The sequence below is a fragment of the Streptomyces sp. Z423-1 genome (assembly GCF_013009255.1).
Taxonomy (GTDB): domain Bacteria; phylum Actinomycetota; class Actinomycetes; order Streptomycetales; family Streptomycetaceae; genus Streptomyces; species Streptomyces gossypiisoli.
This window is the reverse complement of sequence record NZ_CP053109.1, coordinates 4741203-4851566: the sequence shown is the minus strand read 5'-3', so window position 1 is coordinate 4851566 and position 110364 is coordinate 4741203. Positions and strand designations below refer to the sequence as shown.

General features: G+C 70.7%; 107 protein-coding genes, 1 tRNA gene and 6 pseudogenes (2 of these 114 running past the window's edge). 40 read left to right on the top strand and 74 right to left on the bottom strand.

What is annotated here, in order from left to right; translation table 11 throughout:
* The 4 genes and pseudogenes from HJD23_RS21650 to HJD23_RS44000 form a co-directional block, all read right to left on the bottom strand.
* Positions 1–507 carry the 5' portion of a carbohydrate ABC transporter permease gene (locus tag HJD23_RS21650; protein WP_171117627.1) on the bottom strand. 417 nt of this gene lie to the left of the window's left edge, so 507 of the gene's 924 nt are visible here — the first part of the coding sequence; its start codon is at positions 505–507; the stop codon falls past the left edge of the window.
* Positions 504–1487, bottom strand: a complete 984-nt coding sequence (locus HJD23_RS21645; RefSeq protein ID WP_171117623.1) for a sugar ABC transporter permease — start codon at positions 1485–1487, stop codon at positions 504–506. The genes HJD23_RS21650 and HJD23_RS21645 overlap by 4 nt, the downstream gene beginning before the upstream one ends.
* On the bottom strand, positions 1484–2794 hold the full coding sequence (locus tag HJD23_RS21640; RefSeq protein WP_171117621.1) for an ABC transporter substrate-binding protein: 1311 nt from the start codon (positions 2792–2794) through the stop codon (positions 1484–1486). The genes HJD23_RS21645 and HJD23_RS21640 overlap by 4 nt, the downstream gene beginning before the upstream one ends.
* Positions 2795–3023: 229 nt before the next feature.
* Positions 3024–3342, bottom strand: a pseudogene (locus HJD23_RS44000) (DUF6087 family protein).
* A gap of 412 nt (positions 3343–3754) precedes the next feature.
* On the opposite strand from HJD23_RS44000, the gene HJD23_RS21630 reads away from it, so the two are divergent.
* Together HJD23_RS21630 and HJD23_RS21625 are read left to right on the top strand one after the other, a co-directional pair.
* Positions 3755–3997, top strand: a complete 243-nt coding sequence (locus tag HJD23_RS21630; protein WP_171117616.1) for a hypothetical protein — start codon at positions 3755–3757, stop codon at positions 3995–3997.
* 554 nt (positions 3998–4551) lie between these two features.
* Positions 4552–4707: a hypothetical protein gene (locus HJD23_RS21625; RefSeq protein WP_171117614.1), complete on the top strand. Its 156-nt coding sequence runs from the start codon at positions 4552–4554 to the stop codon at positions 4705–4707.
* Between the two features lie 484 nt (positions 4708–5191).
* Here HJD23_RS21625 and HJD23_RS21620 read toward each other — a convergent pair.
* The 10 genes and pseudogenes from HJD23_RS21620 to HJD23_RS21575 all read right to left on the bottom strand — a co-directional run.
* A pseudogene (locus tag HJD23_RS21620) lies at positions 5192–5374 on the bottom strand (site-specific integrase); the annotation flags it as partial.
* An 82-nt stretch (positions 5375–5456) separates the two neighbouring features.
* Positions 5457–6023, bottom strand: coding sequence for a peptidoglycan-binding protein (locus HJD23_RS21615; protein ID WP_171117612.1), 567 nt, complete (start codon positions 6021–6023; stop codon positions 5457–5459).
* 99 nt (positions 6024–6122) lie between these two features.
* Positions 6123–8006, bottom strand: a complete 1884-nt coding sequence (locus HJD23_RS21610) for an alkaline phosphatase PhoX (RefSeq protein ID WP_171134060.1) — start codon at positions 8004–8006, stop codon at positions 6123–6125.
* 1 nt (position 8007) lies between these two features.
* Positions 8008–10155, bottom strand: coding sequence for a peptidoglycan-binding protein (locus HJD23_RS21605; protein WP_240980779.1), 2148 nt, complete (start codon positions 10153–10155; stop codon positions 8008–8010).
* Between the two features lie 92 nt (positions 10156–10247).
* Positions 10248–10757: an alginate export family protein gene (locus HJD23_RS21600; protein WP_240980778.1), complete on the bottom strand. Its 510-nt coding sequence runs from the start codon at positions 10755–10757 to the stop codon at positions 10248–10250.
* A gap of 179 nt (positions 10758–10936) precedes the next feature.
* Positions 10937–11503: a peptidoglycan-binding domain-containing protein gene (locus tag HJD23_RS21595; protein ID WP_171110414.1), complete on the bottom strand. Its 567-nt coding sequence runs from the start codon at positions 11501–11503 to the stop codon at positions 10937–10939.
* Between the two features lie 35 nt (positions 11504–11538).
* Positions 11539–12267: a hypothetical protein gene (locus HJD23_RS21590; RefSeq protein ID WP_171110415.1), complete on the bottom strand. Its 729-nt coding sequence runs from the start codon at positions 12265–12267 to the stop codon at positions 11539–11541.
* A gap of 35 nt (positions 12268–12302) precedes the next feature.
* On the bottom strand, positions 12303–14504 hold the full coding sequence (locus tag HJD23_RS21585) for a glycoside hydrolase domain-containing protein (RefSeq protein ID WP_171110416.1): 2202 nt from the start codon (positions 14502–14504) through the stop codon (positions 12303–12305).
* Positions 14497–14814, bottom strand: a complete 318-nt coding sequence (locus tag HJD23_RS21580; protein WP_171110417.1) for a hypothetical protein — start codon at positions 14812–14814, stop codon at positions 14497–14499. Before HJD23_RS21580 ends, HJD23_RS21585 begins: the two co-directional genes overlap by 8 nt.
* A 373-nt stretch (positions 14815–15187) precedes the next feature.
* The gene (locus HJD23_RS21575) at positions 15188–15739 is read right to left on the bottom strand and encodes a peptidoglycan-binding domain-containing protein (protein WP_171110418.1); all 552 of its coding nucleotides are present in this window, start codon (positions 15737–15739) and stop codon (positions 15188–15190) included.
* Positions 15740–16077: 338 nt separating this feature from the next.
* Here HJD23_RS21575 and HJD23_RS21570 point away from each other — a divergent pair, with 338 nt between their 5' ends.
* From HJD23_RS21570 to HJD23_RS21550, 5 genes are all read left to right on the top strand, one after another.
* Positions 16078–16884 (top strand): peptidoglycan-binding protein, encoded by an 807-nt coding sequence (locus HJD23_RS21570; RefSeq protein ID WP_171110419.1) that lies wholly within the window; start codon positions 16078–16080, stop codon positions 16882–16884.
* The gene (locus tag HJD23_RS21565; RefSeq protein WP_171110420.1) at positions 16881–17786 is read left to right on the top strand and encodes an XRE family transcriptional regulator; all 906 of its coding nucleotides are present in this window, start codon (positions 16881–16883) and stop codon (positions 17784–17786) included. The genes HJD23_RS21570 and HJD23_RS21565 overlap by 4 nt, the downstream gene beginning before the upstream one ends.
* A gap of 101 nt (positions 17787–17887) precedes the next feature.
* A complete protein-coding gene (locus HJD23_RS21560; RefSeq protein WP_171110421.1) occupies positions 17888–18442 on the top strand; it encodes a SigE family RNA polymerase sigma factor in 555 nt (184 codons plus the stop codon).
* Positions 18435–19019, top strand: coding sequence for a hypothetical protein (locus HJD23_RS21555; protein WP_171110422.1), 585 nt, complete (start codon positions 18435–18437; stop codon positions 19017–19019). The genes HJD23_RS21560 and HJD23_RS21555 overlap by 8 nt, the downstream gene beginning before the upstream one ends.
* A 125-nt stretch (positions 19020–19144) precedes the next feature.
* The gene (locus HJD23_RS21550) at positions 19145–19714 is read left to right on the top strand and encodes a hypothetical protein (protein ID WP_171134058.1); all 570 of its coding nucleotides are present in this window, start codon (positions 19145–19147) and stop codon (positions 19712–19714) included.
* A 254-nt stretch (positions 19715–19968) separates the two neighbouring features.
* Here the strand turns inward: HJD23_RS21550 and HJD23_RS21545 are convergent, their stop codons facing one another.
* The 5 genes from HJD23_RS21545 to HJD23_RS21525 form a co-directional block, all read right to left on the bottom strand.
* Positions 19969–21939, bottom strand: a complete 1971-nt coding sequence (locus HJD23_RS21545; RefSeq protein WP_240980777.1) for a copper resistance protein CopC — start codon at positions 21937–21939, stop codon at positions 19969–19971.
* 178 nt (positions 21940–22117) lie between these two features.
* Positions 22118–22882 (bottom strand): SDR family oxidoreductase, encoded by a 765-nt coding sequence (locus HJD23_RS21540; RefSeq protein WP_171117003.1) that lies wholly within the window; start codon positions 22880–22882, stop codon positions 22118–22120.
* Positions 22883–22917: 35 nt separating this feature from the next.
* Positions 22918–23391 (bottom strand): cupin domain-containing protein, encoded by a 474-nt coding sequence (locus tag HJD23_RS21535; protein WP_171117001.1) that lies wholly within the window; start codon positions 23389–23391, stop codon positions 22918–22920.
* On the bottom strand, positions 23388–23996 hold the full coding sequence (locus HJD23_RS21530; protein WP_171116999.1) for a GNAT family N-acetyltransferase: 609 nt from the start codon (positions 23994–23996) through the stop codon (positions 23388–23390). The genes HJD23_RS21535 and HJD23_RS21530 overlap by 4 nt, the downstream gene beginning before the upstream one ends.
* Positions 23989–26088: a penicillin acylase family protein gene (locus tag HJD23_RS21525; protein ID WP_171116997.1), complete on the bottom strand. Its 2100-nt coding sequence runs from the start codon at positions 26086–26088 to the stop codon at positions 23989–23991. Before HJD23_RS21525 ends, HJD23_RS21530 begins: the two co-directional genes overlap by 8 nt.
* A 107-nt stretch (positions 26089–26195) precedes the next feature.
* On the opposite strand from HJD23_RS21525, the gene HJD23_RS21520 reads away from it, so the two are divergent.
* Positions 26196–26906, top strand: coding sequence for a siderophore-interacting protein (locus HJD23_RS21520; protein WP_171116995.1), 711 nt, complete (start codon positions 26196–26198; stop codon positions 26904–26906).
* 86 nt (positions 26907–26992) lie between these two features.
* On the opposite strand, the gene HJD23_RS21515 is transcribed toward HJD23_RS21520, so the two are convergent.
* Both HJD23_RS21515 and HJD23_RS21510 read right to left on the bottom strand, forming a co-directional pair.
* A complete protein-coding gene (locus HJD23_RS21515) occupies positions 26993–27346 on the bottom strand; it encodes a DUF6415 family natural product biosynthesis protein (protein ID WP_171116993.1) in 354 nt (117 codons plus the stop codon).
* Positions 27339–27911: a hypothetical protein gene (locus HJD23_RS21510; RefSeq protein ID WP_240980776.1), complete on the bottom strand. Its 573-nt coding sequence runs from the start codon at positions 27909–27911 to the stop codon at positions 27339–27341. Before HJD23_RS21510 ends, HJD23_RS21515 begins: the two co-directional genes overlap by 8 nt.
* A gap of 79 nt (positions 27912–27990) precedes the next feature.
* On the opposite strand from HJD23_RS21510, the gene HJD23_RS21505 reads away from it, so the two are divergent.
* Both HJD23_RS21505 and HJD23_RS21500 read left to right on the top strand, forming a co-directional pair.
* On the top strand, positions 27991–28440 hold the full coding sequence (locus tag HJD23_RS21505; protein WP_171116991.1) for a DNA-processing protein DprA: 450 nt from the start codon (positions 27991–27993) through the stop codon (positions 28438–28440).
* A gap of 27 nt (positions 28441–28467) precedes the next feature.
* Positions 28468–29805 (top strand): hypothetical protein, encoded by a 1338-nt coding sequence (locus HJD23_RS21500; protein ID WP_171116989.1) that lies wholly within the window; start codon positions 28468–28470, stop codon positions 29803–29805.
* Positions 29806–29982: 177 nt separating this feature from the next.
* On the opposite strand, the gene HJD23_RS21495 is transcribed toward HJD23_RS21500, so the two are convergent.
* The 5 genes from HJD23_RS21495 to HJD23_RS21475 all read right to left on the bottom strand — a co-directional run bounded on the left by HJD23_RS21495 (position 29983) and on the right by HJD23_RS21475 (position 32745).
* Positions 29983–30993: a phosphotransferase gene (locus HJD23_RS21495; protein ID WP_171116988.1), complete on the bottom strand. Its 1011-nt coding sequence runs from the start codon at positions 30991–30993 to the stop codon at positions 29983–29985.
* 87 nt (positions 30994–31080) lie between these two features.
* Positions 31081–31165: transfer RNA gene (locus HJD23_RS21490), tRNA-Ser, on the bottom strand.
* A gap of 45 nt (positions 31166–31210) precedes the next feature.
* A complete protein-coding gene (tadA, locus tag HJD23_RS21485) occupies positions 31211–31642 on the bottom strand; it encodes a tRNA adenosine(34) deaminase TadA (protein WP_197973930.1) in 432 nt (143 codons plus the stop codon).
* A 59-nt stretch (positions 31643–31701) separates the two neighbouring features.
* Complete coding sequence (locus HJD23_RS21480) at positions 31702–32238, bottom strand: hypothetical protein (protein WP_171119069.1); 537 nt, start codon at positions 32236–32238, stop codon at positions 31702–31704.
* Positions 32239–32541: 303 nt separating this feature from the next.
* Positions 32542–32745: a hypothetical protein gene (locus tag HJD23_RS21475; RefSeq protein ID WP_171116984.1), complete on the bottom strand. Its 204-nt coding sequence runs from the start codon at positions 32743–32745 to the stop codon at positions 32542–32544.
* A gap of 95 nt (positions 32746–32840) precedes the next feature.
* On the opposite strand from HJD23_RS21475, the gene upp reads away from it, so the two are divergent.
* Positions 32841–33476 (top strand): uracil phosphoribosyltransferase, encoded by a 636-nt coding sequence (upp, locus tag HJD23_RS21470; protein WP_141313287.1) that lies wholly within the window; start codon positions 32841–32843, stop codon positions 33474–33476.
* Between the two features lie 665 nt (positions 33477–34141).
* Here upp and HJD23_RS21465 read toward each other — a convergent pair.
* Together HJD23_RS21465 and HJD23_RS21460 are read right to left on the bottom strand one after the other, a co-directional pair.
* Positions 34142–34756 carry a LytR C-terminal domain-containing protein gene (locus HJD23_RS21465; protein WP_171119067.1) on the bottom strand — a complete coding sequence of 205 codons (615 nt, stop codon included), beginning with the start codon at positions 34754–34756 and terminating at the stop codon, positions 34142–34144.
* 145 nt (positions 34757–34901) lie between these two features.
* Positions 34902–35198 carry a type II toxin-antitoxin system VapB family antitoxin gene (locus tag HJD23_RS21460; protein WP_003991361.1) on the bottom strand — a complete coding sequence of 99 codons (297 nt, stop codon included), beginning with the start codon at positions 35196–35198 and terminating at the stop codon, positions 34902–34904.
* 104 nt (positions 35199–35302) lie between these two features.
* On the opposite strand from HJD23_RS21460, the gene HJD23_RS21455 reads away from it, so the two are divergent.
* Positions 35303–36871, top strand: a complete 1569-nt coding sequence (locus tag HJD23_RS21455) for a helicase HerA-like domain-containing protein (RefSeq protein WP_171116982.1) — start codon at positions 35303–35305, stop codon at positions 36869–36871.
* A 24-nt stretch (positions 36872–36895) separates the two neighbouring features.
* Here HJD23_RS21455 and HJD23_RS44750 read toward each other — a convergent pair whose 3' ends face one another.
* The 5 genes from HJD23_RS44750 to HJD23_RS21435 form a co-directional block, all read right to left on the bottom strand.
* Positions 36896–37021 (bottom strand): hypothetical protein, encoded by a 126-nt coding sequence (locus tag HJD23_RS44750; RefSeq protein WP_260463209.1) that lies wholly within the window; start codon positions 37019–37021, stop codon positions 36896–36898.
* A gap of 54 nt (positions 37022–37075) precedes the next feature.
* On the bottom strand, positions 37076–37405 hold the full coding sequence (locus HJD23_RS21450; RefSeq protein WP_240980775.1) for a hypothetical protein: 330 nt from the start codon (positions 37403–37405) through the stop codon (positions 37076–37078).
* 238 nt (positions 37406–37643) lie between these two features.
* On the bottom strand, positions 37644–38321 hold the full coding sequence (locus HJD23_RS21445) for an HdeD family acid-resistance protein (protein WP_171116980.1): 678 nt from the start codon (positions 38319–38321) through the stop codon (positions 37644–37646).
* 85 nt (positions 38322–38406) lie between these two features.
* Positions 38407–39000, bottom strand: a complete 594-nt coding sequence (locus tag HJD23_RS21440; protein WP_171116979.1) for an HhH-GPD-type base excision DNA repair protein — start codon at positions 38998–39000, stop codon at positions 38407–38409.
* Between the two features lie 24 nt (positions 39001–39024).
* Complete coding sequence (locus HJD23_RS21435) at positions 39025–40221, bottom strand: transposase (protein ID WP_171116977.1); 1197 nt, start codon at positions 40219–40221, stop codon at positions 39025–39027.
* A gap of 193 nt (positions 40222–40414) precedes the next feature.
* Here HJD23_RS21435 and HJD23_RS21430 point away from each other — a divergent pair, with 193 nt between their 5' ends.
* On the top strand, positions 40415–40984 hold the full coding sequence (locus HJD23_RS21430) for a TetR/AcrR family transcriptional regulator (protein WP_171116975.1): 570 nt from the start codon (positions 40415–40417) through the stop codon (positions 40982–40984).
* A gap of 17 nt (positions 40985–41001) precedes the next feature.
* On the opposite strand, the pseudogene HJD23_RS21425 reads toward HJD23_RS21430, so the two are convergent.
* From HJD23_RS21425 to HJD23_RS21360, 14 genes and pseudogenes are all read right to left on the bottom strand, one after another.
* Positions 41002–42253: pseudogene (locus HJD23_RS21425) on the bottom strand (transposase).
* A gap of 451 nt (positions 42254–42704) precedes the next feature.
* Complete coding sequence (locus tag HJD23_RS21420; protein WP_240980774.1) at positions 42705–44045, bottom strand: MFS transporter; 1341 nt, start codon at positions 44043–44045, stop codon at positions 42705–42707.
* 23 nt (positions 44046–44068) lie between these two features.
* Positions 44069–45418 carry a dihydrolipoamide acetyltransferase family protein gene (locus HJD23_RS21415; protein ID WP_171116973.1) on the bottom strand — a complete coding sequence of 450 codons (1350 nt, stop codon included), beginning with the start codon at positions 45416–45418 and terminating at the stop codon, positions 44069–44071.
* A 15-nt stretch (positions 45419–45433) separates the two neighbouring features.
* Positions 45434–46417 carry an alpha-ketoacid dehydrogenase subunit beta gene (locus tag HJD23_RS21410; RefSeq protein ID WP_171116971.1) on the bottom strand — a complete coding sequence of 328 codons (984 nt, stop codon included), beginning with the start codon at positions 46415–46417 and terminating at the stop codon, positions 45434–45436.
* 6 nt (positions 46418–46423) lie between these two features.
* Entirely contained in the window at positions 46424–47488 is a 1065-nt protein-coding gene (pdhA, locus tag HJD23_RS21405; RefSeq protein ID WP_171116969.1) for a pyruvate dehydrogenase (acetyl-transferring) E1 component subunit alpha, read from the bottom strand.
* On the bottom strand, positions 47485–48681 hold the full coding sequence (locus HJD23_RS21400; RefSeq protein WP_171116967.1) for a serine hydrolase domain-containing protein: 1197 nt from the start codon (positions 48679–48681) through the stop codon (positions 47485–47487). The genes pdhA and HJD23_RS21400 overlap by 4 nt, the downstream gene beginning before the upstream one ends.
* A gap of 31 nt (positions 48682–48712) precedes the next feature.
* On the bottom strand, positions 48713–49381 hold the full coding sequence (locus HJD23_RS21395) for an HAD-IA family hydrolase (RefSeq protein ID WP_171134057.1): 669 nt from the start codon (positions 49379–49381) through the stop codon (positions 48713–48715).
* Positions 49369–50220, bottom strand: coding sequence for a TIM barrel protein (locus HJD23_RS21390; RefSeq protein WP_171116965.1), 852 nt, complete (start codon positions 50218–50220; stop codon positions 49369–49371). The genes HJD23_RS21395 and HJD23_RS21390 overlap by 13 nt, the downstream gene beginning before the upstream one ends.
* Positions 50217–50375, bottom strand: coding sequence for a hypothetical protein (locus HJD23_RS21385; protein ID WP_171116963.1), 159 nt, complete (start codon positions 50373–50375; stop codon positions 50217–50219). The genes HJD23_RS21390 and HJD23_RS21385 overlap by 4 nt, the downstream gene beginning before the upstream one ends.
* Positions 50372–50530 (bottom strand): hypothetical protein, encoded by a 159-nt coding sequence (locus HJD23_RS21380; protein WP_171116963.1) that lies wholly within the window; start codon positions 50528–50530, stop codon positions 50372–50374. Before HJD23_RS21380 ends, HJD23_RS21385 begins: the two co-directional genes overlap by 4 nt.
* Positions 50527–52734: an ROK family protein gene (locus tag HJD23_RS21375; RefSeq protein ID WP_171116961.1), complete on the bottom strand. Its 2208-nt coding sequence runs from the start codon at positions 52732–52734 to the stop codon at positions 50527–50529. Before HJD23_RS21375 ends, HJD23_RS21380 begins: the two co-directional genes overlap by 4 nt.
* On the bottom strand, positions 52731–53978 hold the full coding sequence (locus HJD23_RS21370; RefSeq protein ID WP_171116959.1) for a sedoheptulose 7-phosphate cyclase: 1248 nt from the start codon (positions 53976–53978) through the stop codon (positions 52731–52733). Before HJD23_RS21370 ends, HJD23_RS21375 begins: the two co-directional genes overlap by 4 nt.
* Before the next feature lie 1074 nt (positions 53979–55052).
* Entirely contained in the window at positions 55053–56003 is a 951-nt protein-coding gene (locus HJD23_RS21365) for an aldo/keto reductase (RefSeq protein ID WP_171114189.1), read from the bottom strand.
* 68 nt (positions 56004–56071) lie between these two features.
* On the bottom strand, positions 56072–57748 hold the full coding sequence (locus tag HJD23_RS21360) for an FAD-binding protein (protein ID WP_171114188.1): 1677 nt from the start codon (positions 57746–57748) through the stop codon (positions 56072–56074).
* 257 nt (positions 57749–58005) lie between these two features.
* Between HJD23_RS21360 and HJD23_RS43995 the strand changes: the two genes are divergently transcribed.
* Both HJD23_RS43995 and HJD23_RS21350 read left to right on the top strand, forming a co-directional pair.
* Positions 58006–58974 (top strand): nitroreductase/quinone reductase family protein, encoded by a 969-nt coding sequence (locus HJD23_RS43995; protein ID WP_232108390.1) that lies wholly within the window; start codon positions 58006–58008, stop codon positions 58972–58974.
* A gap of 27 nt (positions 58975–59001) precedes the next feature.
* Positions 59002–60678 (top strand): AMP-binding protein, encoded by a 1677-nt coding sequence (locus tag HJD23_RS21350; RefSeq protein WP_171134056.1) that lies wholly within the window; start codon positions 59002–59004, stop codon positions 60676–60678.
* Between the two features lie 72 nt (positions 60679–60750).
* On the opposite strand, the gene HJD23_RS21345 is transcribed toward HJD23_RS21350, so the two are convergent.
* From HJD23_RS21345 to HJD23_RS21335, 3 genes are all read right to left on the bottom strand, one after another.
* The gene (locus HJD23_RS21345; RefSeq protein WP_171113663.1) at positions 60751–61521 is read right to left on the bottom strand and encodes a glucose 1-dehydrogenase; all 771 of its coding nucleotides are present in this window, start codon (positions 61519–61521) and stop codon (positions 60751–60753) included.
* 131 nt (positions 61522–61652) lie between these two features.
* Positions 61653–62369 (bottom strand): HAD family phosphatase, encoded by a 717-nt coding sequence (locus tag HJD23_RS21340; protein WP_171113662.1) that lies wholly within the window; start codon positions 62367–62369, stop codon positions 61653–61655.
* A 118-nt stretch (positions 62370–62487) separates the two neighbouring features.
* Positions 62488–63150 carry a ScbR family autoregulator-binding transcription factor gene (locus tag HJD23_RS21335; protein WP_171113661.1) on the bottom strand — a complete coding sequence of 221 codons (663 nt, stop codon included), beginning with the start codon at positions 63148–63150 and terminating at the stop codon, positions 62488–62490.
* A 248-nt stretch (positions 63151–63398) separates the two neighbouring features.
* Between HJD23_RS21335 and HJD23_RS21330 the strand changes: the two genes are divergently transcribed.
* The 6 genes from HJD23_RS21330 to HJD23_RS21305 all read left to right on the top strand — a co-directional run bounded on the left by HJD23_RS21330 (position 63399) and on the right by HJD23_RS21305 (position 68099).
* Positions 63399–64346, top strand: coding sequence for a ScbA/BarX family gamma-butyrolactone biosynthesis protein (locus HJD23_RS21330; protein ID WP_171113660.1), 948 nt, complete (start codon positions 63399–63401; stop codon positions 64344–64346).
* A 117-nt stretch (positions 64347–64463) separates the two neighbouring features.
* Complete coding sequence (locus HJD23_RS21325; RefSeq protein ID WP_171113659.1) at positions 64464–64643, top strand: hypothetical protein; 180 nt, start codon at positions 64464–64466, stop codon at positions 64641–64643.
* Positions 64640–64933 (top strand): Dabb family protein, encoded by a 294-nt coding sequence (locus tag HJD23_RS21320; protein WP_171113658.1) that lies wholly within the window; start codon positions 64640–64642, stop codon positions 64931–64933. Before HJD23_RS21325 ends, HJD23_RS21320 begins: the two co-directional genes overlap by 4 nt.
* Positions 64934–65080: 147 nt before the next feature.
* Complete coding sequence (locus tag HJD23_RS21315; protein ID WP_171113657.1) at positions 65081–66022, top strand: RNA polymerase sigma factor SigF; 942 nt, start codon at positions 65081–65083, stop codon at positions 66020–66022.
* Between the two features lie 337 nt (positions 66023–66359).
* The gene (locus tag HJD23_RS21310; RefSeq protein WP_141313430.1) at positions 66360–67274 is read left to right on the top strand and encodes an RNA polymerase sigma factor SigF; all 915 of its coding nucleotides are present in this window, start codon (positions 66360–66362) and stop codon (positions 67272–67274) included.
* A 39-nt stretch (positions 67275–67313) separates the two neighbouring features.
* Positions 67314–68099: a hypothetical protein gene (locus HJD23_RS21305; RefSeq protein ID WP_171134055.1), complete on the top strand. Its 786-nt coding sequence runs from the start codon at positions 67314–67316 to the stop codon at positions 68097–68099.
* A gap of 41 nt (positions 68100–68140) precedes the next feature.
* Here HJD23_RS21305 and HJD23_RS21300 read toward each other — a convergent pair whose 3' ends face one another.
* Entirely contained in the window at positions 68141–68335 is a 195-nt protein-coding gene (locus tag HJD23_RS21300; protein ID WP_171113656.1) for a hypothetical protein, read from the bottom strand.
* Positions 68336–68517: 182 nt separating this feature from the next.
* On the opposite strand from HJD23_RS21300, the gene HJD23_RS21295 reads away from it, so the two are divergent.
* The 3 genes from HJD23_RS21295 to HJD23_RS21285 all read left to right on the top strand — a co-directional run bounded on the left by HJD23_RS21295 (position 68518) and on the right by HJD23_RS21285 (position 72466).
* A complete protein-coding gene (locus HJD23_RS21295; protein ID WP_171113655.1) occupies positions 68518–68967 on the top strand; it encodes a MarR family transcriptional regulator in 450 nt (149 codons plus the stop codon).
* A 47-nt stretch (positions 68968–69014) separates the two neighbouring features.
* Positions 69015–71564, top strand: a complete 2550-nt coding sequence (locus HJD23_RS21290; protein ID WP_171113654.1) for an MFS transporter — start codon at positions 69015–69017, stop codon at positions 71562–71564.
* Between the two features lie 77 nt (positions 71565–71641).
* On the top strand, positions 71642–72466 hold the full coding sequence (locus HJD23_RS21285; RefSeq protein WP_171113653.1) for a YceI family protein: 825 nt from the start codon (positions 71642–71644) through the stop codon (positions 72464–72466).
* Between the two features lie 11 nt (positions 72467–72477).
* Here the strand turns inward: HJD23_RS21285 and HJD23_RS21280 are convergent, their stop codons facing one another.
* Both HJD23_RS21280 and HJD23_RS21275 read right to left on the bottom strand, forming a co-directional pair.
* A complete protein-coding gene (locus HJD23_RS21280; protein WP_232108058.1) occupies positions 72478–73230 on the bottom strand; it encodes a 5-formyltetrahydrofolate cyclo-ligase in 753 nt (250 codons plus the stop codon).
* A 7-nt stretch (positions 73231–73237) separates the two neighbouring features.
* On the bottom strand, positions 73238–74404 hold the full coding sequence (locus HJD23_RS21275; RefSeq protein ID WP_171113652.1) for a helix-turn-helix transcriptional regulator: 1167 nt from the start codon (positions 74402–74404) through the stop codon (positions 73238–73240).
* Positions 74405–74730: 326 nt separating this feature from the next.
* On the opposite strand from HJD23_RS21275, the gene HJD23_RS21270 reads away from it, so the two are divergent.
* The 8 genes from HJD23_RS21270 (at position 74731) to HJD23_RS21235 (ending at position 79631) form a co-directional block, all read left to right on the top strand.
* A complete protein-coding gene (locus tag HJD23_RS21270; protein WP_332111964.1) occupies positions 74731–74967 on the top strand; it encodes a hypothetical protein in 237 nt (78 codons plus the stop codon).
* Positions 74967–75353 (top strand): hypothetical protein, encoded by a 387-nt coding sequence (locus HJD23_RS21265; RefSeq protein ID WP_171113650.1) that lies wholly within the window; start codon positions 74967–74969, stop codon positions 75351–75353. Before HJD23_RS21270 ends, HJD23_RS21265 begins: the two co-directional genes overlap by 1 nt.
* Positions 75350–75580: a hypothetical protein gene (locus tag HJD23_RS21260; RefSeq protein ID WP_171113649.1), complete on the top strand. Its 231-nt coding sequence runs from the start codon at positions 75350–75352 to the stop codon at positions 75578–75580. Before HJD23_RS21265 ends, HJD23_RS21260 begins: the two co-directional genes overlap by 4 nt.
* Positions 75581–75745: 165 nt before the next feature.
* Positions 75746–76582 (top strand): hypothetical protein, encoded by an 837-nt coding sequence (locus HJD23_RS21255; RefSeq protein ID WP_171113648.1) that lies wholly within the window; start codon positions 75746–75748, stop codon positions 76580–76582.
* Positions 76536–78038: a radical SAM protein gene (locus HJD23_RS21250; RefSeq protein ID WP_171113647.1), complete on the top strand. Its 1503-nt coding sequence runs from the start codon at positions 76536–76538 to the stop codon at positions 78036–78038. The genes HJD23_RS21255 and HJD23_RS21250 overlap by 47 nt, the downstream gene beginning before the upstream one ends.
* Positions 78035–78688 carry a dTMP kinase gene (locus tag HJD23_RS21245; RefSeq protein ID WP_171113646.1) on the top strand — a complete coding sequence of 218 codons (654 nt, stop codon included), beginning with the start codon at positions 78035–78037 and terminating at the stop codon, positions 78686–78688. The genes HJD23_RS21250 and HJD23_RS21245 overlap by 4 nt, the downstream gene beginning before the upstream one ends.
* The gene (locus tag HJD23_RS21240; protein ID WP_171113645.1) at positions 78685–79107 is read left to right on the top strand and encodes an NUDIX domain-containing protein; all 423 of its coding nucleotides are present in this window, start codon (positions 78685–78687) and stop codon (positions 79105–79107) included. The genes HJD23_RS21245 and HJD23_RS21240 overlap by 4 nt, the downstream gene beginning before the upstream one ends.
* Before the next feature lie 53 nt (positions 79108–79160).
* Positions 79161–79631: a PPOX class F420-dependent oxidoreductase gene (locus HJD23_RS21235; protein WP_171113644.1), complete on the top strand. Its 471-nt coding sequence runs from the start codon at positions 79161–79163 to the stop codon at positions 79629–79631.
* Positions 79632–79667: 36 nt separating this feature from the next.
* Here HJD23_RS21235 and HJD23_RS21230 read toward each other — a convergent pair whose 3' ends face one another.
* From HJD23_RS21230 to HJD23_RS21195, 8 genes are all read right to left on the bottom strand, one after another.
* On the bottom strand, positions 79668–80231 hold the full coding sequence (locus HJD23_RS21230) for a dihydrofolate reductase family protein (RefSeq protein ID WP_171113643.1): 564 nt from the start codon (positions 80229–80231) through the stop codon (positions 79668–79670).
* 90 nt (positions 80232–80321) lie between these two features.
* Positions 80322–81083, bottom strand: a complete 762-nt coding sequence (locus HJD23_RS21225; RefSeq protein ID WP_171113642.1) for a TetR/AcrR family transcriptional regulator — start codon at positions 81081–81083, stop codon at positions 80322–80324.
* A gap of 158 nt (positions 81084–81241) precedes the next feature.
* Complete coding sequence (locus tag HJD23_RS21220) at positions 81242–82732, bottom strand: MFS transporter (RefSeq protein ID WP_171113641.1); 1491 nt, start codon at positions 82730–82732, stop codon at positions 81242–81244.
* Positions 82733–82805: 73 nt separating this feature from the next.
* On the bottom strand, positions 82806–84995 hold the full coding sequence (locus HJD23_RS21215) for a glycosyltransferase family 39 protein (RefSeq protein WP_171113640.1): 2190 nt from the start codon (positions 84993–84995) through the stop codon (positions 82806–82808).
* Positions 84992–86404, bottom strand: coding sequence for a bifunctional glycosyltransferase family 2/GtrA family protein (locus HJD23_RS21210; RefSeq protein ID WP_171113639.1), 1413 nt, complete (start codon positions 86402–86404; stop codon positions 84992–84994). The genes HJD23_RS21215 and HJD23_RS21210 overlap by 4 nt, the downstream gene beginning before the upstream one ends.
* 14 nt (positions 86405–86418) lie before the next feature.
* On the bottom strand, positions 86419–88110 hold the full coding sequence (locus HJD23_RS21205) for a HAMP domain-containing sensor histidine kinase (protein ID WP_171113638.1): 1692 nt from the start codon (positions 88108–88110) through the stop codon (positions 86419–86421).
* Positions 88107–88847, bottom strand: coding sequence for a response regulator transcription factor (locus HJD23_RS21200; RefSeq protein WP_171113637.1), 741 nt, complete (start codon positions 88845–88847; stop codon positions 88107–88109). Before HJD23_RS21200 ends, HJD23_RS21205 begins: the two co-directional genes overlap by 4 nt.
* Before the next feature lie 593 nt (positions 88848–89440).
* Complete coding sequence (locus tag HJD23_RS21195) at positions 89441–90331, bottom strand: DUF2797 domain-containing protein (RefSeq protein WP_171113636.1); 891 nt, start codon at positions 90329–90331, stop codon at positions 89441–89443.
* A gap of 98 nt (positions 90332–90429) precedes the next feature.
* Here HJD23_RS21195 and HJD23_RS21190 point away from each other — a divergent pair, with 98 nt between their 5' ends.
* The gene (locus HJD23_RS21190; protein WP_171113635.1) at positions 90430–90783 is read left to right on the top strand and encodes a DoxX family protein; all 354 of its coding nucleotides are present in this window, start codon (positions 90430–90432) and stop codon (positions 90781–90783) included.
* A gap of 68 nt (positions 90784–90851) precedes the next feature.
* Here HJD23_RS21190 and HJD23_RS21185 read toward each other — a convergent pair whose 3' ends face one another.
* The 6 genes from HJD23_RS21185 to HJD23_RS21160 form a co-directional block, all read right to left on the bottom strand.
* A complete protein-coding gene (locus tag HJD23_RS21185; RefSeq protein ID WP_171113634.1) occupies positions 90852–92072 on the bottom strand; it encodes an FAD-dependent oxidoreductase in 1221 nt (406 codons plus the stop codon).
* Positions 92073–92373: 301 nt separating this feature from the next.
* Positions 92374–93294: a hypothetical protein gene (locus HJD23_RS21180; protein WP_171113633.1), complete on the bottom strand. Its 921-nt coding sequence runs from the start codon at positions 93292–93294 to the stop codon at positions 92374–92376.
* Between the two features lie 66 nt (positions 93295–93360).
* A complete protein-coding gene (locus tag HJD23_RS21175) occupies positions 93361–94194 on the bottom strand; it encodes a hypothetical protein (RefSeq protein WP_171113632.1) in 834 nt (277 codons plus the stop codon).
* A gap of 339 nt (positions 94195–94533) precedes the next feature.
* Positions 94534–95040 (bottom strand): NUDIX domain-containing protein, encoded by a 507-nt coding sequence (locus HJD23_RS21170; RefSeq protein WP_171113631.1) that lies wholly within the window; start codon positions 95038–95040, stop codon positions 94534–94536.
* Between the two features lie 216 nt (positions 95041–95256).
* Positions 95257–95577 carry a GYD domain-containing protein gene (locus tag HJD23_RS21165; RefSeq protein ID WP_171134054.1) on the bottom strand — a complete coding sequence of 107 codons (321 nt, stop codon included), beginning with the start codon at positions 95575–95577 and terminating at the stop codon, positions 95257–95259.
* Positions 95578–95661: 84 nt separating this feature from the next.
* Positions 95662–98484, bottom strand: coding sequence for a LuxR family transcriptional regulator (locus HJD23_RS21160; protein WP_171113630.1), 2823 nt, complete (start codon positions 98482–98484; stop codon positions 95662–95664).
* A 221-nt stretch (positions 98485–98705) separates the two neighbouring features.
* Between HJD23_RS21160 and HJD23_RS21155 the strand changes: the two genes are divergently transcribed.
* Both HJD23_RS21155 and HJD23_RS21150 read left to right on the top strand, forming a co-directional pair.
* Positions 98706–99905, top strand: a complete 1200-nt coding sequence (locus HJD23_RS21155) for an epoxide hydrolase (protein ID WP_171113629.1) — start codon at positions 98706–98708, stop codon at positions 99903–99905.
* Positions 99906–100078: 173 nt separating this feature from the next.
* Positions 100079–100176, top strand: a pseudogene (locus HJD23_RS21150) (NUDIX domain-containing protein); the annotation flags it as partial.
* A 248-nt stretch (positions 100177–100424) separates the two neighbouring features.
* Here HJD23_RS21150 and HJD23_RS21145 read toward each other — a convergent pair.
* Together HJD23_RS21145 and HJD23_RS43075 are read right to left on the bottom strand one after the other, a co-directional pair.
* Positions 100425–101396, bottom strand: a complete 972-nt coding sequence (locus tag HJD23_RS21145) for an ISL3 family transposase (RefSeq protein WP_206352696.1) — start codon at positions 101394–101396, stop codon at positions 100425–100427.
* A complete protein-coding gene (locus tag HJD23_RS43075) occupies positions 101330–101737 on the bottom strand; it encodes a transposase family protein (protein ID WP_206352695.1) in 408 nt (135 codons plus the stop codon). Before HJD23_RS43075 ends, HJD23_RS21145 begins: the two co-directional genes overlap by 67 nt.
* Positions 101738–101903: 166 nt before the next feature.
* Between HJD23_RS43075 and HJD23_RS21140 the strand changes: the two genes are divergently transcribed.
* Entirely contained in the window at positions 101904–102212 is a 309-nt protein-coding gene (locus tag HJD23_RS21140) for a hypothetical protein (protein WP_171110345.1), read from the top strand.
* Between the two features lie 307 nt (positions 102213–102519).
* On the opposite strand, the gene HJD23_RS21135 is transcribed toward HJD23_RS21140, so the two are convergent.
* Positions 102520–102741, bottom strand: coding sequence for a hypothetical protein (locus HJD23_RS21135; RefSeq protein ID WP_171110346.1), 222 nt, complete (start codon positions 102739–102741; stop codon positions 102520–102522).
* Between the two features lie 214 nt (positions 102742–102955).
* On the opposite strand from HJD23_RS21135, the gene HJD23_RS43990 reads away from it, so the two are divergent.
* The 3 genes and pseudogenes from HJD23_RS43990 to HJD23_RS21115 all read left to right on the top strand — a co-directional run bounded on the left by HJD23_RS43990 (position 102956) and on the right by HJD23_RS21115 (position 105379).
* Positions 102956–103270, top strand: a complete 315-nt coding sequence (locus tag HJD23_RS43990) for a replication initiator (protein ID WP_332108857.1) — start codon at positions 102956–102958, stop codon at positions 103268–103270.
* Positions 103271–103317: 47 nt separating this feature from the next.
* Positions 103318–103963 (top strand): annotated as a pseudogene (locus tag HJD23_RS43985) (IS3 family transposase); the annotation flags it as partial.
* 798 nt (positions 103964–104761) lie between these two features.
* A complete protein-coding gene (locus HJD23_RS21115; RefSeq protein WP_171110349.1) occupies positions 104762–105379 on the top strand; it encodes a low molecular weight phosphatase family protein in 618 nt (205 codons plus the stop codon).
* Between the two features lie 13 nt (positions 105380–105392).
* On the opposite strand, the gene HJD23_RS21110 is transcribed toward HJD23_RS21115, so the two are convergent.
* From HJD23_RS21110 to HJD23_RS21100, 3 genes are all read right to left on the bottom strand, one after another.
* On the bottom strand, positions 105393–107243 hold the full coding sequence (locus HJD23_RS21110) for a DUF4012 domain-containing protein (RefSeq protein ID WP_240980773.1): 1851 nt from the start codon (positions 107241–107243) through the stop codon (positions 105393–105395).
* Between the two features lie 13 nt (positions 107244–107256).
* A complete protein-coding gene (locus tag HJD23_RS21105) occupies positions 107257–108072 on the bottom strand; it encodes a hypothetical protein (RefSeq protein WP_171110350.1) in 816 nt (271 codons plus the stop codon).
* A 219-nt stretch (positions 108073–108291) separates the two neighbouring features.
* On the bottom strand, positions 108292–108951 hold the full coding sequence (locus tag HJD23_RS21100) for a sugar transferase (protein ID WP_171110351.1): 660 nt from the start codon (positions 108949–108951) through the stop codon (positions 108292–108294).
* 194 nt (positions 108952–109145) lie between these two features.
* Here HJD23_RS21100 and HJD23_RS21095 point away from each other — a divergent pair, with 194 nt between their 5' ends.
* Positions 109146–110129 (top strand): UDP-glucuronic acid decarboxylase family protein, encoded by a 984-nt coding sequence (locus HJD23_RS21095; protein ID WP_171110352.1) that lies wholly within the window; start codon positions 109146–109148, stop codon positions 110127–110129.
* A 143-nt stretch (positions 110130–110272) separates the two neighbouring features.
* Here HJD23_RS21095 and HJD23_RS21090 read toward each other — a convergent pair.
* Positions 110273–110364 (bottom strand): annotated as a pseudogene (locus tag HJD23_RS21090) (transposase); it runs 1049 nt beyond the window's last position.

Below are 110364 nucleotides of genomic sequence, written 5' to 3'. Positions count from 1 at the left end.
AGCGGAGTCGTACAGCTTGCCGCTCATCGTGATGCCGGGCAGGTCCACCAGGAGGTACAGCCGGTACAGCGGGGTGATGATGACCTGCTGGGGCAGCAGGTTGCCGGCCGTGAAGACCAGCAGCAGGGCCAGGTTGACCCGGAAGTCGAAGCGGCTGACGTAGAACGCCACCATCGACGACAGAAACAGGGTCAGCAGCACCGCCGGGACGGCGATCACCAGCGTGTTCACGAAGTAGTGCGTCATGTCCGACTGCGTGAACGCGTTGGTGAAGTTGTCGAAGTTGAGCGTGTCCGGGAGGGACACGTACCCCTTCTCGCTGGTCTCGGCGTACGGGCGCAGGGCCGCGTAGATCGCCCAGAGCAGCGGGGCCAGCCAGGCCAGCGCCATGGTGACGAGGACGACGTGCAGCAGGACGCGGCCGGGCCGGACCGGCCCGCGCTTCTTCGCGGTCTTCGCGGTCTTCGAAGCCGTCGCAGTCGTCGAAGGGACTGTCGCTGTGCTCATGCCCGCCGCTCCTTCCGGAAGGTGCTCACCAGGTAGGGAACGATCACGACGAGCGAGATCAGCAGCAGGACGACGGCGATCGCCGATCCGTATCCGATACGGCTCGACTCACCGATGATGTTGGTGGTCACCAGGATGGACAGCAGCTCGGTGCCCTCGGCGCCGCCGTTGAAGACGTAGACGAGGTCGAAGGCGCGCAGCGCCTCGATGATGGTGACGACCAGGACGACCGTGTTGGTCGGGCGCAGCGCCGGGAAGACGACGTTCTTGAACGTCTGCCACTCGTTGGCGCCGTCGATCGCGGAGGCCTCGCGCAGGGAGGGGTCGACGCCCTTCAGGCCGGCCAGGTAGAGGATCATCATGTAGCCGGTGTGGCGCCAGGACGCGGCGACGAGGATCGCCCACAGGTTGAGGTCCGGGTCGCCGATCCAGTCGATGTACTTGCCGGGCTCGTTGGCCCCGATGATGCTGTTGATCAGGCCGGTGTCGGGGTTGTAGACGAGCTGCCAGACGAAACCGATGACGGCCATGGACATCACGACCGGCAGGAAGAACGCCGTCTGGTAGACGCGGCTGAAGCGGATCTTCTTGTCCAGCTGCACGGCCAGGAACAGGCCGAGCGGCGTCGGGATCACGATCAGCACGACGAACCAGATGACGTTGTGCTGCACGGCCGGCCAGAACTGCGGGTTCTGCTCGAACAGTTCCTTGAAGTTCTGCAGGCCGACCCAGTGGATCGCGTCGAAGCCGATGCCGTCCCAGGTGGTGAAGGCGAGCGCGACGGAGGCGAGCGCGGTCACCCACACCAGGGTGATGTGCAGGATCGTCGGCAGGGTCGCCATCAGGCCCAGCGTGAGCCGGTCGCGACGGGTGAGCAGACGGCGGTGGCCCGTGGGCACCTTCTGCTTCTTGGCGGGGGCAGCGCCCGGAGGCGGCACGGCGGCCGCCTCCGGGTTCTCCTGGGTGATGTCCGTGGTCATGAGGACGCGAAGATCGTCTTCTTCTGGCGCTCGATGGACGAGAGCAGGCTGTCGACGCCCTTGGGGTCGCGGACGAACTTCTGCAGCGCGGGCTGCATCACCGTGGAGGTGAAGTCCGGACGGCTGTCGCGGTCCATGAACTGGGTGAGGTTCTTGGCGTCCGCGATCATGTCGTACGCCTTCTTCTGAAGGGGCGTGTACGAGGCGGTGTCGGCCTTGGTGGAGGCGGCGACGACGCTCGGGTCCGACTTGAGGTAGATCTCCTCGGCGGCCGGCGTGCCCAGGTACTCCAGGAGCTTGAGCGAACCCGTTTTGTTCTTCGGGCTCTTGCTCATCATGAAGCCGTCGGTCGGCGCCTCGACGGTGTCCTGGCCGTAGGCAGGGTCGATCTCCGGGAAGGCGAAGAAGTCGAGGTCCTCAAGGGCGGTCTTGTCGGTGAACTGCTGGGCGACGAACGAACCCATCAGATACATGCCGGCCTTCTTGGAGGCCAGGGTCTGGGCGGCGTCCTGCCAGGTGCGGCCGACGGCGCCTTCCTGGTGGTAGGGGAGGATCTCGGTCCACAGGTCGAAGGTCTTGCGGACCTTGGCGTCGGTCCAGGAGGCCTTGCCCGCCATCAGCTCGACGTGGAAGTCGTAGCCGTTGGCACGGAAGTTGATCTGGTCGAAGGTGCCGAGCGCGGGCCAGGCGTCCTTGTCGCCGAAGGCGATCGGGACGAGCTTGTCCTTCTGCATCTGCTTGCACAGGGCGATGAAGTCGTCCCAGGTCGTCGGGACTTCGTACCCCTTCTCCTCGAACACGCTCCTGCGGTAGAAGACGGCCCAGGGGTACGTGTAGAGCGGCACGAGGTAGTACTTGCCGTCCTCGCCCTTGCTGAGCGCCTTCATCGCCTCGGGGAAGTTCCCGCCGATCTTCTCCCACACGTCGTCGGTCGGGGTGGCGAGGCCCTTGGCCGCGAAGAACTGCATCCGGTAGCCGGCGAACCAGGTGAACACGTCGTCCGGCGTGCCCTGGAGGTAGGAGTTGATCTGCTCCTGGAACGTGTTGGAGTCCTTGGTGTTCACGTCGACCGTGAGCCCGGACTCCTTGGTGAACGCCGCGTAGATGTCGGCGAACGCCTTCTTCGGCACCGGGTCGGACGCCTTGGAGCCGAGCGTGACGGTCTTCGGGTCGGCGGCGGTTCCACTGCCCCCGCAGGCGCTGAGCAGGGGTATGCCGGCACCGAGAACGGCTGCGCCGCCCACGCCGCGCAGGAGGGTACGGCGGCTCGGGCTCGGGAGGGTGAGACCGGAGGGAGTTCTGTGCATGACGGCTCCTGGGGGAACAGGGGTCCGGCCCGAAATTGGTCGAAACCAATCAGAAATCAACCTGACCGAACACGAGGGTGGCGTAATAACAGCCGCATGTCTGGTCATACGTCAAGGGCGGACGTCACTGTTTGTTGAAACGTAACCGTCACAATCGGGTGTGATGGAGATAACCGGCAGGGGTGGCCACAGAAACCAACAGGGTCGACCGTGCCCCTGCTTCGGCTGGTCAGGGCTTTCGATGACGACCTGTTCCGGGCTCCTGACCGGTGGGCCGACCGCCCGAGGCGCCCTCCGGTGCCGGGGCACATACGTGACCCGGAAACTTTCGGGCCTCGGCCGCGTTGGCGGCAACGCCGACCGTCTCCCACGCCGTGCCGTTCCATTCGAGGAGCGCGGGGACCGTCGGGGTCGATGTGGGAGGCACGAGGGCCGGAGCGCAGGGGGACCGCACGGCGCGTGCCGGTGATCTGCCGCTCGGCCACCCTTCGCTCGTCCCGCCGCCGGGCCCACTCCGCCAGGGGCTCGTCCAGAGGTTCGTCACGCATTCCGCGCTTCCTTCGACCGGCCACGAGTTGGCCGGGGTGTGGGCGCGCAGGGTGAAGGTGAGGCGCAGTTCGCTGACGGCCAGCGCGACGGAGAGCGCGATGCCGGGTGCGGGGTGGGTGGTACGGCGAGCTGAGCGGCGTACGAGGAAGAACGCCGCCGCCAGGAGTGCCGGCCGGGCCAGCAGTGCCAGGCCGGGCCGGGTGGTGAGGGTGGCGCTCAGGACGGTCGAGTCGATGGCGTCCGTGAGGCCCGTGCCGCGTTCGTAGGGGCCGCGCACGAGCAGCAGGGTGGCCGTGGAGACCACCAGGGTCAGCCAGGCGGCCGTGTCGCCGCTGGAAGGGCCACGGTGGGCACCGTAACTCAGGACCGTTGCGGTTGCCGGTGACAAAGAATGGGACATATCGTCCTGTTATGGATGAGGGTCGTCCCGGCATTGATCAGATCATGGTTCTTGTCGCGGACAGGCACGGGCGCGTCGGCTACCGGGTCTGGCGCACTGCGCAGGACGACCGTTTCGACACGTACACAGGTCCGAAGACGTACTGGCACGTCGAAATCCGCAGCAAGGAGCACGCCAGGAGCGTCGCTGCCCAGGAAGGCTTCAAACTGCGGTGCGAGGGCGAGGTCTGGGATCGCCTGCCTGAAGAGGGTTGATCGGCGTGCCCGAGTGGGCGCACAGGATGCAGGCTTGGTTCTCCCTCACGACCGTCGACTACCGCGGCGTCGTATCCGCGGCGCAGGCTGGGCGGAGGCGGCGCCGCATCACGGCTCGGCGGTGCAGCTTGCAGCCCAGGAAGCCAAGGCGTGGAGATCCCTCGGCCCGTCTCAGTTTCCGTCCCATTCATCCCCGTACACCGCCGTACACCAGAGCCTTGCGGCCGGGGCGCGGACTTCCCGAACAGACCTCGAAAGCGAGTGTGGCGCAAGTCACCGAGGGTTCAAATCCCTCCGCTACCGCAGGTAGAAGAGGCGCCCGGTTCGTTGGACCGGGCGCCTCTTCGCTTCCGTCTCAGTTTCCGTCTCAGTTGATGGCATCGAGGGGAGGCAAGTTACCTGTCCAAGTCGTCCCCGGTTGAAGTTTTGTTGATCCTGGCCCCCTCCAGCCCAACGGGCCCATAGGCTGCTACTCGGGTGGCCGTAGGTCACGCCAACCAGTCCCTCAGATCACGTTGTACGCCCACAGACGGGCTTCGATCTGGAGGTGACTTTTGGAAGGCAAGAAGGACGGACATCCCTCCTCCGAGCCGGCTCGGGAGACCGAGACCGCTAAGGAGGCACAGAAGAAGGGCCCGAACTGGGCCGCGGGCTCATTCGTGATCAACCTGTGGCGCTTCGTGCGCGACTGGTGGAACGGCGGTGAGTGACCACGACCTCAGCTCAGGCCCTCTTCCCGATATGACTGCGTAAGCAGTCTCCCTGCCCTCAGGCAGGGTGGTGCGTCCTGGTCCGACGCACCGGAGGCCGCACGCCGAAAGGCGCTGCGGCCTCCGTCTTTGGGGAACAGCGTCTAAGCGAAGTCAGGTACCGGCTTGGTGGCGGGTCCAACACCGGTCTGTCGGGGGTGTTCCTCTGGTTGTGGTTTCTCTGGTTGCTCTCCAGAGATCGTTTTGCAATCAGTGCCTTGGCGGGTGACACGAGGTTTGCACCGTCAGAGTAGCGGCCCTTCCTCCCTTGCGAGGGGGGAAGGACTCACAAAGTTGCAAGCCGGGTGAGCGTTCCGCTGGAGGAGCGCGCATCACCTTGGGGATCTGACCTGCCAAAACAGGTAGCCACGCAAGACGCTCTACCGGCCAGCCTAAGCAGCAACCCTTACGCGTGAAACTAGCAACCCTCAGCAGCCCTTACGCGTCAGGCTGCCGGATGCGCACCGTCGTCGGTGTGCTCTGCCTCAGCGGCCCAGATCAGTCCGTCGACCTGGCGGGCGACGTCGTTCCGGACAGAATCCACCATGTGCTGGTAGCGGGCGGCCATGGCCGTAGTTGACCAACCCATGAGCCCCATGACAGCTCGCTCGGAAACCCCGAGCGGCAGCCGTCGCTCACTGCCGCTGAAGGGCTCGCCCTCCCGCGCGGACGTGGCGGGCAGGCGGCCATGGCCAGTGGTACCCCGATCGTCAGCGGCACGCCGATCCCCCGAGTGGGTGGTAGAGGGCCTGGCGCCATTCGGCTTGGTTGTCGAGGCCCCAGTAGCGGAAGAAGTACGTGCCGTCGCTGACGCGGGCCCGCAGGAAGAGCTTGGTCCAGGTCGAGCCGCTCGTGGTCCGGTAGTGGATCCATTCCTGGCTGTCGTTGTAGGCGGGGCCTACGACCAGGCGGTTGTCCAGTCTGTCCCAGGTCTTCCGGCCGACGACGCCGTCGACGTCGCTTCCAGTGAAGCCCAGGCGGCGCTGCAGGGTCTTGACGGCGTTCGCGGTTGTGGTTCCGTAGGCGCAGTCGACGTCAGTGAAGTCGAGGATGTACTCCGCCTTCAGGATGTTCTGCACCACGCCGACGGCGTTGCTGTTCCAGTACGGACTTCCCGGCCACAAGGTGGCCTCGTCTTCGAAGTCGTTCTGGGCTCCGGGGTCCGCGTCGATGTACCCCTTACTCACGTCGGCGGTGGCGGGGCTGGGGCTCATCACGACGCCGAGGGCCAGCGCGGCGGTGGCGCCTGCGACGAGGAGGCGACGGATTCCTGGCATAAGACGATTCTCCGTTTCCCAGCGGAACGTCCGAGCGTTCCGACCGCTGTTTGCTGATGCTGTGTCAGTGCGCGGGAGTGCTGGACGCGCGCCATCCGGCTACTGGCCGGTGGCAGCCTCGGGACCGGCCGGTACCCGGACCGCGACGGTGGCCGAGCGCGGGCGGCCCCCGGGCTCGTGGTCCGGCCAGTTGCCGACGGCGCGTGGACGGTCGGCGGAGGCGGCGGTCCCCTGTCCAGGGTGCTGGATGTTGACGAACAGGGTGTGGCCATCGGCGGACGCGGATACCCCGGTCACCTCAGCGCCGCGGGGCGCGGTCAGGAAGCGTCGCACCGTGCCGGTGCGGGGGTCGGCGGCCAGCAGCGCGTTGTTGCCGACGGCCCGGTGGACGGGGTCGGGCCCGCCGAGGTCGTGGGCGGGGATGCCGGTGGAGATCCACAGCAGCCCTTCGGCGGTGAAACCCACCCCTTTCGGGCAGGCGAACCGCCCGTGCTCCGTCAGCTCCGCCGCACCACCGGTCAGGAACTCCTCCCAGCGGAACGTGTCCTCGGCGGCGCCATCTGATCCACCCGTCCCCTCGCGCCACCGCAGCACCCGGCCGTACGGACTGTGCCGCGCCGACCGCTTCCCGGCGGACCCGGTGTCCTCGGCGCAGTCGGTGCATCCGGCCGGGCCGCTGCTGCCGGCCAGGGCGAGGTAGACCGACCCACTGTGCGGGTCCACGGCGACGCCCTCGGGTCCGGCCAGCCCGGTGGCCCCGACGGCGTCGGCGGCGAGGCGGGCGCGGACCAGTACGTCGGCCTGGTCACGCCAGCCGTTGGCCGCGGTCAGCGGGCCCTGGCCGAAGGTCAGCGGGAGCCAGCGGCCAAAACCGTTGTCGGCCAGGCGTGCGACGGCGAGCGTGCCGTGGTCCAGCGGGCTGCGGCCCTGGGTGCGCAGCGTGCGCCACGGCCTGGAGCTGACGAAGCGGTAGAGGTACTCGCCGTCCTCGGCGTCCGTGCTGTAGACGACAACCCGTCCGTCGTGTGTCTCGGTGACGGTGGCTGCGCCGTGCCAGAAGCGCCCCAGGGCGGTCCGCTTGACGGGCACGGAATCCGAGACGTCCGGGTCGAGCTCCACGATCCAGCCGAACGCCTCGGGCACCGCCCGTCGGTCGGCGAGGTCGAAGCGGGCGTGCGCGGTGTGCCAGGGGCTGCCCTGGCCGCCGGCGGCCAGGCCGTAGCGCCGCTCGTTCTCGCCGCGCCGCCAGGCGGGGCTGTCCGTGCCGAAGCAGGCGCTGGCGTTCCGCTCCGCCAGCAGGACGGTGCCCCAGGGCGTGATCCCGGTGGCGCCGGGGGCCAGTACGCCCCGGCCGGCCGGCCCGCCCGCCCCGGTGAGACGTTCGGCGGCCGGGCCGGCCGGCGTCACCGGGGTGTCGGCGGTCAGGCGGCGGTTGAACCGGGAGCCTGCCGTGCGCCACGCACCGTCGGATCCGGCGGCCACGGCCACGACCGTCACTCCCTGCGCGGCCATCGCCACCTCGCCGGGCACCTGGCCGGCTGTCTCGTCGGCCGACTGGTGGGTGACGACGAGCAGGCCCTTCTGCCCTGCGGCGCGGGGGAGGAACTCCACACCGTGGTGGTGACTGCCGACCTGGGTGGCCTGGGCCGCCGCGCTTCCGCCGGTGGGCCGCCAGCGGGGGGCAGCGGGGCTCAGTGGGTCACCCCAGCGGGCCAGGGGCGCGGCCCGGAAGCCGGCCGGTACGGTCACCGTGTCGGTCGTGTCCGCCGGTACGGCAGCGAAGGCGGCCAGGGCTCGGGCGGCGGAGCCGGTTCTCGTGGCCGCGCCAGTGCGCGGCGTGGCCAGGGCCGCGGGGGCGCCGGAGACGAGCAGCGCGGCGGCGGTGGCGGTGCCCGCGGCGAGGATCGAACGGCGGGAAGCCCCCCGGCCGGCCGGCTCGGCCGCGGGGTCGTCGCCGCGGCGGCCGTCGTCGTGCTGTCGCATGTCAGAACCTCTCCAGGTTGAGGGCCCTCTGCAGGGCACGGGTTGTGCCGGCTCCCCAGACGCCGTCCGCGTCGAGGCCGGCGCCGGTCATCGTGTTGAGGTGCTCCTGCATGGCCCGGACGGACGCTGCGCCGATGGCGCCGTCCACGACGAGGTCGGCGTCAGTCACCTGGTTGAGGTGGCGTTGCAGGGCCCGCTTGGACTCCGGGCCCCACACTCCGTCCGGCTCGGCCCCGATCGCCCGCTGGAGGGCCGCGATGGTCCGCGCGCCGAAGACCCCGTCCACCACGAGGCCCTCGCCGTTGGCGTAGGCGTTGTAGCAGGATTCGGTGTTGGGGCCCCACAGACCGTCGACGAGGGCGCCGACCCGGTCCTGAAGCCAGCGCACCCCGTCGTAGGTGAGCGGGCCGAAGACGCCGTCGACGACGAGGGCCGGGCTGTAGCCCAGGCTGTTGACGGCGGTCTGCTGCTGCGTCACCGTGCGGATGGTCGTGTTGGCGCCACCGGACCATCCGCCGTCGCCCGCGTGATCCATGTACGCCCGCTCGGTCTGCGGGCCCCACAGTCCGTCCGCGGTGACGCCGAGCCGGCCCTGCAGCCACTCCACGCCCTCCTTGGTCAGGGGACCGTACACACCGTCGGTGACCAGCGCCGGGGAGTAGCCCATACCGTTCACGGCGACCTGCTGGGCACGGATGGTCCGCACATCGGAACGGCCGCCACCGCTGCCGCCGATGCCGATGTAGGCGCCGAACGCGGCCTCGGTCAGCGGGCCCCACAGTCCGTCGTCCTCGACGCCGACCGTCCGCTGGAGCCACTGCACGCCGGCGAGGGTGAGGGGCCCGAAGACGCCGTCGACAGTCAGCGGGGGCTGGTATCCGAGTGCGTTGACGGCATGCTGCTGCGCTTCCACCGACCGCACGTCGCTCCGGCCGGAATCGGCGCTTGGGGGCGGTGTGATCTCGATGGGAACGTACTCTCCCCCCATACCGCTCTGCACCCAGGTGCGCAGGTCGTTGCCGGGGCAGGAGGTGGAGCCGAGCGCGCTGTGGTAGGTAGCGCTGAGATCGCCGCCGCACAGCTCCTGTGCCTTGAAGAACAGCGAGCGAATGGCGGTCTTGGCAGCCTGGGTGGCGTCCCCGTCGCTGCCGATGAAACACACTCCGATGTGGGTGGTGTTGTATCCCCGGGCGTGGGCACCCACGTTGGTCCAGCCCCGGCCTTCGTAGATCCATCCCTGCTGGTGGACCAGGAAGTTGTAGCCGATGTCGGGCCATCCCCGGCCGTCCATGTGGTAGTTCTGGATTTGGCGCACCGTCTGGCTGGGAGGGCCGGCCGAGTAGTGCACGCAGAAGCCGGTGCGGCTGGAGAGTGGTACGTACACCGTGGAGGTCGGCGGCCGGGCGCCCCAGTGCTCGCGGGAGATGACGTTGATGGCCGGGCCGGGAACGACGCCCACGCCGGGGTCCAGCGAGCCGTCATTGCAGTAGGGCGTCAGGTTTCCGGGGCACACGGTGTAGCCGGCGTCGTGCCGGTGGGGGTACAGGAGGTTGCCGGCTCGCCGGTTGTCACTGACCTCGGTCCGCAGGTGCCAGACGAGATCCTTGATGGAGGAACGCATCGCGGCCGTGGGCTCGTCGTTGGCCCGCAGCAGGCCGAGGATCGAGTAGAACGCCTCGTTCCGGCCGACCTGGCCGTAGCCGTCAACCCAGATGTGCCGGTCTTTCATGGCCGGGTTGGGGTGCGGGCCTTGCTCGGTCCCCTCCGCGTACCCTCCGTTTGCCTCGCCCCGTATATAGCCCTGTGCTTTGAAGATGTTTCCGTGTTGGCAGACGATGAAGTTGTAGGCGATGTTGCCGTACTCGCGGTGATGGGACGCCCAGATGTCGGCGATCTCCTGCCGGCATTTTTCGCAGTCCGTGGAGTCGACACTTCCCGGGCCGGCGTGGTGAACGAAGACGCCCCCCTTCCACGGCGTCCAGTCCCCTCCCGTGAGGTTGCGTGTGGTCGCCAGCCAGTCGATCAGGAGATCCTTCGCCGCCCCCAGCGAGATTCCGTTGTTGATCGAGATGGCGAGGGCCAGGAGGTTCATGGTGCCGGTATTGCGCGTGTAGGGCGTCCAGGCGGTTCGCGGCAGGATGGTGACCACGCAGGATCTCCTTCGACTGGTGACGGCTGACGGTGGCAGGCAGGGCAGTGGCAGTACATGAGGCTGTGAGGGCAGCGGTGCGGCAGGCGTATTCAGGGCGTGTACAGCGACTGCAGCCTGGTCACCCGCCCCTCTCCGTCGAAACTCAGGTCGTAGCCGAGGAGCGAGCGGGCCGTAGACGGCTGGGCCGTCAGCCGGCTGACGAACTCGGCCTGGGAGTACGACGAGGCATGCTTGCCGTCGCCGAGCGGGACCGACAGCAGCACCTTGGCGTCCTCGGCCATGCGCACCTCGGTGTAGGGCCCCTCGCCCGGGACGATCACCCATGCCTCGAACTGGGTGTGGGCCTTCTTCTGGGCGGGCCGCACCGACAGGTACGTCCGTCCGTCGCTGGTCCGGGCGTCCTCGATCTGCACGAACTGCTTGGTGCCGGCCCAGGGGGCCGCACTGGTCGACGACGGCGTGCCGTCCGGGTCCGTACCGCCGGCGGGCGCGGTGGTCGGGGCCGTCTCGTCGGCCGACGCGGAAGGCGTCGCCGATGTCACGGGTGCGGTGGCGGCCGTCTGCCCGTCGCTCTCACCGCTGCACCCGGTCAGGGCCACAAGGCTGAAGGTAAGAGCGGTGAGGCAGCGCACGGCAGCGGCCCGGCGTCCCGCGTGGACTCACTCGGCAAGCCAGTACGCCACCCGCAGCGACTGCACCCGGCCCTCGCTGTCATAGTCGCGGTCACCCCGGCGGAGGCCTGAACGGGCGGAATATGAGTCAGGGGCGGGGCAAATGGTCAGCTGCACTCGCGGCCGGACAGCGAGCTGTACAGGGCTTGCTTCCAGCCTTCGTTGCCGCCGAAGTAGCCGCCGTAGTACTTGAACATGTACGTGCCGCCGCTGACCCTGGCCCGCAGAAACAGGTTTGGAGTTGTACCGTTCGTGGCGCGGTATTTGATGTACCGCATGCTGTCGCTGTAGATGCTGCCTTCGATGAGGCGGTCGTCCAGCTTGCGCCAGGTCTTCGGGCCTACGACACCGTCGACATCATTGCCTGTGAACCCCAGCTTCTTCTGCAGCTCCTTGACACCCCACGTCGTGGTCGAACCATAGACACAGTCCACATCCACGGCATTGATGATGTATTCCGCGTACAGGATTGCCTGGACCACTCCTACCGAGTTGCTGTTCCAGTAGGAGCTGCCCGACCAGAGCGTGGCCTCGTCCGAGAAGTCGTTCTGGGCGCCAGCGTTTTCGTCGATGTACCCCCTGCTCACACTGGCGGCGGCGGGACTGCTGTTGAGGGTGATACTGAATGCCAGGGCGGCGGCGCCAGCGATGATGGTGCGGCTGATTCTCGGCATGCCGATTCAATCCCTTCAGGGCTGGTTGAGGTGGTTCAGCGCGCGGTTGCTCGCTGCCGGCGGGCGAGGGCTTCGGCGGCCTCGCGACGGTCGGTGGCCAGTGGGTCGGCGGGGACGCCGGCACCACGGCCCGGGTGTTCGCGCAAGCCGCGCAGCTCGGCGGCGAGGCGGGGCAGGCGGGGGCTGCCGGGGGTGACGTCGATGCTGAACAGGGACTCGTCGGGCCGCTTGTCGTCCCCGCCCCAGCGGACCACGCCGTCGAACTCGGCGAGGATGTCGCGGAGCACGGTCAACTGGTCCGGGAACCAGCCTCCGGCGGTGCCGGCCGGGTAATGGCCGGGGCGGATCCGCAGGGCGGTGCCAGAGGCCAGGTTGGAGGCGGGGGTCGCCGGGTCGAAGCCTGACGGGTGCTGCCAGCCGGTGACGTCGCCGGGGCGCAACTCGTCGATCTCGTAGTGGTGGCGGCGCAGCAGATGGACCAGAACGGTCTCCACGTCGCCGATGCGGGTGGCGACGGTGAGGCCGGTGCCAGGGACGGGGCGGGTCCAGACGGTGGAGACGTCGTCGGCCTGCTCCTCCATCACCCAGCCGTTGAGTGAAACGGGGCGTTCCTTCGCCGCGGCGTCCATGGCTCCTGCGGAGTTTGCGGTGGCTGCCACGTCGGCGGCGGAAGCCGTCGGGACGGTGAGGAGCGTGCCGGAGACGAGTCCCAGCCCCAGGACCGCCGTGCCCTGCACCATCATGCGCCTGCTGACGTACGTCATGTCGTGCGTCCTTCCTCGATGTGTGTGGGCAGGGGTCAGTTCGCCGCGGCGCGGTGGCGGGCGTAGTACCTCTCCATGACGCGGTACACGCCGCCGACGTCCCGGCCGTACTGTTCGGCAGCTTCATTGGTGCCGTTGTAACGGGCGATGATCCGTTCGGTGTCGGCGTCCGAGGTGTCCAGGCCGGGGCGGGGCAGACCGATCTGGAAGGCGTTGTAGACCGTCACGTAGGCCGCGGTCTCGATGTTGTACGCGGGGTCTTCGTGGAGTCTGGTCCACACGGTGGAGCGGTCGTCCTCGAGCGTCAGCAGCGGCTCATTGAGGAGGCCCTGCTCCACGCAGTAGTTGCGGGCCTCGATGGCGACCCACCCGAAGATCTGGCCCCAGCCGGTGCTGGAGTCGTCCTTCAGGCCGGCCTTGAAGGCTTCGTCGGCTATGGGGTCCAGCGGGTTGAACTGCCGCAATTCCCACAGCACTGGTGCCTGCACCAGGGCCTTGCGCAGCCGGAGGTTGCGGGCCAGACGGGTGAAGAGCCAGTCCATGGAGATGACTGCGTCGATGGCCTCGGAGTTGGATATGCCGCCGAGGGTGATCCAGTCGTCATCGGTCCAGCCGTCTCCTCCGGTCTCGGGAACCCCGATACTCTCGAGGTAGGCGCGGATCTCGGCCTTCATCGCCTGGCGGTCGGCGGCGACGATGTCGACGTCGAGGGCCTCGGCGTAAGAGGCGGGGTTGAAGGTCCGCTCGCCGTCGTCGCGGCCCGAGGCGATGTTCTTGTCGATCTCTATGGCGCCCTCGCCGGAGCCGACAGTGACGGTAGCGATCTGGTCGAATGCCCAGTTGGAGGGCAAGGCGTAGCCGAGGTTTCCGGAGAAGCCGCTGGACATGTCGGAGACGAAGCTGGCGTCGGCGTAGCCGGCGTCCGAGACGCGGCGACATACGTTGCGGGCGCCGTATACGCCGATCCGGTAGCGGGAGTAGGTCGTGATCACGTGGTGGACGCCACGGAAGTGTGGCAGGACGGAGGCGGTGACCTCGCCGTCGAGGGCGTCGAAGTCGACGGCGAAGTAGATGCGGGTGCCGTCCTGGAAGCCGTGTCGCCGTGCCCAGACGATGGCGTCGTGGGCGTCTTGCAGGCCCTTGCTGTAGGAGAAGTAGTCAGCACTGCCGCCCCAGGTCTGGTAGATCGGGAAGCAGCTCAGACCGGCCGCGGCGATGGTGTCGAGCTCACCGGGCTTGATCATCTTGTCAAGGGTGGAGCCGGCCACGTTGCTCAGGTACCGGCCGACGTGCCGGTATCCGGCGTCGTGGAGGGCCTGGGCGCGGGCCGGGGTGACGGTGGTGATGCAGTCGCAGGCGGTGCCGGGGCGGGACTGGTCGCCGTAGGAGACCAGCAGCGACGCCCACGTGGAGAAGTCGACGGTGCCGGTCTGCGGCAGGGCGACGTACGACTGGAACAGCGCGACCGCCTCCGCGACCTGTGCGCCGTAAGAGGAAGTGAACACCACCGGGCGGTCGTTGAGGACCAAGGCAGCGGTGAGCAGGGACACCCAGACACCGCTGTCACCGGAAGCCAGGGGGTGGCTGCGCAGGCCGGACCGGGTGCCGGGGCCGAAAACGCCATTGGCGGTGCCGTCCGCCATGCCCAGCTCGTACTGGATCGCGTACAGCATCGACTTGGCAACACTGCGGGAATGGTGACCGTCACAGGGGATGACGAAGAAGTCGGCGCGGCCGATGTAGCGTCCGTTGAGCCAGCGCTGGACAGTCTGCACGCCCGAGCTGCCGGCCCGGTCGCCGTAGGTCACCAGCACGTACGGGTCCATGTTCAGCAGGCCCTTGAACACCTTCGGGGTGAGGCCGGCGCCTTCGACGTTGCCGACGCCCATGTCCTGCTTGAGCTGTGTCACGGACGCGGTGACGCGCGGCCCCCAGACACCGTCGATGTCGCCGCCGTCGTATCCCTTGCAGTAGAGCGCTGACTGCACGATCTTCGCGAAGTTCTCCGACGGTACGGTCGCCGCGGTGAGTGACGGGTACGCCGCTCTCAGGGTGCTCAGGGTGGTGGGGCCGAAGCTGTTGGACAGGGTGCTGATACCGAGCTCGTACTGGAGCGCGCGGGTGAGCGCGTACATCGTGGCCCAGCCGGTTTGCCCGTTCTCCTCAAGCGTCATGCCAATTGCGTCGCTGTATGTGTTGTTCACGAACTGCTGTGCGCGCAGCACCAGTTCATCCATGACGGTCTACCTTCCGGCTTGGGGTGTAGCTTCTTTGGGCGATCACGCACGGCGAGGCTGCCCGTCGGCCGAACGCCGCAGGTGGCTCCACCAGCCGCGACCAAGATCGGCTGGACGGCCGCCGCTGGAGGCGCAAAACGGCCGGAGGGATCACACCGGCGAGGGTGAGCGAGCCGAAGACGCCGTCCTCGGCCAGCCGGGGCGTGTGCCCGAGGAGGTTCACGGCGCCCTGCTGGGAGATCACCGAGCTGATGTTGCTGCGGCCGCCGGAGCCGAGAGTCACCGCAATCGGGATGTTCTCGCCGTCCATGCGGCCCGCCACCGAGTTGCGCAGGTCGTTGCCGGGGCAGGCGGTGGGGGCGCCGGGCAGGCCCCGATGTGGGTGGTGCTGTAATTGACCGTGTGCGAGCCGCGATGGTTCCAGCCGACGCCCTCGTGGATCCATCTCTGCCGGTCGGCAACGAAGTTGTAGCCGATGTCGGGCCCGCCGACTGGTGCACGGTGAAGCGGGTGCACTGGGAGAGGGCGACCGAGCATTCGTCCGTCGGCGGTCGGGCTCCCCACGACTCCCGCGGGATGATGGAAACCTGCGGCCCGGGCGCCACGACCACACCGGGATCCAGCGAGCCGGGGCCTTGGGTGTCGGCCCCCTGCTGGTGCGGGTAGGTGAGGTGCTGCTGGGTTCAGCCGCCAGGAACAAAGCAGGTCGTGAAGGGGTCGTATTTTGCCGTTTCCCACAAATTCGAGCCCACACCAGCTTCAGGGTTCTCAAAGCGGTAGGCGCCACCAGAGCTACGTACGAACGTAACGGCGCGCGCTTTGCCGAAGTAGTAGACCTTGCCCGTGCTTCCCCGGAGGTGGTTGTCCGCGATGCTGAAGGTCTTGCTGCCCACGATCCCGTCTGCCTTCAGGCCCCATCTCGTCTGCAGCTTCTTCGTTGCATAGGTGGTGTTGGCGCCGAAAACACAGTCGATGTCTGAGTAGTCGTAAGCTGTGCCGTCCTTTTCTGTGGCGCCTTCTGCCCACAGGACGTACTGCCAGAGACCAACCGCGTTGGATGTCTGGTATTTGCCTCCCGCCCAAAGAGGGCCCTCATCCCCCCAGTCATCGGTGATCGTGCCGCTGCCAAAGATGTACCCCTGCGAGATACTTGCCGACGCAGGGCTCGTGCTCAGCGCCGTCAAGCCCAGGGCGGTGCATGCGGCAAGCGCGACCAAAGCCCTCTTGATAGACATACGTTCTCCTAATTTCTCAGAGAGGGAGGCGTCATGTGCGCCCGTCACGGCCGGCGCCAGCCCTGCACGACGTGCACAGCGGCCCGGCCCGGTCGCTGAGCGTGCCGGTCGTCTGCACCGGCCGGCTCCGCAACGAGACTGCGGGTTGGGCGCGATGTTCTGCCACAGCTGGTGCGGAAGTGACCTCATCCCGGGACATCCCACGCGCTGACCTGCGGAGATGTCGCCCGCTGAGTCCCTGCAGCGGGATCCGCTCTGTGATCCCGTGGCAGCTGATGCAGAATGAGGCCGGGACACGGGTGCCGGGCCCGCGGTCCCTGACGCGAGTGGGGGGAAGCGTGTCGCGCTGGAAGGAATTGCCCGCAGAACTGCATCCACACGTCCACCAGCTGATCGTGCGACTGCGCAGGCTGAAGGACCACAGCGAACTGAGCACGCGGCAACTGGCCGCAAGGTCCGGGTACAGCGCGAAGTCGTGGCAGCGATATCTGAACGGCAGGTCTCTGCCGCCCCGGGAGGCCGTCGAGGCGATGGCCCGTATCGGCGGTGACGATCCGGCCCGGCTGCTGGTGATGCACGAGATCGCCGCCCAACGCTGGGCGGAGGGACGGGTGGTCGCCACCGACGCCACCAACGGCCCTGATGACCTCTCCGCGACACCGGCACACACCCCCACGGAGCAGCAGCCGTACGGGCGTCACCTGCGCGCCGCAGTCGTGGCGGCAGCCGTGGTCACGGCGCTGTCCGTCACCGCGGCGCTCCTGCTGGCCGTGCGGCTCACCGAGGCCCGTGCCCAGCTCGCGGACGAGCGCAGGGATGCTGTCGCGACGGCCCTGGCCACCGTGTCGGAGTCCACGGTGCCGGTCATCTACACCTGCCGCCTTGAGCAGCGTGACGGCCGCTGGTACGCGGGCCTGAGCCGGACCACGGACATCCTCCTGTCCAACACCCACGTGGGGCTCGAAGTGGCGGAGGCGCAGTGCCTGCTTCGCCGGGCGGGCACCGAGCCAGGGGACATCGACGGCGTCTTCGGCCCCAAGACGCGGCGAGCCGTCGAGCGCATGCAGAAGCAGAACGGGCTGATCGTGAACGGAGTCATCGACCCGCCCACCTGGCAGGCACTGCGGGAGGCGGCGCCCAAGTGACCGCGGAACACACCCGGCTGGTCGCGGCGCTGCGGGAGCTGCGGGCCGGTGCGGGGCTGAGCCTGGCGGCGCTGGCGGAGCGAACGGCGTACAGCAAGTCGTCGTGGGAGCGTTACCTCAACGGCAAGAGCCTGCCTCCTCGCCAGGCCGTACGGGAACTGTGCCGGCTCGCGAACGAACCGGACGGGCGGCTGCTGGCCCTGTGGGAGATCGCCGAGTCGCACTGGAGCGGACGCGCGGTGGCCACCCCCGCACCCGTATCCGCCCCCACCCCTCCCGCGGACGAGTCGCCGCGGCCACATCCTCAGGAGTCGCCACCGCCCGCCGGGACCGGATGGCGGCGACTTGGCGGGAGCAGGCTCCTGGTGGTGCTGGCGTCGGCGTACACCGTGATCGTCGGTGGTGCTGCGGCCCTGCTGTTCCTCCTGCTGCCGGACTCGCAGGCCCAGGAGGACGAACCGCCGCCGGCCTCCATCCCGTTCTCCCTCGCTCCCCAATGTCACGGAGCCGCCTGCGAGGGCCGGGACCCGATGCGCCTGATCTGCGGCCTCGGCCCCGACACCTTGGCCTCGCACCGCACGGCCACCGGCGCCCACGTCGAGCTGCGCTACAGCAAGAAGTGCGGTGCGAGCTGGGCCCGGACCTGGGGGACCGAGATCGGCGACCGGTTGGACGTCACGGCAGACGGCCCGACCCACGGCGTGCGCATCAGGAACAAGGACGACGCGGCAACCTTCATCTATACCGAGATGACCGAAGTCCGTCCCGGCAGCACCGTCCGGGCCTGCTTCCGGCCCGCGTCGGCCGACGGCGAACGAGAGTGCTTCGAGGCCCGCGTGGGCGGAGCCGCCGCCACGACCCGGCCGCCCTCACCTCCGGTGGCGTCCGGCCATCGCGAGTAGATCGAGGACCCGGTACCGGGTGCATGGGTCGCTGACTTCTTGTGTTGCGAGGGAGCCGATGCGAGGGAACCAAGTGGCACGGCGCAGCGTGACAGGATGGCATGCGACCACCAGATGAACCGCGCGGCGGCCGGGGTGCGGACGAGCACGAGTTCGACGCCTTTTACGCCGCGAGCGTCGGTCGGCTCATCGGCCAGCTGTACGCGATGACAGGCGACCTCGCCGAGGCGCAGGATGTGGTCCAGGAGGCCTTCGCCCGGGCCTGGGAACGCCGGGCCGAGCTGGACTTGAACGGCGCCCCCGAGGCGTGGGTGCGCACGGTGGCCTGGCGGCTGGCGGTCAGCCGGTGGCGGCGGGTGCGCACCGCGCTCGCCTTCGCCCGACGGCAGGGCCCGCCGGCCACGGTACCGCCACCGGAACCGCACCATGTGCTGCTGGTTCAGGCGCTGCGGCAGATCCCCGAGGCTCAACGACGGGCCGTGGTGCTCCACCATCTGTGTGACCTGACGGTGGAACAGGTGGCTGCCGAGGCCGGCTGCCCCGTCGGTACGGTCAAGGCACATCTGAGCCGGGGGCGGGCGGCGCTGGCACGGCTGCTGGCCGACACTGAGCTGGATCCGCGGACGACGCGGCTGTCGGAGGTGCGTCATGGCTGACGAAACTGGGCTGGAGGATCATCTGGCCGACCTCGCCGAGTCGGGTCGGCGGCACGCGGCGCCGCTTGCCGCGGAGCGGATCCGGGCGCGCGGTGAGCAGCGTCTGCGTCGCAGGCGGGCCGCGCTGGCGTCCGGCGGCGTGCTGCTGGCCGCGGCTCTGGCCGTGGGCGGTCTGTCGCTGACCCGGGCCCTTGAGGTGCCCGAGCCGCCCGCCGTCATCCCGACACCGACCGCTTCGCCGTTCGTGCCGCCGACACCCGCTCCGGGTGAGGAGTACGCCGGAGAGCTGGGCTATGTATACGGCGCGGTGGCGAAGGGGGACATGGTGCAGGTCACCGTCGAACAGCTCCGTACCGTGCGGGGAACTGCGGCACCCGTTGGCGTGGTGCACACGCTGACCCTGCCGCGGGGGACGCTGGTCGAAGCACGGCAGCTGGCCGGGGGGAACCCCGCAGACGTGCAGCTGGGCCGACTGGTGGGCCAACTGGCCGCTGGGCCGCGGTGGGTGTTCGCGATCGACTATGACAGCGAGGGCCGGGTGCAGTCGCTGCGGGAGGCGTACTGGCTCGCCGAGTGAGGCCATATGAGGGCTCCGGGACGGGCGGCGGCAAATGAAACGGATCGGGGTGCAACCTCGGGGGTGGGGTGGCGCGTAGAGACCGTGTATCCAGAACACACCTGATCCTTGGGGGGACCTTGACCATGCGCGTCTCACACCGCCGGGCCGCCGTGCGCTGCCTCACCGCTGTCGCCTTCAGCCTTGTGGCCCTGACCGGGTGCAGCAGTGAGAGCGACGGGCAGACGGCCGCCACCGCACCCGTGACATCGGCGACGCCTTCCGCATCGGCAGACGAGACGGCCCCGACCACCGCGCCCGCCGGCGGTACGGACCCGGACGGCACGCCGTCGTCGACCAGTGCGGCCCCCTGGGCCGGCACCAAGCAGTTCGTGCAGATCGAGGACGCCCGGACCAGCGACGGACGGACGTACCTGTCGGTGCGGCCCGCCCAGAAGAAGGCCCACACCCAGTTCGAGGCATGGGTGATCGTCCCGGGCGAGGGGCCCTACACCGAGGTGCGCATGGCCGAGGACGCCAAGGTGCTGCTGTCGGTCCCGCTCGGCGACGGCAAGCATGCCTCGTCGTACTCCCAGGCCGAGTTCGTCAGCCGGCTGACGGCCCAGTCGTCCTCGGCCCGCTCGCTCCTCGGCTACGACCTGAGTTTCGACGGAGAGGGGCGGGTGACCAGGCTGCAGTCGCTGTACACGTCCTGAATGCGCGGGCCGGGACCTCATCCAGGACACCGCTTCCGGTCCGGGAGGCCCGCGAGGCACGACGGTACTCGGCGCAGCATGGTGACGACGGCGTCGAAGCCGCCCGGTCAGCGGGTTCAGCGCTCCCTCGCTACGCCGGGCGGCGCCTGGACCCGGCGATGTGCCCTGCGAGCCGTGAGGGACGTGCGGGTTCCGCTACCGCTCGAAACCGAAGGGCCCGGTCCACTGGACCGGGCCCTTCGTGATGTTCCGCCCTAGCCCACCCGGACGTCCTTCTCCACCGTCACCTGGTCGATGTCCGTCGTCCGGACCGTGATCTTCATGGTCCAGGTTCCGGGCAGCGGGAGCCGGAGCTGGTCCGTGCCCCAGTAACCGCCCCGGTTCTCCAGCTCCGCGTCGATCGGGCCGACGTCCTGGGCGCGCAGGGTGAAGGTGAGGCGCAGTTCGGGGACGGTGACGATGCCGCCGTCGGGGCCGAAGACGACGGCCTGCACCTGGTTCTGGCCCACGCGTCCCGGAGCGAGGTCGAGCTGGACCCTGCCCTGGCCGTCCGGGGTGCCCACGTCGAAGGGCACGACGCTGCTGGAGGCGGTGGCCCCACCGGCGTCGGCGGCCGTCGTCTGCGCGGCGGCGGACTCGGTGGCGGCGCGGCCCGGGAGGGTGATGGTGAGCAGGGTGGTGATCACCAGGACCAGCACGCCCGTCATGAACTCGGCGAAGACGGAGCGGCGGAGTGCTCGGCGGTGGTGGTCGTGCCTGTCATGCCTGTCGTGCCTGTCGTGTCCGTCGTGGTCGACATGGTCGACATGGTCGACGGGGGGCCTGTCCCCGGCTTGGGCGTCCCCTGGTGGGGAGTCGACCTGCGCCTCCGACGTGCCCGCCGGGCCGCCCACCGTCTCCAGCACCCGCGCCTCCGCCGCCACCCGCGCCGGTTCCCCCGCCGCCCAGCGCCGCGTCCACCGGCGTGAGAAGCCCGCCGCCGCCAGCAGCAGCGCCACCGCGGCCAGCTTGGCCAGCAGGATGCGGCCGTACGTCGTGCCGGTGAACGCATACCAGGAGCCGAGGCCCCGCCAGGACTGGTAGACGCCGGTGACGGTGAGGACGATCACCGAGGCGGAGGCCAGCCGGGAGAAGCGGGTGACGGTGGCGAGGGTGAGGTCGTGCGGGGCGCGGTAGAGGACGGTGAGCAGGGCCGTCAGGCCACCCAGCCAGACCGCCGTGGCCAGCAGGTGCAGCACGGCCGACGTCATCGCCACCGGCACCTGGATACCGGCCGAGGCGTGCTCGGAGGCCGCCCAGGTGACGGCCAGCGCGACGGAGAGCGCGACGCCGGGTGCGGGGTGGGTGGTACGGCGAGCTGAGCGGCGTACGAGGAAGAGGGCCGCCGCCAGGAGGGCCAGCCGGGCCAGCAGTGCCAGGCCGGGCCGGGTGGTGAGGGTGGCGCTCAGGACGGTCGGGTCGATGGCGTCCGTGAGGCCCGTGCCGCGTTCGTAGGGGCCGCGCACGAGCAGCAGGGCGGCCGTGGAGACCACGAGGGTCAGCCAGGCGGCGGGGAGGAGTTTGCGCAGGGCGTCGGTGGGGCCGCGCAGGACGGCGGACATGAAGACGGCGACACCGATGAGCAGGGCCAGGCCGCCGTACGCGGCGTAGCGGGCGATGTTGTAGAGCGAGGCGGTCGCCGGGTCCTCGGTCGGGGCGGTCACCGCGGCGGTCGTCGCCGACGGCTCGCCGACCGAGAAGATGAACGCGCCCGAGACCGGGTGACTGTCCGCCGAGACGACCCGCCAGGCCACGGTGTACGTACCGTCCGCCAGGTCGGCGGGCAGGCCGACCCGGACGGTGTCGGCGCTGTCGTCCGCGTGGGCGGCCTCGCCGGTGTCGACCGGGCGGTTCTTGGGGTCGATCACGCGGACCGAGTCGTCGAGCAGGCCGACGGACTCGGTGAAGGTCAGGGTGAGGTGACGGGGGGCGGCGTCGAGGACGGATCCGTCGCGGGGGTCGGTGCCGCTGAGTCCGGCGTGGGCCGACGCGGGGGCCGCGCCGCCGAGGAGAAGCAGGACCAGCACGGCGACCAGCAGCACCAGCCGCCGAAGTCGGCGGACCCGGAGCCGGAGTCGGAGCCGGAGTCGGAGTCGGAGTCGGAGTCGGAGCGGTCCGGGTCGCCGGGACGCGCCGTCGTGGCCGTCGTCGTCGCCGTGCCGTGCTCCGCCATCGCGCATCCCCATCGCCGCTCCGTCGTCGGATCTGCTCCCGGGATACGTACGGACGTGAAGCCCGGCGTGCTCATCCCAGGCAGGCTCTCACCATGTGGGACACGCCGAGACGTCCCCGTCCACCACCACGTCCTGCCCGCTTCCGGGATACGTACGGATGCGGGTCCGGCGTACTCGCCCCAGGCAGGTCTCACCATGTCGGACGCGCCGAGATACCCCCGTCCACCACCAGGTCGTGCCCCGACACCCACGACGCCAGGGGCGAGGCCAGGAACACGCACGCGTCGCCGACGTCCTCCGCCCGCCCCAGCCGCCCGAGCGGCACCGCCCGCTGCCAGCGCTCCACGCCCTCCGGCCAGCCCTCCGCCAGCCCCTCCCGGTCGATCAGCCCGGGTGAGACGGTGTTGACGCGGATCCCGTACCGCCCGTACTCCAGCGCCGCCGACCGGGCGTGCATCACCACCGCCGCCTTGGAGGCGCAGTAGTGCGCGTGCGCCGGTGCCGGTGCGCTCGCCTCGATGGAGGCGATGTGCGTCACCGAACCCCCTTCGCCGCGCTCCCGCATGACCTCCACGGCCGCCTGCGTGCACGCGAACACGCTGGTCAGGTTGGTGTCCACGACCGTCCGCCAGTCGGACGCGGTCATCCCGTCGAGTTCCCGCACCGGCTGCACGGCGGCGTTGTTGACCAGCGCGGTCAACCGCCCGTCCCCCCACTCGGCGGCCTCGCGCACCACGCGCCGGCACGCGTCCTCGTCGGTCAGATCGGCCTGCAGTACGACGGCTCGTCCGCCCGAGTCCTCGACCAGCGAGGCCACTTCACGCGCCGACTCCACCGACGTACGGCAGTGCAGCGCGACCGCCGCGCCCTGCTCCGCGAACCGCAGGGCGATGCCCCGGCCGATTCCGCCGCCCGCGCCCGTGACGAGGGCGACCTGGCCCTCCAGCAACCTCATGGCCCTCCAGCAATCTCATGGCCGTCACAGCGACCTCATGGCCGACACAGTTCCACGATCCGGTCGGCCCGGTCCGGATAGCGGGCGGTCAACGCGGCGGCGTCACCGTGCTCGTACCCCTCGAAGGTGAATCCGGGCGCCATCGTGCAGCCGAAGAACGTCCAGGAGCCGCCCTCGACGACCCGCCCGCCCATCCAGGTGCCGGCCTCCACGGTGAACTGCGGGTACTGGCCGCCGAGCACGTCCGGCCCGAGGACGGCCGTGCGGGAGGTGCCGTCGGGGGCGAGGAGCAGCAGCTCCAGCGGGTCGCCGAGGTAGAAGTGCCAGATCTCGTCGGTGGGCAGGCGGTGCAGGGCGGAGTAGTCGTCCCGTCGGAGCAGGGCGACGATGGCGGTGCCCTCCGGACGTCCGTCGGGGCGGTCCGGCCCGGCCCAGGTCTGCCGGAACAGGCCGCCCTCGCGCGGGATCGGCTCCATGGCGTAGTGCGCGACGAGGTCTTCTGGAGTCACGCGGGGAAGGCTACCGCCCTGGGCAGGAACGCGAGTTGGGCGTGCTTCTCCGGCAGGTGCACGTCGGGGAGGTTCACCTCCGGCAGTACGACCTTCGGCCCCGCCACGAACCCCTGCCGCAGGAAGCGGTCGATCGCCTTCTCGTTGCGCACGTCCGGGTCGACCACGACCCGCTGCCGGCCGAGCGTGACCAGCACGTACGCGGCCAGTACGGTGATCAGGCCCGCCGTCCAGCCACCGCGCGCGCCGCCCTCGCCGGCCGGGGCGAGCAGCAGGTGCACGCCGATGTCGCCGGGCTGGACGTCGTAGCACTCGCTGACCCGGTCCGCCTCCGGCTCGTAGGTCTGGAGCAGGGCGGCCGGTACGCCGTCCATCACCACCAGGTACGCGTGATGGGTGTCGAGGGTGTCCATGTGGGCGTAGATGCCGGCCACGTCGTCCCGGGTGAGCCCGTTCATGCCCCAGAAGGCGGCCCGCTCCTGGCTCACCCAGCCGTGGATCACCTCGGCGTCGCCCTTCGCGTCGAGGGGCAGCACGCGTACGGTGCCGAAGCCGTCGACCGCCTGTTCGTGGACGGCGGGGCGGTCGGCGTAAGGGTCAGTCATCGTCGGTCTCCTTCGTCAGGCGGGCCCAGTCGGTGACGACCGGGACGAGGTCTCCCCTGGTCCACAGCGGGAGTTGGTCGCGGTGATGCGCCGAGCCGGGCACGCCGGACGCGCCGAGCGGCACCACCCACAGGCTGTGCTCACGCCGGGCCAGGTCCCACACGTACCGGGCGGCCGGGCCGCGCGCGGCGAGGTCGGTCAGGCCGGGGACGGCCGAGGTGCACAGCACGCAGTCGTGGTCGCCGGACAGGGCCGGTTCGTCGTACTTCCTCGTGGCGTACGACGTGCTGGGCAGCGCCCGCCACGGGGCGAGGCGGTGGGTGTCGCCCCAGGTGCGGGCGGCGCCCGGCGTGCCCGCCACGTCCTTCAGGGCCACCTCCTCCAGGGCCTCCCGGACGATCGCCGGGCGGTCGATGCCGTACAGCTCCTCGGCCCTCAGCAGGTTCTCCAGGGCGAACGCGATCCGTGCGGTGAGCCCCAGCCAGGGCAGGAGGACCTCCGGGTAGGCGGGCGGCTCGGTGAGCTTCGTGAACGCCGGGTGGGCGGCGAGCCGGCGGACGACCGCGCTGCGGACGGCCGCGTAGCCGGCGGCCTCCTCGCTGGTGGCGTCCATGCGGCGGTCCCAGCGCAGCAGCCGGTCGCGCAGCTCGGCGGCCTCGGGGGTCAGGTCGTCGAGGGCGGCGAGGAGGTCGAGGAGGGGCGCGGCGGAGGAGAGGTGGGTGTCCATGTGGATCGTGGGCATGTCGGCCGCCGACCACCGGTCCTTCTCGTTCAGCAGCGCGGCGATGCGGTCGGCGCGGTGCGGCGGGGCGAACTCGACGCCGAGCGGGGTGGACGGGCCGCGCTGGTTGGCCATCACCGCGATGCCGTCGGTCAGGCCCGCGCGGGGCGTCTCGTGCCAGCCGCGCCACTCGTGGCCGGGCTCCCAGGCGGGGACCAGCCGGACCCGGTTGGCCTCGGCCCGCACCGGCACCCGGCCCGCCACCCGGTGCAGGGTGCCGCCTTCGGTGTCGGCGGCCTGCACGACGTTGACGGGCTCCACCCAGGTGTCGAAGGCGCGGTCGACGTCGGCGACCGTGCGGGCCCGCAGCAGCGGAAGGAGGGTGGTGAAGCCGACGTCGGCGGTGACGCGGGGCGGGTAGCGCAGGCTCAGTGCCACGGGCGTACCGTCGTCGAGGCCCTCCGGCCCTCCGGCGATCACCGGCCCCCGCTCGGTCTCGATGACCTCGACCGGCACCGGCTCGGCACCGCGCACCTCGACGAACTCGGTGTGCCGGTACGCCCGTTCCCACCGCCCGTCCGGGCCGAGGGCCTCCACGCCCGCGCCCGTGCGCCGCAACTGCTCCCGGTAGAGGTCCTGGTAGTCGGCCATGGCGTTGGTGATGGCCCAGGCGACCGTGCCGGTGTGGCCGAAGTGGGCGATGCCGGGGACGCCGGGCACGGCGAGGCCGACCACGTCGAACTCCGGGCAGCACAGCCGTATCTGCTGATACACGCCCGGCTCCTCGATGAACCGGTGCGGATCACCGGCGATCACGGCCTGCCCGGTGACGGTCCGCTCCCCGGCGACCAGCCAGCCGTTGCTGCCGGAGGTGCCGTGACCGTCCGTGGCGAACAGCGCCACCGCCTCCGGCCCCAGCTGCCGTATCACCTCCTCCCGCCAGAGCTTCGCCGGGAAGCCCGCGAAGAGGATGTGCGTGGCGAGCCAGACGGCGAGCGGGGTCCAGGGCTCCCAGCGGCCGGGGGTCAGCCCGGTCTCGGCGAACTCGGGCGTACGGCGGGCGCCTTCGGCGAGGCCCTCGTTGACTCCGTCGACGTAGGCCCGGACCCAGTCGGCCGTGACGGGGTCCAGGGCCTCGAAGGAACGTTTCGCTGTGTCCGCGAGCCGCGCCCGTCTCGCCAGGACGTCCCAGGGCACGGCGGACGTACCGAGGAAGGAGGCGGAACTACCGTCGGCGCGATGTCGCTCGACCTCCACCTGCCAGGCGCGGTCGAGGGCGGTGACCCGGCCCTGGGCGCGGGCGAGTTCGCGGGCGTCGGCGGCGCGCAGGTGCGGGATGCCCCAGGCGTCGCGGTGGATCTCGATGGTCACCTGGTCATCACCCTGTCATCCCTCTGTGCTTCAGGTTAACTGCGCTTTAGGTTAGGCTTCCCTAAGTTGGTCGTGGCGGAATGGTACGCGAAATGTGAAGGAGCGCCATGGGGCAGGGGCACGGCTGGCAGGGCACGGTCCTGAAGCTGATGGGCGCGAAGGACTTCGTCCTCACCGTGACGGGCGCCGAGGACGTCACGCCGGAGTACCGGCGGCTGCACTTCACCGACGGCGGCCTGCTCACGGCCTACGCGGTCCACCCCACGATGTGGGTCAGGTTGTGGTTCGACAACGCGGGCAAGCCGCACCAGCGGGCGTACACGCTGGTCGCCCCGGACCCGGAGGCCGGCACGTTCAGCATGGAGTTCGCACTCCACGAGGGGTGCGCCAGTGACTGGGCGCGGGCGGCGAAGGCAGGGGACACGATCGAGGCGACGGTCCAGGGCACGGGCTTCCAGCATCCCCGGCCCGAGCCCTCACACGTCTTCGCGATCGCCGACCCGGCCTCGCTGCCCGCGCTCAACTCCCTCCTCGACGCCCTCGGCCCGGCCCCGGCGACGATCTGGTTCGAGGGCGAGCTGGACGGCCTGCCGTGCCACGCGGACACCTCCCGGCACGAGATACGCCAGGTACCGCGCCCCGGCCTGGCGGACGCCGTGCGGTCCGCGCTGCCCGCCCAGCTGACGACGACTCCGAACCCGTACGTCTGGATCGCCTGCGACACCGTGACGACGCGGACGCTGGCGTCGTATGTGCGCAAGGAACTGTCCGTGCCGAAGGAGCGTATGCACGCGCTGGGGTACTGGCGGGCGAGCTGACGGTCGGCGCGGTGGCACTCGTGCCTCGTGGGCGGGGGTTGCGCTGCACCGGGTCGGGTTACCGATGAGCCGGTGCCGGGCATGATTCACGCCCTCAACTCCCCGTCGGCCGGCTCGCCGAGCGGGCCAGGGTGCTGGTGCAGCGCCAGGAGGGCGCGGGCCAGCACGGCCAGGGCGTACGCGTCGTCGGCAGGGGAGACGCCTTCCGCCAGGACCTTGGAGGTGCGTACGAGGACGTGGACCGCCGTGTCCCGCGTCTCGCCCTCCATACGGGCCGCGAGGGCCTGCACCTCCGGCACGAGGAGCTGCACGTGCCCCTGGAGCTGCCCGATCAGGGTGTCCAGTGCTTCGCCGGTCGGCAGGTAGGGCGCCCACAGGACCGAGTCGTACGTCTTCCGGATCGTGTCGGCGTCGACCGGAAGCAGCGGGTCGCTACGCACCGGCGTTCCTCTCCGCCGCCAGCCGGTGTCGACCACACACCAGGAGCTGGGCCACGGCGCCGGGGCTGCCCAGCAGGCCGGGGCCGTCCACCGGCACGGACCAGTACGAGGAGCCGTCGTCCGGGTCGGTGCGCGCCGGATCCGGCACGCCGAGGTAGGAGTTCCGGCCGAGGCACTCCGCGTCGAGCGTCCGGCCTTCCCACTGCCGGAGGCGGGCGGTGCCGGGCGGCACCAGGGCGTAGTACAGCCCCCATCGGGTGTCGGCGAACGCCGGGCCGCCCAGCAGGGCCTGTGCGAGGTAGGTGTCGACTGTGCGCAGGTCCTCCGTGCCCGCGGCGGCGTGCACGAGTTCGGCGGAGAGACGGACGGCCGTGAAGAGCGTGCCGCATCGCAGGAGCGCGATCCCGCTGTCGGCCCACTCCTTCCGGGCCCGCCGCGTGTCTTCCGCGGCCGAGAGGAGCCAGTGACCGGCCGCCAGATACCCGGTGACGTACTGGTCGCCCTTGGTGAGAGCCTCTTCAGCGAGGGGGTTGCTCATCGGGTTCGCCACGTCCAGTCGTTGCATGTCGTTTCTGTCCACATCGCAGACGATCCCAACGGCGGACGGCGGGCGGCATACGACGACCTATGACACGGAGTTGATCATGCGGGTAGTAGCGATCACGGGAACGCGGAGTACGGGGCACCGGAGCCTCGACGAGTACGCGCGTCTCTTCGCCGACTACCTCGGCCCGTTCACTCGGGGCGCGCACTTCTACATCGGCGGTGCGAAGGGAATCGACACCCTGTCGCTGCTGTGGCTCGCGGAGCACACCACCGCTGACATCACCGTCGTCACACCCGGCACCATCGATCAGCAGCCCGCGGAGGCCCGGCGGGCGATCGCACGCACGCGCGTGCGCGTGAAGGAAGTCGTCGAGCTGGGTGCCGCTGAGCTGAAGACGCCCGCCTACCACGCCCGGAACCGGTGGATGGTCGACCGCAGCAGCATGACGATCGGCTTCCCGCACGGCGACGATCCCTCATCCGGGACGTGGCAGACGCTCAACTACACGGCGGATCAGGGGAAACCTCGGCTGATCGTGCCCGTGTAGCCGCCGCTGTGCTGCACCATGTGCCCTATGGAGGGGGCAGCCGCGGGGGCGGCCCAGCTGAAGGCGCTGCGGCACCGGCGCGGCCTGTCGCTCGCCGGTGTCGCCCGTGCGCTCATCGTCCTGGCCGGGGAACTGCACCAGCCGCCGCTGCCGTCGGTGGCGAGCGTGCAGCGGTCCGTTGCCCGCTGGGAGTCCCCGAAGAGCCCGACGCTGCCCGACGAGCGGTACCAGCTGCTCCTCGCCCACCTCTACGCGCGCACGCCCGCCGGCGATCTCTCCCTCGGCGCGGGCTCCGACTTCGCCGAGTACCTGCATGCCCTCGGCCTGCTCGGGGAGAGTGAGCGGCGGACCGCGGAGCTGCGCGGCCTCGTCCTCCGCGCCGTCACCGACGCGGGCGGCGGCCTGCTCGCTCTGCTCTCCCCGACTGTTCAGGCGGGGCTCACCGCGGCCCTGGAGGACCCGCGGCGGGCCGGAGAGGAGGCCATAGCCGGGCTGGCGTCCGTGGTGGCGGACGTCAACGCGGAGGTCGGGAGCCTGCCCATGGTGCGGCTGCAACTGCTGCTCGCTCCCGCGGTCGAAACGTGCCGACGCCTGCTCGCCGGTCCTGTCCCCGATCCGCTCGTTCCCAAGCTCCGGGAGGTCGCCGTAGCGGCGGCGACGCTGGCAGGCCGACTGGCTTTCGAGACCCGCGACGACAGCGCGTCCGGCGCCCTCTACGAGGAGGCGACGCTTACGGCGGAACGACTGGCGCAGCCCTGGCGGAAGGCCAACGTGCACATGAGTCACGCACTGGTCACGCTGTACTCGACACAGGGCATCGATCAGGCATGGCGCCTGGTCGACCACGCCGTACGCGCGGCCCGCTCCGGGGAGAGCACGCTGGTACGCGCGCGGGCGCACGCGCTGCAAGCGGAGATCGCCGCACGGGCTGGGCACGGGCGGCAGGCACGGGCCGCGCTCGGGCTGGCCTGGTACGACATCGAGGCGGACCACGCCGAAGACCCGGCGCCCTTCTCGTTCTCGCCGGGGCATCTGCGTGGTTTCGAGGGCGTGTGCGAGCTGTATGTCGGTGACCCCTCCGCGGCGCACGACCGGTTCGCCCGGGCTGCGGAGATGTTGTCGGCACCGAGGGAGCAGGTGCAGCGGGCCATCGTCACCACTGATCAGGCGCTCGCCCGGATCAGGCTCGGGGAGCCGCGCGCGGCGGCCGAACTGCTGCACGAGTGCGTGTCCGCAGCGGCGTCGACCGGCGGCCGGGTGCCGGCGCTGCGGCTGCGGAAGGCCCGGCAGGAGCTGCGGCCGTGGCGGCGGGAGGACTGGGTGGCCGACCTCGACGACCACCTCATGGACGTCCTGGGCTCCTGATGGCCTCGGGGCAGCGTCGCTCCCCGTGATGTGAACCCGCTTACGTGACCCGTCGCACCTGCGGTTTTCCTTGAGAGTGGGACATACCACATGCTTTGAGTTGGCTTGGTTTTTATCCTCGCTGCTGTTTCAGGCGGACGTGTTCGCGGACGTGTTCGGTGAGAGTTTCGGCTCGTTTCACGGTCTTCCCGGGCTCGTAGCGCGGGGCAGGTAGCGGTCGAAAAGGGCTTGGAGGTAGTCCTCCAGCCGCCTGGTCAGCAGGGCAGGGGTCAGATCGGCGCGGCCCACCTCGCGCCAAGGGACAGCGACCTTCTCGGCGTCCGGAGCGAAGGCCAGGGCGTCCAGCAGACGCCAGTAGAGATGGGCGGCGGGATCTTCGGCAAGCGTCCCTCCCACCGCGACGTAGCGGTTGGCGAAGTGCATGCCCGCCGGAACCCCGTGCAGCAGGGCCAGGGCCGTCGAGCAGTGGGCCACGTCCAGGTCGGCCGGCCCCCAGGAGGTCTCCACCCAGTCGACGACGCCGCTGATCCGCGGATCGTCGCCGTCGCCCGTGAAGAGGACATTGCCGGGATGGAAGTCCCGGTGCAGGAAGCAGGCCCGGTACTCCGGGGGCTCGCGGCGGATCACGTCCACGGCCCGTTGCCACAGCTCGGGCCGCTCGGTGTGCTCGGGCGGCCGCACCCGTTCGGGAGAGGTCCACGCCTGATAGGTGCGAGGCCGTGTCTCTGCGGTCACCGGCAGCCGGTGGATGCGCAGCAACTGGCGGGCCAGCAGTTCGGCCCGCCAGTCGGCGCCCTCGTCGGCCAGGCGCACGGTCCCGGGCAGCAAGGACATCAGCAAAGAGGGGTGGTCGCAGTACTGCGCGGTCGCGTCCACGGCCACCAGCGTGGCCGCGGGCACATCCGTACCGCCGAGCAGACGCAGAACGGCTGCCTCGCGGGTCAGCAGGCCCTCCGCGTGCCGAACGAAGAAGGGCCTGACGAACGACCGCAGGACCAGCGAGCGCCGACCGCCCGGCCCGCGGATGTACAGACGGCGCATCTCCGACGTCCAGCCGCCCCGCAACCGCGCGACATCGTCGATGCGTTCAGCCTCGGACAGCCCCTTCTCCACCCAGGCACGCGTCGCGCTCCAGCCCTCGTCCTCAAGATCGGCACCGATGCGCTCGGCCCCCTCGCCCGTCACCATGAAGGCAGGCTATCCACGTCACCCGGACGACTCGGACGGAACATCACGAAGGGCCCGGTCCAGTGGACCGGGCCCTTCGGCTATGAGCGGTAGCGGAGGGATTTGAACCCTCGGTGACTTGCGCCACACTCGCTTTCGAGGCGAGCTCCTTCGGCCGCTCGGACACGCTACCGAGGGAGACCTTACAGCAAGGTGGGGCGTGCTCAGAAATTGGTATTCAGCGGGTACGGAAGAAGTCGGTGAGCAGCGCCGCGCACTCCTCGGCGAGTACGCCCTCGATGACCTCGGGGCGGTGGTTGAGGCGGCGGTCGCGTACGACGTCCCAGAGGGAGCCGGCCGCGCCGGCCTTGTCGTCGCGGGCGCCGTAGACGACGCGGTCCACCCGGGACTGGACGATCGCGCCCGCGCACATCGTGCAGGGTTCCAGGGTGACCACGAGGGTGCAGTCGGTCAGTCGCCAGGCGCCCAGCGCAGCGGCCGCGCGCCGGATGGCGAGGACCTCGGCGTGCGCGGTCGGGTCGCCGGTGGCCTCGCGTTCGTTGTGCCCGGCGGCGAGCACGGTCGTACCGTCGGCGGCGAGGACGACCGCGCCGACGGGGACGTCTCCACCCCGGACCGCCCGCCCGGCCTCGTCCAGGGCGAGCCGCATCGCGGCCCGCCAGGGGTCGCGCACCGGGTCCGGGGTCGTACTCGGGTCGGACGACGGGGTCAGCGGACGGTCTCCAGCGTCTCCGAGGCGCCCAGGGCCTCGGCGATCTCGGTGAGCGCGTCCTCCGACAGCGACAGCAGCTCCTTCTCGGTGACGCCCAGGTCGTCGAGGATGCCGGTGTCACCGACCGGGCCGTGCGGCACGGCCTCGGCGGAGCCGCCGTCCTCCTCGCCGTCGTCGGCGTCGTCCTCGGGCTCACCGTCCTCGGTGCCGTCCAGGTCGAGGGCGTCCAGGTCGGCGGCGTCGTCGCCCGGCTCGCGGCCGAGCAGTTCGTCGGTGAGCAGGATCTCGCCGTAGCTGCTGCGGGCAGCGGCGGCGGCGTCCGAGACGTAGATACGAGGGTCGTCCTCGCCGTCCACGCGGACCACGCCGAACCAGGCGTCCTCCTGCTCGATCAGGACGAGCACCGTGTCCTCGTCGGGAGAGGCTTCCCGGGCCAGGTCGGCCAGATCCGACAGGGTCTCCACATCGTCGAGCTCTGTGTCGCTCGCTTCCCACCCGTCTTCGGTGCGCGCGAGCAGTGCGGCGAAGTACACCGTGACTCTCCCACTGGTCATAGGCGTGCCGGTTGGGGGTCCCCCCGGCGGAGGCTGCGGGCGGGGAGAGCTCGGGCTCCGAGCCCCACCCACTCGGAATCGTGGCAGAAACAAGGCGTTCAGGGGACGTCTTCGGCCCGCTGTGTCCGGCTGTTTTGATCGCATGTCCGCGAACGACTCACCAGCACACTCGTTGCCGCCACCAGCGGATCGTACGCGGCTTTCGGTCGAGGCCACGCGCGCCCACCCCGGCAACAACCGCACGAGGCGCGGTTCTTCCCGCCCCGGCACGGGTCGCGGGGACTACCAGCGAAACGTTCGCATGCGCATCGCGTGCCGCAGGCGGGCGGTCTTGGCGCGGCGCGGCTGGACGCGGTCACGCAGTTCCCGGGCTTCGGCGAGTTCCCGCAGGAACTGCGCCCGGCGCCGCCTCCGCTCGGCGTCGGTCTCCTGCGCGCTCGCGTCCGCCCGGGACGCGTGGTCCGGCAGCTCTGGCAGGTCAGGCATAGGCACACACCCCTATCCGTCCCTCTCACTTTCCCCCGGATGGCGGGTTTGACGCCAGGGAGTGCCGGCGCCGGAGTGCGGTTACCGTTGTGCCCATGCGTCTCCACGTCGTCGACCACCCCCTGGTCGCCCACAAGCTCACCACGCTGCGCGACCAGCGCACCGACTCCCCGACGTTCCGTCGTCTCGCCGACGAGCTGGTCACCCTGCTCGCCTACGAGGCCACGCGCGACGTGCGCACCGAACAGGTCGACATCACCACCCCGGTCGCCACCACCACCGGCGTCAAGCTGTCCCACCCGCGCCCGCTGGTCGTGCCGATCCTGCGGGCCGGTCTCGGCATGCTGGACGGCATGGTCCGGCTGCTGCCGACCGCCGAGGTGGGCTTCCTGGGCATGATCCGCAACGAGGAGACGCTCCAGGCCTCCACGTACGCCACCCGGATGCCGGAGGACCTCTCCGGCCGCCAGGTGTACGTCCTGGACCCGATGCTGGCCACCGGCGGCACGCTGGTCGCGGCGATCCAGGAGCTGATCAAGCGCGGCGCCGACGACGTCACGGCCGTGGTCCTGCTGGCCGCCCCCGAGGGCGTCGAGCTGATGGAGCGCGACCTGGCCGGCACCCCGGTGACGGTCGTCACCGCCTCGGTCGACGAGCGCCTCAACGAGCACGGCTACATCGTCCCCGGGCTGGGCGACGCAGGGGACCGGATGTACGGGGCGGCGGAGTAGGTCCGACGGCGTGCCCGGCAGGCTGGGTCCGAGGGCAGCTCCGCAGGCTGGGTCCGACGGCTGCCCGGCAGGCTAGGCACGTCGAGCAGGCCGGGCAGATCGATAGGCGCCGGGCAGGCCGGGCGGGCTGGGCCCATCAGGCGCGCAGGCCCAGGTGGGCCCTGGGCCCATCAGGCGCGCAGGCCCAGGTGGGCCCTGGGCCCATCAAGCGCGCAGGCCCAGGTGGGCCCTGGGCCCATCAAGCGCGCAGGCCCAGGTAGGGCAGGAGCCCGTCCGGCGCACAGGCCCAAGTGGGCCCGGAGCCCGTCCGGCGCACAGGCCCAAGTGGGCCCGGAGCCCGTCCGGCGCACAGGCCCAGGTAGGGCAGGAGCCGGTCAAACTCGCAGGCCAGGTGGGCCAGTGCCTGTGCCCATCAGGCGCGTAGGCGCCCAGGTAGGGCAGGGCCCGTCAGGATCGCAGGCCCAAACGGAGCAGGCCCAAACGGAGCAGGCTCCACCAGGCGCGAAGGCCCATCAAGCCGCAGAGCGGCATCCACGGCTCGCGCTCAGCACCCGTCCTTCGCCGCTCCACACCCCGCCCGCCGCTCCACGGCCCCTCGCCGCTCCACGCCCCTCGCGGCTCCAGACCCCCTCGCCGCTCCACGCCCCTTCGCCGCTCCCCGCCCCTCAGCAGCCCGTCTTCACCCCGGTCGCCGTCGGCCGTGGTGCGGTCAGTTCGGCCAGTGCTCGGTCGGCGGCCGGTTTCTTCGCCAGTTCCTTGAAGCCGTCGCCGATGATCAGGTCGATCGCCTTGCCCTGGCGGGTGTCCGTGCTGCGTTCGGCGGTGGGGAGCTGGGTGGCGAGCACCGGCAGTGAGGTGTTCAGGGCCGAGGCCGGGCCGATCAGCAGCCCGGTGGCCTTCACCTTCTTGTCCCACTGCTTGGGCGCGTTGCCCACCTCGCCGATCCGGAAGCCACGTTTCTTCAGTTCGTCGGCGGTCTTCTTGGCCAGCCCGCTGCGGGTCGTGGCGTTGAGCACGTTGACGGTGACTGCTCCGGGCCGCGGCACGGCCACGGCCGCGCTGGGCGAGGGGCTCGCCTTGGTGGTGCAGTCCGCCTTGGTGCCGGCCGCCGAGGCCTTGTCGCCGCCGCCGGTGAAGACCTCGACGAGCTGCAGAGTGCCCCAGCCGAGGACGCCGATCACGACGACCGACGCGGTGACGACGAGTACGAGCCTGCCGCGCCGACGGGGTGGACGCATCCGCGGGTACTTGGCCCCCGTGATCCGGTACTGGCCGCCCATGCCGGGGGGAGTCAGCATGCTCATGAGCGCAGCGTAGTCCGCCCGGGCGGCGATGCCTACTACATGATCATCTCACGCCGCTCAGGAGAACCCGAAAGGGCCAAGCCGTGACCGGCCGGTGCCGTTCCGAGAGCTCGCGGGGGTGTCAGTCCAGCTCTAGGACGCGCGCGTGGAGCACCTGGCGCTGCTGGAGCGCCGCACGCACCGCGCGGTGCAGGCCGTCCTCCAGATACAGGTCGCCCTGCCACTTCACGACGTGCGCGAAGAGGTCGCCGTAGAAGGTGGAGTCCTCGGCGAGGAGGGTCTCCAGGTCGAGCTGCTGCTTGGTCGTCACGAGCTGATCGAGGCGGACCGGGCGCGGCGCGACGTCCGCCCACTGCCGGGTGCTGTCCCGGCCGTGGTCGGGGTACGGCCGGCCGTTTCCGATGCGCTTGAAGATCACACGGAAAGCCTACCGGTCAAGACCTTCCGGGCGCAGCCATGGAGAGGGAGTGCAACGCTGGAAAAGATGCCGTGAACCGGGGCGAAACGGAACAGGGGTCTGACATGAGTGACAGCGAGACCGTGCCCGCGGCCACCAACCCCGAGGCGCCCGGCAGTGCTCCCGCCCTCCCGCAGGAGGCCCTGAAGATCGCCGCCGGGTACGCGTTCACGGGGCCCGCGCTGGATCTGGGCGCCCTGCTGTGGGACGGCCGGTGCCTGCCCGACGCCCAGGTCCGCATCCCGTTGCCGATGCTCAACCGGCACGGCCTGGTCGCGGGCGCCACCGGCACCGGCAAGACCAAGACCCTCCAGCTGATCGCCGAGCAGCTCTCCGCGCAGGGCGTCCCCGTCTTCCTCGCCGACATCAAGGGCGATGTGTCGGGCATCTCGGCGCCGGGCCGGTCCGACGACAAGATCCGCTCGCGCGCCGCCGAGGTGCACCAGCAGTGGACGGCGACCGGTTTCCCGGCCCGGTTCTGCGCCCTCGGCGGCATCGGCCACGGCATCCCGCTGCGCGCCACCGTCACCAGCTTCGGCCCGGTCCTGCTCGCGAAGGTCCTCCAGCTCAACCGGACCCAGGAACAGTCCCTCGGCCTGATCTTCCACTACGCCGACACCAAGGGCCTGGAGCTGATCGACCTCAAGGACCTGCGCGCGGTCGTCGCCTTCCTCACCTCCGACCAGGGCAAGGCCGAACTGAGGGCCATCGGCGGGCTGTCCACGGCCACCGCCGGGGTGATCCTGCGCTCGCTGACCGCGTTCGAGGCGCAGGGGATGGGCTCCTTCTTCGGGGAGCCGGAGTTCGACACGGCGGAGTTCCTGCGCACGGCGGAGGACGGGCGGGGCCTGGTGTCGGTCCTGGAACTGCCCGCCGTACAGGACAAGCCGCAGCTGTTCTCCACCTTCCTGATGTGGCTGCTCGCCGATCTCTTCCACGACCTTCCCGAGGTCGGCGACGCCGACCGGCCCAAGCTGGTCTTCTTCTTCGACGAGGCGCATCTGCTCTTCGACGACGCGTCGGAGGCCTTCCTGGACTCGATCACCCGGACCGTGCGGCTCATTCGCTCGAAAGGGGTCGGCGTCTTCTTCGTCACCCAGACCCCGAAGGACCTCCCCGGCGACGTCCTCGCCCAGCTCGGCAACCGCGTCCAGCACGCCCTGCGCGCCTTCACCCCCGACGACCAGAAGGCCCTGAAGGCGACGGTGAGGACCTTCCCCGACTCCGCCTACGACCTCGAAGAGCTGCTCACCGACCTCGGCACCGGCGAGGCGGTCGTCACGGTGCTCAGCGAGAAGGGCGCTCCGACCCCGGTTGCCGCGACGCGGCTGCGTGCCCCCGAGTCCCTGATGGGCCCGATCGAACCGGCCGCCCTGGACCGGGCGGTGACGTCCTCGCCGCTGTTCGGCCGCTATGCACAGGCTGTGGACCGGGAGTCGGCGTACGAGAAGCTGGAACAGCGGGCCGCCGAGAGGCCCGCCGCGGAGCCGGCGCCGGTGCCCGAGCAGAAGGAGTCGGTCGTCGAACAGGTCATCGACAGCGGCATCTTCAGGTCCCTGGCCCGTTCCATCGGCACCCAGATCGGGCGGGAGATCACCCGCTCGATCTTCGGCACGACGCGGCGGAGGCGGTAGACCAGACCCGCCTCCGCCGACGGCTCAGCGGCCCGGCTTCTTGGGCGGCCGCTGCGGCTGCTTGGTGTCCTTCAGTTCTGTCTTCGGCGCGTTACGCATGGCCTCCGCGCGCACCAGGGCGCGCAGAACGGCGTACGGATCCGAGGGCATGGCTGTGCCTCCTTGCGTCGTACCGACTGACCTGGGTGGGGAGAGGCGGGTCTGTCAGCAGCGCAGGACCACCGAGCGCAGGCTCCGCAGTGGGTACGGCGGACCTGTCAGCACCTGTGGCGAGCGGACCGGCGTGATCCGCCCGACCGGGGTGGCCGGACGTACCGGGCGCTGGGGCACCACGGGACGGTGCGCGCCCCGCCCCGGCGGCCGCAGAGCCGTGTCGAGCACATCGACCTCGGCGACCTCTCCGGCCACGGCGACGACGGGCACCGCCGCCGCCTCCGCGTGCGCCATCGGCAGGAGAAGCGCGAGCAGCAGCGCGAGCACCCGTGGCCAGGTACGACGGCGCACGGCGCGGCGAAACTGCGGGAACGAGTTCACAGCAGGTCATCTCCCCGGCAGGCGTACGACGTCCGTCGCACGGCCGCTGGAAACCGCCCGGTCGGCCTAGCGGGGAGGCAGGGTGACGTACCGGTGAGGCCCGGCGATGCACTCGCGGGACGCGGCCACGCACCGGCGACGCCCGGCGAAGCACCCACGACACACGACCCCGCACCGGCGAGGTGCGGTGATATGCCAGGGCCGTCCGGCGGCGCACAAGAACACACGGTCACGGCGATCACACCTCGTGCGGGACCTGGCGGGCGCGGATCCGGATGCGCAATGCCGTGGCGATCTCGACCACGCCCACCGCGACCAGCCACCACCCGCCGACCACCGTGAGGACGGCGACCGACTCGAACGGCGAGACGATCAGGACGACCCCGGCGAGGACGGTGACCGCTCCGAGGAGGATCTGCCAGCCGCGGGCGGGCATCGCCGGGTCGGAGGCGGCGGCCAGCGTCTGGGTGATGCCGCGGAACAGCCAGCCGATCCCGATCCACAGCGCGAGCAGCAGGATCGACTGCATGGGCCCGCGGAAGCAGAACAGCCCCAGCAGGATCGACACGGCACCGCTGACGAACGCCAGCACGCGCAGGGAGGTCGTCTTGTGGGTGCCGAAGGCGGAGACGAGCTGGAGGACGCCGCTGACGAGGAGGTAGAGGCCGAAGAGGACACCGGCGGCGAGCAGCGAGGCGCCGGGCCAGATCAGCACCAGGACGCCCAGGATCAGGGACGCGATGCCGGTGACGAGGACGGCCTGCCAGGCCGCCCGGGACAGCAGGTGCAGCGGGCCCTCGAAGGGCGGTTCGGGACCCTCGTACGGCGGTCTCGGCGCGTGCGGGTCACGGGTGGCGTGGACGCGCCGGTCGTCGAACTCCGGTCCTCGGGGGGACCCGCTCGGTGGCTCGGTCATGCTCCATGCTGGGAACGCGACCGAGCCGCCCGCACGCCGGAACGGTCCAGTCGGCTGACGCCGGGCAGGGCCTGTCGGACAGGCCCTACTTCTTCGCGGCCTTGGCCGCCTTCGCCGCCGCCTTCATCTGCTGCTTGTGCTCGCGCACCTTGGCCAGCGACTCGGGCCCGGTGATGTCGGCGACGGACCGGAAGGACTGCGGCGCGCCGTAGTCGCCCGCGGCCTCCCGCCAGCCCTCGGGGGTCACACCGAGCTGCTTGCCGAGCAGCGCGAGGAAGATCTGTGCCTTCTGCTTGCCGAACCCGGGCAGCTCCTGGAGCCGCTTGAGCAGTTCCCGCCCGTCGCCGACGCCCTCCCAGACGGCGCTCGCGTCACCGTCGTAGTGCTCGACGAGGTACTGGCACAGCTGCTGGATCCGCTGCGCCATCGACCCCGGGTAGCGGTGCACGGCCGGTTTGCCGGAGAGCAGCGCCGCGAACGCCTCCGGGTCGTACGCGGCGATCTCGTGCGCGTCCAGGTCGTCGGCGCCCATCCGTTCGGCGATGGTCGAGGGCCCCTTGAAAGCCCACTCCATCGGGATCTGCTGGTCCAGCAGCATCCCGACCAGCGCGGCGAGCGGGGAGCGTCCGAGCAGCTCGTCGGCCTTGGGGTCCTGTGCGAGATGCAGAGTGACGTCCATGGACCGATGATCCCGCGTCGGCCCTCAGGCCGCCTCCCAGTGCGGGGCCTGCGCGCCGGACAGCAGGCCGTAGGCGTAGGCCGCCGAGACCAGGGTCATGTGGCGGTGCCAGCCGGGGAAGGAGCGGCCCTCGAAGTCGAGGAGGCCGTAGTGCTCGCCCAGGGTGGACATGGTCGCCGTGGTGCCGGTGTGCAGGGCGGCCAGGGCGAGGAGTTCGGACATTCTGCGCTCGGGCAGGTTGGTGAGCCAGATCCGGCCGAGGCGCTGGTGGACGGGCTCCCACTCGGCGAAGAGACGGCCGGTGAAGGTGGAGCGGAGACCGTCGGGGCGCAGGCCGAGCAGCCGGGCCGGGCTGGAGACGACGTGGAGGCGGCGGGGGTGTCCGTCGGGGCCGGTGGTCATGGCCACGTCCGGGTGGCGGGTGCCGCCCTGGAGGAGCAGGTGCCGGGCCGAGACCGGGGGCGCCGGCTCGCGGGTGGGGCGGGGGGACGGCGGTTCGGGGACCAGGGGCAGCTGGCCGCCGACGGCCAGGACGAAGCCGTAGCCGCGCCCGTGCAGGCGCTCGATCAGCGGGCGTACGTCGGTCACCGTCGTCATGTCGGCGACCACCGGCGACGCGACGAGGCCGGGCTGCGCGGCCAGGGCCTCGACCAGGCCCAGGGCGTGCGACCACAGCGGCTGCGCGCCCACGCCGTCCGGGATGCGTGCCCGGCGCCGGGCCTCCTCGTCGTCGGTCCAGCGTTCGGGCAGGTGCAGCCGCCAGCCGACGGGTATCTGGGCGCCGCTTCCGGCCAGGAGGATGGCCACGCCCAGCTGGCAGTTGACGGTGCGGCCCTGTTCGCGGATGAAGCGGCGGTGCACGCCGACCGAGTGGGCGCCGCGCTTGGGCAGCACGGTCGGGGCGATGGTCCATGCGCGCGTGTCCAGCCGCCGGTCGGCCCAGGAGACCAGTTCGCGCCGGGTGGCGTTCCAGTCCCAGGGGCTGGCGTTGACGAACTGCTGGAGCGACTGGGACGCCGTCGGTGAGGAGGTCACCGTCTCGGCCATCCGGCGCAGGGACTTCTTGCCCGGCGTGCTGAGCAGTCCGCGCAGATAGGCGTGGCCCCAGCGCTGCTGATCGATGCGCGGCAGATGACCGAACAGCTGGTGGCTGAACGCGGCGAACGTGTCGGGACTGCCGCTGCGCTGCCGACGCTTCGTCTTCTCTCCGATCGCCGACATCCCCATCTCCCCCTTCGTGCGGTTCCGACGTTCCGACCGTACGCCAGAATCATAAAGAACGTTTTCTTTGTTCTGTGGCAAGTCCGCGCGACTTTGGCTAGTAGCGGCCGTCGCGGGGCGTCTACCAGGGGCAATGTCATGACTGAAGGGGTACCTGGATCCGGTCCAATGCCCGGAGGAAGAGAGCCAGTTGATGCAGGAGAGAGCCGCTCGGACCCACCGGGCCCTGATCCTCGCGGCGGCGGAGGAGTTCGACCGCCTGGGGTACGAGGGGGCCTCGCTCGCCCGGATCAGCCGGGGCGCACGCGCCTCGATGGGGGCGCTGACCTTCCACTTCGCCACCAAGAGCGACCTCGCGGCGGCCGTGCGGGCGGCCGGCCGCGAGTCCGTCGCGCCGGTCGTGCGCGGTGCCCTCGGCGGCAGGAGGGCACCGCTGGAGGAGCTCGCCGAGCTGACCTTCACGCTCGTACGGCTGCTGGAGCACGACGTGGTAGCCCGGGCGACGGCACGGCTGGAACGCGAGCGGGCCGGGGGCGGGACGAGCCTCGCCCTGGAGTGGGTACCGGCGCTGCGACTCCTACTGGAACGAGCGGCCGTGGCGGGTCAACTCCGGCCCGGGGTACTCCCGGAAACCGCCGCGGTGCTCCTCACGCTGCTGATCGAGGGGGCGTGGGCGGAGATCGGACGGGGGCGGACGGCTGGGGTGGCACCGAGGCGGGTGTGGGAGCTGGTGCTGCATGGGTTGAATCCTCCCCTCCCTTAAGGGAGGGGATTCCTGGCTCAGGCAGCCTCCTGGAGCAGCGCTCCAGGAGGTCTTCCGCCATCGGCACCAGCCGGGTTGAGACCAGCCCGGACGAGCATCACGCGTGCGGAGTTCTTGTCCCTGGGGGATACGACTTGGCATGCGGTGCAGGTGTAGGTGCGCACACCCAGCGGCTGGGGGTCCCCCCACGCCCTTAAGGCAGTGGGGGAGCATGCTTGGCTCTCGTCATGCAGTGCGCGCAGTCCATCGTGGTGTACGCGGGGTGGACCAGGCGGATGTCCCGCCCATGTTTGCGACCCATCTCTATCAGGGCCTTCTTGGTGGCGCCGATGGCGGCGTCAGCGGCCTTGCGGGCCATGGTGGTCTTGGCGAGGAACTTCGGACGGAAGTCCTCCACCGCGACGGCGTCGTGATCGCGGACCGCCTTCTTGGCCCACTTGCGGCCGGTGTCCTCGCGCTGCCTGGCGACCTTCTTGCACGCCTTTGCCCGCAGCTTCTTCGCCTCGCGGTAGCCCTTCGACCCGGTTGTCCCTTCGCCGGTTTACGGCGGGCCATCATCCGGTCGTACCGGGTCAGCTTCCCCTGCGCCTTCCTGCCGTACTCAGCGTGCGGGAGATCGTGAGCGTCGGAGGTGGTGGTCGCGGTCTCCTTCACTCCCCAGTCGACACCAAGTACGCGGCCGGTCTTGGGCAGCGGCTGCACATCGGCGGGCACGACGAACGAGGCGTACCAGTGGTCGAGGTTGTCCTGATACACGCGCACCGAGGACGGCTCAGCAGGTAGGCCGCGCGACCACACCACCGTCACGACGATCCCGCCCGCCAGGTGCAGACGGCCGTCCTTCAACCGGAACCCACGCCGGGTGTAGTTGAGGGTCGGCAGCGCCTCGCGTTTGGTCTTCCACGTCGGCATGCCCGCCCGCTGCCGCTTTGGCAGGCGCTCTGCGATGTCCTTGTGCGCCTTGGCCCGCGACTTGCCGAAGTCGCGGATGACCTGCTGCTGGGGAACCGACGATCCCTCGCGCAGCCACGGCGTCGTCCGCCGGGCTTCGGTCAGCGTCCTGTCGAGCTGCGCCGGGCCGCACGTCTGTTTCTCCCCGGTCGCGTTGTTGTGCAGGTGGACGGCCCTGGACTTGGCGACACACTCGTTCCAGATCCACCGGCACCGGTCCCACTCCGCCGCCAGGGCCGTGCGGGCGGTGGACGACACGCGCAGCCGGTAGGTGAAGCGGGCATGCCCGGCCTCCGCAACCGCCCCCACCTGCGCCATCTCGCCCCCTCACAGCTCCCGGCCGGGCTGCCAGGACATCCCGAGACCCTCAGAAAGGACCATACGCACGACTGCCGCACACACGTACCCAGACCCCACAGCCACCACCCCATCCAGCGATCACAGGCACGCGCGTTCGCATCACCCCGGCGGTGCCTAACAGCGGTGGGGCGCTCCGCTCCCCGAAGTGAAAGGGGGCCCCTCGCGCGGCGAGGGCCCCTTCGAGCGGGTGGCGGACCGGACGTCCGGGCCAGCCACCGCAGCCCGGCGCCCGGCCGAGCGGCACCGCCGGGCACGGACGCGGGGGCGTGGCGGCGTGGCCGGTTGTCGGTGCGGGCGGACGGCCGGAGACCGGCGCCGCGCGGCACCACCGGACACCAACCCCGCCCGACAACCGGCGGTGCCGTGCGGAGGGTCGGGGGTCAGGAGGGGCGAGTGGCCGGGGTCTGGCTCAGGGGCGGGCGGACGGCAGGGGGGCGCGCGGCGGGTTGTGCGGATGCGACCTGGCAGACAGTTCCCTCTGTACGTCGGTCAGGGAGCGGTTCTTGGTTTCGGGGACCGTGCGCAGGACGAAGGCCACCGCGGTCGCCGAGACCGTCGCGAAGAACCAGAACACCCAGCTCTCGCCCACCAGATCCGCGGCCGGCAGGAACAGCTGGCCCACGATGAAGTTGGCGGCCCAGTTGACCAGCGCGCACACGGCGGAGCCGCGGGCCCGGGCCTCGGGTGGGAAGAGTTCCGCGGCGAGGATCCAGAACACCGGTCCGAGGCCGATCGCGAAGCTCGCCACGTACGTGACCATGCAGATCAGCGCGGTGACGTTGGTCGCCGAGGACGTGGGCAGGCTGAGCGCGACGCCGAGGGCGGCGAGCGACAGAGCCATGCCGGTGAGGGAGAACAGCAGCAGCGGGCGGCGGCCGGCCCGGTCGATCAGCGGGATCGCCGCGATCGTCATGACGACGTTCACCGCACCGATGGCGACCGAGTACGTGATCGAGTTCGTGGCGGGCAGTCCGGCGCGGGCCATGATGCTGGGGGCGTAGTAGATGATGCTGTTGATGCCGCCGAACTGCTGAACCGCCGCCAGTGTCACTCCGATGACCAGCGCGGGGCGTACGAGGGGCGCGGACAGGGCGACGTGCGGAGACCGGTCACGCGTGACGGTGCCGCCGCGCCGCCACTCGGGGCTCTCCGGGATCAGCAGCGTGCCCACCAGCATGGCCACCGACGGGACCAGCCCGACGGCGAACATGGCACGCCAGTCGGCGCTGTCGGCGTAGGCGAGATTGATCAGGTACGAGACCAGGATCCCGACGGTGAGCAGGATCTGGTTGGCCGTCACCAGGCGGCCGCGCAGCCGGGGCGGGGCGATCTCCGTGAGGTACAGCGGTACGACGGTGGAGGCGCCGCCCACCGCGAGGCCGAGCACCGCGCGGGCGGCGACCAGCAACGCGAAATTCCGGGCCAGGACGGCGGCGAGCAGGCCCAGGGTGAAGGTCAGCGCGATCACCACGAGGACCTTCTTGCGGCCGAAGCGGTCGGCGGGGCGGCCGCTGCCGAGCGCGCCGACCGCCGCGCCGAGCAGCAGCGCGGAGATGACGGCGCCCTCCTCGAAGGAGTTCAGGGCGAAGTCCGTGCGGATGAAGAGCAGGGCGCCGGAGATCACGCCGGTGTCGAAGCCGAAGAGCAGGCCGCCGAGGGCGACCACGGCGGTGGTCAGGCCCAGGCGGGCGGGGGTGGGTGGCTCGGCGGGGGCGGAGGGCGGCGCCGGGAGACGCGGAGCGTCGAGCATCGGTCGTCCTTTTCGAGTTCCGGTCAGGCGCGGGTGAACAGCAGGTCCGGGTCGTGCAGCACGGCCGCCGTGTCCGCGAGGACGCGCGAGCCCAGCTCGCCGTCCACCAGGCGGTGGTCGAAGGACAGGGCGAGGGTGGTGACCTGACGCGGGACGACCTTGCCGCGGTGCACCCAGGGGCGGGGGGCGATGGTGCCGAGGGCGAGGATGGCCGACTCGCCGGGGTTGAGGATCGGCGTGCCGGTGTCGACGCCGAAGACGCCGATGTTGGTGAGCGTCACGGTGCCGCCGCGCAGTGCGGCGGGCGGGGTCCGGCCCTCCTTGGCCGTCACCACCAGGTCGTCCAGGGCGGCGGCCAGTTCGGGCAGCGTCCTGCGGTCGGCGTCCGCGATCGTGGGGACCAGCAGTCCGCGCGGGGTCGCGGCGGCGATACCGAGGTTCACCCGGTGCTTGCGGACGATCTCCTGGCGTTCCTCGTCCCAGGAGGCGTTGATCTCCGGGTTGCGCCGGACCGCCAGCAGGAACGCCCGGGCCGCGAGCAGCAGGGGGCCGACCCGCACGCCGGTCAGGTCCGGGTGCTCCTTCAGCCGGCGGATCAGCTTCATCGTGCGGGTCACGTCGACGGTGACGAACTCCGTGACGTGCGGCGCGGTGAAGGCACTGGCCACCATGGCCCGGGCGGTCGCCTTGCGGACGCCGGTGACGGGGATGCGGGTCTCGTCCGGGGACGGCGGGGTCTGCGGTTCCGGCGCCGGTACGGGCTCGTCGGTGCGCGCCGCGGCGTGGACGTCCTCTCGGGTGACGTCGCCGCGCGGGCCGGTGGGCACGATCGCCGTCAGGTCGACGCCGAGGTCCTTGGCCAGCTTGCGCACCGGCGGCTTCGCGGCGGGCGCGGTCGGCCGGGGCGGGGCGGTGGGGCGACGGCGGGAGCGCCGGCCGGCGGGGGCGGGGGCGGCGCCGTATCCGACCAGGACGGGGGTACGACCGCCGGCGGCGGCCGACGCTGCCCGCTCCTGCTCCGCCGGAGCCACCGGCCGGGCGTCCACAGAAGAGTCGGCGTCCGCGGCAGGCGCCTCGGGCCCGGCGCCCCCGGAAGACTCCCCCGCGGGCGCCCCCTCCCCCGTATCCACCCGGATGATGGCCGCCCCCACATCGACCGTCGCCCCCTCCGGGAACAGCAGCTCCCGCACCCGCCCCGCGAACGGCACCGGCAGTTCCACGGCCGCCTTCGCCGTCTCCACCTCGCAGACCGGCTGACCGTCCGTCACGGTGTCCCCGGGTGCGACCAGCCAGCGGATGATCTCGGCGTCCTGGAGTCCCTCACCCACGTCGGGCAGCCGGAACTCCCGGTAACGCTCAGCGGTGTCCGTCATCGTCAGCAGAGCTCCTCAGTGCGCGAGTGCGCGCTCGACGGCGTCGAGCACGCGGTCGAGGCCGGGCAGGTACTCGTCCTCCAGCCGGGAGGGCGGATAGGGGCTGTGGTAGCCGCCGACCCGCAGGACCGGCGCCTCCAGTCGGTAGAAGCAGCGCTCGGTGACATGGGCGGCGATCTCCGCGCCCGCGCCGAAGAAGACGGGCGCCTCGTGCACGACGACCAGCCGTCCGGTCCGGCGCACCGACTCCTCGACGGTGCCGAAGTCGATCGGCGAGATCGAGCGCAGGTCGACGACCTCCAGGGCCCGGCCGTCCTCCTCGGCGGCCACCTCGGCCGCCTGCAGGCAGGTCGCGACCATCGGGCCGTACGCCGCCAGCGTCAGGTCGGCGCCCGGCCGTACGACCCGCGCGGTGTGCGCCGGGGCGGCCGGTTCCGCGGTGTCGACGTCGCCCCTGTCGTAGTAGCGCCGCTTGGGCTCGAAGAAGATCACCGGGTCGTCGCTGCGGATGGCCTGCCGGAGCATCCAGTAGGCGTCCGAGGGCGTCGACGGGGACATCACGCGCAGGCCCGCCACATGGGCGAACAGGGCCTCGGGGGACTCCGAGTGGTGTTCGACGGCGCCGATGCCGCCGCCGTACGGGATGCGGACGACCACCGGGAGGCGGACCAGGCCGCGGGAGCGGGCGTGCATCTTGGCGAGCTGCGTGACGATCTGGTCGTAGGCCGGGAAGACGAAACCGTCGAACTGGATCTCCACCACCGGCCGGTAGCCGCGCAGGGCGAGACCGATGGCCGTGCCGACGATGCCGGACTCGGCGAGCGGGGTGTCGATGACGCGGCTCTCGCCGAAGTCCTTCTGCAGGCCGTCCGTCACGCGGAAGACCCCGCCGAGGCGGCCGACGTCCTCGCCCATGACCAGGGTCCTGGGGTCGTCGGCCAGGGCCGTGCGCAGGGATGCGTTCAGGGCGGCCACCAGGGTCATACGGGTCGCTGTCATCGCCGCTCACACCTCCTCGAAGGCGGCCTGGTACGCGGCGAACTCGGCGCGCTCCCGCTCGACCAGGGAGTTCTCCTCGGCGTACACGTGGTCGAACAGCTCCTCCGGGCGGGGCGCCGGCATGCCGCGTACGCCCTCGCGCACCCGGGCGGCCAGGGCCTCGCCCTCCGCCTCCACCTCGGCGAAGAAGGCGTCGTCGGCCGCGTGTTGGGCGCGCAGCAGCCGGTCGAGGCGCAGCAGGGGGTCCTTGGCGCGCCAGCGCTCCACCTCGGCGGCGTCCCGGTAGCGGGTCGGGTCGTCTGAGGTGGTGTGGGCGCCCATGCGGTAGGTGTAGGCCTCGATCAGGAACGGGCCCGCGCCGGACCGTACGTGCTCCAGGGCGGCTCGGGTCACGGCCCGGACGGCGAGGACGTCGTTGCCGTCGACGCGGACGCCGGGGAAGCCGAAGCCCTGGGCGCGCTGGTGGAGGGGGACGCGGGTCTGGCGTTCGTTGGGCTCGGAGATGGCGAACTGGTTGTTCTGGCAGAAGAAGACGACCGGGGCGTCGTACACGGCGGCGAAGTTGAACGCCTCCGCCACATCGCCCTGGCTGGTGGCGCCGTCGCCGAAGTAGGCGATGACCGCCGCGTCCGAGCCGTCCTTGGCCAGGCCGTGGGCGTAGCCGGTGGCGTGCAGGGTCTGGGAGCCGATGACGAGCGTGTAGAGGTGCACGTCGTGTGCGTCCGGGTCCCAGGCGCCGTGGTCGACGCCCCGGAACAGGCGGAACAGGGCCAGCGGGTCGACCCCGCGGGCCAGGGCGACCGCGTGTTCGCGGTAGCTGGGGAAGACCCGGTCGCCGTCGCGCAGCGCGCGCACCGAGCCGACCTGGGCGGCCTCCTGGCCCAGCAGGGAGGGCCACAGGGCCAGTTCGCCCTGGCGTTGCAGGGTGACGCCCTCGGTGTCGAGGCGGCGGGCGAGGGCCATGTCCCGGTACAGCGCGCGCAGTTCGCCGGGGCCGGCGTCGCAGGAGTACGTCGGGTGCGGGACCCGTTCGCCGTCGGGGCCGAGCAGCCGTATGCCGTCGTCGCTCATCGCGCACCACCGCCGATGCCGAGTTCCGTCATCGCCGCGGAGACGGCCTTGACCAGGGAGGAGGCGCGCCTGTCGTCGGGGCCGAGGGCGATCAGACGGTTCATCACGTACGACACTCCGGCCGCCGCGCGCGGCCAGGCCTGGTTGGCGGAGCCGCCCGCGCCGTCGTGGCCGAAGGAGTCGCCGTCGACGGTGGGACGCGCCTTGGTGCGCAGCCGGTAGCCGCCGCCCCCGTACACCATGGGCACGTCGATGAGCTGGTCGACCTTGCTGACGTAGGGCGCGCGGGCCTCGTCGAGCAGGCGGCGGGAGAGCAGGGTGTGCTCCTGCTCCGCCGGGCGGGCGGCGTCGGCGGCGAGGATGCCGTACAGCTTGGCGAAGCCGCGGGCGGAGCCGTAGACGTTGGCGGCGGGGATGAGGGTGAAGCGGCGGGCGGGGCCGTTCCAGATCTCCTCGTCCTCGGGGAACGGGACCGGGTTCTGCCAGATCCGCTGGGTGAGCGGGTCGTCGCTGGTGAAGTAGCCGCCGAACTGCTCGCGGAAGCCCGTGCCGTACTCGGTGCGGGCCACCCGGTGCTCCTGCTCCGGGGTGATGCCGAAGGACACGTCGACGCCGAGCGGGCCGGCGATCTCCTCGGCGAAGAACCGGTCCAGGCGGCGCCCGTCGACGCGCCGGATCACCTCGGCGATGATCCAGCCGGTGGCCCACGGCCCGTACAGGATGCCCTCGGCACGCGGGTCGCTCTCCGGCTCCTGGTCGGCGAGCAGCTTGGCCATCGCCTCCGGGTCGCCGAGGTCGTCCTGGGAGAGGGGGGCGGCGACGGCGGGCATCCGGGCGGTGAAGGTGACCACCTGGCGCACGGTGATGCCGTCCTTGCCCTTGGCCGCGAACTCCGGCCAGTAGTGGGCGACCGGCTTGTCCAGCTCGACGGCTCCCCGGTCGACGAGGAGGAGCAGCGCGGTGGCGAGGACGCCCTTGCTGCCGGAGAAGATCAGCTGGAGGGTGTCGCCGTCCCAGGCGCGGCCGGTGACGGGGTCGGCGGGGCCGCCCCACAGGTCGACGACGCGTTCCCCGTTCAGGGTGACGGCGAGGGCGGCGCCCTGCTCGTCGCGGTCGGTGAAGTTGCGGGCGAACTCGTCGCGCACGGACTCGAAGCCCGGGGCCACGGTGCCGGAGATCTCGATGGTGGACATGGTGGACGTACTCCTGTCGTCGTGAGTGGTCTCAGAGGGCCGCGCCCGCCAGGACGGGGAGCGTCAGGCGCAGGGCGTCGCCGGTGTCGGTGCAGGTGAGGCCGCGGTAGTCGGTGATGCGGGGGCGGTCCTGGGCGGCGCCGCCGCCGTGCGGGCCGACCACGACGGTGTAGCCGCCCGCCGCCCGGCCGGCGATCAGGCCCAGTTCGGCGTCCTCGAAGACGATCGACGCCCTGGGATCGACGCCGAGGCGGCGGGCGGCCGTGCGGTAGCCCTCCGGGTCGGGCTTGCCGCGCCGGACGTCGTCCGCGGTGACGACGACGTCCGGGAGCGGGAGCCCGGCGGCCGCCATCCGGCGTTCGGCGAGTTCCCGGCCCGCCGAGGTGACCAGGGCCCAGCGGTCGCGGGGCAGTTGGGCCAGCAGGTCGGCGGCGCCGGGCAGGGCGACGGTGCCCTCGGTGTCGGCGACGTCCTGGGCGACCAGCCAGGCGGTCTCGGCGGCCACGTCCGTGCCCGGCGGGGCGTGCGCGGCCACCGTCTCGGCGGTGCGCTGTCCGTGGGCGCCGGCCAGGATGGCGGCCGCGTCGAGGCCGTGCCGGGCGGCGAACCGGCGCCAGGTGCGCTCCACCGCCGCCGTCGAGTCGATGAGCGTGCCGTCCATGTCGAACAGCAGCGCCCGTGCGGTCACTACGAGCCCCATGTCTGTGCCGTCTCCGTGTGTCGGTGGGCCAGACGCTCGGCGAGCGCCCGTACCCGGTCGAGGTCCGCGGTGAGGCGGGCGGTGTCGCCGCCCCGGTGGTCGTTCTCCAGCACCAGCGCGCGGACCGGGCGGCACCGGCGGGCGACCGTGTCGAGGGTGTCGGCGACCGCGCCGTCGCCGTCGCCGAGCAGTGGTGTGCGGTCCGGTCCGGCCGGGCCGTCCTTGACGTGGATCTGGTCGGCGAGGTGTGGTGCCGTCGCGGCCGCGAGGGCCGCCGGGTCCAGGCCCGCCGCCTTCGGGTTGTACGTGTCGAGCAGCAGCCGGAAGGCGGGCGAGCCGACCTGCCGGACCAGCCACAGCGCCGCTTCCGGCGTCAGCACGTTCTCGCTCGCGAGCCGGAGGCCCCGCGCCTCGGCCTGCCCGGCGGCGGCCCGCAGCACCTCGGCGGTGCGGTGCAGCGCGGCCTCGCCGTCGATCGCGCTGCGCCGGAAGCTGGGCACGAAGACCAGCGGCGCCCCCAACTCCCCGGCCGCGTCCAGCAGTCGCACGAGGATCTCCCGCACCCTGGCCGCCGCGAGGGTGCCCTCGGGGGCGGTGAGGCCGATGTCGTTGAGGACGTTGGCCGTGACGGCCAGCGGGGTCACCTCGGCCGCACGGGCCGTACGGACCAGCCGGGCGGGCTGCCCGGGCGCGTCCAGCCAGGGGCCCCGGCCGGGACCCCCGAGGTCGAACTGCATGCCGGTCACCCGGTGCCGGAAGGCGATGTCGACCGCAGCCTCGCCGCGCGCGGGCAGGCGCCAGTCGGCGAGCGCGGTCAGGGGTGTGCCGTATGCGGTCATGACGGGCCCCCCATCCGCACGGCCGGCTTGATCAGACGGCGGCCGCAGACGACCCGGTCGGCATGCATGCCCGGCACCCGGTGGCGGAAGGCCGCGCCGCGTGCGGGCAGGCGCCAGTCGGCGAGCGCGGTCAGGGGTGTGGCGTACGCGGTCATGACGGGCCCCCCATCCGCACGGCCGGCTTGATCAGACGGCGGCCGCAGACGACCCGGTCGGCATGCATGCCCGGCACCCGGTGGCGGAAGGCCGCGCCGCGTGCGGGCAGGCGCCAGTCGGCGAGCGCGGTCAGGGGGGTGGCGTACGCGGTCATGACGGGCCGCCCATCCGTACGGCCAGCTTGATCAGGCGGCGGCCGGAGACGATCCGGTCGTGGGTGTCGGCGAGGCGGGCCAGGATCGGGACCGCGGACGGCAGGTCCACGACGTGTGTCACCAGGTCGCGGTAGCGCTCGGGCGCCCGGCACAATTCGGCCGCTGCGTAGAGGAGATGCCCGCCCGCCACTCCCCGGTGGCCCAGCACCGTCACCTTCTGCCCGCTCGCCGTGCCGAGCCGGGCGACCTGCGGCGGCTGCGGCAGGCCCGCGCGGTTCGCGGCGCGTACGGCGGCCAGGTCGACGCCGGGCAGCCGCGAGGTGGTCGCGCCCCGGGGCAGCCCGCCCACCAGGTCGACGGCGGTGTCGAGGCCGTCGGTGGCGTCGAGCGTCAGTTCCAGGCAGGACAGGGTGGCCGGGGCCGGGGTGGCCACCAGCACCGCGACCGGGCCGTCGCCGAGTGCCTGCCGGAGCCGGTCCGCCGTCAGGTCCTCGTACCGCAGCCGTACGTCGGCGGCGACGGGGGCCTTGGCGCTCCAGTCCAGGCCGCCCCGGGTGTGATGCACGTGCACGGTCCGTACCGGGCCGTACCAGTGGGCGGCGGTCCGCACGGCCAGGTGGCCCACCGTGCCGTCGCCGAACACCAGCAGCGTGCGCGGCCGGTGCTCGCGCAGGGCGAGGGCGGCGTACCGGACGACGGCGAGCGGTTCGACGAGCGCGCCGAGCACGCCCGGCGGCACCTCGGGCAACGGGAGCACCAGACCGGCACGCACCGCCGTGGCCGGGATCAGGACACGCTCCTGGAGGAGGCCGTCCACGTTGTGGCCGAGCAGGAACGCCGGGTCGGTGGGGTGGGTGGGGTTGACGACGACATGGCTGCCCGGGGTCAGCCGGGGGTCCTCGACGCCCGCTCCGACGGCCACGATCCGCGCCACGCCTTCGTGCCCGATCACGGGGGCCGCGTCGTCCCGCAGACCGCGGAGCATCTGCAGGTCGGTACCGCAGACACCGGCCACGGAGGGGGCGAGGAGGAGTTCGCCGGGGGCGGGGTCGGGGGTGGGGCGGGGGGAGAGGTGGAGGCCGGTGGGGGTGCGGAGGATGGCGTGGTGGCGGCGGGGTGGGGGTGCGGGGGTGGTAGTGGTCGAGGGTGCGGGGATGGCGGCTGTGGACGCGCCTGCGCCCTGCCCCAGCGCCGCGATCCCTGCCCCGATCAGCCCGTTCGCCTCACCGGGGGCGCACACCCTGACCCGGTCGAGCAGCCACTCCGGTGCCCGGTCGCCGGTGAGGTACAGGCCCTCGTGGCGCAGGTGGCGGTGGAGGGAGGCGGCGTAGTGGTGGCCGAGGCCCGTCGCCACGCCGCCGGTCAGGGCGAGTTCGTCCAGCTCCGGGTCCAGGCACAGGGCGGTGCGCAGGACGTGGGCCACCGGGGCCGTCGCCGCGTCCAGCAGCTCGGCCGCCAGGGGGTCGCCCGCGTCGAGCGCGGCGGTCAGGGCGGTCTCGAACCGCGTGCCGTCGGCCATGGCCCGGCCCAGGGCCGAGCCCTGCCAGCGGGTGGCGGACCGCTCGCGCAGCACGTCCGCCATCCGTCGCAGGCCCGGGCCCGAGGCGTACGACGACACATGGCCCATCCGGCCGCAGTCGCATGCCAGTTCGACGGGCGTGCCGGCGAGTTCCGCCACCGCGGGCAGATGGCCGACCTCGCCCTGGAGCCCGCAGGCGTCCGTGGCGATGGTGCCGGTGCGCAGGTCGACCGTCCGGCAGGCGATGCCCGAACTCACCGTCAGCAGCAGCACCTTGCGGTGCCCCCGGCGCTCGGGCGCGGAGACGTAGTGCAGCAGCGCGGCGGTCACGTCGTTGACGACGTGCCACTCCACGTCGGGCCGCCGCGCCCGCAGCGCGCCCGGCAGGTCCAGCGGGGTCGTCTCGTCGCCGAACAGCGGCGCCGAGCCGTAGACCATGCCGGTGCGCTGGTCGAGCGCCGCGCCGAAGGAAATCCCTGCGACGGCCGACCCGCCCGGCACGGCGTCACAGATGGTGGTGAGCAGACGGTCCTTCAGCTCCTCGACGGACGCCTCGGGATGCCGCAGCCGGCTGGGCGAGGGCTCGTCCACGAGGCCGGTCGGCCCCTCGCCGGGTGACCAGAACGCCCGGCGCACATGGGTCCCGCCCACGTCGAGGACGGCGATCGGGCCCCGGGCGCTCACCGGTCCGACCCGTCCACGCCGTCCGCGCCGCCCACGCCGCCCACGCCGTCCGCTCCGGCCACGTAGGCGTGCACGAACTCCAGGGCGCGGGAGAGTTCGGCGGCCGTGACGTCGTTGACGAAGACGCAGGAGCCGATGCCGTCGGTGAGCGGCAGGCGCTGCTGTCCGTCGCGGTGCTTGACGGCGTCGGCCAGGCCCAGCTGGAGCAGTTCCGCGGTGAACACCGGGTGCGTCAGCGGCAGTCCGGCGGCGGCGATCAGGGCGAGCGCGCGGTGGGCGTCCTCGATGGTGAGGTACTGGCGGCCCGCCGCGAGCGCGACGCACACCGCCATGTCGACGGCGACCGCCTCGCCGTGCAGCAGGGGCGGGTCGGCGCGCAGTTCCAGCGAGGGGCTGAAGGTGTGGCCGTAGTCGACGGACCGCTCCAGCACGCCCTCCCACAGGTTGGGCTCCAGCTCGTCGAGCATGCCGGCGATGGCCCGCGAGACGACCTCGCTCATGGCGGCGCCGCAGTCGGCGAGGGAGTCGCTGGAGATGTGGGCGACGGTCTCCTCCAGCAGCTTGAACAGGCTGGCGTCCTTGATCAGCGCCATCTTGATGATCTCGGCGAGGCCGTTGGCGATGTGCCGCTGCGGGACGGTGCGCAGGAACTCCGGGTCGATCAGGGCGGCCTCGGGTGCGAAGTAGGTGCCGAGGCGGTTCTTGTGGGTGCCGTGGTTCACGCCCGTCTTCACGCCGACGCCGGCGTCGACCTGGCCGACCAGGGTGGTGGGGACGCGTACGTAGGGGGCGCCCCGGCGGTACAGGCTGGCCGCCATGCCGACGACGTCCATCAGGACGCCGCCGCCCACGACGACCACGCGCTCGGTGCGCCGCAGGATGCCCATCCGGGTCATGGCCCGGGTGACCTCGACGACCTGGTCCAGGGTCTTGGTCTCCTCGTCACCGGGCATCACGAGCCAGGTGACGTCGGTCTGCCAGGCGGTGAAGTAGCCGCGCAGTGCGGTGCCGTAGAGCTCGTCGACCACACGGTCCACGACGACGAGCGCCCGCACACCGCTCCGCCCGTCCGCACCGACGGCCTTGGCCAGGGCCGGGTTGGCCGGGTTGAGCAGGCCCCGGGTGAGGGACACCTCGTAGCCGACGGGCTGCTGCGCCTGGACGTACCAGGTCAGTCCCGGGGGCCGGGGTATGTCGAAGGCGGTGGTCAGTCCGGTGGGCCGGGTGGCCGTGGTCTCGGTCATCGTGGATCTCTCCCTCTTCGGGGTCGGCGTCTGATTGGCGTCGGTGGGGTTCGTGAGGGGGGATGTGGGGGTTGTGGGTGGTGGTGGGGTGTTGGGGTTGTGGGGTGAGCTGGCGGATTGGGGGCCGGGCGGTCGCGGGGTCGGTGGGTGGGGGCTGCATGTGCGGGTCCGGCGGGTGGGAGCTGTAGGTGCCGGTCCGGCGGGTGGGGGCCGCAGGTGCGGTCCGGCGGGTGGGAGCTGCATGTGCGGGGGCGGCGGGTGGGAGCTGCTGGTGCGGTGTCCGGCGGGTGGGGGCCGCGCGGTGGCGGGTCAAGCAGGGTGAGGGCCGCGGGCGCGCCCGGCGGGTGAGCGCCACGCGGACGCGGTCCGACACCAAGGGCCACGCCCACCCGGTCGGGGCCGAGCGCCACGCCCACGCGGTCTGGTACGCAGGGCCGCGGCTCGCGGCTCCAGCAGGATGAAGGGCCGCTGTCGCGCGCCGCGCGAGTGAGCACCGCGCGCACGCAGTCCGGCACCCAGGGCCGCGGTCGCGGGCCCTACGGCTGGCGCCGCGCACTCGCGGATCCCGCACGGTGGCGGATCCCGCAGGGCACGTCCTTGGGAAATGCCGGTCGGTACGGGGTGTGCCGAGGGGTGCCCCGTCGGCGCCGGGTCGGGGGTGGCCCTGGTGGCGCCGACGGGGCCGGGGGAGGCGGCGGGGGTCTCCCGCCGGGGTGGGCTGGATGCCTCGGGCGGCCCCTGTGGTTCGGGGCAACGGAAGCCAGGCCCCTTTGGTTCGGGGCCATCGAGGTCGGGGGCAGGCCCCGTGCACCGGGGCCATCGCGGTCAGGGACCCGCTTGGCCGGGACCTTCAGGCCCAGGCCCCTGAGGTCCGGGCCTTTGTGGTCCAGGTCTCTGCGGTCCGGGCTCTCGGTCCGGGCTCTCGGTCCGAGCCTTGCGGTCCGAGCCTTGCGGTCCGGGCCTTGCGGTCCGGGCCTCTGCCGAATCCCCAGCGGGGCCGGCCAGGTCCGGGTCCCTTCAGGCCAGGGCCTGCGGAATCCGACCCTCGTCAGTCCAGCCCCCGGAGGGCACCGCTCAGGCCTCCGGTGCGCCCATCGGCTCCGGAAGGGCGTCCAGTTCGGCGATGTCCTGGGCGGTGAGGTCGACGGCCGCCGCCTGGGCGTTCTGGACCAGGTAGCGCTCGGTCTTGGTGCCGGGGATCGGGACGACGTACTCCCCCTTGGTCAGCAGCCAGGCCAGCGCCACCTGCGCGGTCGTCGCGTCGTGCCGCTCCGCCACCGCCGCGACCGCGTCGACGATCGCCTTGTTGTGCGCGAACGCCTCCTCCGTGAACCGCGGCTGCGTGCTGCGCCAGTCGTCCTTCGGCAGGTCGGCCGGCTTGCCGAAGGCACCGGTGAGCAGGCCACGGCCGAGCGGCGAGAAGGGCAGGAAGGCGATACCGCGCTCCACCGTGTACGGCAGTACGTCCGCGAAGGCGTCCCGCGTGAACAGCGAGGCCTCGGACTCGACGGCCGCGACCTCGTACACCGCCTCGGCGGCGCGCACCTGCTCCACGGTCACCGCCGACAGGCCCAGCGCGCGGATCTTGCCCGCCTTGACCTGCTCGGCGAGCGCGCCCCAGCTCTCCTCCAGCGGCACGGCCGGGTCCACCCGGTGCAGGAAGTACAGGTCGATGTGGTCCACGCCGAGCCGCTGCAGGCTGGCGTCCACGGCGGCCGACAGGTGCTCGGGCCGGCCGTTGAGCCCCAGCCCGTTCTCGTCCACGACCAGGCCGCCCTTGGTGGACAGCACGACCTCGTCCCGGCGGCCCTTCAGGGCGCGGCCGACGAGTTCCTCGTTGGTGAACGGGCCGTAGACATCGGCGGTGTCGATCAGGTTGACGCCGAGGTCCAGGGCGCGCTGGATGACCTTGACCGAGGCGTCGTCGTCCCAGCCGTGCGGGTCGTAGCCGAAGGACATGCCCATGGTGCCGAGCCCTACGCGGCCGACTACAGGACCGTTCTTGCCGAGAGTTGTGGTGCGCATGATGTGGTGCCTCCAGTGATGTGTGGGGGTGTCGGACGTGCGAAAAGGAAGGTCTACGGAGGGAAGGTCTACGGAAGGCGCACGGACTGCTTGTGCCGGAAGACGTTTCCGGGGTCCCAGGTGCGCTTGACCTGCTGGAGGCGCTTGTAGTTCTGCTTCCAGTACAGGTCGTGCCACGGCACCGACGACGTGTTGTACGCCGGGTCGGCCAGGTCGCCGTCGGGGTAGTTGATGTAGCAGCCGTCCGTCACGTCGTTCGGGACGGGCACGCCGCCGGTGTCGGCGTACACGGCGCTGAACGCCTTGCGCACCCACCCGGTGTTCCTGGCGTCGTCCGCGGCGTTGTACCAGCGGCTCTCGAAGTTCACCTTCATGATCGCGTCCCGCTGCGCCACGGCCGTCGCGGTGGACGACACGCTCGCGATCCGGCCGCCGGACGCGGACAGCACGATGCCGGTGAGGGTGCTCGGCTTGTCCGTGCTGGTGAGGTGGGTGTACATCGCGTCGATCTGCCGGCGCGGCATCGGCCCGCGCAGATGCGCCGACTTGTGGGAGCCCCGGGTGGTGGGGTCGAGCTGGGTCGGTGAGATCGCGCCGATGTACTTGGTGCCGCGCAGCCAGGGCATCAGCCGGGTCGAGGTGTACTGCGAGTCCAGCACGCCGTCGTGCCGGGTGGTCGCCGAGGACAGGCCGAGGGCGTGGTCCATCCCGGCCAGGAAGTCGCTGAGCACGCCCGCCGCGTCGGGCAGCGAGGCGTCCAGCTGGACCACGGCACCGAGCGAGCCGCTGTCGCGGTGGTTGAGCATCAGCCAGGAGTAGAGCGAACCGGCCGTCGTGCCCGGGGTGTTGTTCTTCTCGAACCACGTGCCCCAGTAGTCGACCAGCCGCGCGAACCCCTCCTGGGTGACCTTCTCCCACGGCCAGCCCGCCAGGGTGAGGAAGATCTTGGACGGCGCCTTGGGCAGCAGGTTGGCGGGGGCGCCGGTGGCGCCCGGCGTACGGAACCAGAAGGCGGTGACGACTCCGAAGCTGCCGCCGCCTCCGCCGGTGTGCGCCCAGAACAGGTCGCGCAGGGCGGCGTCCGCGGAGTCCCGCGCCGCGACCACGCTCTTCACCGTGCCGGCGGCGTCCACCACGACGACCTCCACGGCGTGCAGATGGTCGACGGTCAGGCCGTACTGGCGGGAGAGGTTGCCGTAACCGCCGCCGGTGACATGCCCGCCGACGCCGACGCTGTGGCAGATCCCGGCCGGGATCGTCACGCCCCAGCCCTCGTAGAGCGCCTCGTAGACGTCGAGCAGCGTGGCGCCGCCCTCGACGCGGAAGGCGTTCATCGCGGTGTCGAAGGTGACCGCGTTCATCAGGGACATGTTGATGTTGATCCGGATGTCCGCGTTGAACACGAAGTCCTCGAAGCAGTGGCCCCCGCCGCACACGGAGAGCCGCTTGCCGCCGGCGACCGCCTCCCGCACCGCGGCGATCACGTCGCCGGTGGTCCGGGGCAGCACGATCTTGTCCGGACTGGCCTTCCAGCGCAGGTTGTTGCCCGAGGTCAGGTCCGCGTAACGGGAGTCGGTGGGCGTCACCTCCACCTTCGGCGCCGCCGCCCGGCCGGTCCCGGCGGAGATGCCGTCCTCGGCCCGGGCATACGGCGCGGTCGCCAGCCCACCGCCGGCCGCGGCAGCGGCCGTGAAGGCGAGCCCGGAGCCCAGGCCCACAAAACGGCGTCTTTTCAACTCACCCATCTTGACCCCCGTTGTCCGGCATTCATTGCGAGAGTTCGAGAAACGTCCTGAGAAATGATTCAGAGAATTACGAGGCGTACGAGAGCGGAAGGGAAGCGGCGCTCTCGACGCATGCCATCCCAACAGGACGCGCTCCCCGGACGCCAACCCTTCGGGGCGACTTCGGCATGTCGTACCGACTTCCGGAACTTGCCGTTGTTTCCGGCCACGCGCCTGCCCGAGAGTCGGGCGACACCACAGGCTGAACGGAGCGAACCTTGAGCACACTTCCCGGAGCCCGGGCGGTCCATCACATCGCCTACACCGTGCCCGACCTGGACCAGGCCGTGCGCTTCTTCGTCGACGTCATCGGCGCCGAACTCGCCTACCGGCTGGGCCCGGTGGAGGACCAGGAGGGCGACTGGATGACCCGCAAGCTGGGCGTCCACCCGCGCGCCTCGGCCAAGATCGCCATGCTGCGGCTGGGCCCGGTCACCAACCTGGAGCTCTTCGAGTACACCGCGCCCGACCAGGACCACTCCCGCCCGCGCAACAGCGACTGGGGCGGCCACCACTTCGCCCTCTACGTCGACGACGTGGACAAGGCCGTCGAGTATCTCCGGGAAGTGCCGGGCGTGACGATCCTCGGCGAACCGGAGACCATCACCGACGGCCCGATCGCGGGCGACCGCTGGGTGTACTTCACCACCCCCTGGGGTCTGCACATGGAACTCATCAACATGCCCGCCGGAATGCCGTACGAGAAAGCCACCCCGACCCGGCTCTATCTCCCGGAGGAGAACTGGGACGCGCACCGCGCCCCGGACGAGACGGTGAACAGCAATCCCTTCAACCGGCGGGTCATCGAGGAATTCCGGGCGAACGGCGGCCGGGTCGGCGATTTCGGCGACATTCCGCTGCTGCTGCTCACGACGGTCGGCCGCCGCAGCGGTCTGCCGCGCACCACACCGCTGGTCCACCTGGAGCGGGACGGACGCCACATCGTGTTCGCCGCGAACGGCGGGGCCGACTCGCACCCCGCCTGGTACCGGAACCTCATGGCGGCCGGCACCGGCGTGGTCGAGGTGGCGGGGCGGCGGTTCGAGGCCCGGCCCGAGGCCGTGCCCACCGCCGAGCACGAGGAGCTGTGGCGACTGCAGGCCGCGCAGGACCCGAACTTCGCCGAGTTCCGGGACCGTACGGACCGCGACATCCCGGTCGTGGCCCTGGTCCCGACGGACGCCTGATACCCGGGTGCAGAGGAGAGGTTGAACATGTCAGGAACCGACCCGACGGAGGAGTTCCGCGCGGCCCGGGACTTCCTGCTGGAACACCGCGAGGACTACGACACCGCATACACCGGCTTCCGCTGGCCGCGCCCGGAGTACTTCAACTGGGCGCTGGACTGGTTCGACGTCATCGCGGACGGCAACGACCGCACGGCCCTGCACATCGTCGAGGAGGACGGCAGCGAGCTGAAGATCTCCTTCGCCGCCCTGGCCGAGCGATCGGCCCGGGCCGCCAACTGGCTGCGCGCCCGCGGTGTCGGCGCCGGGGACCGGGTGCTGGTGATGCTGGGCAACCAGGCCGAGCTGTGGGAGACCGCGCTGGCCGCGATGAAGCTGCGCGCGGTGCTGGTCCCGGCGACGCCGCTGCTCGGCCCGGCCGACCTGCGGGACCGGGTGGAGCGCGGGCAGGTGCGGCATGTGATCGTACGGGGCTCGGAGACGGCCAAGTTCGACGAGGTGCACGGCGGTTACACCCGTATCGGCGTGGGCGGGGCACCGGCGGGCTGGCTGCGGTACGAGGACGCGTACGCGGCCCCCGCCGACTTCACACCGGACGGCCCGACCAGGCCGGACGACCCGCTGATGCTCTACTTCACGTCGGGGACGACGGCCCGCCCCAAGCTGGTCGAGCACACGCACACCTCGTATCCGATCGGGCACCTGGCGACGATGTACTGGATCGGGCTCAAGCCCGGTGACGTGCACCTGAACATCTCCTCGCCGGGCTGGGCCAAGCACGCCTGGTCCAACCTCTTCGCCCCGTGGAACGCCGGGGCCACCGTCTTCATCCACAACTACGCCCGCTTCGACGCGGCCCGGCTGATGACCGAGATGGACCGGGCCGGGGTGACCACGTTCTGCGCCCCGCCCACCGTGTGGCGGATGCTGATCCAGGCGGACCTGACCCAGCTGCGCACCCCGCCCCGGGAGGCGGTGGCCGCCGGGGAGCCGCTCAACCCCGAGGTCATCGAGCAGGTACGGCGGGCGTGGGGCGTGACCATCCGGGACGGCTTCGGGCAGACGGAGACCGCGGTGCAGGTCTCCAACAGCCCGGGCCAGCCCCTGAAGACGGGCTCCATGGGCCGTCCCAGCCCCGGGTTCCGGGTGGTGCTGCTGGACCCGCAGACGGGCGCGCCGGGTGCGGACGAGGGCGAGATCGCGGTGGACCTGTCGCAGTCGCCGGTCGGCGTGATGGCCGGGTACCACGGGGATGCGGACCGCACGGCGGAGGCGATGGCAGGCGGCTACTACCGCACCGGCGACATCGGATCGCGTGACACGGACGGCTACCTCACCTACGTCGGCCGCGCCGACGACGTCTTCAAGGCCTCCGACTACAAGATCTCCCCGTTCGAGCTGGAAAGCGCCCTGCTGGAGCACGAGGCGGTCGCGGAAGCGGCCGTGGTACCGGCACCGGACGCGCTGCGCCTGGCGGTACCGAAGGCGTACGTCGTCCTGGCCGAGGGCTGGGAACCCGGCCCCGACACGGCAAAGGTGCTGTTCGAGCACTCCCGCGAGGCCCTCGCGCCGTACAAGCGCATCCGCCGACTGGAGTTCGGCCCGGTGCCCAAGACCGTCTCCGGCAAGATCCGCCGTATCGAGCTGCGTGAGGCCACGGCAGCGGGGTCGGCGAATGAGTACCGCGAGGAGGTGTTCGTCTGAGCCCGCGCGACACGGGTACGGCCGCCGTCCAGGGGCGGACGACGGCCGTACCGGACGCCGCAGGGCAAGGCGTCAGATCGCCGTCGCCCCACCGTCCACCGGCATCGCCGCCCCCGTCACGAACGACGAGCGGTCGCCGCACAGCCACGCCGCGGTCCGGGCGATCTCCACGGGTGCGGCCATCCGCTTCTGGATCGCGTGGGCCGCGAAACGTTCCTCCAGCTCCGGGGTCTGGCGCAGGATCTCGTCCATCATCTCGGTGCGGGTGCTGCCCACGACCAGCGCGTTGACCCGCACCCCCCGCTCCCCGTACTCGGCGGCCGCGGCCCGGGTCAGGCCGATCACGGCGTGCTTGGCGGCCACGTAGGCCGCGGAGGCGCCGGTGGCCCTCAGGCCGGCCACGCTGGAGGTGTTGACGATCGCGCCGCCGCCCCGCTGGAGCATCGCGGGTATCTGGTGGCGCAGGCAGTTCCACACCCCGCGCACGTTGACGTCCATGGTGTGGTCGAAGAGCTCGCCGTCCATCTCGTGCAGGGCGGTGCCCGAGCTGGCGAACCCCGCGTTGTTGAAGGCGCAGTCCAGGTGCCCGAACTCCCGGACCGCCGCCTCGACGGCCCGCGCCACGTCCTTCTCCACCGCCACGTCACCGACGGCCACCAGGGCCCGGCCCCCGGACGCGGTGATCTCCTCGGCCACGGCCCGCAGCCGCTCCTCACGCCGGGCCATCAGCACCACCGCGGCGCCCTCCGCCGCGAACAGCCGCCCGGCCGCCGCGCCGATACCGCTGGAGGCCCCGGTGATCATCGCCACCCGACCGCCCAGCATCAGCTGCCCCTCACGCATACGAACCGACCCCCATGAAACGTTTTTCCCGGCATACCGGATGAATACCGGATTACTTGACTGCCTCTGCTTGACCGGCTGATCGCCCTGCTTGACCGGTTGATCGCCCTGCCTGACCGCTGGGGATCGCCCTACTTGACCGGCGCGAACCCCGCCGCCCAGAACTCCCCCCGGGCGACCTCCGCGTCCACGTCCCGCAGCATCCGCTCGTCGATCGCGTCCAGCGAATCCACCAGGTACCGTACGCCCGCCTCCCGCATCAACCGGGGCTGGTGACTGTGCTCGTAGGACGTGGGGTGCCCGATGAACGCCACCCCCAGTTCCCTCGCGGCCTCGGCGACGCGGGCCACGTCGTCGACGAACACCGCCTCGTCGTACCGGAGTCCGAAGACCTCCGTGGTGATCTCGCGGATGCCGGGCCGGAAGTCGTTGGTGCACACATAGCCCGGCCCGTCGAACAGGTCGGCGTGCTCGCCGAGGAAGCGTTCGAAGTGGGCGGCGGGCAGCCCGCCGTAGCAGACCGTGCGAAGGCCCAGCGCCCGCAGCCGCTCGACCAGCTCGATCGCGCCGTCCATGACGACGACGGGGTGCTGGGTGACGTACGCGTCGCGCTCCTCGAAGTAGGCCGCGAGGGCCTGCGGTCCGGTCAGGTCGCCGGGTATCGCGGCGGCCATGTTCTGTCCGGCGATGTGCTGCGGCTGCGAGAAGACCGCCCGCTCCAGCTCGGCCGTGTACTGACCGCCCCGGCCGACGATGAACCGCCGTATCACCGGGCTGAACGTGTCGTTCAGCAGCACCCCGTCGATGTTCAGCGCGGCGAGCCGCAGCCGTTCGAAACCGTGCGACATGAAAACCCCTCCCTCGGAAGAAACAACTCCAGAAACAACTCCAGAAACGGCGAGAATCGGCGAGAAGCGTGAGATGCGCGAGGAACGCCAGGAACCCGCAGAGAGCCCTACGGCACCCTCAGCTCGCCGACTCCGGCCCCGGCGCCGCAGCCGTCGCCGTAGCCATGCGCACCCGGTCCGCCCCCACCTCGATGCGCGCCACGATCGCCGGGACCGCGATCCCCGGCAGCATCAGCCGCCACATCCGCGTGACCCGCTCCATCAGGTCGGCGCGCCCGCTCGCCACGGCCGAGTACATCTGCATGCCCGTGCACGCCTCGACCACGAACTCACCGACCTCGCCCGGGTCCACCCCGGCCTGGAGCTCCCCGCGCGCATGCGCGTCGTGCAGGCATTCGGCCATGATCCCGGCCCACTCCTCGTACGGAGAGGCGTCCCGCACACCGAAGGACGTCTGCTCGTTGGTGAGCCGGACGCCCGCCCGCAGCAGCGGATCGAGCTGGAGTTGCTGGGCCCAGACGAGCGTGATGTCCACCAGCCGTTGCAGGCCCTTGGACTCCAGCCACGGGACGATGGTGTCGGGCTGGCTTTTCATCACCGCCCGGGCCAGGCCCTCCTTCGACTCGAAGTGGAAGTAGAGCGCGCCGGCCGTGAGCCCCGCCCGCTTCAGGATGCGGTTGATGCTCGCGCCCGCGTAGCCGTACTCGTCGAAGACCTCGGCGGCCGCCTGCAGGAGCGTCTCCCGGGTCTGCACTGCTCGCTCCTGCTTGGCACCTGCCATGGCTGTACCTCCAAAAAGTAGAACGCTCCTTATGTTATCGGCGCGCCCGACCCCGTTGGCAACCCCTCCCAACACCCCAAATCCCGGACACCACCCCTCCCCGCTTGACCAAACGCAGAAGAACTCTTTACCTTCCCTTGGCGCTACAAAAAAGAACGCTCTTTATGTTGTTGCCACGCGCTCGCATCCACGGCTTCCGCACACGCCGTGCGACGAAGATCCACAATCGAGCCTTTGGGGGATTCAGCATGTCCGGAGCACTTCAGCACAGAACGGTCGAAACCCCGGCGCCCACCGCGTCGGCCCTGGCGGTACTCCAGCGCCATGTGCACAAGACGAACGGAGCGGAGGTGCTGCTCTCCAGCTGGCGCCCCCGGGGGGCCGACTCCTACACCGTCATCGCGCACTGGCCCCGCCGGCACTCCTTCTACCGCCCGGTGCACGGGCTGCACGACCCCCTGCTGCTGGCCGAGTCCGTGCGGCAGGCCGTACCACTGCTGTCGCATGTCGCGTACGGCGTACCGCTGGGCCACCGGCAGGCCTGGGAGCACCTCCGCTTCGACCTGAACTCGGTCGCCCTGGTGGCCACCACCGCCCCGGCCGAGCTGGAGCTGCGGATCGGCTGCTCGGACATAGTCCGGCGGGGCGCCCGGCTGGCCGCGCTGACCATGGCGGTGGACATCGCCCTGAACGGCCAGCGCCTCGGCACCGCGCGCACCCGCTTCAACAACCAGCCGCCGGCCGTCTACCAGCGGCTGCGCGGGGCGTACGCCGACCTCGACCGCGCCCGGGAGCGCGCCCTGCCGCCCGGCCCGGCGGCCGACCCGGACCTGGTGGCCCGGGAACGGCCCGAGGACGTGGTGCTGTCGCCCACCGAGACGCCGAACCGGTGGCAGCTGCGGGCGGACCTCACCCACCCGATCCTGTTCGACCACCCCGTCGACCACGCCCCGGGCATGCTGCTGCTGGAGGCGGCCCGGCAGGCGGCCCACACCATGGCCACCCGTCCGTCGACCGTGGTCGCGATGGACACCGAGTTCATCCGCTACGCCGAGTTCGACGCACCGTGCTGGGTCTGGACCGACCCGCTGCCCTCCGACGTCCAGGGCCGCCGGCGCGTGCTGGTGACGCTCGAACAGAACGGCGCCCGCATCTTCTCGGCGGATGTCACCCTGGAGTCGGCGCCCGGTCTGTGACCCTGTCGTGCAGACGCCGTTCAGCGCGCCGTTGGTCGTCAAATACGACGTGAAGCTACACTCGCGGCCGGCAAACAGGCGTTCCAGCAGACATGGCAGGCGCAAGGGGAGGCCGCGGTGGCGGTGAATTCGAAGAAGATCGCCGTCTATGCACTCGTGGTCTTCGTGCTGTACCTGATCATCACTGATCCCGAGAAGGCGGCGGACTACGTCCAGATAGGGTTCGAGGGCATATCGGACGCCGCCAAGGCCATCGGCGACTTCATGACCTGGGTCGCCAACGGAGGAAAGTCATGATCCGCCACCTGGTCCTGTTCAAGCTCAACGAGGGCGTCGAACGCGACGACCCCCGTGTGGTCGAGGGCGTGGAGATCTTCCGCGCCCTCGACGGGAAGATCCCGGAGATCCGCTCCTGGGAGCTCGGCTGGAACTTCAGCGATCGCCCGATCGCGTACGACTTCGCCATCAACTCGTCGTTCGAGGACCGGGCCGCCCTGCGCCGGTACGTGGAGCACCCGGAACACCAGGCGGGCGTCACGCTGTGGCGGGAGTTCGCCACATGGGTGATCGCCGACTACGAGTTCTAGAGCGCACAACCGCTGAGCCCTCCGCCGGAACGGCGGGGGGCTCCTGCGCGTCTTATGCCCCAACTTGCCCTCAACACGGCATTATGCGGTGCTTGCACACAGTGGACATGTCTTGTGATGCTATGACCGCTTTTGACGGATGAGTTGATGGATCACGAGGTGGAGTTGACCGTGCCGGCCAGTACTGCGCCTCAAGCCCCGCCCCAGGAGACACCTGCCCCAGAAGCACCCGCACCTGCGCCCGCACCCACATCGGAACCCGCCCCCGGACCTGCCACCACCCCCGAACCCGCCCCCGCACCCGAGCCCGCGCCACAGCGCAGCAGCCGGGGCGCCGACACCAGGGCGCTCACCCAGGTGCTGTTCGCCCAGCTCAAGAAGCTGGAGCCGGGCACACCGGAACACACCCGGGTGCGCGGGGCGCTCATCGAGGCCAACCTCCCGCTGGTGCGCTACGCGGCCGCCCGGTTCCGCTCCCGCAACGAGCCCATGGAGGACGTCGTCCAGGTCGGCACCATCGGCCTGATCAACGCCATCGACCGCTTCAACCCGGACCGGGGCGTGCAGTTCCCGACCTTCGCGATGCCGACGGTCGTCGGCGAGATCAAGCGGTACTTCCGGGACAACGTCCGCACGGTCCACGTACCGCGCCGGCTGCACGAGCTGTGGGTGCAGGTCAACAGCGCCACCGAGGACCTGACCACCGCCTTCGGGCGCACCCCGAGCACGGCCGAGATCGCCGAGCGACTGCGCATCACCGAGGAGGAGGTGCTGTCCTGCATCGAGGCCGGGCGCTCGTACCACGCCACCTCACTGGAGGCGGCCCAGGAGGGCGACGGACTGCCCGGGCTGCTCGACCGGCTCGGCTACGAGGACCCGGCCCTGGACGGCGTCGAGCACCGCGACCTCGTACGGCATCTGCTCGTCCAGCTCCCCGAGCGCGAGCAGCGGATCCTGTTGCTGCGTTACTACAGCAATCTGACCCAGTCACAGATCAGCGCGGAACTCGGCGTCTCCCAGATGCATGTCTCCCGGCTACTCGCGCGTAGCTTCCAGCGCCTGCGTTCGGCGAATCGCATCGACGCGTAACCGCCGCACCCCGTCCGGCGCAACCGCCGACCGGGTCACCGACGCAACCGCGAATCGAACCGGCGCACAACCGAAAGCATGATCGACGCATCACCGTCGAGAGCGAATCGCTCACCAGGCACTTTGCCGACAGACAGGTCCCGAAAAACCGTCAGACCCCCTTTTTCCAGGGCGTATTCGCATCTCGCATGTCGACATGTCACTACAGCGTGTTGCCGACATGTGACATTCTGCCGGAAGCGCGTTTGCCGGTGCCCCGGCGCCGGTATTCAGGTGAAGGCTGCGCTCCGCACGAGGAGCGTCGGCCGCGACCGTCCCGCGACCCAAAGGGGGTGGCATGTCCGCAGACCAGGGCAGCTCGAAGGTGCTCACGCTCACCAAGAGCGAGACAGCGCCCGAGGCGCTCGACGCGCATGACGCGCTCGGCCCCATCGATGACGTCCCGGCCCTTGCGGCCGCGCCGGCCCCGGCCCTTCCGTCCACCTCGGAGGCCATCGACACCCGCACCCTGTCCCGTTCCCTGTTCCTCCGGCTCGCCGCACTCGACGAGGACAGCCCGGAGCGGGCGTACGTCCGGGACACCCTGATCGAGCTCAACCTCCCCCTCGTGCGGTACGCGGCGGCCCGCTTCCGCTCCCGCAACGAGCCGATGGAGGACATCGTCCAGGTCGGCACGATCGGCCTGATCAAGGCGATCGACCGGTTCGACTGCGAACGCGGCGTGGAGTTCCCGACGTTCGCGATGCCGACGGTCGTCGGCGAGATCAAGCGGTTCTTCCGGGACACCTCGTGGTCGGTGCGGGTGCCGCGCCGGCTCCAGGAGCTGCGCCTGGCCCTGACCAAGGCCAGCGACGAGCTGTCGCAGAAGCTGGACCGCTCCCCGACGGTCACCGAACTCGCCACCGTGCTCGGCGTCTCCGAGGAGGACGTCGTCGACGGCCTCGCGGTCGGCAACGCCTACACGGCCTCCTCACTGGACTCCCCGGCCCCCGAGGACGACGGCGGCGAGGGCTCCCTGGCCGACCGGCTCGGCTACGAGGACAGCGCGCTGGAGGGCGTCGAGTACCGCGAGTCCCTCAAGCCGCTGCTGGCCAAACTCCCGCCCCGCGAGCGGCGGATCATCATGCTGCGCTTCTTCGCCAACATGACCCAGTCGCAGATCGGCGAGGAGGTCGGCATCTCCCAGATGCACGTCTCCCGCCTCCTCACCCGCACCCTGGCCCAGCTGCGCGAGGGCCTCATCTCCGACTGATCTCTTCCTTCCTGACGAAGCGTCAGCCACACTGGCGCGATGCTTCCCAGGAGCTGGACCCGTGGCCGCCGCCGCGCCGTGATCGGCGCGTCGGCGGCCGTCGTGTGCGCGGGCGCCGTACTGGCCGGGTACGCAGGAGGCGGTGCCGAGGACGGATACGTGGCCGTCGGCGCGGGCGGCGGTCCGTCCGGGGGTACGGCGGTGGCGCCGACGGAGGGGGTACGGCTGGTGCCGCTCGACGGACCCGGGACGACACCGGGCGCGGACAACGCGCCGCGCGGCGCGCCGAGTTCAGCTCCCGCCGACCGGACGCCGACGCCCGCACCGGGCACGAGCAGGGCCCTCGGCTCCGGGAGCGGCGTCCACGCCACCCCGTCGGCCCCCGGCTCCGGCCCACCCTCGGCCGACGCGGCGGGTCCGGGTCACACGGAGACGCCTTCGCGGCCCCCGACGCCCTCTCCCACGCCCACGGCACCTGCCGGGCCCGCCGAACCCGCAGAACCCGCCGCACCCGCAGCACCCGCCGCACTGGCCGTGGGCACGCCCGTGCGGGAGCCGACGGACAAGCGATGGTGCGAGAAGGTGACCGTCGCCTTCCACAACACCGGCGGAACCGCGGTGCGTTCCGGCACGGTCACCTTCGGCACGCACATCATCGGCGCGCTCGGCATCGACTGGGGGACGATCGAGTCGACCGAGGACCTTCCGGCCCCGATCGCGGCCGGCACGCGGACGGAGCGGACCTGGACGGTGTGCGTCGAGTCCTGGCGGGTGCCGCTCGGCATGCACATCGAGACGCGGGACGTCTCGGTCGAGTGGGAGTGAAGGGACGGTTGCCGCGCGGTCGGTCTCCCGACCTCGGCCCGCTACTTCAGCGCGAGCCAGGCGACCGCGGCGACGATGGCGAGGGCCGCCACGATGCCGACGATCAGCCCGATCCGCGGGCCCGCCGGAGCGGCCGCCTGCTGGCGGCCCTGCGGGGACTCGTCGACGAACGCACGGAACATCTGGGTGCTGCCTGCGGGGTCGTGGTTGCCCTGGGGACCCTGGTTGTTAGCCATGCCCCGAGACCCTAGCGAAAACGCCGGGGGCGGCCCAAGTGGGGGTCGCAGGGGTCCGACCTGCACGTTTACGCTCGCAATACTTGCCTTTGCCAAGTTTTTGTGACCGAAGCCCCGATTTCGTTTGCCTGTGGCAACCAACCTTTCTATGGTTGCCCTAAGCAACTGAACTGGGAGAGGTCATGGCAGAGCGGGCGCAGTACGAGGAACTGGCGCGTCAGTTCAGCGCCTTCGCCGCCGTGAAGCGGGAGATGGGGCGGATCCTGCCGCCCGAGTGCCCCGGCGGCTCCGCCGCCGTCCTGACGCTGCTCGGCCGGCACGGCGACATGCGCATGAGCAGGCTCGCCGAGCTGCTCAGCGTGGACATGTCGGTGACCAGCCGCCATGTCGCGCACGTCGCCGAGCGGGGCTGGATCGAGCGCTCCCCCGACCCGGCGGACAAGCGCTCGCGCATCCTCCGCCTGACGCCCAGCGGCCGGGACACGCTCGACGAGCTGTCGCGGCGGACCACACACCTGCTCGCCCAGCGCCTGAGCGACTGGACCGACGACGAGGTCGGTCAGCTGATCCAGCTGATGACCCGGCTCCGGGCGAGCTTCGACGACTGCACGCGTACACCCGCGAACACGTAGACGACTGCACCCGTACACCCGCAATCCCGTAAGAGAAAAGGAAGCCCATGGCAACATCCACACCAGCCGGTGTGCGGGCCCACGCCAGGCACGGAGGAGGCGCCCACGGCTCGCACGGCTCCGGCGCCCCGATGACGCACCGGCAGATCATGGAGGCGCTGACCGGACTGCTGCTCGGCATGTTCGTGGCGATCCTGTCCTCGACGATCGTCTCCAACGCCCTGCCCGACATCATCAAGGACCTCGGCGGCGGCCAGAGCGCCTACACCTGGGTGGTGACCGCGTCGCTGCTGGCGATGACGGCGTCCACCCCGCTGTGGGGCAAGCTCGCCGACCTCTTCTCCAAGAAGCTGCTGATCCAGCTGGCCCTGGTGATCTTCGTGCTGGGCTCGGCGGCGGCCGGACTGTCGCAGAACCCGGCGATGCTGATCACCTTCCGCGCGGTCCAGGGCGTCGGCATGGGCGGTCTGTCCTCGCTGGCCCAGATCATCCTCGCAGCGATGATCTCCCCGCGCGAGCGCGGCCGCTACAACGGCTACCTCGGCGCGACGTTCGCGACCGCGATGGTCGGCGGCCCGCTGATCGGCGGTGTCATCACCGACACCGACTGGCTCGGCTGGCGCTGGTGCTTCTACGTCGGCGTCCCCTTCGCCGTCATAGCCCTGATCGTCCTCCAGCGCACCCTGCACCTGCCGGTCGTCAAGCGGCGGGTCAGGGTCGACTGGGCGGGCGCCTTCTTCATCACCGCCGCGGTCTGCCTACTGCTGATCTGGGTGACCTTCGCCGGTGACAAGTACGACTGGGTGTCCTGGCAGACGTACGCCATGGTCGGCGGCACGGTCGCGCTGCTCGCGATCTTCCTGCTGATCGAGACCAAGGCCGGCGAGCCGATCATCCCGCTGCGGCTGTTCCGCAACCGCACCATCACGCTGGCCTCGCTGGCCTCGCTGTTCGTCGGTATGGCGATGTTCGCCGGCACCATCTTCTTCAGCCAGTACTTCCAGCTGGCCCGGGACAAGTCGCCGACCATGTCCGGCGTCCTGACCATCCCGCTGATCGCCGGTCTGTTCCTCTCCTCCACCGTCTCCGGGCAGATCATCACCCGCACCGGCCGCTGGAAGGCGTGGCTGCTGGCCGGCGGTGTGCTGGTGACCGGCGGGCTCGGGCTGCTCGGCACCATCCGGTACGACACCGAGTACTGGCACGTGGCGGTCTACATGGCGCTGCTCGGCCTCGGCGTCGGCATGATGATGCAGAACCTCGTACTGGCCACGCAGAACCAGGTGGCCCCGAGCGACCTGGGCGCGGCCAGCTCGGTGGTGAACTTCTTCCGCTCCCTCGGCGGCGCAGTCGGCGTCTCCGCGCTGGGCGCGGTGCTCGCCCACCGGATCACGCACTACGTCGAGGAGGGCGCGTCCGCCCTCGATCCGCAGTCGGCCGCCGCGCTGGCCGGTTCCAACTCCTCCAGCGGCAGCATCCCGGACCTGGACGCCCTGCCCGGCCCCATCCGCACGCTGATGGAGAGCTCGTACGGCCACGGCATCGCGGACGTCTTCCTCTACGCCGCGCCGGTCGCGCTGCTCGCGCTGCTGTGCTCGCTGTTCATCAAGGAGGTCCCGCTGAGGACGAAGGGCGCGCTGGCGCAGGCGGCCGCCGAGGAGACCCCGGCCCAGGCCGCCGCGCCCGCCGCGGCGCCGACCGCATCGCCGACCGCGTCGCCCGCCGCACAGCCGGTCCCGAGCTGGGCGGTCGTGGCGGACACCGAGGCCGGTCCCGAGGGCACGCAGAGGCTCGCGGCGGCGGTCGCCGTGGCCACCGAGCAGCCCCCGTCCTCCGGCGGCGTCCCGGTGCGCGGCCATGTCCGCGGCGCCGAGAACGCGCCCGTCCCGCAGGCCGCCGTCACGCTGATCTCCCTCTCCGGCCGTCAGCTCGGCCGCTCGGTCGCGCAGGCCGACGGCTCCTACGGGGTGGACGCGCCGGGCACGGGTTCGTACGTCCTGATCGCCTCCGCCGACGGGTTCCAGCCGCAGGCGTCCACGATCGTCGTGAACGGTGAGCCGGTCTCGTACGACATCCTGCTCAGCGGCACCAGCGGGCTGACCGGTGTGGTGCGGGCCGCCGGGAACGCGCTGCCCGTGAAGGACGCGATGGTGATCGTGACCGATGCGCGCGGCGACCTGCTGGCCGGCCAGACCACCGGGGAGCTGGGCGAGTTCGGCTTCGCCGAGCTGGTGCCCGGGCCGGTGACCGTCGCCGTCGACGCCGCCGGGTTCCGGCCGCGCGCGCTGCCCGTCGAGGTGGGTGGCACCGGCGTCACCCGGGTCGAGGTCGACCTGGACGCGGGGGCCCGGGTGCAGGGCGTCGTACGGGCGCCGCACGGGCCGCTGGCCGACGCGCGCGTGACGCTGGTCGACGCGGCCGGCAACGTCGTCGGCACCGCGACGACCGGGACGGACGGGGCGTACGCCTTCACCGACCTGGACGGCGGCGAGTACACGCTGATCGCGACCGGCTATCCGCCGGTGGCGACCGCGCTGACGGTCACCGATACCGGCGTGGACGCCCACGACATCGAACTCGCCCACCCCGGCGAGTAGTCCGCGAGAGATCGGCTCCGGCCCGTGGCGGGTGCCCCGTCACGGGCCGGTTCCAGTACAGGGAGTTGTAGAAGGCCATGGGACTGACCGCGAGGATCCGCACCCGGGACGGATGGGCCGTGTCGCACGCGGTCGTCACCGTGACGGACATGACCGGAACGCAGGTGCTGCGCGTGGAGGCGGACGCGGAGGGGACGGTACGGGACGCGAACCCCCTGCCCCCGGGGGCGTACACCGTCATCGTCACCGCCGTCGGCTACGCCCCCGCAGCCGCGAGCGCGATCGTCACGGCGAGCGGCCGGGCCGAGGTCGGCACGGTGACGCTGGCCCGCCGGGGCGGGGCGGAGCTGCCGCCGCCGGGGCCGTGGACCATCGACCCGGCGCACTCCGGCGTGGGCGCCGTCACCCAGCACCTGGGGATCTCCAGCGTGCGGGGCCGGTTCACGCAGTTCTCGGGCGCCATCGAGATCGCGCCGGACGACGTCACCAAGTCCCGGGTGGAGGCGGTGATCCGGGCTGCGTCCATCGACACCGGCAACGGCATGCGGGACGGGCATCTTCGCTCCGCCGACTTCCTGGACGTCGAGCGGCACCCGCAGATCACCTACCGCTCGACGGGGGTCACGGCGGCCACGGGTACCGACCGCTGGACGGTCCACGGCGAGCTGGGCATGCACGGCGTCGTACGGCCGGTGGACCTGGACCTGGCCTACCTCGGCACCGGGCCCGACCCGTGGGGCGGGACGCGGGCGGCGTTCCGCGCGACGACGGAACTGCACCGGGACGACTTCGCGATGAACTACAACCAGGTCCTGCAGGCGGGGATCGCGGCCATCGGTACGACGCTGAGGGTGGAGCTGGACATTCAGGCGGTGCAGGGGGAGTCGCTGCCGGTGGCGTGAGGGCGGCGGCGTCAGCGCCTTCGCCGCTTCGCGGGTGCACGGGCCGCGAGTACCGGGATGGAAGCGATCTTCTGCGCATCCAGGTGCTCCCAGACCAGTCCGTCCGGGCGATGCGGTGACGGGCAGGAGATGACCTCGTCGGGTGTGACGATCAGGTTCACCCCGAAGTCGTGCTCAGTTGCCGGGAGGTCCTCGTCCAGCACCTGGAGCGAGTGAACCGTGGAGACGACGACCGTGCGGTCGCTGATCAGTCCGGCCTCCATCAGGAACGCGAACTCAAGATCCGAATACCCGGCTCCCTTGCCGATGCGCACACCCGCCCGATTTACCGCGACGCTGCCGACGACCACCATGTCGACGGGTTGAAGATCGGCAACATCGACTCGTGGAGCCACAGTTGCTGCGATCTTGCTGGAGGCCGCCTCCTGCGGTGGGACGGAGAGCACGGCGGGGTCGAGGAGGTAGAAGGGGCGCAAGTCGGCGAGCTTCGGCACCGCCATGAAGACGGTCTTTCCCTCAGCGAGAGCGCGAGCGCGCACGGGCAGTTGGGCTTTGTCGGGTACGGCCTTGATGACGCGTGCGTTGTGCCAGGGCTTCAGCGCGGCGAGTCGCTCTGCGGCGGTTTCTGAGCCTTTGAAGTTCGGGATGCGGCCATGAGCCGTCGTGTCGAGAACGGCACTCGACGCGTCGAGCAGATCCCAGACCCTCTCGCGTACTTGCTGCTTCTCCTGGTCAGTCGTTGCACGCATGCGGGGCTCCTTCATGCCTTGGTCATGCTGCTTCCATCAACGCCATGAGCCGATCCTGTGCGTCCTGCACCGCAGGTTCGTTCCGCCATGGGCGCATCTCTCGGGCGGCCCGGAAGATGATGTTCATCCCACCACCTCCGCGTGTGCCTTGCAGCTCACTCACAGCGTCGTTGAACGCGGCGACTGCGGCATCGAGGTCGCCGTCCCGGAGGCGGGCCAGGGTGAGGTTGCCGAGGACGATTGCCCGGGACTTGCGTCGGTCGTGCAGTGCGGCGGCGGTGTGAGCCAGGAGTTCTTCGGCTTTGCGGTAGTCGCCGAGGGAGAGATAACAGGAGCCGGCCAGGCGGCCGAAGTGGGTGGGGGAAAACAGTTCATGAGCGGCGTCAGCTCCGTGGACCTGGCTCAGGTGCCTTTCAGCACCTGTCAGGGCGCGTTCGCACTCGCCTGCTTCGCCCAGGTAGGCATACGCCTCCGCGGCGTGCAGCATGGCGAGCCCCGTGAGGACGTGGCTGGTGTGCCCGGCCGTACGGGCTGCCTGGAGTGCCAAGTCCAGCCCTTCTTGGTAGTCGTTGGCCCCGTAGAGGGCCACGTAGCAGGTCCGTAAGAGGGCGTGCCCTTCCGTGTTCGGGTCGCCCAGAAGGCGAGCTACGTCGACACTCTGCGCGTAGTACGAGCGGGCCGTGGTGTGGTCCCGGCGCTGGGACGCATCCCAGATGAGTTGGCCCATGAAGGTCGCCGCATCCGCCTGAAGCATGTACATCTCTCGCTGTACCCGCCCACACGGAGTTTCCCTGGCGAGGAAGGCAACCTTGCTGGCGTGTTCGGAGGCTCGCGCCAGCAACGTCGCCGAGGGCACACGGTCGTAGCGCTCACCCAGGGAGTCCATGCTGTTGCGGAGCTCGGCGACCGTCGAGAGATCTACACGGGACGGGTAGCGCATGGCGTACTCCGTGCGCTCGGCCAGACGCTGCTCGTCGCTGGACGAGACGACCAGGAGTTCGGTCAGCTCCTCCACACCGACTCTCAGCACTTCCGCCAGCCGCGGCCGAATCCACGGCTGCGGCGCTGTCTTCCCCGACTCCCAGCGCGCGACGGTGGAGCGTTCCACCCGCAGTGCCTCGGCGAGGCTCTCCTGCGTGAGGCCCACCGCCCGGCGGCGGCTCACCAGGCTGTGCCGTTTCAGAGCCATGGAGCGATCTCCCCGCGTCGTTCCTCACGATTTCCGGAGGTAGAGATCACCAGGTCGTGCCCAGTGATGCATCGTGGATGCCTCATCCACGCGTCAATTCTGCTCTGGTTCGCGGCAGCAGGGAGCGGTTCCCTGGATCTGCACCGAACGACTGACAGACGTCAAACCCCGGCGAGGTGGGCTGACCTCCCGGGGCACGGCCGATCTGAACGGAGCAGACCGACATGCACGACCTTATCCGTCGCCTCACCGAATGGTTGAGGGTTCTGTTCGCCCCTGGCACTGGACGGCGCCGCGCGGGAGTGCAATCCGCCGCCCCACGCCCGGTGGCGCCTCGCTTCACCGCCGACCCCGACCCGGCGTGCCCCTCCCTCCCCCTCCACCGTTCCCCCTACGGTTTCCACCTCCCCCTCGACGGCGCCGAATGCCGCCTCGTGCGCCCCTACCTCACCGCCCACGAACAGGAATGCGCGCGCAGGCAGCGCCACCGCCTCGTGCTCGCCACGGCCTTCGGGATCGACCTCGGCCGACACTTGAGCGGCGCGGGACAGGTGGCCGTCTGATGGAACCTGCCTCGAAAGCCATCACCCCACTTCGCCTCCTCCCGTGGACGTCCCCCGAGAGCAAGCCGTGCTTCCTCGTCACCGACAGGGAGGACGGATATCTGTCACGCCTTGCCGACCGCACGGAAGCCGTGCAACTGGCCACGGGCGCCGACGTGCTCGCCTGCGCCCTCAAGGTGCTGGACGATCCCATGTCCCCGCATGCCGAACTGCGCTACGCCGGGATCCGGCTCGCCGAGTGCCTCAGCGATGCACTGCGGGTCGCCGAGTCGCGCGGACTGCGTCTTTCCGCACGAGTTACGGACATCGAGGAGGAAGACGCCGGAGACATCGCCGGCTCCAGCCCCAGCGTCCCCGATGACGCCGAGTCGGGAGGCTCCCGGTGAGCCCGCGCGCCGCCTATCACTACGTTCCGCACACCATCCGGCACGACCCGGAAGGCGGGGTGAGCTACGAGATCCGCTGCGATGCACCGGACTGTGCGGCGGAATCGGGGCCGCAGCAAGTGCAGGAGGCCGCTCAGGACTGGGCTCTGCGGCACGCAGGGCGCACGGGGCACGCCTTCTTTCGCCGTGTCGTGACCGACCACGCCCGCGTGACACGCGAGGAGTAGCCCCAGCGCAGTCGGAAGCCGAAAGCCCGTCCGCAGCGACGGCAGAAGGGAAGAAATACGACGTGCCGCGCAGTCCCACGCCACGCAACCCACCCGCCTCGTTAGACAGGGGCCGACGACGAGCACCCCGCCCGCCGCACCGGTCCCACGAGTGGAGACGGACCCTTGAGTACGACGCTGATCACGGATCACCCCGCATGGATCACCGACGCCGACGGACAGGCCGCGCGAGTCGTCCACCATGACGGCGCCATCTGGTTCACCCAGTGGGACGGCGATGCGCTCGATCTACGCCCTGTGGACCCAGCGGACAACGCCGCACCGCTGGTGTCCCGCACGCCCTCGGCCCAACTTCCACACGGCAAGGCTCCGGAACCGTTCCTCCGCCCTCTCATGGCTCTCGGCACGGTCGTCCGTCTCACCAACCCGTCTCTGTGGGACGCGATCACCACGGCCATCCTGCGCCAGGTCGTACGCGCGGCACAGGCGCGCAAGGTCTACCGGCGTTGGTGCGCGGTGCACGGCCGGACCGTGGACACTCCGACCGGACCGTTGGCCGTGCCGCCCGGCCCGCGGACCGTCCTGCAACTCCCGGACGAGGCGTTCGCGGACGTCGGCGCGAAGTTCCACCGCACCGCCCTCCAGGCCGCTGCCACTGCCTACCGGGACAACCACGAGCGGTGGGCCGCCATGAGCCCCGATGAACTCGTCAAGGCACTCGACGAGGTGCCGCGCATCGGTCCATGGACGGCATCGGCAGCCGCCGCCGACTACACCGGCGATTTCTCGGTCTACCCACACGGGGACCTCGCGGTCCGCACCTGGGCACGCGCCGCGTCACCCACCGTGATCGTGCCCGATGACGAGCGCGGATTCGAAGCCCGATGGCGCCGATGGGCGCCGGACCGCCCACAGCTCCATGCCCTGACCCTGTTCACTCTCACCTGGGGGAGCCATGCCCGCACTCAGCACGACGGAGGTACCGCCCCGCGCCACACCTGACCCCATCAACGGCGCGGACACCTCCCGCGCCCTCGATGCGCTGTTCGTCAACGCGCCCCTGCGCGACTACGACCAGCGACCCCGCGTCAACGACTACACGTTGCCCGTCCTCGGCATGGCGTACATCGCCACATACGCCGCACAGGAAGGGTTCAACGTCGGCGTACTCGACGCCGAGGCTCACGGCCTCGGACTGGCGGAGACCATCGCCACCATCAACGAGGCGAAACCCCGATGGGTCGGCATGAACCTCCTGGCCCCCACGTATGAGCTGTCGGCGCGCATCGCCGCCGGCCTCGACGAGGACATCCGTCTCATGGTCGGCGGACACCACGCGAAGGCCATGCCCGCCACCGTGCTCGCCGACCCTCGCATGAAGCGGCTGCACGCGCTGATCCTGGGGGAGGGCGAAACCCGCGTGGCCGCACTGCTCGACGACGAGCGGTGCCGCGCCGAACTCCCCGCCGTCATGTGGCGGGATCACCGGCTCGGCACCAACGCCATCGGACTCCCGCAGGGCAAGAACGTCCACCAGTGGACCGCCCCGGACATCGACGCCCTGCCGTTCGTCGACCGCGCGTTCCTGCCGCAGGATCCATACCGCGCCGACGACGGTCGGACCGAGGCGAACATCGTCGACTCGCGCGGCTGCCCGTACGACTGCGGGTTCTGCGGCGCCGCCGTCACCGCCAACCCTGACATCAAGATCCGTACCCGCTCACCGGAAGGAATCATCGCGGAACTCCAACGACTGCACGCCGACCACGGCGTCACGGCGTTCCGATTCGTGGATGACCTCTTCCTCGGTGCGGACCGCATCATCCGCGACTCGATGACGGCATTCACCACGCATCGCATCGGCGAGCGGTACGTATGGGACGCCACCGGCCGCATCAACGTCCTGCACCGCGCCGACGACGCCCTGCTGGACACCCTCGCCGCGAACGGACTGCGCGAAGTCGCGCTGGGCATCGAGTCGGGCAGTGACCGCGTGCTCAGGGCCATGGACAAGCGCATCACCGCCGACATGACGGCGTCCGTCGCGCGTAGTCTCATGGCGCGAGGCATCAACGTGAAGGGGTACTTCATCCTCGGTTATCCCGACGAGCGCCGCGACGACCTCGATGCGACCGTCTCGCACATCCACAGCCTGTGGACGCTGTCCGGCCGATTACCGGGCGCCTTCCGTGCCTCCGTGTTCGAGTTCCGGCCCTACCCCGGTACGCCGATCTGGTCCCGCCTGGTCGAAACCGGCCACGACCCCGGGCAGATGCTCGCGTACGGGGATGTGGACCTCACCGAGCACGGCGCGGACGAGGCCATGCGTGGACGCGACGAATTCAACTTCTCCGTTGGCATCCAGTTCTCCGAGACTCCGCTGGCGGAGATCCGCGAACATCTGGCCGCCCTCTCCCGCGAACAGCACGAGCGCAACGAAGGGGGCCCGGCCGCATGACACACCGCCCCGGAACCTTCGTCACCGTGGACGGCCCAGGAGGCGTCGGCAAGTCCACTCTCGTCAGCACCCTCGCCGACATGCTGCGCGGCCACGGTCACCGGGTGCACGCCACATGCGAGCCGTCCACCCGCCCCATCGGCGCGTTCACCCGCGCCCACGCCGACGAGATCGGCGGACACGCTCTCGCCTGCCTCGTCGCAGCCGACCGATACGACCACCTAGACCACGAGATACACCCCTGGCTCGCCGACGGGTACACGGTCGTCTGTGACCGCTACCTCGCATCCACCCTCGTCGTGCAACGCCTCGACGACGTACCGGAACCCTTCCTCCTGGCGCTCAACGACGGCATCACACTCCCCGACCTCGCGGTCATCCTCACCGCCGAGCCACACGTGATCACGCAGCGGCTCACGACACGCGGAGCACACCACCGCTTCGAACGTGATCCATCCGTCCCCACCCGCGAACTCGCCCTGTATGAACAGGCCGCCGAGACGCTGCGCGGCATGAACGTTCCTGTCCTGGTCCTCGACACCGGGAGCGTCACACCGTCGGAGGCAGCCGCACAGATCGCCTCATCGCTCGTCCGCCACCCCGGTAACGTCGGTCCCAGTGACCCCGCTCCGCTCACGGTGACCAGATGACGACCATCCTCGACACACACGTGATCTTGCGCGACGGTGACAAGATCCTCATGTCCCAGCGCGGCGGCCCCTACGGCCACGGCCGATGGCATCTCCCGTCCGGGAAGCTCGACCCCGGCGAGTCGCTGCCCGACGGCGCCGCGCGGGAGCTTCTCGAAGAGACCGGTGTCACCGTGGACCCCGCGCACCTGCGCATGGTCCACGTCGTGCACCACCATCAGGCGGAGGGTGACCGGATCGGCTTCTTCTTCCTGGCCACCGAGTGGACCGGCGAACCCGCCAACCGCGAGCCCGACAAGTGCCTCGACCTGCGATGGTTCGACGTGCACGACCTCCCGGACGACATCATCGAGTATCCCGCCGCAGGGCTGAGGGGCTACCTCTCCGGCACCGGCACGCTCACGCTGCACGGCTGGTGACTGACCCTCGCAGGGTCACGCTGAGAGCGCCGGCCTGCCCCTACGCTGACGCCATGGCACCGAACATCGCGACCAACACCCGCGTCTCGCTCGACGAACTCCTGGACTTCGTACGCCCCCGCCATCACGCCCTCCTGATCACCCGCCGCGCCGACGGCAGCCCCCAGGCGTCCCCGCTGACCTGCGGAGTCGACGACTCGGGCCGGATCGTGGTGTCCACCTATCCGGAGCGGGCCAAGACCCGCAACGCCAAGCGGGACCCCCGGGTCAGCGTTCTCGTCCTGAGCGACGACTGGAACGGGCCGTGGGTCCAGGTCGACGGCACCGCCGAGGTCGTCGACGCCCCCGACTCCGTGGAACCGCTCGTGGAGTACTACCGCAACATCGCCGGGGAGCACCCGGACTGGGCGGAGTACCGGCAGGCCATGCTGAAGCAGGGCAAGTCGATCATCCGGGTCACACCGGAGCGGTGGGGTCCGGTGGCCACGGGGGGATTTCCGGCGCGGCTGGTGGAAGGGGACTAGCGCTGGTGGAGGGGGACTAGCCCTGGTGGAAGGGGACTAGCGCGCCACGCGGTGGCGGAGGTAGACGACTCCCGAGCTGAAGGTGCGGGTCTCGACGAGTTCGAGATCCACCCGGCGCTCGCGCCGGGGGAAGAAGGGGATGCCACCGCCGACCAGCACCGGGTGGACCACGGCCCGGTACTCGTCGATCAGACCCAGCGCGGCCGCCTCGGCGGCGAGAGTCGCGCCGCCGATCGCGATGTCGCCCTCCCCCGGCTCGGCTCGCAACCGCTCGATCTCCTCCGCCAGGCCGCCGGAGGCCAGGCGGGCATGGCCCTGCACCGCCGACAGCGTGGTGGAGAACACCACCTTGGGGAGCGGTTTCCAGAGCGCGGTCCACTCGAGCCCTGAGTCGTCGAGCGAGGGATCCTGGTCGGCGGTCTCCCAGTACAGCATCGTCTCGTACAGCCGTCGTCCCAACAGGTGGACGCCGACCTCTCGGATCTCGTCGATCCAGAAGCGAAAGACCTCGTCGTCGGGCTCCGTCCAGGCGAAGCTGCCGTCCGGCCCGACGATGTAGCCGTCAAGCGAGACGCCCATCGAATAGGTCACGCTGCGCATCAGAAGTCCTCCTCGATAGCGGCTTCGACAGTACGACCGCCGGACGCCGCAGAACTCATCGCGACTCGCGGAATCCGAGCAGCCGCCCGGTCAGCCGCGTTCGACCATCGCCTCGATGCCCGCCACCAGCAGGTCCAGGGCGAAGGTGAAGTCGCGGTCCAGCATCTCGGCGACCGTGTCGCCGCCGCGGGCCGCCATGATGTTCTTGGACTCCTGGATGACCTCGGCGGTCTCCGGCCTCTCGCTCACCGAGCTCATGGCCTGCTGGAAGTAGTCGTCCGGGGTCATGCCGGTCTCCGCGACGCGGGCGAAGAAGTGGCCCTCGATGGTGCCGTAGCCGTACACGAACTGGAGGACGGCCGAGATCGCGCCCGTCAGGCGGTGCGCGGGCAATCCGGTCTTGCGGATCACCCGCTGGACGACCCGGGAGAACGCGAGGGCGTTCGGCCCGATGTTGAGGTACGTCCCCGCGAGCGGCGACAGCCAGGGGTGGCGCACCAGCAGCGCACGGTACTCGGTGGCGAGCGCCCGCAGCTGGTCGCGCCAGTCCTCGTCGGCGTCCGGGTCGGGCAGCCGCAGCTCGCCGAAGGCGGCGTCGAGGGCGAGTTCGAGGAGGTCGTCCTTGGTGTCGACGTACCAGTAGACGGACATCGCCGTGACGTTCAGCTCGGCGGCCAGCCGCCGCATCGAGAACTTCGCAAGCCCCTCGGCGTCCAGCAGCCGCACGGTCACCTCGGTGATCCGCTCCCGGTCCAGCCCCGACGGCTGCCCGCCCCCACGCCCACCGCGGGGTGCCTTGCCCTCCAGCCAGACACTGGCCCGCGGAGCCCGCCCAGCAGCTGCCTTCGCCATCGGCGCACCTTCCTCACAGTGGGTTCCCTGGTCACAAGGCTAGGCTGCAGCGCCCCGTCAGGGGCGCGGGACTGTATTCGATATGCGGCTCCGCCGCGTGGGCCGCGAGCAACCCTCCACGGTCCGCACCCGCCAGACGAACAACACCTCCCGAGCTCTTAGGCATCCGTCCGCTCCGCCCGTTTCAACAGCACCGCCGCCAGCAGACCCCCCACCAGCACAGCCCCCGCCCCCACCAACTGACTGCTCTCCAGCCCGGACGAGAACGCCTCGGTGATCTCCCGCCGCTCCCCCTCGGACCCCGCCGAGGCGAGCGCCGCGGGCAACGAACTCGCCGCCACCGGAATCAGCGCCGCGAACCGGGAGTTGAGCACAGCCCCCAGCACCGCGACCCCCAGCCCGTTGCCGAACTCCGCGAGCGTGCCGTTGATCCCGGCCCCCACCCCGGCCTTCGCGGGCGGAATCGCGCTCATGATGGCGTGCGCCATCGCTGGGTTGGCGATCGCGCACCCCACCCCGATCAGGATCAGCCCGAGCAGCGTCCCGGCGTACCCGCCGGAGGCCAGCGTCGCGATCGACACCAGCCCGCCCGACATCAGCACCATCCCGAGCCCGATCGACACCGGCGTACCGAGCTTCACCGTCCACTTCGCCGACACCCCGGAGAAGTTGAGCACCACGACGACCAGGGCGAGCGGCGCCGTCCGCAGCCCGGCCTCCAGCGGCGCGTACCCGAGCACGAACTGCAGATGCTGCGTGAGCAGGAACAGCGCCCCGCCCATCCCGAAGGTGATCAGCACGGCACCGGCCACCGCCCCCGTGAACCGCTGGTTGCGGAAGAAGTGCAGATCCAGCATCGGGTACGGAATCCTGCTCTCCCACCAGGCGAACAGCCCGAGCACGACCACCGCGACGCCCCCGCTCGCCAGCACCTGCCCGGACGTCCACCCGTGCTCCGGCCCGGAGATGATCGCGAACACCAGCGAGGCCATACCGATCGTGGAGAGCAGCGCACCGAGCAGGTCGGGACGGTCGCCCTGCGGATTCTTCGACTCCGGCACCAGCGCGACCACCGCGACCAGGCCGAGCACCACGACCGGCAGGTTGATCAGGAAGATCGCGCCCCACCAGAAGTGGTCCAGCATGAACCCGCCGATCAGCGGCCCGGTCGCGAAGCCCAGCGCGTTGACGGCACTCCAGATGCCGATCGCCTTGGGGTGCTCCTCGGGCGCGAAGATCTGCATCGCGACCGCGAGGGTGGTGGTCAGCAGCAGCGCACCGCCGACGCCCATCCCGGCCCGCGCGGCGATCAACTGCCCGGAGGAGTCGGCGAGTCCGGCCACCAGCGAGCCGATGCCGAACAGCGCCAGACCGGCGATCAGCATCTTCTTGCGGCCGTAGCGGTCGGCGGCGCTGCCCGCGGTGAGCAGCAGGCCCGACTGCACGAGGGAGTAGGCGTTGATCATCCACTGGATGTCGGAGGTGGCCGCGTCCAACTCCTGGGTGAGGGAGGGGATCGCCACGTTCAGAACGGTGTTGTCCAGCAGCACGGTGAGCTGCGCGAGGCAGATGACACCGAGGATCAGCCAGCGCTGCGGGTGACCGGCCGGGGTGTGTTCCGGGGCCTGGACGTCGGAGGTCGTCGACATGCTGTACAGCGTAGAATACCTCCCATACGGTGTACAAGAAATTGCCCGCCGGGTGACCGGGCCGGTGACGGCGTCAGCTCGTCGGCTGCGTCAGGTCGTAGAACGTGGCCGAACCGACCGTGACCTCCTTGAAGTTCTCCTGGACCCAGGAGCTGATCTGCGACGACGTACCGTTGCCGGAACCGCCCACGCCGCCGCCGCCCGCTCCACCGGCGATGAAGTAGTGGATGCTGCCGTCCGCCACGTACTGCTTGAACTGGGCGAGTGTCGGGGACGGGTCGGTGCCGTTGAAGCCGCCGATCGCCATCACGGCCTCGCCGGTGGCGAGTTGGTAGCTCGCGGCGTTCTGGGCGCCGATGGCGGCGGCCGCCCAGGTGTAGTCCCCGGCGTTCTGCTCCAGCAGTTCCTTGGCCTCATCGGTGACGCCGGCGCCGTTGAGGAGGCCGCCGACGCCGCCCATACCGCCGCCGCCCTCGCCCATGGGGCCGCCGCCGGGGAAGGTGTTGCCCTGCTGGTTCTGGCCTTGCTGGTTCTGGCCCTGCTGATTCTGGCCGGGGAAGCCGCCGGTGCCGCCGGTGCCGCCGGTCGGGGGCTGGCCCATGCCGCCGCCCTGTCCCTGCTGACCCTGACCCTGCTGACCCTGACCCTGCTGACCCTGACCCTGCTGGTTCTGGCCACCGCCCGGGAAGCCGCCCCCACCGGGACCGCCACCCATGCCGCCGCCCCCACCGGGACCACCGCCCCGGCCACCCGCGACGGCCGGACCCGCCGTCACGATCGAGCCGGTGTGACCCTCGCCCAGCGTCGTGAGCGTGTACGCCGTCGGACCGGCCAGCCCGGTCACGAAACTCAACGCCACGACGCCGAGTGCCAGTTGACGCCCGAGCCGGTTCACGAAGACCAGGCCCAGCGCGGCGGCCGACCCGCCCACCAGCACGACCCACTTCAGCCACGGATACGAGTCGGAGGAGCGGTTCAACAGGACGTACCCCCAGGCCGCGGTGGCCGTCATCGCGGCAGCGAGGGTCAGCGAGGCCCACATCCGGCCGCGCTCCTGCCACAGCAGGGCCGCGCCCATACCGATCAGCGGTGCGATGTAGGGGGCCAGGGCGACGGTGTAGTACTCGTGGAAGATGCCCTGCATAAAGCTGAAGATCACCATGGTGATCAGCAGCGAGCCGCCCCAGAGGAGGAAGGTGGCGCGGGTGGTGTCCGTGCGCTTGAGCTTGCGTGTCAGTACCAGGGCAGCCACCAGCAGGATCAGCGCCGCCGGGATCAGCCAGGAGATCTGGCCGCCGATGTTGGAGCTGAACATCCGGTCCCAGCCGGTCTCGCCCCAGCCGCCGCCCTGGCCGCCGCCGACGCTGCCGGTCTCCTCGCCGTTGATCCGGCCGAGGCCGTTGTAGCCGAAGGTCAGCTCCAGGAAGGAGTTGTTCTGCGAGCCGCCGACGTACGGGCGGGAGGACGCCGGCCACAGCTCGACGATCGCCACCCACCAGCCGCCCGCGAGGACCATCGCCAGCCCGGCGAGCAGGACCTGCCCGATCCGCCTGCGCACGGTCGTCGGTGCGAGGACGACGTACACCAGGGCGAGCACGGGCAGGATCAGGAACGCCTGGAGCGTCTTGACCAGGAACGCGAAGCCGATCGCCACCCCTGCCCACACGAGCCACCTCGTCTGCGCCTTGTCCAGCGCGCGCTGGGTGCAGTAGACGGCGGTGGCCATCAGCAGGGCGAGGGCCGCGTCGGGGTTGTTGAAGCGGAACATCAGCGCGGCGACCGGCGTCAGCGCGAAGACCGCCATGGTGAGCAGCCCGGCGACGGCCGGGAACCGGCGGCGCACGGACGCGTACAGCACACCCGCCGTCGCCACCGCCATCAGCACCTGCGGGAACAGGATCGCGAACGAGTTCAGCCCGAAGAGCCGCACGGAGAGGGCCATCGGCCACAGGGAGGCCGGGGGCTTGTCGACGGTGATGGCGTTCGCCGCGTCCAGCGAGCCGAAGAAGAACGCCTTCCACGACTGGCTGCCGGCCTGGACGGCCGCGGAGTAGAAGGAGTTGGCGTATCCGGAGGCGGTGAGGTTGTAGGTGTACAGCGCGCCGATGACGAGGAGCGTGGCGAGGAAGGCCGGGCGTGCCCAGCGGGGGTCCTCGGGGCGGCCGCGCCAGAGCCGTCGTACGAAGGGCTGCGCGGGTCGGCCGGACGCGGGCGCGGTCGGCAGGTCGGCCGCCGGGGGCCGCAGGGTGGTCGTGGTCGTCATCGGGCTTCCCTCTGATCGGAGTCGTGCGGACGCACCGGCTGCAGTCGCAGGGTGGCGTCCCCCCAGGTGGTGCGCTCCGCGGCGGCACCGGCGCGGAACTGGTACGGGCTGTACGGCTCGGTGGTGTACGTCGGTACGGAGGCGGTGGGCTCCTGATCGCGCCGCTCCGGGAACACCCACGCCCGGAAGAGCAGGAACCGCAGCACCGTCGCCGCGAGGTTGGCGGCGATCAGGACGGCCAGCTCGGTGGAGTGGCCGGGGTCGGTCGTCGCGGTGTTCAGGGCGGCGAGCGAGCCGCTGGTGAGGACGAGGCCGATGCCGAAGACGACCAGGCCCTGCGCCTGGTGCCGGACGGCCCCGCCCCGGCCGCGCACCCCGAAGGTGAGCCGGCGGTTGGCGGCCGTGTTCGCGATCGCGGAGACGAGCAGGGCGAGCGCGTTGGCGACCTGCGAGCCGGTGAAGCCGCGGAAGACGGTGTAGAGCAGCAGGTAGAAGAGGGTGGACAGGCCACCGACGACACAGAAGCCGAGCAGCTGCCGGGCGAGTCCCTTGGGTACGTCGGTCAGCTCGCGGTCGCGCGGATCGTCACCGAACGGCCGGGTGAGCCGGTCCAGCGGCAGCGAACCGGTGGCCAGGGCCCTGCCCACCCGCCACACGCCCTTGAGGTCCTCGGTCGCCGTCCTGACGATGTGCACGGTGGAGTCGGGGTCGTCGACCCAGTCGACCGGCACCTCGTGGATCCGCAGTCCCGCCCGCTCGGCGAGCACCAGCATCTCGGTGTCGAAGAACCAGCCGGTGTCCTCGACGAGCGGCAGCAGCACCTGGGCGACATCGCGCCGGATCGCCTTGAAGCCGCACTGGGCGTCGGAGAAGCGGGCCTGGAGCGAGCCGCGCAGGATGAGGTTGTAGGAGCGGGAGATGAACTCCCGCTTGGCGCCGCGCACCACGCGCGAGCTGCGGGCGAGCCGGGAGCCGATCGCCAGGTCGGAGTGGCCGGAGATCAGCGGTGCGACGAGGGGGAGCAGCGCGTTGAGGTCGGTCGACAGGTCGACGTCCATGTAGGCGAGGACCGGGGCGTCGGAGGCCGACCAGACGGTGCGCAGGGCGCGCCCGCGGCCTTTCTGCTCCAGCCGGAACGCCCGTACCTCCGAAAGCTCGGCCGCCAGCCGCGCGGACACCTGCGGGGTGGTGTCGGTCGACGCGTTGTCCGCGATGGTGATGCGGAACGAGTACGGGAAGGTCCGCGTCAGGTGCTCGTGGAGCCGGAGCACACACGGCTGGAGGTCCTTCTCCTCGTTGTAGACGGGGACCACTACGTCCAGGACAGGCGTACCGGCGTCTCCGGCCGGGAGGTGCTCCCGCGCCGGCAGGGTGCCGGGAGAAGAGTCGGGAGAAGAGTCGGTTCGCATGGCACCGACTCTCGTCAAGCCCCCTGTTGCACCGGTGTGTTGGTGCTGTGCTGTGCCTGTGAGTACGTCGGCCAGTCCATGGCGGGGGCGGGCTGACCGGGCTGAGCCGACTGCGGGGAAGCGAGCGCGGGCAGGTGCACCGTGAACACGGTCCGCCCGGGCACGCTGTCCACGGTCACCGCACCGCCGTGCGCGGCCGCGACGGCCTGCACGATGGCGAGCCCCAGGCCGGTCGAGCCGGTCGAGCGGGAGCGGGCGGAGTCGCCGCGCGCGAACCGTTCGAACACACGCGGGAGCAGCTCGGGCGGGATGCCCTGGCCGTCGTCCTGCACGTCGACGCACAGCCACGGCCCACGCGTTCGAACCCGTGCGGTGACGGTCGTACCGGGTGGGGTGTGGGTGCGCGCGTTGGCGAGCAGATTGACGAGCACCTGTTGCAGGCGGGCAGCGTCCGCCGACACCAGCGCGGGTTCGTCGGGCAGGTCGAGCCGCCAGATGTGGTCCGGCCCCGCTGCCCGTGCGTCGCTGACGGTGTCCACGACGAGCGGTACGAGATCGTTCTGCTCGAACTGGAGCGGGCGCCCCGCGTCGAGGCGGGCGAGCAGCAGGAGGTCCTCGACGAGCAGGGACATCCGGCCCGCCTCGGACTCGATCCGGCCCAGGGCGTGCCGGGTGTCCGGCCCGACCTGCTCCCTGCCCCGTCTGGTCAGCTCGGCGTACCCGCGGATGGAGGCGAGGGGCGTACGCAGCTCATGGCTGGCGTCCGCGACGAACTGCCGTACCCGCGTCTCGCTCTGCTGGCGTGCGTGCAGCGCGCCGTGCACATGGTCGAGCATGCGGTTGAGCGCGGCGCCCACCTGGCCGACCTCGGTCCGCGGGTCGGTCTCGGACTCCGGGACGCGCTCGCTGAGGTTGACCTCGCCGGTGTGCAGGGGGAGTTCGGAGACCCGGGTGGCGGTGGCGGCGACCTTGCGCAGGGGGCGCAGGGCCACGCCGACGATGGCGGCACCGGCCAGCAAGGCCGCGATGAGGCCGGCGGCGGTGACGCTGACCTCGACGACGATCAGGGTGCCGATCGTGTTGGTGACGGTGTCGGTGGGCAGCGCGACCAGGGCGTTGCCCTTGTCGCCGGTCATGTACGTGACGCGGTACTCGCCGAGGCCCGGGATGTCGACGGTGTGGATGCCGCTCGTGGGCACGTCGGCGAGGGCGGCCGTCTGTGCCGCGGTGAGCTCGACGGCCTTCATCCGCTCGAAGCCACCGCTCGTGGAGGACTCCTCCACGGCGACGACCGCCTTGCTGATCGTGCCGTCGCCGGCCACCACGGCGGCGACGGTGTCGGCCTGTGTCGGTCCCTTGGTGACGAAGTCGTCCAGCCGCTGGTCCGCCGTCTGGGTCGCCGTCTCGGTCGCCGTCTCGGTCGTCCGGGTCGTCGGCGATCCGTCCTGCGGGTCACCCGGCATCCGGTCGCCGTCGCCCGGCTGCACCAGCCCCGCCGGTGGCCCGGCCGCGCGCCGGGCGGCGTCGGTGACCTGCCCGTCCAGCTGCTCGTACAGATGCGAGCGCAGCGCCAGCGTCGTCACCGTGCCGATCACGGCGCAGACCACCGCGATGAGCGTCACCGCGGAGACGACGAGCCGCGTCCGCAGGGTGCGCGGCTGTCCCGCTCGCCGCCGCTGCGTACGCGGCCGTCGTCGCCGGGTCATGACGCGGCGGGCTTGATCAGGTAACCAGCCCCGCGCCGGGTGTGGATCATCGGCTCGCGCCCGGCGTCGATCTTCCGCCGCAGGTACGAGATGTACAGCTCGACGACGTTGGCCTGCCCGCCGAAGTCGTACGACCACACGCGGTCGAGGATCTGCGCCTTGCTGAGCACGCGCCGCGGGTTGCGCATCAGGAAGCGCAGCAGCTCGAACTCGGTGGCGGTGAGGTGGATGCTCTGACCGGCCCGCGTCACCTCATGGCTGTCCTCGTCGAGGGTGAGGTCGCCGACGACGAGCACGGAGTCGGACCGCCGGTCGGCGGCACCGGACCGCCGGATCAGCCCGCGCAGCCGCGCGACGACCTCTTCGAGGGAGAACGGCTTGGTGACGTAGTCGTCCCCACCGGCGGTGAGCCCGGCGATACGGTCCTCGACGGCGTCCTTGGCGGTCAGGAACAGCACCGGCACGTCCGGCAGCTCCCGCCGCAGCCGGCCGAGCACGGCCAGCCCGTCCATGTCCGGCAGCATCATGTCGAGTACGACGGCGTCGGGCCGGAACTCCCGCGCGGTCTGGACGGCACCCTGGCCGTCCCCCGCGCTGCGTATCTGCCAGCCCTCGTAACGCAGGGCCATGGACAGCAGCTCGGTGATCGACAGCTCGTCGTCCACCACAAGCACCCGGACGGGGCTCCCGTCCGGCCTCAGCAGTTCGGTGCGCCCCTGGGGCGAGGTCGTGGTCATGGCAGCCACGTTGTCGCCCGCCTCTGAGAGCGCCCTTTCGGCAACGTGTGATTTGCCTGAGAAATCCACAGGGGGCTGACAGGGGGCGCCCGGGGAGCGCTCACGGGGGCCTGGGGCTCCGCATAGGGAACCTGCTAGCCACTCGCGGGGCCTTGGGAGCCCTCATGAGGGCCCGGGAACCCCTCGCGGGGAGCATGCGAGCCCCGCACGGCCCCGAGAACCCGTCGCCGAGGCCAAGGGAACCCCCACGGAGACCACGGGAACCCCTCACGAGGGCAGGCAGGCCCTCGCAGGCAGCATGCGAGCCCCGCACGGCCCCCGAGAACCCGTCGCCGGGACCATGGGAGCCCCGTACGAGGTCCGGGGAACCGCTCGCGGGGACCATAGGAGCCGCTCACGAGGCCCGGGGAACTCCCACGGGGACCGTAGAAACTCCTCGCGGGGACCTTGGGGCCCTCACCGGAGACCCCGGGAACGCTCGGGGTGCGTCGGGAGGCCCGCCCGGGCCCCCGGAATCCCTGGCCGGGCCCCGGGAATTCCTGGCCGGGCCCCCCGAAATCCCTGGCAGGGCCCCGAAACCCCTCACCCGGCCATCAGAACAACCCATCCTGCAAGACCCCCGCATCCCGATCCCGATACTCCCGCACGGGAAAGGAGAGCCCACCCCCTTGGCTCCCGCCCGCGGGCACCAGCTCCCACCCCCTCATGAGCCGGGTGTCCAGCACCACGACCCGCCCGCCCCCGACGTCCAGATGCAGATCGGGCCCGGCGGCAGCGACCAGCGCCCCGCTGACCACCCCACCGGCGACGAGTTCACTCACCTCCCCCACGGCACCCGGCACCCCCTCCAGCCCGAACACCCGCACGTGGTCGACGGCCCGGAAGGGCACCTTCGCCAGCGACTCGGGCCACCCGGCAAGGGCGGTGGCGCGCCCATGCAGTTCAGCTATCTCGGCCGCCCGCTCCGCCTCCGTCCCGGGCAGTCCCGCCCGCACCACCCGCTTCGCCGCGTACGGAATCCGATCCGGCACTCGCAGCGCGGCCCGCAACATCTCCTCGGCCCGCCGCGCGGCCATCAACGGCCCCACTCCCAGCCAGCTGAAACAGACGGCCCCCTGCTCCAGCAGCCGAGCCTCCCCCCGCTCCACGGCAGTGATCCCGACCTTCACCATCCCGGGCCCGAACCACGCCAAGTACACGTGATAGGCCCGCGGATCGTCCGGCACGGCATCGGCGGCCACGGAATGCGCCCGGTCCAGCCGCGCACACTCCTCGCACCGCGCCCCGATACTCCGCCCCGCCACAACGGCCCCCACGGGACACACATGGCCCCGAGCCCCCACACACGCCCGGACCCCTCCTTCCGCGACCCCGAAGCTCACCCATTTCCCCCGCTCCAGCGCACTGCGCCGCCCGCCACTCCACACGAGCACGGGACCACTGCCCGCCCACCCCAGCCCCGAGCACTTCCACACCTGTGCCATCGACTCCCAGCGTAGGCGCCACCACTGACAACGGCCCGGTCACCTCTCACCCGCCCCCACCGTCAAGTAGGCGACCACCGAGCCGACTGGGAGCCGTCATGTTCACCACCTACCTCGTCGTCACCCTCCTCACCGCCACCGCCACCTCCTCCGCGGCCGTCGCCAACCTGATCGGCCATGACTACCCCAAGTCCCAGGCGGACCGCCTCCACATCCCCCACTCCTGGATCCGCCCCCTGGGCACGCTCCTGGCGGCAGCAACCCTGGGCCTCCTGACCGGCCTGGCCATCCCCCCACTGGGCACCCTCACCGCGGCAGCCCTGGTCCTGTACTTCCTGGGCGCCCTCTGGGCCCACATCCGGGTCCACGACCGCCGACTGGGCCCCTGGTCGGCGTACTTCGCCCTGTCCCTGGCGACTCTGCTGCTGAGCATCGCCCGCCAGGCCCACTGACAACCGGCCGGTCCGTCCGGCGGAGCCGCACCGCGAGGGAAGCGGACGCCTCAGGCATCCGGCATCCCCTACTTCGTGTTCGTGACCCAGGCCGCCCGTTCAGGGCCGGCGGCCGGGGCCTCACCACGCCTGGCCCGCAGCACCTGCCCGCGCTTGTCGTCCTTGAACCACCGGTTGCGCGAGCCGGGCTTGCGCGCCTCGTACGCCAGCTGCTTGACGGTGTGCCCGACCACGAACTCCTTGAGCTTCGCGCCCGGGCGGCCACCCAGGTAGAGCCTGATCGCGGTGTCGTCGCGGTGGGCGAACTGGAAGATACCGGCGCGCCGCCCCAAGCTGATGCACTGCCCGGCGAACCCCACGCTGACGGGCGCCGGCCGCTCACCCGCGATCCGGCTGAGCACCGTCTCGGCGGCCTGCGGGCCCAGCTGCACCGCGGACTGGCAGCCCATCCGGTACGGCAGATCCGACGGTGCCGCCGAGTCCCCGGCCGCGACGATGCGCAGGTCGTCCACGCTCGTCAATGTCTCGTCCGTGAGCAGACGGCCCACGGCGTCCGTGCTCAGCCTGCTGCGCGCGGCCAGGTCCGGCACGCCGAAACCGGCGGTCCAGATGGTCACCTCGCTCGGCAGCTCACGGCCGTCACTGAGCCGCACGGCATCACGCGTCACCGCCGTCGCCCGCGCGCCGGGGCCTTCGAGCACGGTCACACCGAGCTCGGCCAGCCGCCCGGCAACCGAACGCCGGCCCCGCGGGTGCAGGTACGGCCCGAGTACGTCGCCGCAGACCAGGGTCACCGTACGGCCCGCCTCCGCCAGCTCGGCGGCGGTCTCGATACCGGACGGACCGGCACCCACCACCGTCACCGCGGCCGTCGCGGGCGCGGCGTCGACGACGGGCCGCAGCCGCTGCGCCTCCTCCAAGGTGGCGATCGGATGAGCGAACTCCGCCGCTCCGGGCACGCTCGGGCCGGCGCTGCCACTGCCCACCGCGTACACCAGGTAGTCGTACCCGATGGTGCCGCCGCTCGCCAACGTCACGCTGCGCCCGGCCGCGTCGATCCGTGCCACGGTGTCGACCACCAGCCGGACGCCCTCGCCCAGCACCTCTCGGTAGTCGACGACCGCGTCGTCGGACCCGCCCACCAGCTGGTGCAGGCGAAGCCGCTCGACGAAGGCCGGTCGCGCGTTGACGAGGGTCACCCTCACGTCGTCGCGCCGCGTCAGACGATTGGCCGCCATGACGCCGGCGTATCCGCCGCCGATCACGACCACCTCGGTGTTCTCGGTCATGGTGCCTCCTCCGTATCAGGGGTCGGCATCAAGACGCCGGGTGACCGGCCGCTGTGACATCACGTGAGGCAATTCACTCTGCAGGGAACGGCCCCGCAACGCCGAGAGCCCCGGCATCCAACGGGGCTCGTGGCGAAAGTCGTCGTCAGAGCTGATCCTCTGCGGGAAGCGTCATCGGCGTGACGAGGGAGAGCGAGTTCCATTGACACCGGCTTCCAGGGAGATGTGCAAAGACCCGTCGAGAGGCCCCCGGCGGGTCTTTGCCCTGCGCGCACTCAGCGGGATTTCGAACCCGCAGTCGTCACTTCTTGCCGAGCTGGAGCGAGCCGGTGTAGTCAGCCGCGATCGTGTGGCCGTAGAAGGGATCCGTGCCGGTGGTACGGCCGATCACCGTGGCCTCGCCGCGCTGGAAGGGCACGGTGCCCGTGGGCGTGGCCTGCGCGGTCCACGGCGTGGGGTCGCCCGGCACGCACGCCACCTCCGTTCGGTACGAGCCGCGGACGGTGACACCCTCGACGGTCTGGCTCACCGTGCCGTACGACTGGACGGTCACGGGCGAGTTGCAGGTGACCGTGCCGTGGACGACTGCCTTCCCGGTGGTCCTGTCGGCGACACCGTCGGCGGCGACCTGCAGTCCCAGCACGGTCTCGGCGGGCGGCTCCGGATTGGTCAGGCGAACCTCGCCGCGCACAGACTCCGTTGCTCCCGGGCAGTGCTGCTCGAAGGAAGCGTCGAGACCCTTCACATAACCGTAGGGCCCGAACTCCACGGAACGGATGGTGAAGGAGCCCTCGGCAAGACAGTCCCGGCCATTGCCCCTGAGCTCGATCCGGGGCTCGCCCGGAGCCGGATTGGCCTTGGCGCCGGTGTAGGTGCCGGGCACCAGCGGCTGCGACGGCCCCCACGGTGCCTCCAGGTGCAGGGCCCAGGTGTCACCGCCAGCACTGTCGACGAACACACCGACGCCGGTCCCGACGCCGTTGCTGGTGTAACCCTGGACGGTCATCCCGTCCTGGGAGCCCTCGCCATCGGTGTAGGAGTACGACTGACCAGCGCTGATGTATTCACCGGCATCTCCGCTGAAGGCGAAGGTTCCGGACTCGACCTCATATGCCTGCGCCGTGCCGGCCAGCAGGCCCGACGCGACAGCCGTGAAGGCCAGCGCCGCGGCGAGGCCGGTGGTGATACGCCTATGCGCGTTGTTGCGTGCGCGAAGTCTCAAGGAAAGCTCCATAACAGGTCCATCGGTCCATCGGTGGAGTGCAGAAGGTGAAGTACGGCGGCCGGTTCAGCTCTTGCGGAGGGACACGGTGGCCGTCTCGGGTTCGGTGACGACCGTGTGCCCGTACACCGGATCAGTCGCCTGTGCCTTGAACTCGACCACGGCATCGCCCTTTTCGAAGGGGACGTCGCCGACGGTCCCGACCGCTGCCCACGCGGCAGGCGTGCCCGGTGTACAGTCCACCCGCGTGTAGTACGAGGCGGTCGCGAGGCCGCCCTTGGCCACGACCTGGTCGATCCTGCCGTTCACCAGCACGTTGACCGGCTCGGTGCAGGTCACGGTGCCGTGCACGGCTGGCTTCCCGTCGGCTCCGACCGTGCCGGAAGCGGCGATGTCGACGCCCAGCGACAGCTCCGCGGGCGGCGGTGGGTTGGTGAGGTGGATCTGGCCGGTGAGCCCGGGGTCACTGCCCACGCAGTTCTGCTGGAAGCTCGCGTCCAGGGCCTCCACGTAACCGCGCGGCCCGAGGACCATACGGTCGATGGTGAAGGACCCCTCGGACTCACAGCCATAGAAGGTGCCGCTGACGGCGAGCCTCGGCGCACCGAACGCCGGTGTGTCGGAGGCGCCGGTGTACGTTCCCGGGGCCAGTTGCTCCCCGTACGCGGCCCCCATGACGACATCCCACCGATCGCCGTTGGCGCCCTGGACGATGACGGTGAGCCGGTTCCGGTCGTCGTCCCAGCCGGCGTACATGGCGTCGGCCGAACCTTCGCCGTCGGTGTACGAGTAGGAGTAACCACCGCCGACCGGGTCCCCGACCTCACTGACGACAGCGAACGTCCCGGACTCCACTTCGACGGCATGCGCCGGGGAACTCACCAGAAGGCCCGCTGTCACCACACCAATGCCCAGGGATACACCGACGGTCCTGGCAAGCCGGGTGAACGCGCGTGATCGAACACGCATACTCATGCTGCCCCAAGGTTGATAGATGAGCTCGTCAAGAGCTCCTGCCGTGGGGGGCGGCGGGAGGAGTATGCCAACCTCGCAGCGATCTTCACAACCCTGCGATCACGCTGCGGCCAAGGGGGTTAACCGAAGGAATCCGCAGGTAGGCCACCCGGCAAATGCCGCGGATCCAGCAATCGGCAGATCGCCACGACGATGGGGTCTACGCGGAAGCGCGTGTCGTTGCCGTCAGGGCTGCCGTCATTCCCGTTCCACCGGTTGACCCGCTCACCCACCCGGCTTTGGCATCGGCTGAGCCAGGTACCGGCATAGGGCCTCTACCCCATCGGGGACGAAGGTCCACTGTCGAAGCGCCTCGTGTAGCTCGGTCTCAGTGACCCAGCCGTGCCAAGCGATCTCCGACGGGTCGGGAGCGATCACCCCGCTGACCACGGCTTCATGCACGCCGAGCCAGTATGGACTGATCACCCCTTGGCACAGGAACTTGAAGAGAAACCGCACCGGCGCTCGGACGCCCAGTTCCTCGGCGAGTTCACGGGCTGCCGCCTCCCCGTACGTCTCCCCGACTTCTGCCGCCCCGCCGATCAGCCAGTTGTACTGACCCGGGAACCGGGATACGCCCTCCTGTCTCCGATGTACCAGGATGCGGCCTTCCGGATCACGACAGACGGTCGTCGCGACACGGTGCAGCCATCGGTGCGCGATGGCTTCGCTCCGGTCGACCAAGCCGATTACCCGATCCTGCTCGTCCACCCGCTCCACCAGTTCGCGCATGGCGCCCACGATCCCAGAGGACTACAACAGGCCCGCGAGGCCGACGGGCGGCCTCGCGTCGCCATCACCATGACGGAGTTGGCGGCGAACACCGGGAGCAGCATGCCGAACAGCAACTGCGCCGACCGCCGTCGCGACAGCAGCGAGTGCGTACAGAACCCCCGCTGCAGTTCCGCAAGCTGACCTGGGCAAACGGCAGGATTGCGGTCCGAGGGCTCACGTGCCGGGGGCGCGAAAGGTGACCTGTCGGCGCGCGGCCTCATCGATCTCGTCGAGGGTGATGAGAGGGGTGGCCCGGGTGTGGAGGGCTCCGCTGGCCTTGACGGTGAGGCTGACGGCGGCCATGGAGACCGAGTCGGGGAAGTCGACGATGAGCACGATGTCATCCTCCCCGAAGGCGAAGTACATGGCCTCGACCTGCCCGCCGAGGCCGGTGACGACCTGGTCGACAGCGGCGCGGCGGCCGCTCGCGCCTTCCTTGAGCAGTCCCTTGGTGCCCTCGGGCGTGTAGGAGGCCTGAATGAGGAACTTCGGCACAGGCGTGCCTCCTGACGATTGATTGTCCGGTGTGCAATGGCCTTCCCGCTGTCGCATCCACCGCTGCTCGCGGACCGATTGGATTCACTCGTTGGAACCCGCGCCTCTTTCTGCTGTCGAAGGAGACAGCACTGAGCGGAGCTGTCTGCGAGACCTGACCCCGAGCTTGGTGAAGACGTTGCCGAGGTGCCACTCCACCGTACGGGGGCTGATGAACAGCTGGGCGCCGATCTCGGCGTTGGTGTGGCCTTCTCGGGCCAGCTGGGCGATCTGGGCCTCCTGACCGGTGAGTTGGGAGGTGGCGCCGACCGTCCGCTTGCGTACGGTTTCCCCGGTGGCGAGAAGCTCCCTGCGGGCGCGCTCGGCGAAGCCGTCGGCTCCGATGCGGCTGAACACCTCGTGGGCGGAACGCAGTTGGGCACGGCTTTCCTGGCGGCGGCTCCGGCGGCGCAGCCACTCGCCGTACAGCAGGCGGGCGCGGGCCAGGTGGACGGTTACCCGGCAGCGTTCGAGGTGCTCGATGGCCTCCTGGTAGAGCGCGTCGGCGGCAGCGGCGTCCTGGTCGTCGCTCAGGAGCGCGCGCGAGCACGCCTCCGTGCCCAGGGCCCAGTCGGTGCCGCTCGCGCGGGTGCGTTCGATGAGCTGGTCCAGCGCCGACGCGGCGGCCTCCGGCCGCCCGCTGCGGGCGGCGGCCTCGATCAGTTCGACCAGTGCCCAGCCGAAGAAGCCAAGGTCCTCGTACTGGCATACGCGCGTCGCGGCCGCCAGGGCGTCCTCGTAGCGGCCGAGGCCGTTGTACAGCACAGCGGTCGCGTAGTCGGCGAGGCTGAGAGCACGTCCCTCGCCCCGGGAGACCACCTCGTTCGTGGTGGTCTCCATGAGGTCCAGGGCCTGGGATTCCTGTCCTCGCCAGGCGGCGAGCACCAATGACGTGTACATCATCGGTACGCCGCCCGCCGCCTCCGAGATCGCCGTCGCCTCGTCGATCAGGGCCGCCGCGGTCTGGAATTCGCCGGCGTGCACGTGGCAGAACGCCTGGTAGGTCAGCGCCATCGGGAGGACGGCGAGTGCGCCTGCCTCGCGGGCGATACCGACGGCGCCGGTTGCCAGCTCATGCCACGCGTCGTCGTCCCACAGCTCAGCTGCGAGGGGCTCGGGTGTCACCCGGAATGCCAGCCACAGCGAACGCCTGTCCGCATCCGTGGCGTCGGATCTCTGCTGAAGGCGTACGACGTGCAGGGCACGCCTGATGGCGTCGACGCCGTCGGCGTGGCCGTCGATGATGAGGCCGGCCATGCTGTCCAGGAGGACGTCGACCATCCGCGGCGGCGTCGAGGGCGGCGGTCCGGAGCGGGCCGCCTCGGCCACCTCGCGCTGCCCGGGCCCTTCGCTCAGACGGCCGGCGAAGATCGCCGCGCCGACCGCCTCCAGCAGGGTGTCACGGGCAAGGGCGGCGTCGAGGGGCGCCAGCCGGTGTGCGGCGTCGAGCAGGAGCCGGGGCGCGTCGCCGCCGCGTACCTGCGAGAACACCAGCCGAGCCCGCAGCCGCTCCAGTCGTGCACGTTGCAGGTCGTTGAGCGGGCCGGCCTCCGCGGCCGCCAGCATGTCGTGGGCCTGGTCGGCCCCGCCGACGTCGATCGCGGCCTGGGCAGCGGCCAGCGCACGGGTGACGCGGCGAGCAGGATCGGGCGTCAGCTCAGCCGCCCACCGCAGGAACGAGGCCGCCGCAGCGGCTCCGCCCCGGCCCTGTGCCCGGCCGGCCGAGCGCTCCAGGTCGACGGCGACGCCCTCGTCGGGCCGGGCGGCGGCGTGAGCGCGATGCCACGCCCTGCGATCGGGATCAAGGTGAGGGTCGGTGGCTGCTGCCAAGGCTCGGTGCGCCGCCCGGCGGTCCGGGGCGGACGTCCTCCCGTAGATGGCCGAACGCACCAGGGGATGACGGAACCGCACTCTGGTGCCGAGCTCGACCAGTCCCGCGGCCTCGGCCGGCGCTGCGGCGTCCACAGGTATCTCCTGCAGACCGGTCGCGCGCCACAACAGGTCCACGTCTCCGGTCGGCTCGGCCGCCGCGATCAGCAGAAGCCGCCGACTGTCGTGCGGCAGTGACCGGAACTGCTGATGAAATGCGGTCTCGATGCAGCTCTCCGAGGTGCGCCTGCCGGGCAGCCAGAAACCGCCCGCCAGCTCGGTAGGTGCGAGCGCGCGCGGCAGGGCCAGCAGGACCATCGGGTTGCCATGTGCTTCGGCCACGATCCGGTCACGTACGAGCGGGTCGAGCGGGACGCGGACGGCTGCGGCCAGCAGGGCACGTGCGTCGGGATCGCTGAGGCCATTGACGATCAGTTCCGGCAGGCCTGCCAGTTTCCGATCGTCATCGTCGGCAGGCTCACGCAGGGCGAAGATCAAAGCCACCGATTCGGCCATCAAACGCCTGGCGACAAACGCCAGCACCTGCAGGGACCCGTCATCGAGCCACTGTGCGTCATCGACGAGGCAGGCCAGCGGCCGGTCCTCGGCGGCCCCGGCCAGCAGACCGATCACGGCCAGGCCCACCAGGAACCGGTTGGGTGCCTCGCCTTCGCGCAGTCCGAACGCGACGGACAGTGCGTCGCGCTGCGGTCCGGGGAGCTTGTGAAGCCGGCCCAGCATGGGCGCGCAGAGCTGATGGAGGCCCGCGAACGGAAGCTCCATCTCCGACTCGATACCCGCGACGCCGACGGTGCGGAACCCGACGGCCCGGCCGGCTGCGTAGTCCAGCAACGCAGTCTTGCCGATCCCCGCCTCACCGCGCAGGACCAGGACCGCGCTGCTGCCCGAACGCGCTGTGGTCAGCACCCGCTCCAACGCGGCCAGCTCCTTGCCCCGGCCCCGCAGTGCGACATGCGAATCGATGGCGGGCATGCCCATGGATCGATCTTTCTGCCCCGCTTGGTGAGCTGATGCGATCTTATTCCCATCCGGGCTTTATGGCAGTTGTGCGGGCTCCAGCCCACCCCCGGTCCGGCCCCGGGTCCGGCCACGGGACTGCCCCCGGGGTTTCCCCTGGGGCGACGCCCGCCCGCCCAGTCCACTGTTGACGAGTCGGCGGCACACAGCCGCCGGCCACAGCAACAAGGAGACACCCCCGCATGTCTGTCACCCCCGAAGCGACGGCGATCCGGCCGTTCACGTTCGAGTTCTCCGACGCGGAACTCCAGGACCTGCGTGCGCGCATCGAGGCGACGCGGTGGCCCGAGAAGGAGACCGTCGCGGATCAGTCGCAGGGCACGCAGCTCGCCACGATCCAGGAACTCGCGCGCTACTGGGCGGAGGAGTACGACTGGCGCAAGGTCGAGGCGAAGCTGAAGGCCCTGCCCCACTTCATCACCGAGATCGACGGGCTGGACATCCACTTCATCCACGCCCGCTCGAAGCACGAGAACGCTCTGCCCCTCATCGTCACGCACGGCTGGCCCGGCTCGATCGTCGAACAGATGAAGATCATCGAACCGCTCACCGACCCCACCGCCCACGGCGGGAGCGCGTCGGACGCCTTCCACCTGGTGATCCCGTCGATGCCCGGCTACGGATTCTCCGGCAAGCCGACCTCGACCGGTTGGGGTCCCGAGCGCATCGCGCGTGCCTGGGGCGAGCTGATGAAGCGCCTCGGCTACACGAAGTACGCGGCACAGGGCGGCGACTGGGGTGCGGTCGTCACGGACGCCATGGCCGTTCAGCAGCCCGAGGGCCTGGTCGGTATCCACACCAACATGCCCAAGGTGGTTCCGCCCGCCATCGAACTGGCGATCGTGGCAGGCAACCCGCTGCCGGCCGACGTCGTCCTCGCCAACGAGGAGGAAAAGGCGGCGGTCGACCAGCTGGACTTCGTGTACCGGCACGTCTACTACGCCTACATGATGGGGTCGCGTCCGCAGTCGCTGACCGCGTTCGCGGACTCCCCCGTCGGCCTGGCGGCCTTCATGCTCGACCACGACAGGGACAGCCTGGCCCTGATCTCCCGGGCGTTCGCCGGGCAGAAGGAAGGCCTGACGCGTGACGACGTCCTGGACAACATCACGCTGTTCTGGCTGACGAACACAGCGATCTCCGCGGCTCGCCTCTATGCGGAGAACAAGAGGCCGTTCTTCGGCGCCGTGGGCGTCACCCTGCCGGTCGCCGTGAGCGTCTTCCCCGACGAGCTCTACCAGGCTCCGAAGAGCTGGGCGGAGCAGGCGTACCCGAACCTCATCCACTACAACAGGCTCGACAAGGGCGGCCACTTCGCGGCGTGGGAGCAGCCGGAGCTCTTCGTCGAGGAGGTGCGTACGGGCCTCCGGTCGCTTCGCTAGAAGCCATGGCCCGGCCGGGCGGCCGAGTGGCTCGACTCCGAGTCCTGGCCGCCGAAGCCGCCCGGCCACCGTCCGCTTCACGCGAGAAGAGCCGAACTCACGTCGCCCTCCCGATCGGTCCAAGACCCACGGTGAGCGACAGATCTACACGTGGCGGCACCACTTCATCACTGGTCGAGGAGGGCGAGACCCCGGAGGAAGCGGCGGCCCGCGAAGTCCTGGAGGAAACGGGCTGGCGCGCTGGCCCATCAAGCCCTTGATCTACGCCGAGCATGCGTTTCGAGTGGGTTCCTCTCTCGGATGAGGCGATCCACTGACTGATGGGAGGCCTCGCGCCGCAGTGCTCTCATCGGCCTCGCTCTCGCTCCCGTTCCGCGGAGCGTGCTCGCGGCCGGAGAAGCCAAGCGGACACAGGAACCCGACATCTACGCGCTCGGCGCCTCACTCCTCATGACCGGCCCACCATTCACGAGCTCGGCAAGGCCCTGAGCTGTACTGCAGGATGGAGGGTCTTCGAATTTAGGCGGGGTGGAGGTATCCGCGGGCTCGTCGGGTGGTGACGCAGCGTGTGCGTAGGCGTTGGTTGGCGGTGTTGCGGAAGCCGTGGGCGGCCCGGGCGACGAGCTTGATCACGCGGTTGATGCCTTCACTCTTGGCGTTGCTGTGGCCGGTGGTGATGAATGCGGCGATCTCGGTCCACCAGCGGTCCACCGTGGTGGCGAGTTGGCGGACTTCGGGGATCTCGGAGTCGGCGCACCAGGTAAGGAACTTCCACCGCAGGTGGCCGATGCGGTGGTGGTCGGCGCCGGTGCGGGCGCAGGCGAGCAGGTCCCGCAGCCGTTCTTTGGCGATCCAGGCGGTCAGCAGTGTCATCCCGATGGTCCCGGCGTCGATCAGTGCGTTCCACATGGTGCTGAACTGGGCATCGGTGAGGTCCTCGCGGTTGCGCAGGAGCCGGCGCCGGGCCTTCCACTCTGGGTCGCAGGCCCGTCCGCGCCGTCCGCGCAGGGCGGCGGTGGTCCGGCGCCGGACGATGTTGAGCATCTTGTTGGCGAGCTGGACCACGTGGAAGTGGTCGACCACGACGGTGGCGTGCGGCAGGCCGGTGCGGATCGCGGCCCGGTAGCCGGGGGACATGTCGATCGCGACGTAGCGGATCTGCCGGCGCCACTCCAACGGGGTGGTGGCCAGCCAGGCCAGCACGTCCGAGGGTGCGCGGCCCTCCACCTGCCCGAGCAGGCCCTGGACGCCGAAAGCGTCAACGAAGCCGGTGTGCCAGCGGTCTGCGGCCGGTTCCCACCTGCTGGTTTCCGGGTTCTGGCGCCATTGCGTGCGGCCGCGGCGGGTCTCGTCGATCCCGAGGACCTCGACCGGTTCGAGGGCCGCAGCTGTCACCGCCTGCCCGGCGGTGCGGAAGGCATCCATCACCGTGGGCCAGGACAGGCCCAGGTCCCGGGCCGCCTGGACGACCGTGGAACCGGCGTCACGCACCGCCGCCCGGCCGCGCGGCGCAGCCGCTCGGTGATCCTTGCCCCGGCCGGGACCTGGCTCACCTGCTCGGTGAAGGTCCGGCGCGGGCAGCCCGGCTCGGTGCAGTACCAGCGGCGTTTGCGCCACACCAGCTCCAGTTTCCGCTTGCCGTAGGGCAGATCGCGTGGGCGGGTCTGCACGAAACCCTTGACGCGTACGGCGAATACCCCGCAGGTGGGGCAGGCCCGCGCGGCCTCGTCCGCGGTGGTCAGGTGCACCCGCCGGGTGCCGTCCGCGAGCCGCTCGACCTTCTCAACGGCCAGGCCGTCCAGGTCGAGCAGCAACGTCGTATTGTTGTCCAAGCCCGTGTGTCCAGGTGATCAAGCTGCGTAGAGAACAGTCATGATCACCCACGACCGCGGGCTTCCTGCATTCAGGGCCAACTCGCCTGACTAGCACGTCCCGTGACGACGCGGCAGGCCACCCGCCGTCACACCCCGCTCAACTTCGAAGACCCAGGATGGAACGATGTCCCGGTCAGTAGGCGCGCACACCGCCGACCCTTGCCCCCGGTGCCTGGTTGAGCAGGTCCGTCCGGGCAGCCTCGTGTCCGTCGCGGGGCGCAACGTGGTGGGCTACGCCTGCGCACGATGCGGGAACTCGTGGTCCCGCCCGGTCGAGGACGACCTGGAGGTGTACGACACCGTCAGAGCGGACCTCCCCGACAGGACGCTGTACGGCACCGTCTGGCAGGTGGTCGACGATCGAGTCCAGGTCCGCGATACGAGCGGTGGGCAGCTGCTGTGGGTCGAGCGCTGGCGGATCATCCTCTACTGAGAGCGCGAACGGCGACACGGCGGCCTTGTCGGTCGGAGCCGCCTTCACCGTGAGCGAAGCTCACCGTCTCGGCGGGCCACCAGAACACGCCTGGGGCGGGCACCTGTTCATCCTCGGACCAGAAGATCTCGTCTTCTCCGAAGTCCGGGGGTTGGAAGGGCTGCGTCGTCGGAGGCGGTGACACTACAGCGGAAGGGCGGGGTTGCCCTTCCAGGGCGGAGAACAGCGGCGTCGAGTCGATGAGGGGTCTGCCTTTCGTTACAGGTCCCTGATGGGGCCTGGTGTGCCGTGACCGGGCACAGCGGTCCTACAGCTTGGTCATCTTGGTGTACGGGCTCAAGATCCGCATCTGTGTCGGGCCGAAATCCACGAGCGCCGCGATTCCGTCTTCGACGCCGATTACCCGGCCGAGGCCGTACGCGTCGTGTGTGACCTGGTCCCCCATGGCGAAGTGCTTGGGAGCCGATGTGACCGGGGCCTTGAAGGGGCTGGTGGGCAAGTGACGCTTCGGTGCCGCAGGCTTTGTCATGCCTCAGTATGAGCCTATCTGTATCCCGCTCGCTGTGGCCGTCGGCACAGATCCGGACGGGAACAACCACGTCACGTCACCGACCTGGTGTTTCGAGATCCGTAGAGGCGAAAATCGACCGCAGATCTCCATCGCTGACAGTGGCTGACGCCTCTCCGCGTCTCCTACGCCAAGGTCGCCGAGTACCAAGCCCGGCCTGGTCCACTTCCACGCCGTGGTCTGCTTCGACGGACCCCACGGCCGCACTACCGCGCCCCCGCCCTGGGCTACCTTCGCCTCCCTTCGCGCCGCCGTGAGTCTGGCGGTCAAGCGGGCCCGGCTCACCGTCGCCTCCGGCGCCATCGGCGAACGCGTCATCGCCTGGGGCGGCCGGTTCGAGGTGGACCCCGTCTCGGCCCTGGGCGACGGCGAACTCACCGACGCCGGGGCTGCCGAGTACACAGACGCCAAGGTCGCCGGATACGTCGCCAAGTACGCCACCAAGAACGCCGTAGGCGCGGGCACCGTGGACCGCACCATCTACGAGTGAACCGCTCCAGGTCTGATGGAGGCTCCATTCCCTGAGAGGATCGAGTCATGGCACGTCCGTCCCCCTGCCCTGCTGAGCTTCGTGAACGTGCGGTGCGCATGGTCGCGGAGATCCGCCCGAACTACCCGACCGAGTGGGCCGCGATGAAGGCGGTCGCGGCGAAGCTGGGCATCAGTGCGGCCGAGACGGTGCGGACCTGGGTCCGCAAGGCCGAGGTGGACGCGGGCCAGCGGCCCGGTGTCACGTCCGAGGAGGCTGCGGAGATCAAGCGGCTGCGGCCGAGAACGCCGAACTGCGGCGGGTGAAGGAAATCCTCACGGCGGCCTCGGCTTTCTTTGCGGCCGAGCTCGACCGGCCGTCAAAGCGCTCGTAGCGTTCATCGACGAGTTCAAGAAGGTGTTCGGGGTCGAGCCGATCTGCCCTGTGCTGTCCGGTCACGGACTGAAGATCGCCACGAGCACCTACTACGCCCCCAAGAACCGCGCTCCCAGCGCCCGTGCGGTGCGGGATGAGGAGCTGAAGGCGCACATCAGCCGGGTCCACGCCGACAACTTCGGCGGCTACGGGGTGCGGAAGGTCTGGCGGCAGCTTCATCGCGAGGGCACAGCCGCGGCCCGCTGCACGGTTGCCCGGCTGATGCGCGAGCTGGGCCTGGAGGGCGCCCGTCGCGGCAGGAAGATCCGCACCGCTGTGCGCAACGATGGGCATGAACGGGCGGCTGACCCCGCATCCAAATGATGAACAAGCCCTGGTCCGACGGGAGTTCCAGCACGGTCGCGGCCACAAGGCCATATCGAGGGCGTCGAGGACAAGCTTGGCCCGCTTGCTCGTGGCTGCGGACCAGCCGACGATCGCCCGGGAGAAGACATCCACGACGACGAGGTAGTGCAAGCCGCCTGACAACACCGAGGCGGCCGACAGAGTCAGGCGTAGACGCACCCTGCCCGCCACGCCGCGAGCCCGCGCCAGAAGGGAGACGGCCACTCCCCAGTGAGCCGCCGGCACCCCTACGCCCGCCGGCACGACGGTGGCCGCGGCCACGCCTGCTCCCACGGCCACGGCCAGCGCGGCGCCCCGGCACAGGGCCCTGCTCGCCTTCGTGCCAGGCAGCCGGCCGATGCGAGCGGTGTGGTCAGCACCGCCTCGACCGGCCCACGGTTGGATCATGCGAACCCCCCGGACGATGATCGAGCTCACAACTGCGGATGTAAGCGATATCCGGGACTGCGCGAGCGGAGTACGAGAGTAAGGGGGCTCTCATCTGGGCTGCACGTTCCACCGCATGGTTTTCACCTGAAATAACGACAACTCCGTGCGGTGAACACGTCGGCAGCCGACGATCGCTACTCAGGAATGCCGTGCTTCGGCCTACGTCAACGCTTGTGACGAATCTGTGGGGCTGCCGAGCCGGACGGAACGCGCCGTACTCCGTCGTTTGCTCACCCGGCGAGGCGTGCCACAGCCGGCCATGCGCGGCGAAATACTTCCCCCATGCTGCTTTTCCCTGACTCGCCCCTGTCCGGGTGCGGGGGCACGACCTTTCGCGTGCTCTTCGTCTGCACGGGAAATCTGCACCGCTCGCCACTGGCCGAGCGTCTGCTGAAAGCGCGACTCGCCTCGTCTGCGGGAACATCAGAAAAATTTCGGGTGAGCAGCGCAGGCACCACGGCCGTGGCGGGAGCGCCCATGGACCCGGTGGCGGCAGCCCTCCTCGTCGAGTTGGACGGGGATCCCTGCGGCGCGCTCGCTCGCCGGCTCACCGCGGCGCTAGTGGAGGAGGCCGACCTGGTGCTGGGTGCTGCCGCGGAGCACCGGGAGGCGGCCGTGCGGCTGTCTCCGCTGTGGGCCCTGCGGCGCGCTTTCACGATGCGTGAGTTCGCCCGGCTCCTGAGGCCGGAGGACGCCGAGAGTGTGACGGATCCTGCCGAACGAGCCGCATCGCTCGTCAGGGGCGCCGCGGCACGGCGGGGAGCCTGCGGCGCCCGGGCCGACGACGATGACGTCTGCGATCCGTACGGCGCGCCCGTGCACGTGGCGCGAGAGGCCGCAGCGCGGATCGCCGAGTCCGTGGAGCGGATCACCTCGGCGCTACTGGCCCCGCCCCCCTGACCGTGCCCGGCGGTCAGTCACCGCACGCCGGGTACGGCCGCACCGTGGCCTGCAGGGGCCGCACCAGCGGCTGCCGCAGCAGCGACGGGGGACGGTCCGAGGGGCTCTCCAGCAGGTGCAGAACCAGGGTGCGGGTGGCACCTGCGGGCATCTCCAGATCAAGGGTGTAGACGGGATGACCGCGCTCGACACCTTGGTTCACCAGGACCGGTCGCCCGTCCAGAGCCGCCCTGGCCAGCTTCGCCCCCTTGCTCGCGTAGTACGAAACCAGCAGACGGTTGTCGCCGGGACGGGTTCGGTAAGGCGGCTCGTCCAGCCGTTGGGTGACATACGCGGGGAGTCCCGAGTCCGGTGCCCGGTTGGTGAGGTCCACGGTGACGGTGATTTCACGGCTGGCCTCGACGCACCGGCCGGGTGCCCACTCCAGGCGCCGATCCAGGTAGTAGTCCAGTTTGGTGCCGGCCGCATTGTTCACGACCAGTCCGGCGAACGGGTCGGAGGTGCCAGGCAGGACACCGCCGAACGGGCGTCGCCGGAGTTCACGCTGCTCGGACGGGTGAGCACTCCACGCCTTCACCCGGCCCTCCCTCAGCTGCCCGCTCAGAGCGGCGAACAACGCGGGCCGTCGCTTCGGATCGTCGGCAGCGCCCAGCAGTCGCTGTGCGGCGGCGCGAGCCACGTCGAGGAAGAACGCCTTGCGCTCCTGAGTGTCCGGGTAGTCGGCGTAGCTGCTGCGCTCGGTGAGATCCACCACGTTGGCGGCGGTGACGGTAGTGCCGTCCGGCAAACGGGCGGGTCCGGACGCGGTGAGCAGCCCGGACAGGGCGCTGGGATCGAGGGCGAGTGCGCCGTCCACCTTCTGGCCTGTGTGTTTCCGCCATGCGGCCGTCCAGATGCGGGCCGCGTACGGAAAGTGCGGGCTGAGGTTGGAGTTGACCCACGTAGTGGTGGGAGCGTTGTGCCCGTGCAGGGCGGCGTAGTCGTCACCCAGGTCGACTTCCGCGATGGCGTCCGCCATCTGTGTGTCGTTGCCGAAGCGCTCGAACGCCAGTCGGCCGCGGTCCGCGGTGAGAAGCGCGAATGCGCCCGGGAGCCCGCCGGTGCCGCGTGCCTCGGCCGTGTTCTCGAACACCACGACATACCGCCGTGGTCCCCGCTCTCCCAGCATGGACGGCATGACACGCGCCGCCGTGGCTGCGTCGACCGTGGCGGAGACGAGCCGGTCGAGCTGTTCGGCGAGCCGGTCGCGGGCCCGGTCGACGGCGGGCAGCCAGGTTCTGCGAGGCAACTCGTCAACCTCGGTACGGACGTCAAACGCGTTGCGTGAGGCCTGATCGAGGGCCGGAGCGGAGCGGCGCAACGCGGAGAGACCCAGGTGACCGCCGTCTCCTGGCGTGTCGGCGATGAGTTCTCCGGCGGTGTGTGCCAAAGGAGAGAGCACGTCATGGGTCAGCCGGTCGGCAGCCTCCGCGGCCCCGCGCACCGTGCGCACGGGAGCACCGAGGACGGGCACGTGCGCGGCGGAGAACCAGGCCGGGCCGGTGGTGAGGCGATGTGCTCGCGCGGCATGTGCGGCGGCGCGCACGGCGGCGTCGGGTGGCTGTTTCGCCGACGCGGCATCCCCCGCAGACGCTTTGGCAGAGATACCTGTGGCGACCTGCCGGCGCAGCAAGTCCAGCGCCTCCTGGGTGGCCAGCAGTTCACCGCGGGCGAGCAAGCCGGTGACGACGATCCAGCCGGCACCGGCCAGCGGCAGGCCCGCGAGGGCGCACCCGAGCAGCCTGGTCCGATGGCGGCGGAGCCATCGGACCAGGCTGTCGGCATTGCGTGACTCGAGGCGCTTCCCGAGGCGCGGCATTCGCATGCTGCGGATCGGATCAGCCCTGTTCTGTGCGAGTGCGACGACGCCGTACAACCGTGATCGTCTTGACAGCGACCGCGGTGAGCCCGGCAGCCCCGCCCGCCAGCGCCCAGTGGGTGGTGGATCCGGTCTCCGTCGGCTGGGTGCCGCCGCTCACGGCATGACCGGTCACGTCGTAGCCGGCCGGCGCAAGGTCGCTCTTCTGGCTCGTCACGTTGGAGCCGGGCTGCTCCTCGGCGGTGCCGCCCTTCACGGAGAGGGTCAATCCGTTCCCGGCGACCGTGACGGCCCCGGGTTGCCCCTTGGTGTCCTGCGTCAGGACGAGGCTCGTCCCCTGCTGGTTCGGACTGCCGGCGGTTGCGTCGGCGCTCGCCCCGTCCGGTCCGTCCTGCTCCCTTTCCCCGTACCCATTGCCCTTCCTCGGTGTCACGGTGACAGGTGCGGAGACGCTTCCCGACTGCTGTCCCGTGAGCGTGAACAGGTAGGGACCGGGGGGAGTGTCCTTGGGGACTTCGAAGCATCCGATCACGGTGCCCGCCTCGTTGGCGCGGTACCTGGTGCCGCACGTTTTTCCGTCCGGGTTGCCGTCGTTGCCGTCGTTGCCGACGAGCGCCCGGTTGAGGGCCGTGGACTGCGGGACGAGCGTGGCAGTGACCGTCTCGCCGGGTTCGAACCCCTCCGCGGAGAAGAAGATCACCCCACCCGCCGGCACCGTGGTGCTGCTCAGCTCCGGCGGGTAGGGCTGGAAGGCACTCGTGTGAACAGAGGCATACGCGGTCTGCGCGCCCGCCAGAGGCGCGGCGGCAACGAAAGTGACTGCTGTGACTGCCAAGGCGGCACGCCACGGCGAAGACTTGAGCATGTTGTTTCGTCTCCCCAGCTGATCTCGTGTACGGAATGGCAGCGCCGACAAAGAGTCATCGGTATATGGCTACATATAGACATCTGCGCCGCTACTCACGCGAGAAGCCCCCGCGGAACCACCGAATGGCTCACTGTCACAGCTCTCGTGGGCGCATCTGCCAACGTGGGCTGCTCGGCGTCGGCGGCCTCAGTAGGCACCGTCGCCGCGCAGTACGACGGGCACGGTCCTGAGGAGGATGGCCAGGTCCTTCCGGAGCGACCAGGTGTCGACGTACTCCAGGTCCAGACGCAGGGCGTCCTCCCACCTGAGGTTGGAACGGCCGGCGATCTGCCACAAACCGGTGAGGCCCGGCCGGACCAGCAGACGACGCCGGGCATTGCCGGTGAACACCGAGTCCTCGACCGGCAACGGCCGAGGACCGACCAGGGACATGTGCCCCAGCAGCACATTGACCAGCTGCGGCAACTCGTCCAGGGAGTACCGACGCAGCCAACGTCCCACAGGAGTGACACGGGGATCCTGGCGAATCTTGAACAGCTGCCCGCCGGCCTCGTTGCGGGCGGCCAGCGCCGCCCGCAACTTCTCGGAGCCGACCTGCATGGTGCGCAGTTTGAGAACCTCGAACTCCTTGCCACGCCAGCCCGTACGCCGCTGACGGAACAGGGCGGGCCCCGGAGTGTCGGCCCTCACAGCGACGGCCGCCGCGAGGAGCACCGGCGCCACCAGCACGAGCAGCACCGCTGCCCCTACCACGTCGATGGCCCGTTTGGCCGTCCGTCCCGCTCTTCGCCGGGAACGGCACGGATCCGGTCGGCGCGGAGCCGTCTCCGCAGCGGATACCGACATGTCCCTACCCCTTCTCCTGGTGCGGCAGACGGGTGAAAGGCGCTCTATCGGGAGATATTTCGCCGCGCCTGACGTCTCATTTAACCTAAAGCTGACCAATAAATAGAAACATGACATCTGCCTGAGTTTAGGCAATGAAACAGCAATTTGTCCCCGTCGACCTAGTCTGGGCGGGGCATGCAGAGAGGACCTGCATGCGTGCGGTAGTGACGGGCGGGGCCGGGTTCATCGGCTCCCACCTGTGCGAGCGGCTGCTCCGCGCGGGCCACGAGGTGGTCTGCGTGGACAACTTCCTGACATCCAGCGTTGACAACATCGAACACCTCATGGACGAGCGGCACTTCCGGTTCAGCCGCTGTGACATCACCCAGGGCCTGGACGTGCCGGGGCCGGTGGACGCAGTCCTGCACCTGGCCTCACCCGCCTCGCCCGCGGACTACCTGAAACTGCCCCTGGAGACCCTCCGTGTGGGCTCCGCCGGGACCTGGCACGCCCTGGACCTGGCCACCGCGAAGCGAGCCCGATTCCTGCTGACCTCCACCTCCGAGTCGTACGGCGATCCCCTGATCCACCCTCAACCGGAGAGTTACTGGGGCCATGTCAACCCCGTGGGCCCGCGTTCGGTGTACGACGAGGCGAAACGCTTCGGGGAAGCACTGACGATGGCCTACCGCAGAAGCCGCGGTGTCGACGCCAAGATCGTGCGGATCTTCAACACCTTCGGACCGAGGATGCGCCCGGACGACGGGCGGGCCATCCCAACCTTCATTCGCCAGGCGCTGCGGGGAGAGCCCATCACGGTCACCGGAGACGGCCGCCAGACCCGGTCCCTGTGTTACGTCGACGATGTGGTCGACGGATTGATGCGGATGCTCACCAGCGGCCACGGCGGACCGGTCAACCTGGGCAACCCGCATGAGATCTCCATGCTCGAACTGGCCCGGTGGATCAGCGAACTCACCGACTCCGCCTCCGAGCTCAAGCTGATCCCCCGACCTCAGGACGATCCGGAAAGGCGGCGTCCGGACATCACCGTGGCCCGTGAACTACTGGGGTGGGAGCCCAGGACGTCCGTGGAACGAGGCCTTTTGGAAACCATCACGGACTTCCACCGCCGCCTGGGCGACGGCGACGCGGCGGAGCGCAGTCACCAACCCGTCCCCGCCGCGTATCCCTAGCCTCCCTGTTTCGCTTGGGGTGGGCTGAGCTGGTGGATCCGTGATTTCGGTTGCCGGCCGCCGTGCGGGCAGGGCTGCGGCCCGACGCTCGGGTCGGGGGCTCCAGGATTCCTCGGTCGTGTGCGGGCAGGGTCTGTTGCGGTTCAGGCAGCTGGTCGGGGCAGGGCCGCGAGACGGGTGAATGCGCTGGTCAGCTCGTGTCGCCGGGGCCAGGTCGCGGCGATTCGCAGGTGGA

What these genes read in the sequence shown, in the direction of transcription:
- HJD23_RS21645 (WP_171117623.1), bottom strand. Translation starts at nt 1,487, where the DNA reads ATGACCACGGACATCACCCAGGAGAACCCGGAGGCGGCCGCCGTGCCG.
- HJD23_RS21640 (WP_171117621.1), bottom strand. Translation starts at nt 2,794, where the DNA reads ATGCACAGAACTCCCTCCGGTCTCACCCTCCCGAGCCCGAGCCGCCGT.
- HJD23_RS21630 (WP_171117616.1), top strand. Translation starts at nt 3,755, where the DNA reads ATGGATGAGGGTCGTCCCGGCATTGATCAGATCATGGTTCTTGTCGCG.
- HJD23_RS21615 (WP_171117612.1), bottom strand. Translation starts at nt 6,023, where the DNA reads ATGCCAGGAATCCGTCGCCTCCTCGTCGCAGGCGCCACCGCCGCGCTG.
- HJD23_RS21610 (WP_171134060.1), bottom strand. Translation starts at nt 8,006, where the DNA reads ATGCGACAGCACGACGACGGCCGCCGCGGCGACGACCCCGCGGCCGAG.
- HJD23_RS21595 (WP_171110414.1), bottom strand. Translation starts at nt 11,503, where the DNA reads ATGCCGAGAATCAGCCGCACCATCATCGCTGGCGCCGCCGCCCTGGCA.
- HJD23_RS21590 (WP_171110415.1), bottom strand. Translation starts at nt 12,267, where the DNA reads ATGACGTACGTCAGCAGGCGCATGATGGTGCAGGGCACGGCGGTCCTG.
- HJD23_RS21585 (WP_171110416.1), bottom strand. Translation starts at nt 14,504, where the DNA reads ATGGATGAACTGGTGCTGCGCGCACAGCAGTTCGTGAACAACACATAC.
- HJD23_RS21580 (WP_171110417.1), bottom strand. Translation starts at nt 14,814, where the DNA reads ATGGACGGCGAGAACATCCCGATTGCGGTGACTCTCGGCTCCGGCGGC.
- HJD23_RS21575 (WP_171110418.1), bottom strand. Translation starts at nt 15,739, where the DNA reads ATGTCTATCAAGAGGGCTTTGGTCGCGCTTGCCGCATGCACCGCCCTG.
- HJD23_RS21560 (WP_171110421.1), top strand. Translation starts at nt 17,888, where the DNA reads ATGCGACCACCAGATGAACCGCGCGGCGGCCGGGGTGCGGACGAGCAC.
- HJD23_RS21555 (WP_171110422.1), top strand. Translation starts at nt 18,435, where the DNA reads ATGGCTGACGAAACTGGGCTGGAGGATCATCTGGCCGACCTCGCCGAG.
- HJD23_RS21550 (WP_171134058.1), top strand. Translation starts at nt 19,145, where the DNA reads ATGCGCGTCTCACACCGCCGGGCCGCCGTGCGCTGCCTCACCGCTGTC.
- HJD23_RS21545 (WP_240980777.1), bottom strand. Translation starts at nt 21,939, where the DNA reads ATGGGGATGCGCGATGGCGGAGCACGGCACGGCGACGACGACGGCCAC.
- HJD23_RS21540 (WP_171117003.1), bottom strand. Translation starts at nt 22,882, where the DNA reads ATGAGGTTGCTGGAGGGCCAGGTCGCCCTCGTCACGGGCGCGGGCGGC.
- HJD23_RS21530 (WP_171116999.1), bottom strand. Translation starts at nt 23,996, where the DNA reads ATGACTGACCCTTACGCCGACCGCCCCGCCGTCCACGAACAGGCGGTC.
- HJD23_RS21520 (WP_171116995.1), top strand. Translation starts at nt 26,196, where the DNA reads ATGGGGCAGGGGCACGGCTGGCAGGGCACGGTCCTGAAGCTGATGGGC.
- HJD23_RS21510 (WP_240980776.1), bottom strand. Translation starts at nt 27,911, where the DNA reads ATGCAACGACTGGACGTGGCGAACCCGATGAGCAACCCCCTCGCTGAA.
- HJD23_RS21505 (WP_171116991.1), top strand. Translation starts at nt 27,991, where the DNA reads ATGCGGGTAGTAGCGATCACGGGAACGCGGAGTACGGGGCACCGGAGC.
- HJD23_RS21500 (WP_171116989.1), top strand. Translation starts at nt 28,468, where the DNA reads ATGGAGGGGGCAGCCGCGGGGGCGGCCCAGCTGAAGGCGCTGCGGCAC.
- HJD23_RS21495 (WP_171116988.1), bottom strand. Translation starts at nt 30,993, where the DNA reads ATGGTGACGGGCGAGGGGGCCGAGCGCATCGGTGCCGATCTTGAGGAC.
- tadA (WP_197973930.1), bottom strand. Translation starts at nt 31,642, where the DNA reads ATGCGGCTCGCCCTGGACGAGGCCGGGCGGGCGGTCCGGGGTGGAGAC.
- HJD23_RS21475 (WP_171116984.1), bottom strand. Translation starts at nt 32,745, where the DNA reads ATGCCTGACCTGCCAGAGCTGCCGGACCACGCGTCCCGGGCGGACGCG.
- upp (WP_141313287.1), top strand. Translation starts at nt 32,841, where the DNA reads ATGCGTCTCCACGTCGTCGACCACCCCCTGGTCGCCCACAAGCTCACC.
- HJD23_RS21465 (WP_171119067.1), bottom strand. Translation starts at nt 34,756, where the DNA reads ATGGGCGGCCAGTACCGGATCACGGGGGCCAAGTACCCGCGGATGCGT.
- HJD23_RS21455 (WP_171116982.1), top strand. Translation starts at nt 35,303, where the DNA reads ATGAGTGACAGCGAGACCGTGCCCGCGGCCACCAACCCCGAGGCGCCC.
- HJD23_RS44750 (WP_260463209.1), bottom strand. Translation starts at nt 37,021, where the DNA reads ATGCCCTCGGATCCGTACGCCGTTCTGCGCGCCCTGGTGCGCGCGGAG.
- HJD23_RS21445 (WP_171116980.1), bottom strand. Translation starts at nt 38,321, where the DNA reads ATGACCGAGCCACCGAGCGGGTCCCCCCGAGGACCGGAGTTCGACGAC.
- HJD23_RS21440 (WP_171116979.1), bottom strand. Translation starts at nt 39,000, where the DNA reads ATGGACGTCACTCTGCATCTCGCACAGGACCCCAAGGCCGACGAGCTG.
- HJD23_RS21435 (WP_171116977.1), bottom strand. Translation starts at nt 40,221, where the DNA reads ATGTCGGCGATCGGAGAGAAGACGAAGCGTCGGCAGCGCAGCGGCAGT.
- HJD23_RS21430 (WP_171116975.1), top strand. Translation starts at nt 40,415, where the DNA reads ATGCAGGAGAGAGCCGCTCGGACCCACCGGGCCCTGATCCTCGCGGCG.
- HJD23_RS21420 (WP_240980774.1), bottom strand. Translation starts at nt 44,045, where the DNA reads ATGCTCGACGCTCCGCGTCTCCCGGCGCCGCCCTCCGCCCCCGCCGAG.
- HJD23_RS21415 (WP_171116973.1), bottom strand. Translation starts at nt 45,418, where the DNA reads ATGACGGACACCGCTGAGCGTTACCGGGAGTTCCGGCTGCCCGACGTG.
- HJD23_RS21410 (WP_171116971.1), bottom strand. Translation starts at nt 46,417, where the DNA reads ATGACAGCGACCCGTATGACCCTGGTGGCCGCCCTGAACGCATCCCTG.
- pdhA (WP_171116969.1), bottom strand. Translation starts at nt 47,488, where the DNA reads ATGAGCGACGACGGCATACGGCTGCTCGGCCCCGACGGCGAACGGGTC.
- HJD23_RS21400 (WP_171116967.1), bottom strand. Translation starts at nt 48,681, where the DNA reads ATGTCCACCATCGAGATCTCCGGCACCGTGGCCCCGGGCTTCGAGTCC.
- HJD23_RS21395 (WP_171134057.1), bottom strand. Translation starts at nt 49,381, where the DNA reads ATGGGGCTCGTAGTGACCGCACGGGCGCTGCTGTTCGACATGGACGGC.
- HJD23_RS21390 (WP_171116965.1), bottom strand. Translation starts at nt 50,220, where the DNA reads ATGACCGCATACGGCACACCCCTGACCGCGCTCGCCGACTGGCGCCTG.
- HJD23_RS21385 (WP_171116963.1), bottom strand. Translation starts at nt 50,375, where the DNA reads ATGACCGCGTACGCCACACCCCTGACCGCGCTCGCCGACTGGCGCCTG.
- HJD23_RS21380 (WP_171116963.1), bottom strand. Translation starts at nt 50,530, where the DNA reads ATGACCGCGTACGCCACCCCCCTGACCGCGCTCGCCGACTGGCGCCTG.
- HJD23_RS21370 (WP_171116959.1), bottom strand. Translation starts at nt 53,978, where the DNA reads ATGACCGAGACCACGGCCACCCGGCCCACCGGACTGACCACCGCCTTC.
- HJD23_RS21365 (WP_171114189.1), bottom strand. Translation starts at nt 56,003, where the DNA reads ATGCGCACCACAACTCTCGGCAAGAACGGTCCTGTAGTCGGCCGCGTA.
- HJD23_RS21360 (WP_171114188.1), bottom strand. Translation starts at nt 57,748, where the DNA reads ATGGGTGAGTTGAAAAGACGCCGTTTTGTGGGCCTGGGCTCCGGGCTC.
- HJD23_RS21350 (WP_171134056.1), top strand. Translation starts at nt 59,002, where the DNA reads ATGTCAGGAACCGACCCGACGGAGGAGTTCCGCGCGGCCCGGGACTTC.
- HJD23_RS21345 (WP_171113663.1), bottom strand. Translation starts at nt 61,521, where the DNA reads ATGCGTGAGGGGCAGCTGATGCTGGGCGGTCGGGTGGCGATGATCACC.
- HJD23_RS21340 (WP_171113662.1), bottom strand. Translation starts at nt 62,369, where the DNA reads ATGTCGCACGGTTTCGAACGGCTGCGGCTCGCCGCGCTGAACATCGAC.
- HJD23_RS21335 (WP_171113661.1), bottom strand. Translation starts at nt 63,150, where the DNA reads ATGGCAGGTGCCAAGCAGGAGCGAGCAGTGCAGACCCGGGAGACGCTC.
- HJD23_RS21330 (WP_171113660.1), top strand. Translation starts at nt 63,399, where the DNA reads ATGTCCGGAGCACTTCAGCACAGAACGGTCGAAACCCCGGCGCCCACC.
- HJD23_RS21320 (WP_171113658.1), top strand. Translation starts at nt 64,640, where the DNA reads ATGATCCGCCACCTGGTCCTGTTCAAGCTCAACGAGGGCGTCGAACGC.
- HJD23_RS21315 (WP_171113657.1), top strand. Translation starts at nt 65,081, where the DNA reads ATGGATCACGAGGTGGAGTTGACCGTGCCGGCCAGTACTGCGCCTCAA.
- HJD23_RS21310 (WP_141313430.1), top strand. Translation starts at nt 66,360, where the DNA reads ATGTCCGCAGACCAGGGCAGCTCGAAGGTGCTCACGCTCACCAAGAGC.
- HJD23_RS21305 (WP_171134055.1), top strand. Translation starts at nt 67,314, where the DNA reads ATGCTTCCCAGGAGCTGGACCCGTGGCCGCCGCCGCGCCGTGATCGGC.
- HJD23_RS21300 (WP_171113656.1), bottom strand. Translation starts at nt 68,335, where the DNA reads ATGGCTAACAACCAGGGTCCCCAGGGCAACCACGACCCCGCAGGCAGC.
- HJD23_RS21295 (WP_171113655.1), top strand. Translation starts at nt 68,518, where the DNA reads ATGGCAGAGCGGGCGCAGTACGAGGAACTGGCGCGTCAGTTCAGCGCC.
- HJD23_RS21290 (WP_171113654.1), top strand. Translation starts at nt 69,015, where the DNA reads ATGGCAACATCCACACCAGCCGGTGTGCGGGCCCACGCCAGGCACGGA.
- HJD23_RS21285 (WP_171113653.1), top strand. Translation starts at nt 71,642, where the DNA reads ATGGGACTGACCGCGAGGATCCGCACCCGGGACGGATGGGCCGTGTCG.
- HJD23_RS21280 (WP_232108058.1), bottom strand. Translation starts at nt 73,230, where the DNA reads ATGAAGGAGCCCCGCATGCGTGCAACGACTGACCAGGAGAAGCAGCAA.
- HJD23_RS21275 (WP_171113652.1), bottom strand. Translation starts at nt 74,404, where the DNA reads ATGGCTCTGAAACGGCACAGCCTGGTGAGCCGCCGCCGGGCGGTGGGC.
- HJD23_RS21265 (WP_171113650.1), top strand. Translation starts at nt 74,967, where the DNA reads ATGGAACCTGCCTCGAAAGCCATCACCCCACTTCGCCTCCTCCCGTGG.
- HJD23_RS21250 (WP_171113647.1), top strand. Translation starts at nt 76,536, where the DNA reads ATGCCCGCACTCAGCACGACGGAGGTACCGCCCCGCGCCACACCTGAC.
- HJD23_RS21245 (WP_171113646.1), top strand. Translation starts at nt 78,035, where the DNA reads ATGACACACCGCCCCGGAACCTTCGTCACCGTGGACGGCCCAGGAGGC.
- HJD23_RS21240 (WP_171113645.1), top strand. Translation starts at nt 78,685, where the DNA reads ATGACGACCATCCTCGACACACACGTGATCTTGCGCGACGGTGACAAG.
- HJD23_RS21235 (WP_171113644.1), top strand. Translation starts at nt 79,161, where the DNA reads ATGGCACCGAACATCGCGACCAACACCCGCGTCTCGCTCGACGAACTC.
- HJD23_RS21230 (WP_171113643.1), bottom strand. Translation starts at nt 80,231, where the DNA reads ATGCGCAGCGTGACCTATTCGATGGGCGTCTCGCTTGACGGCTACATC.
- HJD23_RS21225 (WP_171113642.1), bottom strand. Translation starts at nt 81,083, where the DNA reads ATGGCGAAGGCAGCTGCTGGGCGGGCTCCGCGGGCCAGTGTCTGGCTG.
- HJD23_RS21220 (WP_171113641.1), bottom strand. Translation starts at nt 82,732, where the DNA reads ATGTCGACGACCTCCGACGTCCAGGCCCCGGAACACACCCCGGCCGGT.
- HJD23_RS21215 (WP_171113640.1), bottom strand. Translation starts at nt 84,995, where the DNA reads ATGACGACCACGACCACCCTGCGGCCCCCGGCGGCCGACCTGCCGACC.
- HJD23_RS21210 (WP_171113639.1), bottom strand. Translation starts at nt 86,404, where the DNA reads ATGCGAACCGACTCTTCTCCCGACTCTTCTCCCGGCACCCTGCCGGCG.
- HJD23_RS21205 (WP_171113638.1), bottom strand. Translation starts at nt 88,110, where the DNA reads ATGACCCGGCGACGACGGCCGCGTACGCAGCGGCGGCGAGCGGGACAG.
- HJD23_RS21200 (WP_171113637.1), bottom strand. Translation starts at nt 88,847, where the DNA reads ATGACCACGACCTCGCCCCAGGGGCGCACCGAACTGCTGAGGCCGGAC.
- HJD23_RS21195 (WP_171113636.1), bottom strand. Translation starts at nt 90,331, where the DNA reads ATGGCACAGGTGTGGAAGTGCTCGGGGCTGGGGTGGGCGGGCAGTGGT.
- HJD23_RS21190 (WP_171113635.1), top strand. Translation starts at nt 90,430, where the DNA reads ATGTTCACCACCTACCTCGTCGTCACCCTCCTCACCGCCACCGCCACC.
- HJD23_RS21185 (WP_171113634.1), bottom strand. Translation starts at nt 92,072, where the DNA reads ATGACCGAGAACACCGAGGTGGTCGTGATCGGCGGCGGATACGCCGGC.
- HJD23_RS21170 (WP_171113631.1), bottom strand. Translation starts at nt 95,040, where the DNA reads ATGCGCGAACTGGTGGAGCGGGTGGACGAGCAGGATCGGGTAATCGGC.
- HJD23_RS21160 (WP_171113630.1), bottom strand. Translation starts at nt 98,484, where the DNA reads ATGGGCATGCCCGCCATCGATTCGCATGTCGCACTGCGGGGCCGGGGC.
- HJD23_RS21155 (WP_171113629.1), top strand. Translation starts at nt 98,706, where the DNA reads ATGTCTGTCACCCCCGAAGCGACGGCGATCCGGCCGTTCACGTTCGAG.
- HJD23_RS21140 (WP_171110345.1), top strand. Translation starts at nt 101,904, where the DNA reads ATGTCCCGGTCAGTAGGCGCGCACACCGCCGACCCTTGCCCCCGGTGC.
- HJD23_RS21135 (WP_171110346.1), bottom strand. Translation starts at nt 102,741, where the DNA reads ATGACAAAGCCTGCGGCACCGAAGCGTCACTTGCCCACCAGCCCCTTC.
- HJD23_RS21115 (WP_171110349.1), top strand. Translation starts at nt 104,762, where the DNA reads ATGCTGCTTTTCCCTGACTCGCCCCTGTCCGGGTGCGGGGGCACGACC.
- HJD23_RS21110 (WP_240980773.1), bottom strand. Translation starts at nt 107,243, where the DNA reads ATGCGAATGCCGCGCCTCGGGAAGCGCCTCGAGTCACGCAATGCCGAC.
- HJD23_RS21100 (WP_171110351.1), bottom strand. Translation starts at nt 108,951, where the DNA reads ATGTCGGTATCCGCTGCGGAGACGGCTCCGCGCCGACCGGATCCGTGC.
- HJD23_RS21095 (WP_171110352.1), top strand. Translation starts at nt 109,146, where the DNA reads ATGCGTGCGGTAGTGACGGGCGGGGCCGGGTTCATCGGCTCCCACCTG.